The organism is Pseudomonas sp. (assembly GCF_030684895.1).
Classification (GTDB): domain Bacteria; phylum Pseudomonadota; class Gammaproteobacteria; order Pseudomonadales; family Pseudomonadaceae; genus Aquipseudomonas.
This window is the reverse complement of the sequence record NZ_JAUXXP010000025.1, coordinates 1-111142: the sequence shown is the minus strand read 5'-3', so window position 1 is coordinate 111142 and position 111142 is coordinate 1. Positions and strand designations below refer to the sequence as shown.

Genomic DNA, 111142 nt, shown 5'->3' with positions numbered 1-111142 from the left:
TTCTGTGGGATAGAGGATAAATAGCTGCTCAAGTTCCAGACCCTGCACCTGTATGGGGAACAACAGCGGTTCGCCGGCCATGCTCCATTGCCCGGGTGCCAGTTGCAGCTTGCCGCCCATTAGCGCTGCTTCGGCATGCTGCAGCTGCAACACACCCAGGGCGGGTGTTTGCAGCGCGGCGCTGTAGCGGCCTTTAAGTTGTACCGGCCCCACGGGCATGCCGGGGTCGGCCTGCCTCAGGCGCAGTTCGTTTACCTCAAGCTGCAGCTGCTTGGGGTCGATTTGCACCGTCAGGCGGCTGTCCAGCCCCTCCAGCGCAGTGCGGTCATAAATCCCGCCCAGGTCCTTGCCGGTGAGTTCGAGTTTGACCGTGGGCAGCTGTTGATCGCTGGCCAGAGTCAGGCTGGCGTTGGCATTCAGACGACCGTTGTTCAGCTCCAGTAAGGCCGGCCAGGCGCTGAAGCTGCCTTGCAGTGGGTTGCCGCCGCGCAGAAACAGTTCCGCCAGTTGCGCGTGCAGGCTCAGACCCCTGGCGCTGCTGTGTTGCGCCTGCAGCTTGAGTTGCAGCCCGGCATCGTTGCGCAGCGTGCCATCCAAGGTCACCTGCTGCGGGTTGGCATTCACTGGGCCGTGCCAGTACCAGCGCTGGGGTTGTAATTGGCTATGTTGCAGCTGCGCACTGAGGTCGAGCGGGCCTTTTAGCTGCCAGTCTTGCAGCGCGCCTGCCGCCAGTTGTGCCTGCAGTTTTAGCCCGCTGCTGGCCTTGAGTTGCTCTGCATCGAGTTCGCCGCTGCGCAGATGCTCAAGGCTGAGCTGTGAGCCTGTGCCTAGGGTTAGATCCAGCTGCTGTGGGTCCAGATAAGCGTCGAGTTGCAACTGCGCTTGCAGTGCGCCGATTTTCCAGTCGCCCTGCTGAAATGCCGGGATGGATGCGTTAAGGCTGCCGCCCAGCAGTTGCAAGCCCCAGGGCAGGCCATTGGCCAAGATCAGCGTGCCCTTTAACTCGAACGGACTGCGTCCCTTGCCTGTGAGTTGCAGCGTTAGCGGCAGGGCGCGGCCGCGCAACTGTTCGGCGATAGCTGCGGGCATTTCTGTGGTCTGGATATTGAGTTGCAGCGCTTCTGGGTACAGCTCCGCCGGTACGCCACTGATAAGGTCATTGGCAATCTGCTTGAGGCTAAGGTCGGCGCTCAGACTATCTGCCAGCCACTGCCCATCCAACGCCTGGGCGGACAGATCGAAGCTGCCTTGCAGCTCGCCGATAGCGGGAATTGGCCAGGGCTCCGGTAGGTTGGCACTCGCTTGCCACTGGCCGCTGGCCTGCTGCAGTTGCGCCAGGTTAAGTGGGCCAGGCGCAAGCTGCAGTTGCCAGCTCGCCTGTAACTGCGCCGCCGCCGGCGTCTCTGGCAGCGTGCCCGCTCGAGTGGGTAGCCATTGGCTTAGCCAGCTGTGCAGCACCGCGCTTTGCTGCAGATCTCCGGTGAGAGCACCTTGCCAGACTTGTCCAGTGGCGCTCTGTTGCAGACTGCTGCTGAGCTGCAATTGCGGTTGCTGATTGATCGTCAGGCTTAGCTGCAGCGCTGCAGTTGTAGCGTCGCCCTGTAACTGCGCGTGCCAGCGCAGTTGGTCCTGCTGGTGTTGCAGGTTGAGCTGCGCATCAAGCTGCGCGGCTTGTTTAACTAGCAGCAGATCGCCCAGCAGCTGGCAGCGCGTGTCGGCGCAGGGCAGCTCGATCTGTAGCGCATCGACCTGTACGCGTTGCGGCAATAGGCTGATGACGGCGGCGAGTTGCTCAAGCGGCAACGCAAAATCCGAGTTGTCGTCGACTGCTGACGCTGGTTGAGAGGGCAGATTCAGCTGCAGGTTGGTGATCTGTACCTGCTGCCAGAAGGGTAGCGCCAGGCTGAATCCGCTCCAGCGTAATTGCAGCTGATGCAGCTGCACTGCGCCGCTGGGGTGCTGCAGGCTGAGTTGGTCAAGCTGGATGCCTTGGGTGGATAGGCCAAGGCCACGCCATTCAAGGTGTTTGATCTGCTCGCGTTCGAGCAGGCGGCTCAGGCTCAGGTAGCCGTAAGCGCCAAGCAGGACGAGCAGTAAAACCAGGCAACTGATAAGTCGCAGCCAGGTGCGCCGGCTGGGCATAAGCACTGATCCATAGTGAAGGAGTTGCGTGGCAGGACGTTAACCCATGTCTGGCAGGCTGCCAATCACAGCGTATTGTGCTCTGTGTAATTACAGCATTTAGTGTTATTTTTGCTGTAAACACACATTGTGAAAGTAGGAGGCCGTGATGAGCGCATTGATTCGACCGGTTGCCGATGCCGATGCGGTGCTGGCCAAGGCACTGCTCAATACTCGTGAACAACTGGGCCTGACCCAGCAGGAGTTGGCGGACATCGTTGGCGTACATCGCACGGCCATCTCACGCTGGGCTGATGGTGGCTTGCGGGTGCATAGCAAGACCGGCGAACTGGCCCTGTTGCTGATTCGTGTATACCGCTCCTTATTTGCCCTGTTTGGCGGCAATCTGCTGGATATGCAGCATTTTCTGCGCACCGATAACCGCCATCTGGATGCACCGCCCTTATCCCTGATGATGCAAGTTCAGGGACTGGTGCGGGTCGTCGAATACCTCGATGCGATTCGTGGCAAGGGTTAAGTCGTAACCAGTAAGTGCAGCACTCAACAATAATAAAAGTTAAGGACAACGCCACCATGGATATCTGGCAACACTGCCAAGGCCCGCAGCAGATCAAGCCATTGCGTGGGCGCCTGGTGCGTCTGGTCGAGAGCCAGGCCCAGGTCGCCACGCTGCAGCTGGTCGATACCCTTGCCGAGCAGGCGCTGCTTGAGGAGTTGCTGGAGACCAGCAAACCGCCGTTGCCGCAGAGCGCCGAGCCGCTGCATTACCTGCTGAAAACCCCGTTCCGTTATCCGCCGTTGCGCTGGGGCTCGCGCTTTGGCTCGGTGCATGAGCCGAGCCTGTTCTATGGCGCGCTGCGTATCGACACCGCCATGGCCGAGGCGGCGTATTACCGGTTTTTGCTTTGGGATGGCATGAGCATCGCGCCGCCGAGTGGACGCATCCTGTCCGAACACTGCACCTTCGAGGCGCGCTATCAGGTTGAGCGCGGCATTCAGTTGCAGCATCCGCCGTTTGTGGATTTCCAGGCTGAGCTCTGTCACGCCAGCGCTTATCAACCCTGTCAGGCGGTGGGCGCGGCCATGCGTGCGGCAGGGGTTGAGGCATTTGAATACCGTTCGGCGCGCTGCCCGCTCAAGGGCAACAATGTTGCGTTGTTCGTCCCTGGTGCGTTGGCAGAGAAGCGCCCGCGTAACCTGCTGAGTTGGCTGTGCGAAACCACTGACAACTATGTCGCCTTCAAAAATGCTCAGGTGCCGGATACCCCGAGGGTCTTCCGTCTGGATGCGTATCAGGTGGATGGCCGCCTGCCGCGCCCGGCTTAGGGTCTGATGCCGTTTCGTCGCAACCCGCGGGGCCGGGCCTGTTTTAGCGCGATACTGCGTTTCTCGACACTCATTTGGAACAACCAAACTTCGTGTCTCGTGCCTTGCCTCGCGCTAAAACAGGCACCGGCGCGGCCTCGAGCGAAACGGCATCAGACCCTATACAGGGCGGCTTTTTCAGGGCGTTTTGCCCCGAAAAAGGGCAGTGCGACGGCGTGACGCAGCGACTTGTGCACAATTGCGATGCGCCTTGTCAAGCAGGATGCAGTGCTTGACGTAAACCCTTGATTCTTTTTATTGATTTTATAAGTCAATGAAATATATGAATTTTTTACGCTGGTGAAAAAACCACCAGTTTGACCTTGGGCCCCACGCCATAGGCGCTGAGGACGCTTGCTCCCATGTTATCCACTAAGTTATCCACAGCTTCTGTGGATTAACCCGAGCGCTTGCTCTAGACCGCTGGTTAGCCCATTTTTGCAAGGCTTTACCTTGGCGAAAAAAGGAGTAGAGTTGCGCGCCTTCCCGGCTACCGCTGCTTTTTATGCCTCGCGCAATCACTCGACTACCTATCGCTGCAACCTCGGTTCCTCGCCTGCCCACCCGTGTGGCGCTCTGGCTACTGGACAGTCCCCGCCTCGGTCATGCCCCTAGCGTCAAACGTTTTGCTGGTCATCTGCTTAAGCAGCCTGCTTTGCAGGGTGTAGTGCAGGCGCAGAGTCGACTGGGGCAGATGCTTTGTCGTGATTGCGGCAACCCGCGTGATCGGCGCATGGGTTTTGAGCTGCTGCGTCAGGCCGCCCGCGCCGGCGATATGGGCGCTCAGCTTGAACTTGGCCAGCTGTATAGCCAGCGGCGCAACAATGAACCGCAGCAGGCACGGCATTGGCTGGAGCTGGCTGCGGGGCAGGGTTCGGCAGAGGCGCAGCAACTGCTTAAGCAGCTCTGACGGAAAGGGAGCAGGTCCTAGGAGTACTGGTTATACTGCCAGTATTTTTCTGCGGAGCCGCTTATGCCCATCGATCTGTCCACCGCGTTGGCACCTGCGCTGCTCGGTTTTGCCGCCGCGGCACTTCCTCTTCTCTATATGGCCTGGTCGCTGCAACGCCGCCTGGCCAGCCAGCAGCTGCAATTCAGCCTGCTGCAGGAGCGCCTGAGCAACGCGCAGCTGGCTCAGACCGGCCTCGCAGCGCAGCTGGATGACTGCCGCGAGGAAGTCGCCGAGATCAGCGAGATCAAGGCCGATCAACAGGCAGAGTTGGCGGCACTGCGCCGTGAGGCTGACTTGCTGCAACAGGAGCGCCAGATTGCCCGCGAGGCCGCCCAGGCCTGGGCCAACCAGCGCGAACAGCAGGAAGGCGAAATCCGCCGTCTGGACGCTCAGCGCGCGGCCCTTAGCGCCGAACTTAAAGAACAGCAGGACAGCCATCAGCAGCGCTTGAGCGACCTGCAAGGTTCGCGCGATGAACTGCGCGCACAGTTTGCCGAGCTGGCCGGGAAGATCTTCGATGAGCGCGAGCAGCGTTTTGCCGAGACCAGCCAGCAGCAGCTCGGCCAGTTGCTCGACCCGCTCAAGGAGCGCATCCAGTCCTTCGAAAAGCGTGTTGAAGAAAGCTATCAGCAGGAAGCCCGCGAGCGCTTTTCTCTGGGCAAGGAGCTGGAGCGCTTGCAGCAGCTCAACCAGCGCCTGGGCGATGAGGCGACCAACCTGACCCGCGCCCTCAAAGGCCAGAAAACCCAGGGCAATTGGGGTGAGCTGGTGCTGGAGCGGGTGTTGGAGCACGCCGGCCTGGAGAAAGGTCGCGAGTACCAGACCCAGGTCAGCTTGAAGAGCGCCGATGGTGAACGCTTCCAGCCGGATGTGCTGATTCAGCTGCCCGGCGACAAGCAAGTGGTGGTGGACGCCAAGGTTAGCCTCACCGCGTACCAGCAATATATTGCTGCCGAGGACGACGCCAGCCGCCAGCTGTCACTCAAGCAGCATGTGCTGTCGCTGCGCAGCCATTTAAAAGGCTTGTCGCTCAAGGATTACCAGCGCCTGGAGGGCCTGCACAGCCTGGATTTCGTCCTGCTCTTCGTGCCGATTGAGGCGGCTTTTGCAGCGGCATTGCAGGCCGATCCTGGGTTGTTTCAGGAGGCCTTTGATCAACATATCGTGATTGTCAGCCCGACCACGCTGCTGGCCACCTTGCGGGTGATCGACAGCCTGTGGCGGCAGGAGCGACAGAGCCAGAACGCCCGCGAAATTGCCGAGCGCGCCGGCGCGCTGTACGACAAGTTTGTCGCCTTTATTCAGGATCTGGATGAAATGGGCGCGCGCCTGCAGCAACTGGACAAAGCCTACGCCGGGGCACGCAATAAGCTCTGCGAAGGGCGCGGCAATATCATCAGTCGGGTGGAAAACCTCAAACTGCTCGGCGCCCGCGCCAGCAAGAGCCTGCCTGCCGAGCTGCTCGAGCAGGCCGCCGGGGTCATGGTGCTGGATGATGAGGCGGCTGAGTAGGACGTGGATCGCCGTCATACCGTGAGCAATGTGTAGGAGCGGGCCATGCCTGCGAACCTGTACAGACGGGCCATTTCGCGGCCATGGGCCGCTCCTACGGGTTAGGCGCTGACAGCTCCTTTCTCGGCGGCTGCGCGTTGCGCCGCCGGTGAGTTAGCCAGGTACTCCAGTGCCACGCGGATATCGCCTTCGCTGCGCGGGTGATAGCTGGGGTTGAAATAGCGCAATACCGAGCGACCAATACTGCCCATACGCGGCAGCAAGCCACGCTTGCCCAGGTGGTACCACAGACGCAGAAAGCCTGGTCGGTAACGGGTGACCGGGTCCTGGCGCATCATGGTTTTCATCCCGGTGCTGAACAGGAAGACCAGCGCCGGCGTGGCAATCAGCATATACACCCAGCGCATTAGCAGGCTGCCGCCGATATGCACGTGCAGATCGTGGGCCACGCTGCGGTGTTCAACCTCTTCGGCACCGTGCCAGCGCAGCAGGTCGAGCATTACCGGGTCGGCGTGATCCAGGCTGCGGGTGGTGATAATCCAGTCGCCCAGCACGCAGGTGAAGTGCTCCACCGCGGCGATCAGCCCGACCCGCTGACGCAGCCACCAGGGCTGCAGCCAGCGGCTGATGGCGTTATCGCCCAGCGGGTGGTCGCACAGCACACGCTCGAACAGCCAGCGAATCGGTCCAGTGAACGGCGTCGGGTCGATGCCATGGCGCAGCAGGTAGGGCGTCAGCGCGCTGTCGTGGGCGCGTGCGTGATGCGCTTCTTGTTTGACGAAACCTTGCACGTCCTCGCGCAGCTGCGGGTCGGTGACCAGCGGCAGAGCCTTGTTGTAAACCCGGCAGAACCAGAACTCGCCGGCCGGCAGGATCAGGTGCAGGCTGTTGATGATATGCGAGGTTTCCGGCTCGTTCGGTACCCAGTGCAGCGGCGTGTTGGCAAAGTCGAAACGGACTTTGCGTTGCTGCAGGCGGTGCTGTTCGCTCATTTTGATTCTCCTTATCAGACCGCTAGGTTTCGGCGGGTGGCTGCGTTGCTGCCTGCAGCGCTTTGAATATGGGCGGTGAATTTACGCAACCAATTGGCCAGTTGCTGTGGCTCGGCCAGCAGTTGCCAGTGCCCGGCATTGACCTCATGCCGCTGCAGCTTGGGTGCCCAGTGCTGCAGCTGGTCGAACAACTGCGGTCGGACGAAGCGGTCGCGGGTCGGCACGATCAGTTGCACCGGCACCTGGGTATGGCGCAGGCGCGGCGTGAACAGGCTGCGGATAAAGTTGGCGCGGTACAGCTTGACCCCGTGCACACCATCGGAGCGCTGGCTGCTGCTGATCGGCACATTGCGCAGCCCTTCGACATTGCGCAGCAGCTGTGGCCAGGCGCGGTCCAGGCCCAGGCGCCAGGTCAGTTCGGGCAGCAGTGGGGTGTGGAACAGGGCGATATACCAGGAGCTGATCAGTTGCCCGAGTACCTGCAGCAACGCGCGCGGCGTCTTCTGTTTGAGCCTGTCGCGCATCCAGTGGCCGACATGGTCCAGGCAGGGCCCGGAGATGCTGGTGTAGGAGGCCAGCAGTGGTTGAATGCGCGGCTCGGTGACTGCTTCCCAGGCCTGAATTGAACCCCAGTCGTGGGCCACCAGATGCACCGGCTGGTCGGGGCTGAGGGCTTTGATTACTGCTTCCAGATCATTGGCCAGTTTCTCCAGGTGATAGTCCAGGCGCTTGCGTGGAATATCCGAGGCGCCAAAGCCGCGTACGTCGTAGGCAATGATCTGGTAATCGCCGGCCAGCTCGCGCACCAGTGGCAGCCAGACCTCGTGGCTGTCCGGGTAGCCGTGTACCAGCAGCAGGGTTGGGCCGTTCTGCTTGCCCCAGCGATAGGCCGCCAGCTGTACGCCATCGCCCTGAACCCACAGCTGCTCGGCCTGCAGCTCTTTATTTGGCAGCACTGCTGGCGCGTTCATGCGAACACCCGATGCAGGGCGAGCAGCGGCGAGTGGCGCGGGGTGATAAAGGCGAGGTCGATGGGCATGCGGCGTCTCCGGATTGTCATGGCTGACCGTTACATCATTGGATGTCTCGGTCAGTGTTGGACGCTCGGGAGATATCTGCCTAGCCATCTTTTGGACTAACAGCAGGGTCTGTTACGGTGTTACTGAGGAAGCCGGAAGCCTTCTGCAATAGGGCTATGCGCGGATTTTGCGTGGGCAGACGAGCTGCTTGGCAACGCAAATCCAGCCCTTGGTTGGGGGCGCATTACAGGGGCGGCTATGCAAGCAGCAGTAAAACCGCCGCGCCGGCCAGCAGACCGGCGGCCATCACCGGCAGGGTCATCAGCGCCAGTTTGCGTCCGCCGATCAGGGCGATCAGAAAGCCTTTGACCAGGCTGTTGCTTAGCGCTGCGAGGAAAATCCCCTGCACGGCGACCTGGGCATCCAGCTCGCCCTGGGCGCTGCGGGCCAGTGACAGGGTGATCGCATCCACATCGGCCAGCCCCGAGAGCAGTGCCACCAGGTACACACCGACATCGCCGAGCCAGTGCTGCGCGGCTTCAACCAGCAGCAGAATCAACGCCAGCAACGCGGCAAAACGCAGCGCCGGGCCCAGTTCGAAGGGGTTTTTCAGCGGTGGCTCGGCCTGTTCTTCACTTTCCGTACCGGCGCGGCGGAAGTACAGCAGCGCGCCGCTGGCGTACACCAGTGTGGCGATGCCCAGGGGCCAGGCCAGTTGCGGCAGCAGGCTGGCGTTGACCAGGCCGACCTCCAGCAACACCCGTGGAAACATCAGCGCCGAGGTGGCGAGCAGGCCGCAGGCTAGAATCGCCTGCAGGTTACGTCCCGGGGCCAGACGCGCCAGGGTTACGGTCATCGCCGTGGATGACACCATGCCACCCAGTAGCGCGGTGATCAGCAGGCCGTGGCGCATCCCTACCAGGCGAATGGCTACATAGGCGGCAAAGCCGATGCTGGCGATCAGTACCACCATCCACCAGATAGCGTAGGGGTTGAAGGCTTGCCAGGGGCCGTAGCCCTGGTTGGGCAGCGCCGGCAGCAGCACCAGGGAAATAAACAACAGCTTCAGTGTGCCGGACAGTTCCGCCTCGCTAAGCCGTTGCAGGGCGCCGTGCAGGGATTGTTTGAGGCTCAGCAACAATGCCACGGCCACCGCGCCGGCTGCGGCCAGGCCGGCATAGCCGGCCATGGCCATGCTGCCGAGCAGAAAGGTGATCAGCAGCGCCACTTCGCTGGTCAGGCCCAGATCGCCCAGGCGTTGCAGCTCACCAAAGTAGGAGGCCACCACCAGCAGAGCAAAGCCGCTGAAGATCACCGCCCAGGCGACCACGCCGAAGTGCTCGCCCAGCAGCATGGCAAAGGCGCCGAGCAGGCTGCTCAGGGCGAAAGTGCGGATTCCCGCAACCAGCTGGGAGTCCTCGGTATTACGCCCCTGCCAGCCCCGTTCGGCGCCAATCAGCAGGCCGGCGGCCAGGGCGCTGGCGAAATTCAGCAAGGTGTCGAGGGCTTCCGGCATGGGCGCGTCCTGGGTCAAGGGTGCTGGCAGTTTAGCCAGCGAGTGCCTGGCTGTATTGCGGTAGGTCAGTTTGCGCTGTTATCGCTGCGCAAGATTGTTCAAGACGCCGCAGCTGCAATGCGCCAGGCTGTGCAGCAAAGGAGGGCGCATGAGCCGTTTGCAGCAGTTTCTCTATGGAGTTCGCGACAGTATTCCGATGATTGTCGGCATTCTGCCGTTTGGTCTGATCTATGGCGCGTTGGCCAGCCTGGCTGGGCTGAGCCTGGGGCAGGCGGTCGGTATGTCTCTACTGGTGTATGCCGGCTCGGCGCAGTTTATTGCCATCAGCCTGCTGACGCTGGGCAGCGGCGCGGTGGTGATTCTGCTCACCACGCTGGTGGTCAATCTGCGCCATGTGCTCTATAGCGCGGCGCTGCAGCCTTATGTGGGTCGGCTGTCGCAGCGCTGGCGGGTGCCGTTGGCGTTCGGCCTGACCGATGAGACCTTTGCCGTGGTGCAGCGCCGTTATCTCGCCCGTGGCATGACTGAGCACGGCCAGTGGTACCACGCCGGCGTGGCGTTGGCGTTGTACCTGTCCTGGGTGTCGAGCTCGCTGGTTGGTGCGTTGTTTGGTCAGAGTGTGCCGAACCTGGCGGGTTGGGGGCTGGACTTTGCCATGCTGGCGACCTTTATAGGCATCGTGGTGCCGGCACTGCGCAATCAGCCACAGATTGCCGCTGCCCTTGTGGCCGGTGCGGTGGCGCTGCTGTGCCATGCCTGGCCGTACAAACTGGGACTGATGGCCGCTGCGCTCAGCGGTATTGCGCTTGGTGTGTGCCTGGAGCGGCGCAAAACGCCAGCGGTTGTTGGGGAGGGTGCGTGATGGATACCTGGCTGCTGATTCTCGGTATGGCGCTGATCACCTTCGCGATTCGCTACAGCCTGTTTGCCTTTCCCGATCTGCGTTTCCCGCCGCTGGTGCGCCAAGGCCTGCATTACGTGCCGACTGCAGTACTGAGTGCCATCGTGTTCCCAGGCATGCTGATTCCCGATGGTCAGCAGTGGGCGTTCAGCCTGGACAATGGCTACCTGTTGGCCGGGCTGGCGACGATTGCCATCGCCGCGCTGACCCGACATCTGTTGGCCACTATCGGTGGCGGCTTGCTGGTGTTCTTTATAGTGCGTTGGTTGTTGGGTCAGTTGCCCTTGTAAGCAGGGATATTTATCGCCTGCATTTGTAGATAAATGCAGCAAAAGGCATGTTTCGCTGTGGCTTTGTGAGGTGTTCTTGCAGTCAAATGCCTGACAACCCGCTTGGCCACTGCAGACAGGTACACGGACGATGACCGAACACTCTCAATTCGCATTGCTGGGTAAAAAGCGCTTTTTGCCGTTTTTCATCACCCAGCTGTTGGGTGCTTTCAACGACAACATTTTCAAGCAATCACTGATTCTCGCCATTTTGTTCAAGATCAGCTCCGGGGCCGACAAGGCCTTGCTGATCAACCTCTGCGCGCTGCTGTTTATCCTGCCGTTCTTCCTGTTCTCGGCCCTCGGCGGCCAGTTTGGTGAGAAGTTCGCCAAGGACTCGCTGATCCGCAAGATCAAGTTCGCCGAGATCGTGATCATGCTGCTCGGCGCAGCCGGTGTGTTGCTCGGCAACCTGCCAATCATGCTCGCGGTGCTGTTTGCCATGGGCACGCAGTCGGCGCTGTTCGGCCCGGTGAAGTATTCGATTTTGCCGCAGCACCTTGAAGAGCAAGAGCTGGTGGGTGGCAACGCGCTGGTGGAAATGGGCACGTTCCTGGCCATCCTCGCCGGTACGATTGGTGCGGGCATCATCATGGCCAGCAGTGGTTACGCGCACATCGTCGCAGCCTGTGTGGTGCTGGTGGCGGTGTTTGGTTATCTGGCCAGCCGGAGGATTCCCGCCGCATCGGCAGCGATGCCGCAGCTTAAGCTGGATTGGAACATCCTGCGCCAATCCTGGCTGATCATGAAACTCGGCTTGGGTCAGCGCCCAGCCGTGTCGCGCTCGCTGGTAGGCAACTCCTGGTTCTGGTTTCTCGGCGCGGTGTACCTGACGCAGATTCCGGCCTATGCCAAAGAATGGCTATATGGCGATGAAGGTGTGGTGACACTGATCCTCACCGTGTTCTCGGTCGGCATCGCGCTGGGCTCGATGCTCTGCGAGCGCATGAGCGGGCACAAGGTGGAAATCGGCCTGGTGCCATTTGGCTCGATCGGCCTGACCCTGTTCGGCATCCTGCTCTGGTGGTTCTCTGGTGGCTTCCCTGAAGCTGCGGTCGCACACACCTGGCTGGAAGTGCTGAGCTATGGACAGGCCTGGTGGATTCTTGGCTCGATCCTCGGTATCGGTCTGTTCGGTGGTTTTTATATTGTGCCGCTGTATGCGCTGATCCAGTCGCGCACCGTGGAGCATGAGCGGGCGCGGGTGATCGCGGCCAACAACATCCTCAATGCGCTGTTTATGGTGATCTCGGCGATTGTCTCGATCCTCTTTCTCAGCGTCGCCGAGCTGTCGATCCCGCAGCTGTTCCTGACCATTTCGCTGATGAACATCGCGGTCAACAGCTACATCTTCAAGATCGTCCCCGAATTCAGCATGCGTTTTATGATCTGGCTGCTCAGCCACTCGATGTATCGGGTTGAGCATAAGGGGCTGGAAGCAATTCCTGATGAGGGTGCGGCGGTGCTGGTGTGCAACCACGTGTCGTTTGTCGATGCGCTGCTGATCGGTGGCGCGGTACGCCGGCCGGTGCGCTTTGTCATGTACTACAAGATTTACAACCTGCCGGTGCTCAACTTTATCTTCCGCACCGCCGGCACCGTGCCGATTGCTGGGCGTAGCGAAGACCTGCTGATCTACGACGCTGCGTTCAAGAAAATCGCCGAATACCTGCGCAATGGCGAAGTGGTGTGCATTTTCCCGGAAGGCAAGCTGACCACTGATGGCGAGCTGAATGAGTTCAAGAACGGCATTGAGCGCATTGTCGAAGCTAATCCGGTGCCGGTGATTCCCATGGCGCTGCAGGGCTTGTGGGGCAGCTTTTTCAGCCGTGACCCGCACAAGGGTTTGTTCAAACGGCTGTGGTCGCGCATCACTCTGGTGGCCGGTACGCCGGTTGCGCCCGAACTGGTCAAACGCGAGTTGCTGCAGGCCCAGGTGGCTGAGTTACGGGGTGGGCGGCGTTAAACCGCAGAGATGAAAAAGCCCGCAAAATTGACGTAATGCTGTTCACATAAGAAAAATGCCGCTTCTCGTTGCCAGGGAAGCGGCATTTTTTGTGCTACAGAACCGTGGATGGGTGCAGCTTTGCGTCCGGCGTTTCGGGCTGGTCGGGACTCATGTAGGAGCGGGCCGTGCCCGCGAACCGCTATCGCGGGCATGGCCCGCTCTTACGGACACCTACGCTGCTGTTTAGTGGCTGAGTTTTAGCCCGATCAGGCCGCAAACAATCAGCGCCACGCTGGCTATACGCATAAGCGTTACGGCTTCGCCAAACAGCATGATGCCGGCAATCACCGTGCCCACGGCGCCGACACCGGTCCAGATTGCATAGGCGGTGCCCAGGGGCAATTCCTTCATGGCCAGACCCAGCAATGCCAGGCTGACGATGATCGCCGCAACAGTCAGGAGAGTGGGCAGAGGGCGGGTAAAGCCGTCGGTGTATTTCAGGCCAACAGCCCAGCCTACTTCGAACAGGCCGGCCAGCAGCAGAATGAACCAGGACATACAAACCTCCAAAACAAATAGAGGGGCCGTCCCGTGGTGATCACTCGCAGAGTGGTGAGGTCGTCCTCACGCTGTGCAGTATTTTGCACATTGGCAGGGGTAGGGCAAGCCGCAGAGGACCAGTGGTCTGTTTCTCTGGTTCCTCTACGGCTGTGCAGGTGCTTAGATCCCCTGCGGAATCTCTTCACCGCCCAGGGCTTCGAACAGCGCCGGGAGGAAATCCACCAGGGTCAGCATCATCAGGGTGAAGCTGGCATCCTGCTGGCCGAGGTCGTCGTCGCCGCCGTCCTGTTCGGCCTGATCCTGCAGCAGGTCTTCAAAGCGCAGGCGCTTGACCACCAGCTTGTCGTCGAGCACGAAGGACAGCTTGTCCTGCCAGGCCAAGGACAATTGAGTCACCTGCTTGCCTGACGTCATGTGCAGCTGGATCTCGTCGCTGGTCAGGTCCTGGCGCTTGCAGCGCACCACGCCGCCATCTTCATGGGTGTCACGCAGTTCGCATTCATCCAGCACGTGGAAATCTGGCGCGGCTTGCTGAACCTTGACCCAGTCGGTGAGGGTGGCGCTGGGTGCGATCTTCACGGTCAGCGGGCGTACCGGCAGCGAGCCGATGGCTTCACGCAAGGTCGACAGCAGGTCTTCGGCGCGCTTGGCGCTGGCCGAGTCGACCAGAATCAGCCCCTGTTTCGGTGCGATAGCGGCGAAGGTGGCGGATTTGCGGATAAAGGCGCGCGGCAGGAGGGTCTGCACGATGTCGTCCTTGAGCTGATCACGCTCCTTCTTGTAAACCTTGCGCATCTGCTCGGCTTCGATCTCGTCGACCTTGTCCTTCAGTGCATCGCGTACCACGCTACCCGGCAGGATGCGTTCTTCCTTGCGCGCGGCGATCAGCAGGAAATCACCGCTAACGTGCACCAGCGGTGCATCGCCGCCTTTGCCCAAGGGTGCGATAAAGCCGTAGGTGCTGAGTTCCTGGCTGGCGCACGAGCGGGCCGGTTTGGCTGAGAGGGCCGTTTCGAGCGCCTCGGCATCAAACGGGATGTCCTGGGTGAGGCGATAGACCAGCAGGTTACGAAACCACATAAGAGGGTGTATCTCCATTAACAGACCTGCCGGCAGCGGCAGGTATCACAAGTCGTCAGTACCCTATGGCAGGTGCTGTATCAGGTTGGCTGCAGCGCTATGACCGGTTGCACAACCTGTGCGTTGCATTCGGGGCGCATTATTCCCCCGAGTGGTACTTGAGGCCAAGCCTGCGCTAAGCCTTTGCTGCATCAATAAAAAATTTTAAAAACAGTGCTTGCCAAGGTGCGGATCGCTGTCTAGAATGCGCCCCACTTCGAGAGTGAAGGGTGATTAGCTCAGCTGGGAGAGCATCTGCCTTACAAGCAGAGGGTCGGCGGTTCGATCCCGTCATCACCCACCAACTCGCTTTTTGAAGTTACGCGCAGCGGTAGTTCAGTCGGTTAGAATACCGGCCTGTCACGCCGGGGGTCGCGGGTTCGAGTCCCGTCCGCTGCGCCATTTTTTCCTCGCTTCATCCCCTCTGTGACACATCGCAACGCCTCGCAAAATCCTTTCTGAATAATCCGCTAAACATCTGAACTTATACGCATTTTCTGCCTCCTAACACGGTAGCCAGTGATCGCGGCAGCCTGCTAAGCTCGCGCTTTCACCCCATTAGCCCTAGGGCGCACCGGACAAGGAACAAGCATGAAACAGCATCGTTTAGCAGCGGCGGTCGCCCTGGTAGGTTTGGTTCTCGCGGGTTGTGATTCGCAGACCAGCAAAGTGACCCTGGAAACCCCGGCGCAGAAAGCCTCCTACGGCATTGGCCTGAACATGGGCAAAAGCCTGGCTCAGGAAGGCATGGATGACTTGGATTCCAACGCCGTTGCTCAAGGCATCGAAGATGCCATTGGCAAGAAAGAACAGCGCCTGAAAGACGAAGAGCTGATCGAAGCTTTTGCCTTCCTGCAGAAACGTGCCGAAGAGCGCATGGTTACGCTGAACGAAGAGTCGGCCAAAGCTGGCAAGAAGTTCCTCGAAGACAACGCCAAGCGTGATGGTGTGACCACCACGGCTTCCGGCCTGCAGTACGAAGTTGTGAAAAAAGTTGATGGCGCTCAGCCGAAAGCCACCGACGTGGTGACTGTTCATTACGAAGGCAAGCTGACCGATGGCAGCGTGTTTGACAGCTCGGTTGAGCGCGGCAGCCCGATTGACCTGCCGGTTAATGGCGTGATCCCAGGTTGGGTTGAAGGTCTGCAACTGATGCACGTTGGCGAGAAGTACAAACTCTACATCCCAAGCGAGCTGGCGTACGGCGAGCAGAGCCCGACTCCGGCCATTCCAGCCAACTCGGTGCTGGTGTTTGATCTGGAGCTGATTGCGATCAAAGACGCAGCCACTCAAGAGTAATTTCTAGCGTTTCCCGCAACGCCCCGTCTCGACGGGGCGTTGTCGTTTCTGCGGGTCGCAATCTGCACTTTTCGCTTGACTGGAGGGTCTTAAAAGACGTGTGTAGGGTGTGCGGTGTTACGGTTATGCACATTTCCGAGATTGACCGTGACGGGTTAGGGTAACTCTCTTGAAGAAACCCTTTGCCATTTTTAACTTATTGATTTATATGGTTTTTTGCTGTGTGGGCAAAAAATGTCCGATCTGTGGCGAGGCCGCATGGGCTGGGCGTTTGCCAGGGTTATCGAGAAACTGTTCACAAGGTTATCCACAGCTTTAGTGGATAACCTTGGCCAGCCCAGCGGGAGCGCGGGGTTGCCGGGAGAGAGCGATGAAAACACCGAAAAATTTCGCGCGTTACCAGTTTTTGGCCAAGCGTTTCCTCAAGGCCGGACGGTTACCTGCGCTGCTGTTATCGGTCGCTCGAAAGCGTGAAAAACTCGGTAGTGGCTTTACCGAGTTGGCCGACCAGCTGAAACAGCTGCAGGCGCTTTGCCTGGCTTGGTGGCGCGGCGAATATCGGGCAATCGATTCCCGGGCGTTACTGGCGGTGGTGGCGGCCTTGCTGTACTTCGTTACGCCGCTGGATGCCATACCGGACTGGTTGTTTGGTATTGGTCTGGTCGATGACCTGGCTGTGCTGGCCTGGGTGTTACGTACCTGGCAGGAGGAGCTGGCGGCGTTTCAGCAGTGGCGCGCGGCTCAGGCTCCGCAGGTGCTGCGGGTCGTTGAGCGGCTGCCAGAGCTGGATGAGTCGCTGCCGCCGTTGCAGGGTCATGTGGAGTAGCGGGGGGCGGCTCAGGTGCCGTTGAGCATCTGCTCGATCAGACCCTGGTCGCGCAATTGTTGCAGTGTCTGGTCCAGTAATTTCGCGCTGACAGGCAGTTGCGGGCTGTAGGTACAGTGCATGTCGTAGCGTTCAATCACCCAGGGGTTTACCTGCAGCGGTGCATCTGCGCGCTTGGCCAGCTGGAAGTTCAATGAGCGGCGCATATCGATGACCGCGTCCAAACGTTGTTTACGCAGTAGGTTAAGCCCCGCGCTGTGGTCGCGCAGATCCTGGCGGATGATCTGTTGCTTGGCGAAGGCCTGCATCAGTTCGCTTTTGTAGACATAGCCCAGTTGAGTGCCGAGAGTTTTGCCATGGAGTTCGTGCAGGCTGTTGATCGGGGCATGCTGGCGGTGCAGTAGCAGCACGTCCTCTTCGCTGTAGAGCGGGGCGGACCAGTGATAGCGCTCAGGTTTTTCGATCCATTGCGGGTTGCTGTTGCAGATCACATGGATGCGCCCGCGCTGCATAAATTCATCGATGCGCTTGTTCGGCGTTTCGACGAATGCGGCTTTGAAGCCCAGTTGCTGGCTGGCCAGCTGGCCCAGCTTGTAAATGAAACCACCACGCAATTGCTGCTCGTGCACATCGACATAGGGCATACCGTCAGCCGTGGCAAAACCCCAGCGCAACTCATCTGCGCAGGCCAAACCACTGCAGCCAATCAACAGCATTGTTATCAGTGTGCGCAAAACCTGCCCCCAGCTGCCGCTTGATAACCTGAAGGCAGTATAGATCACGCGCTTTATCGTGCCGGGCTGTTAAGATGACCGCCTGTTCTGGAGTTGCTGAGAGTGATGGAAGTGCTCTGCATGGAGATTTACAGATGAATGTGCAAGTGATCGAGCGCGATGGCCAGCCGGAGTATGCGGTGTTGCCCTGGTCGCAGTATCAGGCCTTGCTGCAGGCCGCCGGGCGTGCGCCTGAGGTTGCCGCCGTGGCCATGGCTGTTGATGCCTGCAAGCCTGCTCTGAGCCAGCTGACAGCTTTGCGCGAGGCCAAAGGCATGAGTGCCGAACAACTGGCGCGCAATGTCGGTATCAGCCCGCATTACCTGGGCATGATCGAGAGCGGAGAACGCCAGCCGGACGCCGCCATTCAGCGCGCCCTGGCCTGGCATCTTGGTGTCGATGGGTGGGAGGCGCAGCCTTGAGCGTAAGCATCAGTCGGCAACATTGGCAGGCGTTGCTCGGTGAGCTTGAAGATGCCCAGCGCCAACGTCACCTGCTCACCTATCGTGCGCTGATCGAGCGTCTTGCTCTGCCCAGCCCGGCCATGCAGACCCTGGCCGCCGCGCTGGAGCACCTGGCCGCACTGGATGCGCGTGCCGAGCGTCCGCTGCGCAGTGCGCTGGTTATCAGCCAGGGCGCCAGCCGTTTGCCGCGTACCGGTTTTTTTGAATGCGTTAGCCGTTTGGGCCGCTTTAGCGGTGCGTCCGATGGCATCGCCGCCGCCTCCTGGCATGCCGCCGAAGTGGCCCGCGTGTTCGAGTTCAGCTACCCGGAAGACGCCTGATGTTCGGCGCGCTGCGTGCGCGTATCGGCTACCTGCTGGCGCGTCGTTTGTTCCACTGGGCCTGGCTGGTTAAGCAGCCGCGGGCTTGGCGTTGGCTGGAAGGGCAGTTCGCCCGCATGGCCGCGCTGGGTGATACCCAGGCGCAAAGCTTCTACGGGCATATCCTGCTGTTTCGCGGTCAGGGCCTGGGCGCGCGCAATGAAGGGCGGCGTTTACTCGGTTTGGCAGCCAAGGCCGGCGATGCCAAGGCCGCTTACCAGCTCGGCGTTCTGAGTCTTTCCGGCGATACCCAGCATGCGGCGGATGCGCAGCAGGCCATCGACTGGTGGACGCTGGCCGCACAGGCAGGGCACACAGCTGCTGCCTATCGCCTGGCTGAGTTGTACCGCAGCGGTGCTGCGGGTGTTGCCGCTGATGCGGCGCAGGCCGAGCATTTCTCTGCGCTATCCAATCGCCTGAGTGGCCTCTGATTCAGGCTTTACGATCAGGCCGCCGTATCAGCCTGTGTATCGATGATATGCAGGCTGTAACCCGGCACCGCCTTGGCGTGACGCTTGGCCTCTGAGGCCATCGCCGCCAGCTGGCTGGCATCCAGTTGCGCGCATTGCTCGGGATGTACATGCACCACACCCAGAGACAAGGACAACAGCGCGTACTCCTGGCGTTTGCCGTTGCGGTCATGGGCGACAAAGCAGCCCGCGTGCAGGTCTTCCTCACGGTAGAAACGCCGACACTGGCTCTGGAAGTCTTCAAGCAGGCGATTAAGCCGCGCGCGCCAGTCCTGCGAGCCGAGCACCAGCAGAAAGTCATCGCCGCCAATATGGCCAACAAAATCCCGCGTTGGGTCGACCCGGTCATTCAGGCACTGCGCCAGGCTGAGTAGCACTTCATCGCCTTTGGCGTAGCCGTAGATGTCGTTGAACGGCTTGAAGTTGTCGATATCCACATAGCACACCACCACTTCACGACACTGTTGCAGCAGACGAGTCAGGCACTGCTGGATCGGCACATTGCCTGGTAGCAAGGTCAGCGGATTGGCATAACGGGCCTGCTGGATTTTCAGCTCGGTGATCAGCTTGAGAACATCGATCACCCGGCCGAGCCCGATATAGCCGCCGTCCTCAATGATGATGAAATCTTCTTCGATGCGTTGGCGGGCACGGCTGGTGAGCAGGCGGCTGACTTGTTGCAGCGACTGGCTGCATTCCACCGCCAGGTAGTCATCACTCATCAGGCGGCTGATCGGTTTGCGGGCGAACAACTCGTTGGCGAAGGGTTTGAGCAAGGCTTCGGCCAGTGAATGACGGTGCACGATGCCAACGGGTTGTTGCGCCTGGTTGAGCACCGCCAGCGAGTTCAGGTTGGCCTGGGCGCGGAACATTTCCAGCACTTCGCTGGTTGGAGTGCTCAGGGGTACTGCACGTTGCGGGTTGAGTAGGCCGCGCAGGTCGCTGGCCTCTTCACTGAGCGGGCTGCTGGAGGTGGTGCTGGGCAGCAGGTTGGTGGCATCACGCGGCGGTTGCTCCTGCGGGCGGCAGAGCAAATAGCCCTGGATCAGGTCGACGCCCATTTCGGCGAGAACGGCCAGCTCCTCTGGCAGTTCGATGCCTTCGGCGATTACCTGGGCGCGAGAGGCTTTGGCCATTTTCAGAATCGAGCCGACGAACTCACGCTTGACCGCGTCTTGGTGGATGCCGTCGATAAAGTGGCGATCGATCTTCACGTAATCCGGGCGCAGCTCCGACCACAGACGCAGGCTCGAATAGCCGGCGCCAAGGTCATCCAGGGCGATGGAAAAGCCCATGGCGCGGTAGTGATGCAGCGCGGTGTCGAGCAGAGCGAAGTCGTCGGTGGGCGATTGCTCGGTCAGCTCGATCACCACCTGACTCGGTGGAATGCCCAGGCTTTGCAGCAGCTGCAGGGTGCGTCCCGGTTGATGCTTGGGTTCCATCAGCGAGTCTGGCGAGACGTTGAGGAACAGCTTGCCTTCAAGCTTGAATTGGCTGAAACGCTGGCAGGCATTTTTACGGCAGAGCAGTTCCAGTTCACTCAGACGACCGGCACTGCGGGCGACGGCGAACAGGTTGATCGGCGAGTGCAGGGCGCTGTTGGACGGGCCGCGACTGAGGGCTTCATAACCGAGGATGCGTCGCTCGGAGAGCGAGAAGATGGGTTGAAACAGGCTGTGCAGGTCGCCATTGGCGAGGATGCTGTCCAATGCGCTGAACTGCTCGGTGACGATCATGGCGGCTCTCTGTGCATAAAAAAACGGGGACTGGTATGGCTACCAGTCCCCGTATTTCACGACAGTTTGATGACCCTTTGATGACGCTCGCTGTTTACTGTTTGGCCAGGCGAGTGTTCAAGCCGAGGTAGTCGAGCAGGATGCGCCCGCTTTCGGCGAGGTAGGCATCATCTTCCGGTTTGGTTTTTTCATCTACCGGTAGCGCGTCTTCATCTTCTTCCTTGAGCTTGTTCAGCAGGGTTTCGCCTTTGGCTTTGCGGCGGCTGTTCTCGATAGCCAACTGCTGGCCTTCGATATCCGTCTGCTGGGCGCGGCGTTTGCTTTCATTGAGGCTGACGGTGGTTTCTTCCATCAACTTCTGCGCCAGTTGCAGGCGTTCACGGGCGAAGGTGAAGTCCGGGTTCTGTGCGGTGCGCTGTTCAAAACGGCTCTGCAGTTCGGCGAGGAACGGCTTGATCGGGTCCAGCTCCGGCGTGATGGCGGGTTTGATGCTGTCCCACGGCAGGGCCTCGGGCAGGGCGCTCTCGCCGATTTCCTTGGTGTCCATGATGTCTGGATACTGGATATCGGGAATAACGCCCTGGTGCTGGGTACTCTGCCCGGAGACGCGATAGAACTTGGCCAGGGTCAGCTTCAGCTCACCATGGTTGAGCGGCTGGATGGTCTGCACGGTGCCTTTGCCGAAGGTCTGGCCGCCGAGAATCAGCGCGCGGTGATAGTCCTGCATGGCACCGGCGAAAATCTCCGACGCCGACGCCGACAAGCGATTGACCAGTACGGCCAGCGGGCCTTTGTAGTAGATGCCGGTGTTCTCGTCGGCCAGTACATCAACGCGGCCGTCGCTGTTGCGCACCAGTACGGTGGGGCCTTGGTCGATAAACAGGCCGGTCAGTTCGGTGGCTTCCTGCAGCGAGCCGCCGCCGTTGTTGCGCAGGTCGATCACCACGCCGTCGACTTTTTCCTTCTCCAGCTCGGTGAGCAGGCGTTTGACGTCACGGGTGGTGCTTTTGTAGTTCGGGTCGCCGGCACGGAAGGCTTTGAAATCCAGGTAGAAGGCCGGAATCTCGATGACCCCGAGCTTGTAGTCGCGGTTGTCGTGCTTGAGGTTGAGGATGGACTTCTTTGCGGCCTGTTCTTCCAGCTTGACCGCTTCGCGGGTGATGGCGACCACTTTGCTGGTTTGATCGTTCGGCGCATTGCTTGCAGGAATCACTTCCAAGCGCACAGTGGAACCTTTCGGGCCGCGAATCAGTTTGACCACTTCATCCAGGCGCCAGCCGATCACGTCGACCATTTCTTTGCTGCCCTGGGCCACGCCGATGATCTTATCGGCGGGGGAGATCTGCTTGCTCTTTTCTGCCGGGCCGGCCGGCACCAAGCGCACGACCTTGACGTGTTCGTTATCGCTTTGCAGCACCGCACCAATACCTTCGAGCGACAGGCTCATATTGATGTCGAAGTTTTCTGCATTGTCCGGCGACAGGTAGGTGGTGTGCGGGTCGTAGGACATGGCAAAGGCGTTGATGTAAGCCTGGAACACGTCTTCGCCGCGGGTCTGCTTGAGCCGTGCGAGCTGGTTGTTGTAGCGCTTGGTCAGCAGCTCTTGAATCGCCTTGGGCTCTTTACCGGCGATTTTCAGGCGCAGCACTTCGTCTTTGACGCGCTTGCGCCAGAGGTCGTCGAGTTCGGCGAGATCCTTGACCCAGGGCGCGTTCTCGCGGTCGATCAGCAGGCTTTCATCGCTGTCGAGGTCAATCTTGTCGACGCCTTTTTCCAGCATGTTCAGGGTGAATTGCAGGCGGCTCTGCAAACGCTCCAGGTGGCGCTTGTAGATGGCAAAGCCGGGCTGCAGGTCGCCGTTTTTCAGCAGGTCGTCAAAGCGCGTGCGCCATTGATCGAACTCGGCAATGTCGGAGGCAATAAAATAGCTGCGCGAGGGATCGAGCATCTTCAGGTAGCCCTGATAGATCTTCTCCGAGCGCTCGTCATTCAGCGGTGGTTTGTTGTAGTGATGGCGCTTCAACAATTCCACGACGTTGAGGCTGGCGATGACTTGCTCGCGGTCAGGCTGCAGGTATTCCCAGGAGTCGTCACTGGTGGTTTTCGCCGCGAGCGGCAGGGCGCTCAGGGCAAACGTAAAGGCGAGGGTGACGCTGAGTAGGGATCGCTTCATGCTAATTCGACGTGTGGGCAGTTGATAACGCATATTAGGCCGTCTTTAAGGGCGCCAGGTTCCATCGGCGCAATGCAAAAGCCCGGCGGTCAGCGCCGGGCTCGGTTCAAATGCACTATGGAGGCAGCGTGAAGGCATTGCAAGGCGTGGAAGGCCGTGTGGAATGGGCGCAACACCCAGCGCCGGCCTGTGATGTAGGGGAAATTCGCATCCGTGTAGCGGCCGCCGGGTTGAATCGCGCCGACTTGTTGCAGCGTGCCGGGCTCTATCCGCCGCCGCCAGGCGCCAGCGAGGTGCTTGGGTTGGAATGCGCCGGTATCGTCAGCGAGGTGGGTGCCGGTTGCGACTGGAAAGTAGGCGACAGGGTGTGCGCGCTGTTAAGCGGCGGCGGTATGGCCGAAGAGGTCGTGGTCGATGCGCGGCACGCCTTGCTGGTGCCCGAAGGCATGACGCTGGCCGAAGCGGCGGCGTTGCCCGAGGTGTATGCCACGGCCTGGCTCAATCTATTCCAGCTGGCTGCGTTGAAGCCTGGGCAGAAGGTGTTGCTGCATGCCGGCGCCAGCGGCGTGGGTTCGGCGGCCATTCAATTGTGCAAAGCCTTTGGCAGCCCGTGCTGGGTCAGCGTCGGTTCGCCGGAGCGTTTGGCCTATTGCGAAAGCCTCGGTGCTCAGGGCGGTGTGCTGCGCGGTGAAGAACAGCTGCAGGCGTTGCGCGATTTCGCCCCGTTCGACGTGATTCTCGACCCGGTGGGCGGCAGTTACGCCGCGCTTAACCTGGATCTGCTGGCTGTGGATGGCCGTTGGGTAAACATCGGCTTGCTCGGCGGGCGCAAGGCCGAGCTGGATCTGGCGGTGGTATTGGGCAAGCGCATTGCGCTGATCGGCTCGACCCTGCGCAATCGCGAAGAGCAGTTCAAGGCCGATCTGTTGCGCGATCTGCAACAGTTTGTCTGGCCGCTGTTTGCCGAGGGACGGCTCAAGCCGCAACTTCAGCAGGCTTATGCGCTCAAAGATGCCGAAGCCGCCTTTGCTGCGTTGGCGAGCAATCAGGTCAACGGCAAGTTGGTGCTGGTGATAGACCCGGCATTGGTCTAAGGCCTACGTGCGATTGGCTTACTCAATCGGAATGATGGCAGCAATCAATAAGCTTTTTTTGCATAAGGCGCTAAAATGCGCCCTGTAAATTTCTAACCCTCAAAAGGAACCAGAGATGTCTCTCATCAACACCCAAGTTCAACCGTTCAAGGCTAACGCTTTCCACAACGGCAAGTTCATCGAAGTGACCGAGCAGTCCCTGAAAGGCCAGTGGTCGGTACTGATCTTTATGCCAGCTGCCTTCACCTTCAACTGCCCGACTGAAATCGAAGACGCTGCCAACAACTACGCTGCGTTCCGCGATGCCGGCACCGAAGTTTACATTGTCACCACCGACACCCATTTCTCCCACAAGGTCTGGCACGAAACTTCGCCAGCTGTAGGCAAGGCTCAGTTCCCGCTGGTAGGTGATCCGACCCACGCGCTGACCCGCGCTTTCGGTGTGCACATCGAAGAAGAAGGTCTGGCGCTGCGCGGCACCTTCCTGATCAACCCGGAAGGCGTGATCAAGACCGTTGAAATCCACTCCAACGAAATCGCCCGTGACGTATCGGAAACCCTGCGCAAGCTGAAAGCTGCTCAGTACACCGCTGCTCACCCAGGCGAAGTGTGCCCAGCCAAGTGGAAAGAAGGCGAGAAGACTCTGGCTCCGTCGCTGGACCTGGTTGGCAAGATCTAAAAACGCCCGGGAAACTACTGCGCTCGGCCATGCTGCGTTGAAATCAGGCTCGGACTTGTCATTTACAACTCGTAAACTCCGCGTCCTCGCCTGATTTCGCCTTGCCTGACCTTCGCTCGCAACGTTTCCCAATGCGTTTTCTGCTGATCCCTGCGCTAAGGGCTGTAATCCAGCCTTACTAGTGCCCGATGCCCGGGCGCGATCCGTCCGGGCATTTTATTTGCCTGCCATTCCTTGGCAGCACCCTGTAGGCCGTCGCTACGCGACGTTAAAAATTGTTCCTGACAATTTTTTATTGCCCAGATTTTTTGTCATTGAGGACTATCCGCCATGTTGGACGCTAACCTGCAAACCCAGTTGAAGGCCTACCTGGAAAAGGTCACCCTGCCGTTCGAGATCGTCGCGTCCCTCGATGACAGTGCCAAATCCCAGGAGCTGCTTGAACTGCTGCAAACCATCGTCGGCCTGACCGACAAGATCACCCTGAAGACCGATGGCAGCGATGCCCGTCGTCCGTCGTTCTCGCTTAATCGCCCAGGTGCAAACATCGGCCTGACCTTCGCCGGCATCCCCATGGGCCATGAGTTCACCTCGCTGGTACTGGCGCTGCTGCAGGTGGGCGGTCACCCGTCCAAGCTGGATGCCGAAACCATCGAGCAGATCAAGAGCATTGAAGGCTCGTTCGAGTTCGAGACCTACTACTCGCTGTCCTGCCAGAACTGCCCGGACGTGGTCCAGGCGCTGAACCTGATGGCGGTGCTCAACCCGAATATCCGCAACGTCTCCATCGATGGCGCGCTGTTCCAGGAAGAGGTCGAGCGTCGCCAGGTGATGGCCGTGCCGAGCATCTACCTGAACGGCGAAGTGTTTGCTTCCGGCCGTATGGAAGTGAAGGAAATTCTCGCCAAGATCGACACCGGCGCAGCCAACCGCGACGCCGAGAAGATGAGCGCCAAACAGGCCTTCGACGTGCTGGTGGTGGGCGGTGGTCCAGCCGGCGCTGCGGCGGCCATCTACGCTGCGCGCAAGGGTATTCGTACCGCGATTGCTGCCGAGCGTTTCGGCGGTCAGGTGCTGGATACCATGGCCATCGAGAACTTTATCTCGGTAAAGGAAACCGAAGGGCCGAAGCTGGTACGCGCCCTCGAAGAGCACGTGCGTGAGTACGAAGTCGACATCATGAACCTGCAGCGTGCCGGCGCACTCGTTCCGGCGAGCAGCGCAGGCGGCCTGCATGAGGTGAAGTTTGAGAACGGTTCCAGCCTCAAAGCGAAGACTGTGATCCTCTCCACCGGTGCGCGCTGGCGCGAGATGGGTGTGCCCGGCGAGCAGGAATACAAGGCCAAGGGTGTGTGCTTCTGCCCGCACTGCGACGGTCCGCTGTTCAAGGGCAAGCGTGTTGCGGTGATCGGCGGCGGTAACTCCGGCGTCGAGGCAGCCATCGATTTGGCTGGCCTGGTGGCCCACGTGACCCTGCTGGAGTTCGCCGACACCCTGCGTGCCGACGCCGTGCTGCAGAAGAAGCTCTACAGCCTGCCCAACGTCAGCGTGATCAAGAGCGCGCAAACCACCGAAGTCAAAGGTGACGGTCAGAAGGTCAATGCGCTGGTGTACAAGGACCGCACCAGCGAAGAGCTGCACAGCGTCGAGCTGGAAGGCATCTTCGTGCAGATCGGCCTGTTGCCTAACACCGACTGGCTCAAGGGCAGCGTAGAGCTGTCGCGTTTCGGTGAGATCATCGTCGACGCCAAGGGTGCCACCAATATCCCGGGGGTGTTTGCCGCCGGTGACGTGACCACCGTGCCGTACAAGCAGATTGTGATTGCCGTGGGCGAGGGTGCCAAGGCTTCCCTGAGTGCCTTCGATCATCTGATCCGCAGCTAACAAGCTCGACGCTCTACGTCGCACAAGAGCGGACAACCTTCACCGGTTGTCCGCTTTTTTGTGTTCTGCCATCGGGCCTTTAGCGGTCTTTTTCGGGTGTTTATACGTCCCAGGCGTTTACCGAATAGCCGTCGATAATTTTTATTATGATCGACATATAATATTTATATTATGTGTGTAATGTGATTTGGCGCACTATACCTCCAGACAGCCTAACTACCCCCGCACACCCAGGAGACGCAGCATGAGCACGCATAATGAGAAAGGCACTGCATTGATCACCGGCGCTTCGTCAGGCATTGGCGCTACCTACGCCGAGCGCCTGGCGCAGCGCGGTTACGACTTGCTGCTGGTCGCCCGTGATCTGCCGCGACTGCAGGCGCTAGCTGCGCGTTTGACCGAGCAGTACGGGATAAAAGTCGAAGCGCTGAAGGCCGACCTGACTGACAAGGCTGATCTGCATGCCGTTACTCAGCGCCTGCGCACTGACAAGGCCATCAGCCTGCTGGTCAATAACGCCGGTATGGCCATGAATGGTCAGTTGGCCGAGGCCGATCTCGATACCGTGGATCGGATGATCCTGCTCAACGTGGTTTCGCTGACTCACCTGTCCACCGCCGCCGCTGCCAACTTCACCGCCGCTGGGCGCGGGGCCATTATCAATATTGCCTCGGTGGTGGCCCTGGCTCCGGAAATGTTCAATGCCGTCTACAGCGCAACCAAAGCCTATGTCCTGAGCCTGACCCAGACCCTCAACGGTGAAGTTAAGGCCCAGGGCCTGCAGGTGCAGGCCGTATTGCCCGGCATTACCCGCACCGAGATCTGGGAGCGCAGCGGTATGGACGATTCGGCCCTGCCGGCGAGCATGATCATGGAAGTCGGCGAGATGGTTGATGCGGCGCTGGCCGGTTTCGATCAGGGCGAACTGATCACCATTCCCTCGCTGCCGGACGCCGCTGACTGGCAGGCCTTTACCGATGCCCGCGGCAAGCTGGCGCCGAACCTATCGCACAGCAGTGCGGCGGCTCGTTACAAGTAAATCGCTGGCCGTAACAAGAAAAGCCCTGGCTGGAGACCGTCAGGGCTTTTGCTTTTGTGGCGCTTAATTATTTGCAGTCAGGCGGTTTGCGCTGCGTCGCCGGTGTTCTGTTCGATCAGCAGGCGACGGGTGGTTTTCAGCAAGCGGTCGGACAGTTCCGGGTCGCTGACGCTGCGCGACAGCAGCAGGGCGCCGACCATGGCGCTGAGGATCAGCACGCTCTGCTCATCGGCATGCTCAACGTTAAGGCCGGCTTCGATGGTTTGCAGGCGGTCGCGGATCAGCTCGTCGGTCACCGGGCTGGGTGCGCCGCGCTGGCCCAGCTCGGCGGACATGGTCGGCAGCGGGCAGCCATCGCCCGGATTAGCGCGGTGAGCGGACGAAAGATAGCCGCTGATCAAGCGAGCCAGCGGTTGATCGCTGTTGGCCATCTCGCTGGTGGTGGCTGTCAACGTGTCAGCGCTGTGACGCAGGGCGGTTTCCACCAGCTCATCTTTCGATTTGAAGTGGGCGTAGAAACCGCCATGGGTCAGCCCCAGGGTTTTCATCAGCGGCTGCAGGCCGGTGGCGCCCACGCCGTCGCGGCGGAACAGGCGCGCGGCCTCTTCGATGATGCGCTGATGGGTCTGGGCTTTGTGGTCTTCGGAATAGCGCATGGAGTACCTGGCCGCTGGTTTCAGATGTTGCCTGCCATCTTACTCGCTTCGTCCCGGTGTTTCAGTGCCGGGTGCAGGCGATGTCCCAGGCATGCTGAGAATCAGGCAGGTGGTTGAGCCGACGGCGTACAGACGGTCGTCGACATCGTAAATGCGCCCTTCGGCCAACGCGGTGGTGCGGCCGATATGCACGATGCTGCCTTCGGCGCGGATCGGGCCGACCTTGGTATTGAGGGCGCGGATGTAGCTGATGCGCAGATCGGTGGTGGTGTAACCCTGGCCGCGCTGCAATTGGGTGTGGATGGCGCAGCCCATGCAGGAGTCGAGCAGGGTGGCCGCATAACCGCCGTGCACGCTGCCCAGTGGGTTGTAGTGGCGCGCATCGGGCGTGCCCTGGAAGACGAAGCGCCCGGATGACCACTCCAGCGGGACAAAATCCAGCAGATGGCCGATGGGCGGCGAGGGCAGTTCACCACGGCCAATACCATCAAAGAACTCTTGCGGCAACAGCTCACTTACCTGCGCCAGGCTCATGCTGCCGGGTGCACCGAGGCTGGCGCGCATGGCCTGTTCGGCGGCGAGCCATTCGGCCAGTTTTTCTTCACGTGATGGGATGCTCATGGGACGGGCCTCTGTTTGTGCTGGCTGTAAAATTATAAGCGTAATTTAATTGTTTGTATTATGGTTGAAATATTAAAGTTTGGCGAACCACGCCAGCCCGTGATCACAGGACCCACGCCCATGCCTCGTTATCCCTTGCCGTCGCGCAGCCTGCTGTTGATTCTGGTGGCCCTGACCGCACTTGGAGAGATTTCCACTCAGCTGATCATCCCCAGCCTGGGCGCTATCGAGCTGATCATGACGGCTCGCCCCGGCAGCAGCCTGCTGGCTTTATCGGCTTTCGTCGCCGCCTTTGGTCTGGGCCAGTTGTTGCTCGGCCCGCTGTCGGATCGCATCGGCCGGCGCCCGGTGCTGATCGCCGGATTGCTGGTCTACCTGCTCGCCACCTCGTGGATGTTGTTGGCCAGCAGCATGGGCGAGTTTATTGTCGCCCGGGTGCTGCAGGGGCTTGGTGCCTGCGCTGCATTGGTGCTGGCGCGGGCCATCGTTCGCGATGTGTGGCAAGCGCAGGCGGGGCCGGCATTGGCGCTGACGGTGATCGGCATGCTCTGCGCTATCGTCCTGTCGCCGATGCTGGGCGGCGTGCTGACGCTGTATGGCGGCTGGCGCGCACCGATTGCCCTGGCACTGCTGATCGGCGTTGCCATCGTGGCTGCGGTGTTGGGCTTGTACCGCGAAAGCAATCGGCAACTCGACCCGCAAGCCGGGCAACTGAGCAGCCTGGCCGGTAACTATGCCGATCTGCTGCGCGCCGCCTCGTTCCGCGCGCTGGCCCTGACGTTGGCCTGTACCTATGGCGCAATGTTTGCGGTGATTGCCGGCTCTTCCTCGGTGTATATCGGCCTGCTCGGGCTGAGCCCGGCGCAATACGGCATCACCTTCGCGGCGATTGTTTCGGCGTTGATTGCCGGCGCGTTGTTCACCCAGCGGCGCATTCTGCAGCTGGGCCCGGAGAAAATCGTCAGCATAGGCGCGGCGCTGGTAGCGACCGGCGCGCTGGCCACGTTGGCGATCTATCTGCTGTTTGGTTTGTCGTTGCTCGGCCTGTCGTTGCCCCAGGTGTTGGTCACTCTGGGCGGCGGCATGTTGCTGCCAGCTTCGGTGGCCGGTGCAGTGATCCCCAATGCCCACCGCGCTGGGCTGGCCGCAGGCTTTATGGGTTTTGCGCAAATGGCCGGCGCCACCTGCAGCGGCGTCTTGCTTAGCCTGCTGGCGGATGGCTCGGCGTGGCCTATGGTGTTGCTGAACAGTTTATTCGCCGTCGCGGCGTTCTGCGCCTTTCACCTGCTGCGCTCACGGCCAGCAGCGAACGCGGCGCTGGTTGGCTAAACCCTAGGAGCATTTCCATGAGCAACTATGACGTGCTGATCATCGGTGGCGGCCCCGGCGGCTACAACGCAGCTATCCGTGCCGGGCAACTGGGCTTGAAAGTCGCCTGCATCGAGGGGCGCGAGACTCTGGGCGGCACCTGCCTGAATGTCGGCTGCATGCCGTCGAAGGCGTTGCTGCATGCCTCGGAGTTGTACGAAGCGGCTACCAGCGGCGAGCTGAATAACCTCGGTATCGAGGTCACGCCGACGCTCAATCTGGCGCAGATGATGAAGCAGAAGGATGAGAGCGTAACGGCGCTGACCAAGGGCATTGAGTTTCTGTTTCGCAAGAACAAGGTCGAGTGGATCAAGGGCTGGGGCCGTTTGCATGGGCCGGGCAAGGTCACGGTGACCCTCGCCGATGGCAGTGTGCGCGAGTTGCAGGCCAAGGACATTGTGATCGCCACCGGCTCGGAACCGACGCCGCTGCCGGGGGTGACGATTGATAACCAACGCATTCTCGATTCGACTGGCGCGTTGGCCTTGCCCAAGGTGCCCAAGCACCTGGTGGTGATCGGCGCCGGAGTGATCGGCCTGGAGCTGGGTTCGGTGTGGCGGCGTTTGGGCAGCGAAGTGACGGTGGTGGAGTACCTCGACCGTATTTGCCCCGGCCTTGATGACGAAACCGCGAAAACCCTGCAGCGCACCCTGAGCAAGCAAGGCATGCGTTTCAAACTGGCAACCAAGGTCAGCGCCGCCCAGGCCACGGCCAAAGGCGTGATCCTTGACCTGCAGCCTGCTGCTGGTGGCGCTGTCGAGCAACTACAGGCTGACTATGTGCTGGTCGCCATCGGTCGCCGCCCTTATACCGCCGGCCTGGGGCTGGAAACCGTCGGCCTGGCCACCGACAAGCGCGGCATGTTGGAAAACCAGCAGCACAAAAGCGGTGTGCCTGGCATCTGGACTATCGGCGACGTCACCTCCGGACCGATGCTTGCGCACAAGGCCGAAGATGAAGCCATCGCCTGTATCGAACGGATCGCCGGGCATGCTGCCGAGGTCAATTACGAGGCGATTCCCGGCGTTATCTACACCAAGCCGGAAGTCGCCACCGTGGGCAAGACCGAGGAGCAGTTGAAGGCCGAAGGGCGCGCCTACAAGGTCGGCAAGTTTCCCTTTACCGCCAACAGCCGGGCGAAGATCAATCACGAGGCTGAAGGCTTCGTCAAAGTGCTGGCCGATGAGCGCACCGACCAGATTCTCGGCGTGCATATCATCGGCCCCAGCGCTGGCGAGCTGATCGGCGAATACTGTGTGGCCCTGGAGTTCAGTGCCTCGGCCGAAGATATCGCACTGATTTGCCACCCGCATCCGACCCGCTCGGAAGCTTTACGTCAGGCGGCGATGAGTGTGCATGGCTGGGCCATGCAGGCTTGATAAGCCGTGCTTTAAGGCATGCCCCAATTACCTGTCGCACGCAGTTTTCGTAGGGTGGGTTAGTGACGCAGAGACAAGTTAGCAAGGTCACTGCGGTATTGGTGCGCCACGTAACCCACCAAGCGTTAGTCGGTCTGCCAGCTCTGGTGGGTTACGGCGCAACTGATTGCGCATCATCGGATCGCCTGTGGTCATGCGCCTAACCCACCCTACGGATTACTGCGCCTCCAGGCATCATCTGGTGGGCCCACAGACTTCAACACTTAACTGGTGCATGGCCCTCGATTAAGCCCCAAAGCGCTGGAGTTGCATCTCCTGTAAGCGGCTGAGGGTGCGGCGAAAGGCGAAGCTCAGGTAGCCCTCGGTATAGAGTTCGGCGAGCGGCACCTGGGCTTCGAGGTACAGCGGCACCTTGCGGTCGTAGCACTCATCCACCAGGGCGATAAAGCGTCGCACGCTGTCATCCTTGACCGACAGGGCGGGCAGCTGCCGATCACCGGCCTGCACCCGCTCGACGCCATCCTCGGTGCCGCGGGCGATCTTCGCCGCGCGTTGCGGGCTGCTCAGGTTCGGCACCTCGCTGAGCAGAATGGCCTGGAAGCGGTCGCACAGGGCGATAAAGTCCGGCGCGGCCAGGGGCTGCTCGCACAGATCGGCAAAGCGGCACCAGAGCACGCCGTCGCAGTGGCGCAGGGGTTGCACGCTGCGGTTGCCGAGCGTGAGCGGTTGATCGCTGCTGGGCTTGCCTGCGGCCAATTGGCTAAAGGTCCGGCTGAGCACGCTGGGCAGTCCCGGCGTGGCAACCCAGTAACGGGCATGCGCAGCTCCTGGGTGCAGGCGATGGTCTTGCTCGCCGTTGATGCTCACCACCTGCATATGCCGTTGCAGGGCGGCTACCGCAGGCAGAAAGCGCTCGCGATTAAAACCCTCGGCATACAGCAGTTCTGGCGGCTGGTTGGAGGTGGCTACCAGCACCACACCTTGCTCAAACATCACCTGGAACAGGCGGCCGAGAATGATCGCGTCGCCGATATCGCTGACAAACAGCTCATCGAAGCACAGCACGCGCACCTCGCGGCTCAGCTCTACGGCCAGCGCCTGCAATGGGTCAGGTGTGCCGGTGAGCTGAAACAGGCGCCTATGCACCCAGCGCATAAAGTGGTGGAAGTGCTGGCGCCGCGCCGGGACCTTTAGCCCCTTGTAGAAGCTGTCCATCAGCCAGGTTTTGCCACGGCCAACCGGCCCCCACAGGTAGACCCCATTGATGGGATGCGCGGGGGCGGTCTGATGCAGGGCCTGATGGCAGTCGTGTAACGCCTGGGCAGCCAGCCACTGCGCCGGGTCGGATTTAAATCCGTCGTGGTCGATAGCCTGCTGGTAGGCGGTGAGGGGGGAATGCTTGGGCATGACAACGCGCGCATGACTGGGAGGTGGCGCTTTATAGCCTGTGGTCAGGCTTGCGCGCCACTTCCCGTGGCAATCAGCGCCAGCTGAGGATCGGCCAGCCGGCCTGCTGCGCGTGCGCAAGCAGGGTGGGGTCGGGGTTGACCACATAGGGCTTGTCGACCACCTGCAGCAGCGGCAGGTCGTTGCGTGAGTCGGAGTAGAAGTAGGCGCCGTCGAGGACTTCGCCGTGTTCTTGCAGCCAATCACGCAGGCGCGTGACCTTGCCCTCGCGGTAGGTCATTACGCCCTGGGTACGGCCGCTGTAGTGGCCATGTTGAACTTCCAGGTCGATGGCCAGCACTTCCTCGATCTTCAAGCGCGCAGCAACGGCGCTGACCAGAAAATGCGCCGAGGCGGAAATCACCAAAACCCGGTCACCGGCGGCGCGGTGATTGGCCAGGCAGCGGGTGGCGTCGCTGTAGAAAATCGGCTCGATCACGTCTTCGACAAAGGGCTCGACCACATGGGCGACTTCTTCCGGCGTGCGGCCCACCAGGGGCGACAGGGTAAAGGCCATATAGTCTTCCATGGCCAGGCTGCCGGCGGCGTACTGGCGCATCAGCTCCTGCTCATGGGCGATAAAACTGTCGGCGTCGGCCCAGCCGAGTTTGACCATTTCCTGGGTCCACAGGCTGGCGCAGTCGCCGCCGATCAGGGTTTCGTCCAGATCGAAAATTGCCAGGGCCATCAGGCCACCTCACAGATTGCGTTGTCTTCAATGTTCAGGTTGATACGTTGTCCGCTGGCGTGCAGGTCGGCTGGGGAGCGGTTGAGCACGTCCACCAGCAGTTCGACGCCGCGCGCCTCGACGCGGTAACGGATCACGTTGCCGAGCAGGCGATGGCTGCGGATCTGCCCTTCGATGCTGCCCTGGGCGCCAATCTGGATGGCCTCCGGACGGATCGCCACACGGCTGTTGACCGGGCGCAGCAGCAGGCGACTGGCGGCATCGGCGTCGAGCAGGTTGTAGTTGCCGATAAAGCCGGCGGCAAAGGCATCGGCCGGCGCGGTGTAGAGGGTTTCCGCGTCGCCGCTCTGGACGATCTTGCCGGCGTTCATCAGGAAGATACGGTCGCTCATGACCAGCGCTTCTTCCTGGTCATGGGTGACGAAGATGGTGGTCAGGCCCAGCTCCTGCTGGATGCTGCGGATCTGCTCGCGCAGGTGCTTGCGAATCCGCGCATCCAGCGCCGACAACGGCTCGTCGAGCAACAGCAGGCGCGGGCGGGTGACCAGCGAGCGGGCCAGGGCCACGCGTTGGCACTGGCCGCCGGACAATTGCTGCGGGTAGCGGCCGGCAAAGTCATTCAGCTCGACCAGCTCCAGCACGTCCTTGACCCGCTGTTCGGCTTCGCTGCCTTTGACCTTCTGCATGCGCAGGCCAAAGGCGACGTTCTGTTGCACGGTCATATTGGGGAACAGCGCGTAGCTCTGGAACACCATGCCGATGCCGCGTTTTTGCGGAGCGACGGGTACCAGGTTTTCGCCGTCGAGCAGAATTTGCCCGCCGTTGACCCCGGTTAAGCCGGCGATGCAGCGCAGCAGGGTGGATTTGCCGCAGCCGGACGGGCCGAGCAGGGTGATGAATTCGCCCTTGGCGATCTCGCAGTTGATATCGCTGAAGATCGCGGTCTCGCCGTAGCTTTTGTGCAGGCCTTGAATACTCAGATAACTCATGACTTGTCCTTATTCAGGCGGTTGGCCGCCCAGGTCATCAGCAGCACGAACAGGAAGTAGGAAATCACCAGGGCGCTGGTGAAGTGGCCGCTGTCGTTGCGCATGTTGTAGAGGTACACCTGCAGGGTTTCATAGCGGCTGCCGACCAGCAGGTTGGCGAAGACGAACTCACCGAACAGGAAGCTGAAGGAGAGAAACACCGAGACCATCAGGCCTTTGCGCAGATTAGGCAGCACCACCATAAAGGCCGCGCGCCAGGTGCTGGCACCGAGCAGGTGGGCGGCGTCCATCAGGTCGCGCAGGTTGATCGCCTGCAGGTTGTTACTGATGGCTCGGTACATAAACGGCAGGGCGATGGTGAAGAAGCAGCCAATCAGAATCCACGGCGTACCGAGGATCGGCAGCGGGCCGCCGGCGAACAGCTGCATCAAGCCGACCGAGGACACCACCGGCGGAATGGCGAATGGCAGCAGGATCAGCACGTTCATCACCGCATCGAGTTTGGGGAAGTGATAACTGACCACAAACAGCAGCGGCAGAATCAGCACCAGCGACAGCGCTAGCGCCGCCAGGCAGACCAGCAGTGAGCGGCCGAATGCGGCGAGAAAGCGTGCATCGCTCCACAGCGCCAGGTACCACTTGAAGGTCAGCCCGCTGGGCAGCACGCTGGCCGACCAGCTGGTGGAGAACGAGTAGAGCAGGGTGCCGAGCAGCGGCAGCAGGAGGATCAGCAGCAGGCTGTAGACCACCAACTGGTGGAACAGCGGCGAGCGTTTTTCAGCGTGGGACATGGTAGCTCCGGCGCAGCAGCCATTGGTGAACGATGGTAATCAGGGTCATCAGGCCAACCAGAATCATCGCCAAGGCACTGGCCATATTCGGGTCGAGGAAGATGTCGCCGGAAACCATGGCGGCAATCCGAATCGGCAGGATGTTGAAGTTGCCAGTGGTCAGCGCATACACCGTGGCGTAGGCGCCAAGGGCATTGGCCAGCAGAATCACGAAGGTGCCGAGCAGCGCGGGGGTCAGGACGGGTAAGCCGATATGCCGCCAGAACTGCCAGTTGCTTGCGCCGAGCAATTCGGCCGATTCGCGCCAGTCTTCACGCAGGGCGTCGAAGGCCGGGTAGAGCAGCAGCACACCGAGGGGAATCTGGAAGTAGGTGTAAAGCACGATCAGGCCGGTTTTCGAGTAGAGGTTGAAATCCTCAATGATCCCCGCCTGCTTGAGCAGGATGGTCAGTGCGCCGTTAAAACCCAGCAGGATGATAAAGGCGAAGGCCAGCGGCACCCCGGAGAAGTTGCTGGTCATGTTGGAAAACGCCATGACAAAGTCGCGCAGGCGGCTGTCGACCTGACGCAGCGAGTAGCTACCGAGAATGGCGATGCTGATGCCGATCAGGCTCGACCAGAACGCCACTTCCAGGCTGTGGCGCATGGCCTGACGGTAGAACGGCGAGGAGAAGGCTTGCTGGAAGTTGCCCAGGCCCCAGCCCTCGGCAGTGTGCAGGCTGTTGCTGGCGACCCAGAGCAGCGGGGCGATCTGAAAGGCGATAAAGAACAGGGCAAAGGGCAGCAGGCACAGCAGCGCCAGCCATTTGCCGCGCAGGGCAGGTATCACGATAAAAGCTCCCGGCAGACAGGTTTGTCGTGGGCCACGCCGAGCAGCTCACAGATCGTGCCGCACAACTCCAGCTGTTTCGGCTGGGCGTTGGGGTTGAGGCTGAAGGCGCTGCCAAGTACCAGCAGCGGTACTTCGCGTTCTTCCGGCAGCAGGCCGTTGTGGCTGCGGTCGTTGTTCATGCCGTGGTCGGCGGTCACCAGAATCTGGTAGCCGGCGTCGAGCCAGGGCTGGATATAGTCGGCCAGCAGCACATCGGCCATGCGCGCGCTGTTGCGGTATTGCGCGCTGTCGAGGCCGTGCTTGTGGCCGGCGTCGTCGATATTCATTGGGTGCACCAGTAGCAGGTTGGGCGCATGGCGCAGGCGCAGGCTTTCCGCGTCGGCGAACAGGTGCGAATCCGGGTAATGATCGGCGTAGTAGAAGTGGCCGTACTGAATCGGCAGGTTGGCGTCTGCCGTGTGACGGTCGCGCGTAGCCTGAAATGGCGAGCGGTTATACAGCTCGCTGACCCAGTGATAGGCCGCCGCCGCAGTAATCAGTCCGGCGTCGCGGGCGTAGTGGAACATGCTGCGCTGGGTCGACAGGCGCGCTACATCGTTATTGACGATGCCGCTGTCGATGGGCGCAACACCGGTCAGAATCGCTTCATAGAGCGGGCGTGACAGGGCCGGGAGTTCACAGTCGAGCTTGTACAGCGCGGCGCGTCCAGCCTGGCAGTAAGCCTGCAGATGCCCCAGCGCATGCTGAGCCACCTGATAGCTCAAGCCATCCAGAACCACGAGGATGACGTTGTGCGACATGATTGAAAGCCTTAGCAACCGAATCGGCCCCGGAGTGTATCCGGGGCCAGATTGCATTAGTTCATATTGATGATGACGTGTTCCTGCCACAGACGCGGCAGTGCTTTGGACGTGGCTTCCCAGGCAGCAGCATCCTTGATCGGCTGAACCTTGGCGTATTGCGCCTGCGGCAGCAGCTTGGCTTGTACTTCGGCTGGCAGGGTCAGGTGCTCGGCGCGGATCGGCCGGGCGTTGCCTTTGGCCAGGTTGATCTGGCCGGCGTCGCTCAAAATGTACTCACGCGCCAGTTTGGCCGCGTTGGGGTTTTTCGCCCACTTGTTGATGATGGTGCTGTAGCCGGAAATCACCGAACCATCGGAAGGAATCAGTACTTCAAAGCGCTCGGGGTCAATCTGGTCGCGGTAGGACAGACCGTTGAAGTCCCATACCACGCCGACTTCCACCTCACCTTTTTCCAAGGTCTGGATGGTTGGGTTGGCCAGCGACAGGCGGCCTTGCTTGGCCAGTTCGCCGTAGAAATCCAGCGCCGGCTGCACGTTGCTTTCATTACCACCCATGGCGATGGCGGCAGCCAGTACGCCGTTTACGGCTTGTGCGGCGGTGCTGACATCACCGGCAGAGACTTTGTAGGTGCCAGTTTTCAGGTCAGCCCAGGAGCGCGGGATGTCCTTGACCAGTTGCTTGTTGACGATAAAGGCGATGGAGCCGGTGTAGGCGAGCATCCAGTGGCCGTCGGTGTCTTTGGCCCAGGCTGGAATCTGTTCCCAGGTGCTCGGCTTGTAGGGTTGGGTAACACCCTGCTGCACGGCGATGGGGCCAAAGGCCGCGCCGACGTCGCCGATATCGGCGGTGGCGTTGTCTTTTTCAGCGGCGAACTTGGCGATTTCCTGGGCCGAGCTCATGTCGGTGTCCATATGCTTCAGGCCATACAGCTTGTTCAGGTCAACCCAGGTGTCCTTCCAGTTGGCCCAGCTGTCCGGCATGCCCACACTGTTCACCGCGCCTTCAGCGCGCGCGGCCTTTTCCAGTGCTTGCAAATCCGTTTCAGCAGCCATGGCCGAGGTGGCCAGGGCGATGGCTGAGCCCATCAGTGAAGCCAGCAGCAGTTGTTTCATTGGAAACTCCTTTGCGATTGAAGTGCGTGCAGTGAAAGGTTCTGGTCTAGATCAGCAAGACCCAGGCCAATTTAGGCGTTTTAAATGACAGTTTTATGTATGTTGGTCATTTACCGGCTCAAGCCGGGTTGCACAAACTGGCGCACCACTAGCGTAGACCATGAACAAATTCAGTCATGTATGGCGTGCAGGCCAAGTTTTATCAGCTTTTACTGGCGCTGAAAGAAAGTTGTCATGGCGTGGTCATCAAGACTGCTTAAACTTGAAACATGGTTTTTACCGCTGCACTCACAGGTTGATGCCCCGAAATGGGGCTGGACTAGTCCAATTTTGGAGGTCTTGATGCGCGATGAAGCGCCGCGGGCAGTCACAGCAATATGCCGGGCATTGGAAGAACAGATCGAACATGGCCTGTTGCCGTCGGGAAGTCAGTTGCCGGCCGAGCGCAAGCTCAGCGAGGTATTCGATACCACGCGCATCACCCTGCGCGAGGCGCTGGGCCAGCTTGAGGCTCAGGGGCTGATCTACCGCGAGGAGCGTCGCGGCTGGTTCGTCTCGCCGCCGCGCGTGGCCTACAACCCGTTGGTGCGCAGCCACTTCCATGCGATGGTGGGTGAGCAGGGCCGGGTGCCTGCTACCGAAGTGCTGAGTGCGCGGCTGATTCCGGCCAGCGCCGAGATCTGCCAGCTACTGGCTTTGCCGGCACTCTCCAGCGTCTACCAGATCCGTCGCGCGCGGCGCATCGACGGCCGTCTGGTTTTGTATGTCGAGCACTACCTCAATCCGAATTACTTCGCCGGCATTCTGGATTTCGACCTGACCCGTTCGCTGACCGAACTGTACGCCAGCGAATACGGCATTCATTACGGCCGGGTGCGTTTCGATATGGTGCCCACGGCGTTGCACAGCGAAGCCGCGTCGGCCTTGAAAGTAGCGGTGGGCAGCCCGGCGCTGCGTATTGTGCGGATCAACCGCGACCAGCATGGCCGACTGATTGATTGCGACCTGGAGTTCTGGCGCCACGACGCTCTGCATGTGAGCGTCGAGGTGCCGGAGTGATGGTAACTGCGTAGGGTGGATGGCGCTTTTGCATCCACCATCGCGGCCTGGTGGATGGATAAAGCGCCATCCACCTTACGAGGTCGCGAACTTGTAGATACAGGGCATCATCCCGTAGCCCGGATGTAATCCGGGAGCGGTTTGTACGGCATAGGTTTCCCCGGATTGCATCCCGGCTACGCGTCACGCTGTTGTCGGGTGGACATGCGAAGCGTTGTCCACCGCTGGCGAGCAGATGGCGGCAAGCCTTCGGCATGTCCGCCCTACGGGGCGTCGATCACGGCAGCTCAGCGCTGGCGTAAAACGCCGTCAGCACTTTCACCAGATGCGCCAGGTCATGGCTGCCGGCCAGTTCGCGGATCGAGTGCATGGCGAAGGTCGGCAGGCCGATATCCACGGTGCGCACGCCCAGTTGGCTGGCGGTGATCGGGCCGATGGTCGAGCCGCAACCCATGTCGCTGCGGGTGACGAAGCTCTGCACCGGTACTTCATTTTCCAGGCACAGGTGACGGAAGAACCCGGCGGTTTCGCTGTTGGTGGCGTAGCGCTGGTTGCTGTTGATCTTGATCACCGGGCCGGCGTTGAGCTTGGGGCCATGGTTTTGGTCATGCTTGTCGGCATAGTTGGGGTGCACGCCGTGGGCGTTGTCGGCCGAGACCAGCAGCGAGCGCTGGATGGTACGGACGAACGCATCGCCATCCGGCAGCACGCGGCGCAGAACCTGTTCGAGCATCGGGCCGTCGGCGCCGCAGGCTGAGCAGGAGCCGACTTCCTCGTGGTCGGTGCACACCAGCACACAGCTTTCTTCATCCGGCGCGGCGAGCAGCGCCTGCAGCCCGGCGTAGCAGGACAGCAGGTTGTCCAGTCGCGCGCCGGCGATAAAGTCGCCATTGAGGCCAATTACTGCAGCGCTCTGGGTGTCGTAGAAGCTCAGCTCGTAATCGAGCACCGCATCGGCGCTGAAGTCGTGTTCGCGGGCCAGTTGATCGGTGATCAGCGCACGGAAATCGGCCGGTTCATCGCCGGATAGCTGCGCGAGGATCGGCGGCAGCTCGATCTGCTGGTTGATCGCCCAGCCCTGGTTGGCTTCACGGTTGAGGTGAATGGCCAGGTTGGGAATGATCGCAATCGGCTTCTGGAAGTCGATCAACTGGCTTTCCACCTTACCGTCGCGGCGGTAGGTCACTCGGCCAGCCAGCGACAGGTCGCGGTCGAACCAGGGCGCCAGCAATGCGCCGCCGTACACCTCAACACCGAGCTGGAAAAAGCCCTGTTGCTGCAGCTCCGGTTGCGGTTTGACCCGCAGGCACGGGCTGTCGGTGTGCGCGCCAACCAGACGGATACCGCCTTCCAGCGGCGCGCGCTTACCGAGTTTGAAGGCGATGATCGAGGAGTCGTTGCGCGTGACGTAATAACGGCCACCGGCCTCGGTGTGCCAGCTGGCGCGCTCGTCCAGGTGCTGAAAACCGGCCGCTTCAAGGCGCAGTGCCAGGCTGGCGGTGGCATGAAAAGGGGTTGGCGAGGCCTTGAGGAACTCGATCAGGCCTTGATTCAAATCTTCGCGCATAGGGCACTCCAGACGGCAATCTGGCCGAGTTTAGCGGATTTGCCTAGCGCTTTGGGCTGCCGCGCTCGACAGATCAGCGCGCGATGCTGATCAGGCTCAGCAGATAACCGTCGAACTCGGCGAATTGGCCTTCGAGTTCGCTACCGGCGGGCCAGTCGGCGTGCAGGTCGATCAGCAGGCGCATGCGCACTTTATTGTCGACGTCGACGCTGAGCAGTTCGGCATCCTGAAAGTAGAAGTGCTGCAATACCTGCGGGTAGAGCGCTTTGAACAGGCTTTCCTTGAGTGAGAAGGTCAGGCTGATGCGTTGCGCGCGCTGTTCGGCGGAGAGGTTTTCCAGGCGGAGCAGTTCGGCGGGCGTAAGAATTTCCGCTGCCAGGCGCTCGGCACGGCTGGCCGGAATAAGTTGTTCGATATCCAGGCCCAGGCCGCGCCAGTTTGTGCTGTTGCCCACCACGGCGCCGGCCCAGCCGCTGCCGTGGGTGATTGAGCCGACCACACCTAACGGCCACTGTGGCGCGCGATCTTCACCGCAGGCCGGAACCGTCGCCGCACCGGTCAAACGCAATAAGGCCTCACGCGCACACAGGCGGCCGGCCAGGTATTCGGCTTGGCGTTTGGCCACGCCGCGTACCGGCTCGATGGCGCAGTGGCTGAAGTCCGTTGCATCCAGTAGTTCGGGATCAAAGGTGGTGCTGATCAACTGCACTGACGGCAGCCGGTGCGGCAGTGGCCAGTGGTCATTTAGCGGGCTGCAGCAGGGCGGCAAGTAGGCTGTATTCATCGGCCTATTCTGCCGTGCGGCGCTTTGTACGGCCAGCCGCCGCGCGCGTTTACATTTCTTTGCAAAGCGGCAACAAAGCTAAACGGAGTTGCCGAGGCTTTTTTGCCACACTGCGCTATGCGTTTCTTCGGGGACGCAGGTGAGGTTGTAGCTGGCGCAGGCGTGAGGCTTGTTCCGGCATTTCTCTGAGAATGAGTACGGGAGCCCGTTTGGGCTCCCGTTTTTTTTGCGCTGTGTTTGTCACTGGGCAGGCTTTGTACTGATCGCAGTAAGCACAGCGGCTATGCACGCTGCGCAAAACCGGCATGGCTGGCTGCGTGCTAATCTGCCAGGACGGCCGATTTAGAGCCCTTCTGTGAGCCTGCCGATGCCTGCTGTCGATTCCTCTGTGCACCTGATGCGCGGCACTGCCGCCTACCGGCGCGCGACCCTGGCGCTGTTCTGTGCCGGGTTTGCCACCTTTGCCTTGCTCTATTGTGTGCAGCCGCTGTTGCCGCTGCTGGCCGCGCATTTTTCCGTATCGGCGGCGGGCAGCAGCCTGGCGTTATCGTTGACTACCCTGAGCCTGGCCGTCTGCCTGCTGGTATCCGGTGCGCTGGCTGAGAGCTGGGGGCGCAAGCCGGTGATGGTGGCCGCCCTGGGCCTGGCGTCGCTGTTGGGGATTGCCTGCGCGCTGGTGGATAGCTGGGATCATCTGCTCTGGCTGCGCGCCTTGCTTGGCTTGGCCTTGAGCGGATTGCCGGCGCTGGCCATGGCTTATGTCGGCGAGGAGTTCGACCCCGAGGCGCTGCCGGCGGCGATGGGCCTGTATATCGGCGGCACCGCACTGGGCGGCTTGCTCGGGCGGCTGCTGGCCGGCCTGCTCAGTGATCTCGGCGGCTGGCCACTGGCCTTGGCCGGGATTGCCGGCATGGGCTTGCTGGCGCTGGGGCTGTTTGTCTGGCTGCTGCCGCCATCACGGCATTTCACCGCGCAGTCGCTGTCGCTACGCGGCCTGCTGCGCAACTTTGCCACGCACCTGGGTAACGGCGAGTTGCGCCGGTTGTTCCTGCTGGCATTTCTGTTGATGGGCGGCTTTGTCGCGCTGTTCAACTACGTCGGCTTTCGCCTGGTCGCGGCGCCGTTCAATCTGTCTTCCAGCCTGATCGGCCTGCTGTTTACGGTGTATCTGCTGGGCATCGTCAGCGCCGGTTGGGCGGGGCGGCTTGTGCCACGCCTGGGCGCGCGCCAGGTGATGCAGGGCGGCATTGGCATCATGCTGCTCGGTGTGGCGCTGTGTGCCACGCCCTGGCTGAGCGCAGCGGTAGCGGGCCTGGCCTTGTTCACCCTGGGTTTTTTTGCCGCCCATGCGGTGGCCAGCGGCCAGGTGGGGCAGCGCGCGCATGGCGCCAAGGCGCAGGCTTCGGCGTTGTACCTGTGCGCCTACTACCTGGGCTCCAGCGTGATTGGCTACGCCGCGGGGTATATCTGGGAACACGCCGGCTGGCTGCCGATGCTCGCCGTACTGGCGGCTTTGTTTGTCGCGGCTGGAGTCAGTGCGCGCAAGTTGTAAGAGGGTCGTTCAGCTTTTGTTCAGCAAGGGTTCAGTGGGCGTTCAGCTTGGGGTAGGCAATATGGACCTCGAGTTAAACAACACCGACTAACCACTGAGGACACACCATGAACCGCACTCTTAGCAAACTGGCCCTGGCGACTTCCCTGACCTTCGCTGCGGCTGCGGCCAATGCCGGCGACAACTTTGTTGGCCTGACCTGGGGTCAGACCGATAACAACATTCAAAAGTCCAGCGCGCTCAACAGCAACCTGAACAACCCCAAGCTCGACAAGGTGATCAACGACACTGGCACCTGGGGCGTGCGTGCCGGTCAGGTCAGTGAGACAAACCGTTACTACATGACCTACGAGAATGTCTCGGACACCGATAGCGGCAACAAGCTGCGTCAGCAGAACCTGCTGGGTAGCTACGATGTGTTCCTGCCGATTGGCGACTACAACACCAAGCTGTTCGGCGGTGCTACCGCCGGCCTGGTCAAGCTGGAGCAGGAGAGCAAAGGCTTCAAGCGTGACAGCGATATTGGCTATGCCCTCGGCCTGCAGGCTGGCATTCTGCAAGACATCAACCAGAATGCCTCGATTGAGGCGGGCTATCGCTACCTGCGCACCAATGCCAGCACTGAAATGGCGCCACACGGCGCAGGCAAGGCCGGCTCGCTTGACCTGCACAGCAGCGGCCAGCTTTACCTAGGTGCCAACTACAAGTTCTAAGAACTTGCCTCGGACCTGCTGCGCGTCGGCCAAACTGCGTTGAAAACGGCCTCGGAATGCTCATTTACACCTCGTAAACTGCGCTTCCTCGGCCGTTTTCGCCTTGTTTGGCTCTAGCTCGCGAGATCCGATTCAGGTTCTACGCAGCAGGTAGGCCAAAAGGGCCGGGCACAATGCCCGGCCGCTTTATTGGAGGAATGTGCAGGATGAAACTGTTGGTCGTGGAAGATGAAGCGCTGCTGCGTCACCACCTCTATAGCCGGTTGGGCGAGCAGGGCCATGTGGTCGATGCCGTGGCCAATGCCGAAGAAGCGCTGTACCGCGCTGCCGAATACAACCATGACCTGGCGGTGATCGACCTCGGCCTGCCAGGCATGAGCGGGCTGGACCTGATTCGCCAGTTGCGCAGTCAGGACAAGAGCTTCCCCATTCTGATACTCACCGCCCGTGGCAACTGGCAGGACAAGGTCGAAGGCCTGGCCGCCGGTGCCGACGATTACGTGGTCAAACCCTTTCAATTCGAAGAGCTGGAAGCGCGCCTGAACGCCTTGCTGCGCCGCGCCTCGGGCTTTACCCAGGCGAGTATTGCCGCTGGCCCGCTCGTGCTCGATCTCAATCGTAAACAGGCGCTGCTCGATGGCGAAGCCCTGCAACTGACCGCCTACGAGTACCGCATTCTCGAATACCTGATGCGTCACCAGCAGCAGGTGGTGGCCAAGGAGCGGCTGATCGAGCAGCTCTACCCGGACGACGAAGAGCGCGACCCCAACGTGATCGAGGTGCTGGTCGGCCGGCTGCGCCGCAAGCTTGAAGGCCAGCAGGATTTCAAACCCATCGAAACCGTGCGCGGCCAGGGCTACCTGTTTACCGAGCGCTGCCGATGAGCGATGCCGAGCTGAGCGCACCGGCCGCCCGCCGTCGTGGCGAGTCCCTGCGCCTACGGCTGATGCTCGGCACTGCGGTGCTGGCCGTGCTGTTTATGCTGGCGCTGCTGCCGGCCTTGCGCGGCGCTTTTGTGATTGCCCTGGAGCAATCCATCGAAAAACGCCTGGCTTCGGATGCCACTGCCTTGGTCTCGGCGGCGCGCACCGTAGACGGTCGGCTGACCATGCCTGACAAATTGCCGGATGAAGAATTCGACACGCTGGAAGCCAAGCTGCTGGGCTTTATCTACGACCGCCAGGGCACACTGGTCTGGCAGTCGCGCTCCTCGCTGGATGAAAGCGTCAGCTACCGCCCGCGCTACGACGGCCGTGGCCACGAGTTTGTGCGCATCACCGATGCTCAGGGCCGCGAGTTCTTTGTCTACGACGTGGAAATCGACCTGCTGCGTGGGCAGAGCGCTGCCTTCAGCGTGGTGACCATGCAGCCGGCCAGTGATTACCAGGCCATGTACGACGGCTTTATGGGCCAGCTCTACCTTTGGCTCGGTGGTGCGCTGCTGGTGCTGCTCGGGCTGCTGTGGTTCGGTCTGACCTGGGGCTTTCGCAGCCTGCGCGGGCTTAGCGCCGAGCTGGACCAGGTCGAGGCGGGCACCCGCGCCGGCCTGAGTGAGGAGCACCCGCGCGAGCTGCTGCGCCTGACCGGCTCGCTCAACCGCCTGCTGGAAAGCGAACGCCAGCAGCGCGAGCGCTACCGGCATTCGCTGGATGACCTGGCGCACAGCCTGAAAACCCCCTTGGCCGTGCTGCAAAGCGTGGCGGAAGTGATCGACAAGCAGCCGCAGAACCGCGAACAGTCGCAGGTGCTGCAACAGCAGATCGAGCGCATGAGCCAGCAGATCGGCTACCAGCTGCAGCGCGCCAGCCTGCGCAAAAGCGGGCTGATCCGCCATAGCGCGCGCCTGGCCCCCTTGCTCGACACCCTCTGCGGCGCGCTGGACAAGGTCTACCGCGACAAACAGGTGCAAGTGCTGCGCGACTTTGCCGCTGAACAGCACCTGCCGATGGAACGCGGCGCGCTGCTGGAATTGCTCGGCAACCTGCTGGAAAACGCCTACCGCCTGTGCCTCGGCCAGGTACGCGTGAGCGTGCGTCAACAGGGCGGTGTGCTTGAGCTTTGTGTGGAAGACGACGGCCCTGGCGTGCCGGCCGATCAGCGCGAACGCATCCTGCGCCGTGGCGAGCGGCTGGATGCCCAGCATCCGGGGCAGGGTATTGGTACGGCGGTGGTCAAGGACATCATCGAAAGCTACGGCGGTGAACTGCTGCTGGAGGATTCGGCGTTGGGCGGGGCGAGTTTTCGAGTGCGGCTGAGCGAGTGAGGCAAACCGGGTGTGGATGTTCAGTCCGTAGGGTGGGTTGAGCGCAGCGATACCCATGCCGCCGATGTGGTGAGGGTTATCGCTGCACGACTCGCCCTTCAGCTCGCCAGCACCAGATAAACCACCACCATCAGCACAATCAGGCCCAGCCAAACCAGGGCGTTGGTCCTGCTCAGGCCGACGATACCGGCACCGCGCAAGCGAATCGGCGGGTTTTCTTCGAGGTAGAGGTTCATCTGCTCTTGGGCGGCCTCCGGGCTGATGCCCTGGTTCAAGCTGAGCAAGCGAATGGCCTGGTCGTGATCGCCGCGCTGCATGGCCAGCAGAACGGGCTCGGGTAGTTGGCTCATAAAACATTTCCTCCAGTAGAGATAGTTTTAGAGGGCGGCCATCGGCCTGGGTTCGGTGCTTTTCTGCTAAAGGCATGACGCCAGTCTTGTAGGAGGGGCTTTAGCCGCGAGCTTTGCTGTTTTTTGCTTTGTTCGGGCTTTCGGCGGAAAGGTCATTAGCGTGGTGACTTTGGGTTTTGGTTTCGTCCCTTACGGGCGAGTCCCTTTGATTCGCTTCGCTCACCCCTTCGGGGCCGTGCTAAAGCACGTTCAGCCTTCGGCTGTGGCAATTGCCCCAAAAGGAACCAAAAGGTCTAGCCCCGACATCCGGCCCTTAAACAATATAGGAGGTTTTAGTTAGTTGGCTGCGAAGAGGTTTTCTTGGTTTGTTCTGTTTTATTTTTGCTATGCGCTTATTTTATATCGCTCCAGTGAGACTGAGTTTTCGATATCAGTTTTATATGTGCGGAGAAGATTAAGTATCTCGTCAGCCAAGCCTCTAAAACCCTCTGTATCAATGTCTAGATATTCGCCATGCGCAATATGGTTTCTTCTGTTTAATAGGCTTTCGTCTATTAGGTGATATCTTGATTCGTAAGAGGCTGTGTTGATACCAATTGAGCTGGCTATATTTTCAAATACCTTCGAGCTGAGATTGAACTCAGTCCGGATTGCAGATTCTATTTTTAAGTTTGCCCTTTGGTTTAGCTCGCCTCGCAAAAAATCTAACGTTGATATGGAGACGGCAGAGTTTTTTGAGCTAACTAAGTCGTTAATTTTCTTCTTTACACCGAAAACTATGAAGCATGATTTTAGTTCGTTATATGGCAGCGATTGTCCGTTCACGTATTCGAGATAATAAGTTGATGCTTTTTTAATAAATCCTTCCCAGTGTCCATATAGTAGTGGGATTGCGGCCCTAACAACTGTCTTTTTACTAAGGTTCTCAGATGTTCTTACTGCGATTTTTAGGTTGGCTATTTCTTTTAGTCTCCAAGCAAAGTCCTTGTCCAAAGAATTCTGTAATTGGTCTTTTGTTTTTATTTTGCTCATGGCTTAAAGAACCCTGCAGCCATTGGTAGTAGATTAGTAAGCCGAGTTGTGCCGCGAATTCCTGCGCCAGAATTTTTCTCGAAAACTTCATTTTCCCAAAGTTTTTTGGCTTTAGAAATAACAAAATCTTTTTGTTCTTGTCTTCCTTTTTTATCAATTGCTTTCATGTTTTGGGCAACACCAAATGCAATGGTTTCGTACAAGGACATCAGAAATTTTCCGCTAAAATTAGCTCCGTCCCAGCGCTTAAAAGCTTTGTCTCCAAGCGCATCTTTTAGTAGTCCGAAAGTTTTCTTAAATAGATCCTCTTCTTTATCCCAGTCAATATTTTCGCTTTTGGATATTTCGACTAAAGCTTCGTCAAGATATTCATGAACATCTAATCCCTTTTTGTATGGGTGGTTCTTAAATGCAAAGTATCGCAACACAAGTTCAACTCCAGCTTGTTTTTCAAGAGCGCTACTTGTCTGGTTTGTTGTTTTAATGAAGTCGTCAAATTCAGCTAATTTCTTTAGTCGCTTATGTAGTTCAGGGTTTATCATGACGGCAACGCAATTTCTCACTTCCTGTTCAGATAGACGAGCGCCCCCTGTGTTTAAGCGTTGGAAAAGTTCATATTTTGCATTCTCATCACTTTCCTTTAGCAAGATTTCAACTCGAATTCTCGCGCGCTTAATTTGCATTTGCATGCTTTTATCAATTGCAGAGTCATTGCCACTCCAAACCTGCCAGCGTTTATTAGCAAGGCTTGGCAAGAATTTAGTTCCTTCAAGTGTGCTAGGCTCAACTTTTTCTCCATCTGGACCGCTTAGTGCTCCTGAGAACTCCAAGATCGTTGATAATCTTTGGAGTCCATCAATAAGCTCCCAGCTCCCATCTTTATCTTGGAATACAAAAATTGGAGGGATTGGGATGCTTAATAGTATGGACTCTATAAATCTTGTTTTTCTGGTGATGTCCCATCGAAATAGTCTTTGAAATTCGGGGTTGATTTTTAATTCACCGTCTTTATACAAATTAATTACTTCGCCCAGCGACATGTCATAGCCGTCAGATACAATTTCTTTTCTTGCTTTCTGAATCTCTTTTTCTAAGCTCATAAATTATCCTTGGGATACATATTTCGCTTCAGGCGATTAGAAGTTTGATGGAGGGCGGCTCTATTAAATGGTATGCGAGCCGCTATTGTATGACTTTGACCATAAGCATTCTTATTACAAACGGCAAGCAAGGCTTGCTCTGAGCGCAGCCTCATCCCTCCTGCGCCCGATAAGCCCCCGGCGTTAGCCCCGTCCATTTCTTAAACGCCCGATGAAAGGCCGACGGTTCGGAAAACCCCAGTTGCTCGGCAATATCCTGAATCGCCAGCTCATCACGCCCCAGGTGGTAAATCGCCAAGTCCCGGCGCAGATGGTCCTTCAACTCCTGAAAGCTCGAGCCTTCCTCACGCAAGTGCCGGCGCAGGGTTTGTGGGCTCATATGCAGTTGCTGGGCTACGGCATCCAGGTCCGGCCAGTTGCTGCAGTCGCGGCCGAGTAGGCGGCGGATCTGGCTGATCAGGCTGTCACCGCCATCCGGGCGGGCCAGCAGGTCGGCGGGGGAGTGCTGGAGGAATTGCTTGAGGGTGCGTTCATCCTGCAGCAGCGGCATGGCCAGGTAGCGTGCGTGAAACAGCAGGCTGGTGCGCCCTGCGGTGAAGCGCCGGGTGCAGGGGAATAGCAGTTCGTATTCGCCGGCGTGGGCGGGTTGGCTGTAGGTGAAGGTGGCTTCTTCCAGGCGGATGCGTTGGCCGATCAGCCAGCTGCCGAGGCGATGCCAGATCACCAGCAGGCTTTCCACCAGAAAGTGGTCGGGGTCCCACAGGGTGGAGTCGTCCACGCTGAGGCGTGCCCAGTCGCCTTCGCGCTGGATGCTGATGGCCGGGGCTTCGGGGAACAGGCTGTAGAACAGCGCGCCACGGCCCAGGGCTTTTTCCAGTGAATGGCAGTGAATGATCGCGTAACACATCATGGCGAAGGTGCCGCGTTTGCTGCGCAGGCGGCCGAAACCCAGGTATTCGTCGTCGAGGCTTTCCCATAACAACTGCACTAGGCGGGCGAACTGTTCCGGGGCGACCCGCGCGCGGGGCTCGTCGAGCAGCGCCGGTTGGATGCCCAGTTGGCGCAGCAGCGGCGTGCAGTCGTGGCCCTGGCGTTCGGCGCCGCGCAAGGCTGCGCGGACAAAGTGGCTGGCGATGGTGCGTTCGCGCATGACGGCTCCTTGAAAGTACGCCGATGGTAGGCAGCACACTGCGCCGCCGACAAGCCGGTCGAGCGATTGGGTCAATCCAGGCTGAGCGCATGGGTCATTGAGGCGGCAGGGGCGTGGGGCCTAACCTGCTGCACGACTTCAGCTCAGGGAGCACACCCGCATGCAGCGCCTTATTTTCGACACCGAACACACTATGTTCCGCGACGCTTTTGCCGCCTTTCTGAAAAAGGAAGTGGTGCCACATCAGGATGAATGGGAAGCAGCTGGTGTGGTCAGCCGCGAGGTGTGGAAGAAGGCCGGCGACATGGGCTTTCTCCTGCCCTGGGCGGATGAGGAGTACGGCGGCGCCGGGCTCAAGGACTTCCGTTACGAGCAGATCATGTGTGAGGAGCTGGCGAAGATTAACGAGCCGGGCTTTATGCTGCCGCTGCACTCAGCGCTGTGCGGCCCCTATATCGCCGAGTACGGCAATGCCGAACAGAAGGCGCGCTTTATGCCGGGCATCATCAGCGGCGAGCTGATTCTCGCGGTGGCGATGACCGAACCGAGCGCCGGCTCGGACCTCGCCGGCATGCGCACCAGCGCGGTGGATCAGGGTGATCACTACGTGCTTAACGGCTCCAAGGTGTTTATCTCCAATGGTTTGCTGGCCGATGTGGTGATCGTGGCGGCCAAGACCGATCCAGCCAACAAGCACGCCATGGGCCTGTTTCTGGTTGAGCGCGGCATGCCGGGTTTCGAGCGCGGCAAGAACCTGGAAAAACTCGGCATGAAGAGCCAGGACACCGCCGAGCTGTTCTTCAATAACGTCAAGGTGCCCAAGGCCAACCTGCTGGGCGACGCCAAGGGCGGCTTCTTCTACCTGATGAATATGCTCGCCCAGGAACGCCTGACCAATGCCTGCGGCGCAGTGGCGGCGGCCGAGGCGGCGCTGCAGACCACCATCGATTACGTGAAAGAACGCAAGGCTTTCGACCGGCCGATCTCGCACTTCCAGAACACCCGTTTCAAGCTGGCCGAGATGCGCACGCAGATCGACGTGGCGCAGGTGTTTGTCGACCGCTGCGTAACCGACCACAACGAGAAAAAACTCACCCCGGAAGTGGCCGCCGAGGCCAAGCTGTTCACCACCGAGCTGCTGTGCAAGGTGGTCGATGAGGGTGTGCAACTGCACGGCGGTTGGGGTTATATGTGGGAATACCCAATCTGCAAAATGTACGCGAACGCGCGCATCCAGCGCATCTTCGCCGGCACCTCGGAGATCATGAAAGAGATCATCAGCCGTGGGATGAAGCTTTGAATAACGGGGTTTTACAAAGGCTACGTACCCGTTATGTGTTGAATCGTGCGGGCCTGCCACGATGTCTAGAACGCATTAATTCGTAGGGTGGGTTAGCCGCATGTCAGCACTGCCAAGCATCACGCCACTCGGGCTGCGGCGTAACCCACCATCGGCGCAACGCGTTCTATCGCCTGGTGGGTTACGCGCCGCGCCGCTATCGCATTTGGATTTTCGAACAGCGTTCAGCGTCGCTAACCCACCCTACATAAGCTGCGTACGACATGTAATTGGGACAACGCACAATATTTAGTTTCCCAGGAGTTAATCCGAGCGAGTACCGGATTGTTGTTCAAGCGCTAACGTTCATGTCTGCAAAACAATAAGAACGAGGGATTGCGATGACGGATCAACTGCCCCTGGAGCGCCTGGCGCTCTGGGTTGAGAAACGCCCCGACGCGGTCTGGCTCAGCCAGCCGGTAAACGGCCAGTGGCATGACTTCACCTGGGCGCAGGTGGATGATCAGGCGCGGCGCATGGCCACGGCCTTGCACGCGCTGGGTTGCGTGCCGGGGGATCGGGTGGCGCTGTTGGCGAAGAACTGCGCCGAGTGGATCATCGCCGACCTGGCGATCATGCTCGCCGGGCTGATCAGCGTGCCCCTGTATCCGTTGCAGTCGGCCGAGAGCATCGATTACGTGCTGCGCCATTCGCAGTGCAAGGCGATCTTCCTCGGCAAGCTGGATGAGCCGGCCAAGCTGGCGCCGGGCATCCCCGCTGAAGTCATGCGGGTCGCCATGCCGTACCCGACCATTGAGGCCAGTCACGGCTGGCATGCCTTGCTGGCAGCGCATCAGCCGTTACGCGATGGCCACAGGCAGGCGCCGGATGAGTTGCTGAGCATCCTCTATACCTCCGGCACCACCGGCCAGCCCAAGGGCGTGATGCTCTCGGCCAAGGCCTTTGCCATTGCCGGCGGGCGCTCGGTTAAAGAACTGCAGATTACCGAGCAGGATCAGTACTTCTCCTATCTGCCGCTGTCGCACGCCGCCGAGCGTTTTCTGGTGGAAATGAATGCGCTCTACAGCGGCGGGCGGGTGGCGTTTGTCGAGTCGTTGGAAACCTTTGCCAGCGACCTGCGCCATGTACGACCGACCGTATTCTTCTCCGTGCCACGGCTGTGGACGCGTTTTCAACAGGGCGTGCTGGAGAAACTGCCGCAGCCCAAGCTGGCGCGGTTGCTGGGCATTCCGCTGATCGGCGGCCTGGTCGCGCGCAAGATTCGCAAAGGTTTGGGGCTGGACCGCGCGCGCATTCTGGTCAGCGGCGCGGCGGCGATTCCGCGTGCCTTGCTCGACTGGTATCAGAGCATCGGCATCACCATCTGCGAGGGCTACGGCATGACCGAGCACCTGGCCTATGGCTGTTTCAACCGGCCGGGGCAGGTGCGTTTTGGCACCGTGGGCCGGCCGATGCCGGGTAATGAATTGCGTATTGCCGAGAATGGCGAAATTCTCCTGCGTTGCCCGAGCCTGATGTTGGGCTACTACCAGGACCCGGAGAAAACCGCCGAAACCATCACCGATGGCTGGCTGCACACTGGCGACAAGGGCGAGGTGGATGCGGCCGGTTACCTGAAAATCACCGGGCGGGTGAAGGACATCTTCAAGACCAGCAAGGGCAAGTACATCGCCCCGGCGCCGATTGAAGGCGAGATCGCCAAGAACCTCTGGGTCGAGCAGGTGTGCCTGATGGGCAGTAATCTGGATCAACCATTGGCGTTGATCGAACTGTCGCCAGCGGCCCGTGAGCAGGCCCGCGAGCAGGTGGCGGCTGATCTGGCGCAGACCTTGGCGCAGCTTAATGCCCAACTTGAGGCCCATGAGCGGCTTAGCCACTTTGTGTTGGTGCGCGAGGCCTGGACCGTGGACAACGGCTGCATGACGCCGACCATGAAAATCCGTCGCAACGTACTGGAAGCACGCTTTGCCGACCAGCTCAGCGAGCTGGATGCCAAGCAGCCGCTGCACTGGCAGTGAGCGCTGGGTAGCCCGGATGTAATCCGGGAATCTGTTGATATTCCCCGGATTGCATCCGGGCTACGGGATTGAATTCCCTGAGGAGCTGTTATGCAAGGCCCGCTGTCGTCACTGAAAGTGCTGGATTTCTCCACCCTGTTGCCCGGGCCGTTTGCCTCGCTGCTGCTAGCTGACATGGGCGCTGAAGTGCTGCGGGTCGAGTCGCCTTCGCGCATGGATCTGGTGCGCGTACTGCCGCCGCACGATGGCGGCGTATCGGCCAGCCATGCCTATCTCAATCGCAACAAGCGCTGCATCGCCCTGGACCTGAAACAGGCCGAGGCGGTGGAAATGGTCAAACAGCTGGTGGCCGAGTACGACATTGTGCTGGAGCAGTTCCGCCCTGGGGTGATGGACAAGCTAGGAGTGGGTTATGAAGCGCTGAAGGCGATCAACCCCAGGCTGATCTATGTGTCGATCACCGGCTACGGCCAGAGCGGGCCGTACAAAGACCGCGCCGGCCATGACATCAACTACCTGGCCCTGGCCGGTATCGCCAGTTACACCGGCCGCCGCGAAACCGGGCCGCTGCCGTTGGGCATCCAGGCGGCGGATATCGCCGGCGGCTCGCTGCATGGGGTGATCGGCCTGCTCGCGGCAGTGATCCAGCGTCAGGCCACGGGGCTTGGCCAGCAGGTGGATATCAGCATGACCGACTGCGCCTTCAGCCTGCACGGCATGGCCGGTGCGGGTTATCTGGCGGCTGGCGTGGAGCCGGCGATGGAAAACCAGGCGCTCAACGGCGGCAGCTTCTACGACTACTACCGCACCCGCGACGGTCGCTGGTTCTCGGTCGGCAGCCTGGAGCCGCAATTCATGCAGCAATTCTGCGCCGCCATCGGCCGCCCGGAGCTGGCCGCGCGTGGCCTGTCGCAGAAGCCGGAGGATCAGCAGGCGCTCAAGCGTGAGATCGAAATCGAGTTCGAGAAACGCGATTTCGCTGAATGGAGCCAGGTGTTCGCCGGCCTGGATGCCTGCGTGGAGCCCATGCTTAACCTCAGCGAGGCGGTCGAACACCCGCAGATCAAGGCTCGCGGCCTGGTCACCGAAGTGCCGCGTGCGGGCAGTGGCCCACAGGCGCAGATCGCCTGCCCGATCAAGTTTTCCAGCGCCTTGCCCGCGCCCCGGCATATCGGTGCAACCCTGGGCGCGCACACCAGCGAGGTGCTGATAGAGCTGGGCTACAACGCCGAGCAGATCGCCCAGCTCAAGGCGGCCAAAGTGGTGGCCTGATTCAGGCCGGCAGGCATCGCCAAAGTGCTGGCGTTGCCTCTCAAACTCATGCATTAATCGGCACAAACACGGCTGGTGGCGAGCAACTGTTCTACGCTTCGAGAATCATTCGCTGCTCTGCACGAATGGTTGTCATGGACAGTGCTGCTGCCTGCCGTGTCATCTCCGAATAATGGATGTTGAGGGGAATGCCTGTGTCTACCAGCCACTATCACCTGCAGGCGCTTGCGCTGAGCACATTGCTACTGTTTTCGGGCCTGAGTCTGGCGCTCGACAAGCCCATCGGCCCTGCTGTGCTGAGTATTTCCGGGTTGGTGACACAGCCGAATATGCAGCAGCAAGCCGTGTTCGATATGGCGATGCTGCAAGCTTTACCGCAGCGCAGTTTCACCACGCAAACCCCCTGGTATGCCGAACCGGTGAATTTCACAGGTCCCTTGCTGCGTGATGTGCTGGCTGCCGCCGGGGCCAAAGGCGAGGGCATTACCGCGATTGCCCTGAATGACTACCGCACCGAGATTCCCTTCAGCGACGCGATTAAATACGACCTGATTGTGGCGATTCTGATGAATGGCCAGCCCATGCCCGTGCGCGAAAAGGGCCCGCTGTTTCTGGTTTACCCGTTCGATAGCAAAGCCGAGCTGCAGGCTGCGACTTTTTATAATCGCTCGGCCTGGCAACTGCGCGCCCTGCAGATCAAATAGCCATGCGCAAGTTCCGCCTGTTATGGCTGTTGATCATCAGCCTGGTGCTGCTATACGTGGCAATCGGGGCGATTCTCGCTCACCAGTACCGCAGCCTCAGCGAGGTTATGCGCAGTGGTGACGACAACGCGCTGTGGGCCTTTGCCCAGATGAGCACCGAGTACCAGCGCTTTGATCATGCGCTGCACGCCTACATCCTTGATCCGGTGAGGTCGCGCCGCAATCAGGCGTCTGACCAGCTTGGCAGTATCGGCATCGATGAGCTGCAGCTGCGTTACGACATCTTCGTCAGTCGCGTCAGCACCATCCAGACCGAGTCGGCGCAGCGCCTGATGGGCGATGAGGCGATCTACCAGCAAACCCTGCAAGCCTTGGAAAGCTTTATCCGCACGGCCGATGCGGCACTTGAAGACTTTGTTCGACGTGGCACGCCGCTGAATGCCAGCTTGCTGCGTGAGCAGCTGCAACTGCTCCAGTTCGATATTCAGGATCTCGTCTACACCTCGGCGCAACTGGCGGCGCGTACCGTCGATGGGCGCAACGCCGAGTTGCGTTCCCAGGTTGTGGTCACCACGGCGTTAACCCTGTTTCAAGGCTTTCTCACCCTGATGTTTGGTCTCGCCATGCTGCGCCAGACCCGCCAGCGCGTGCGCGCCCAGCGCGAGCTGCTGGCGGCGCAGGGCAAGTTGGTGGAAGCCCTGCAGGAAAATGAAGAGGTGCTTGAAGGGCGCGTGCAGCAACGCACTCAGGAGCTGGCCGAGGCCAACCAGACGCTGCGTGAACACGAAAAAGAACTGCAGATCGCCCGGACCAAGGCCGAAAGCGCATCGCAGCTGAAGTCGGACTTCCTGGCCAATATGAGCCACGAGATTCGCACGCCGATGAATGCAGTAATCGGCATGAGCCACTTGGTGCTGAGCAGCGACTTGACTGCCAAGCAGCGCGACTATGTGGAGAAGATTCAGCGTTCGGGCCAGCATCTGCTCGGGCTGATCAACGACATCCTCGACCTGAGCAAGATCGAGGCCGGCAAGCTGGATGTCGAGTCGGTGCCGTTCGAGTTGCACACAGTGCTGGAAAACATGGCCAGCCTGATCGGTGAGAAATGCGCTGCTAAGGATCTGGAACTGATCTTCGACATTGACCCGCAACTGCCCGAGAGTTTTATCGGCGACCCGCTGCGCCTGGGCCAGGTGCTGATCAACTACGCCAATAATGCGGTCAAGTTCACCGAACAGGGCGGCGTGGTGATTCGCGCGCGGCTGCTGGCACAGGATGCCAAGGGCGTTCAGGTGCGCTTTGAGGTCGAGGACTCCGGTATCGGCCTCTCGCCTGAACAACAGGCGCGGTTGTTTCAGTCATTCCAGCAGGCCGATAGTTCGACCACGCGCAAGTACGGCGGCACCGGGCTGGGCCTGGCGATTTCGCGCAAGCTGGCCGAGCTGATGCATGGCGAAGTCGGCGTCGACAGCGTGTTGGGGCAGGGCAGCACCTTCTGGTTTACCGCTCATCTGGGCGTGGTTGCTGCGCCAAAACCTGTGCTGTCGCTGCTGCCAACCCCGGATTTGCGCAATCGCCGGGTGCTGGTGGTGGACGATAACCCACAGGCCCTGCATATCCATGCCAGCCTGCTGCGTTCCATGAGTTTTCAGGTGGCGGAAGCTGACTGCGGCGAGCAGGCCCTGGAGCTTGCTGCCAAGGCCTGCGCTGCCGGCACACCCTTTGAGGCAGCCTTTGTTGATTGGAAAATGCCCGGCATCAATGGCCTGGAAACCTGCCGCCAGCTGGCCTTGCTCGATCCTGCGCCGCAGCCGGTGATCGTTACGGCTTATGGTCGCGAAGAAGTCTTCCATGAGGCTGAGCAGGCCGGGATTGCCTTGCTGCTGGTTAAACCGGTGAGCCCGTCGTTGCTGTTCGACGCGGCGATTCGCGCTCTTGGCGGCAGCAGCGCCAGCGAGAGCAGCCTGCGCCCGGCCAGTAACGTCAGCGTGCAGGACCTCAGCGCGCTGCAGGGCGCGCAGGTGCTGCTGGTGGATGATAACGAGCTGAACCAGCAGGTCGGCCGTGACCTGTTGGAGGCTGCCGGGGTCTGCGTTGCCGTGGCCGAAAATGGCCAGGTCGCCCTGGATATGCTGGCCGCGCACGATTACCAGCTGGTGCTGATGGATATGCAGATGCCGGTGATGGATGGCCTGACCGCCACCCAGCAGATCCGCGCTAATCCGCGCTGGGCTGAGCTGCCGGTGTTGGCCATGACTGCCAACGCCATGAGCAGCGACCGCGAGCGGTGCCTGGCCGCCGGCATGAATGCGCACCTGGCCAAACCCATCGACCCGGACGAGCTGTTCGCGATGCTGTTGAAATGGTTGCCGGCTGCGGTCGGAGAGGTCGCAGCGCGGCCTGCGGCACAAGCGCCGGCTCATCTTGAAGCGGGTTTTCCTCCGATTGCCGGCGTCGATGTGCAGGGCGGCTTGCGCCGGGTACTCAACAAGCGCACGGCCTATGAGTCGATGCTGCGCAAATTTGTCCAGGGCCAGGCGGATGCAGCTGAGCAGACGCGACGTCTGCTTGTCGAAGGCCTGCACGAGGATGCCCTGCGTGCCTTGCATACCCTCAAAGGTACTGCCGCGACCATTGGCGCCAATGGCCTGGCCGAACAGGCCGGCGTGCTGGAAGACCGCCTCAGGCTAGGGCCGCCGGATAGCCAGTTCGATGTGCAGCTCAGCGCACTGGGCGAAAGCTGCGCTGAGTTGATCGCGCGTCTGCAGGCGGTGCTGCCCGCGCAAGCCGTAACGGAGGCCGCGGCCGGTGCTATCGACTGGCCGCGTGTACGCCAACTGGTGGCTCACCTGGAGTACTTGCTCGGTGATGACGATGCCGATGCCATCGAGTTGTTCCAGCAGGAGGCGGCCTTGTTCAAGGCGGTGCTGGGCTCGGGGTTTGCGGCGCTGGAGCGGGCCATCAACAGTTATATTCTGGACGACGCCCTGGCGGTTTTACGGGCGGCGATACACAGCAATCCGGCACTGAGTAAGGACGCGACGTAATGGACAGGCTACTGGCCGGCAGAGATAAACCGACGATTCTGGTGGTGGATGACACCCCCGATAACCTTTCGCTGATGAGCGGTTTGTTACGCGAGGACTACAAGGTCAAGCTGGCGCCCAGCGGCGAACGTGCGCTGCAGATTGTCAGTGGCGAGGTCAAACCCGATCTGATTCTGCTCGACATCATGATGCCGGGGCTGGATGGCTACGAGGTGCTGCGTCGCCTGCAGCAGGATGCTGCTACTGCGACGATTCCGGTGATTTTCCTCACCGCCATGACCGCTGCCGAGGATGAGAAAATCGGCCTGGACCTGGGCGCCGTTGATTACATTAGCAAGCCGATCAACCCGGCGATTGTTCTGGCCCGCGTGCACACCCAGCTGCAACTGAAGTTCGCCCGTGATTTGCTGCAGAACCAGAATGTTTTCCTTGAGCACGAGGTGGAAAAGCGCACCCGTGAAGTGATGGCAATTCAGGATGTGACCATTCGGGCGATTACTTCCCTGGCGGAAACCCGCGACAACGAAACCGGCAACCACATTCGCCGCACCCAGTTCTATGTCAAGGCGCTGGCGGAGCATCTGCAGACGCACCCACGGTTTAGCGCTGAACTAACCGCAGACACGATTCAGTCGATATTCAAATCGGCGCCGTTGCATGACATCGGCAAGGTCGGCATTCCCGACAGTATCTTGCTCAAACCGGGCAAACTCGACTTTGACGAGTTTGAAATCATGAAAACTCACACCACCCTGGGCCGCGACGCCATCGTGCATGCCGAGCAGGAGCTGGGCGAGTCCATCGCCTTTTTACGCCACGCCAAGGAAATTGCGCTTAGCCACCAGGAAAAATGGGACGGCAGCGGATACCCACAAGGCTTGGTGGGGGAGGCGATCCCGCTGTCGGCGCGCTTGATGGCCCTGGCCGATGTGTATGACGCGCTGATCTCACGGCGGGTGTACAAGCCGCCCTTTAGCCATGAAAAAGCCCTGGAGATCATCCGCGAGGGGCGCGGCAGTCATTTTGACCCGGATATCGTCGATGGCTTTGAACAGATCAGCGAAGCCTTCGCCCAGATCGCCCGGCAATACAGTGATGAGCCGGCTTCCAACGAGTAAGAGGTGCCCTGCCGCATGTCAAATAACGCCACCACGCTGTTAGTTGTTGATAGCGACCCGGTACTGACCCGCGCCTTGGTCGATGAGTTACAGCGCCATGGCGTGGCCCAGGTGCTGCAGGCCAACGATGTGGCGAGTGCATTGCAGCAACTGCGGCAGAGCCAAGTGTCGCTGGTGCTCAGTGAACAGAACCTGGCCGGTTCAACCGGGCTGGCGCTGTTTGAAGGCATGCGCAGCGATGAAGCGCTGGCGCAGATTCCCTTTGTACTGATGTCCAGCGCCATGCAGCGCCAGGATGTGCAGCGCGCCATTCAACTGGGTATCCGCGATCTGCTGGTCAAACCCTTTACTACCCAGCGCTTGCTGGAGCGCGTGCAGCGCTCCCTGCAGCGCGACGATCTGCTGGTGCAAGCCAGCCTGCCGCAAGGCGAAGAGCGCGCGAGCATTCTGGTGGTCGATGACACGCCGGAGAACCTGCAGTTGCTGGCCGGGCTGTTTCGCGATCAGTTCAAGGTAAAGCTGGCGCACAACGGCGAGAAAGCCATCGCCATCTGCCATTCAGACAACCCGCCGGACCTGATCCTGCTGGATGTGATGATGCCCGACATGGACGGCTTCGAGGTGGCGCGCCGGCTGCGTCAGCACCATGCTTCGGAGCATATCCCGATTATTTTCGTTACCGCCCTGAGTGATGAACGCTCCCGTGAGCAAGGGCTGTCGCTGGGCGCGGTGGACTATGTGTTCAAACCGATTGACCCAACCCTGCTGCGCATTCGCGTGCGCAACCTGATGCGCTATGTCGAGCATCGCCGGCAGTTGCAGACCGACCTGGATCAGTTGCTGGAACTGGCCGCTTTACGTACGGACATGCTGAGTTTGATCAGCCACGACCTACAGCAACCGCTTAACCAATGTGTCGAGGTGTTGCAGAGCCTGACGCAGGATGCCTCGCTCAATGCGGCGCAGAAACAGCAGGTGCAACTGGCCACGCAAAGCAGCCAGCAGATGAAGGAGCTGTTGGAGCTGGCGGGCGAGCAGTTGTCCCTTGAAGCCGGGCAGCGTGAATTGCGCCCTGAAAGCATTCGGCTGAATCCACTACTGCGTGAACTGATCAGCGAGCTGCGCCAGCGTTATGGCGATCGTGGCGTCGATATTCAGCTGGAAACAGCGCTGGGTAGCAGTGCGGCGGTGATGGCCGATCCTGGGCTTTGCCATGCCTTGCTCTACCGCGTGCTCAAGCACGCCCATAGCGCTTGCCCAGTGGGCAGCCAGCTGAGCCTGGTGATGATCGATGAAGATCCGGCGCAAGTGAAATTGTTGCTACCAGTGCGTCCAGCCAGCAACAAACCGCTCGCCGCCGCCCGCGCGTTGGCCCGCGCCCAGGGCGGCGATGTGCAGCAGGAAGATGACGGCGCGGGTTGTCTGATTCGCGTCAGCCTGCCGCGCGCCTGAGTGCATCCTGATAGCGTGATTCGCGCTGTACTTTATGCGGAGCGGCAACGTGGTGCTCGTCAAATAAGTTTTTTTCCGGCATAAGCCTGATGCATTCGCGCCAGTGGGCGGCTTGGGAACGGAAAACATGTATCACGGGGAACGCTTCAACGCCTGGACCCATCTGGTCGGGGCACTTCTGGCTTGCGCAGGGGCGGTGTGGCTCTTGCTGCTGGCGAGCCTGGATGGCGAGCTGCGCAAGATCATCAGCGTGGCGATCTATGGCCTGACCCTGGTGCTGCTCTATAGCATCTCCACCCTTTATCACAGCGTGCAGGGCCGGGCGAAAGTGCTGATGCGCAAGCTCGATCACCTGTCGATCTACCTGCTGATTGCCGGCAGCTATACGCCGTTCTGCCTGATAACGCTTGAAGGTTCCTGGGGCTGGACGCTGTTTGGCATCGTCTGGACGCTGGCTATCATCGGCATGCTGCAGGAGATCAAGCCGCGCTCCGAGGCGCGTGTGCTGTCGATTGTGATCTACGCGGTGATGGGCTGGATTGTGCTGGTCGCGGTCAAACCGCTGATCGCCGCGCTGGGCATGGCCGGGTTTATCTGGCTGGCCGGCGGCGGGGTGCTGTACACCGTGGGCATCATCTTCTTCGCCTATGACAGCCGCTTCCGCCATTGGCACGGCATCTGGCACCTGTTCGCCATGGGCGGCAGCCTGATGCATTTTGTCGCGGTGTTGCGTTACGTCCTGTAATTCCAACTCCGGTTATTCGACGCGCTGTTCGCCGGTATAGCTCAAGGTCACCTTGCAACGCCGGCAGTAGTAGCGCCGGCCTTTGCTGACCAGGGAATGGCGTTGGGCAGAGAAGGGGAATTCGCCCTGTGGGCAGCTGCAGCTGTAGATATAGCGGCTGACCGTGCGCGGCTGCACCGCATAGCTGTGACAACGGTTGGGCGGCAGCTCATACACGCCACGCATGATCAGTTGCCACTCCTCGCCATGGGGCTGAATCCTCAGGCCGAACAATTGATGTGCTATCAGGTGTGCTACTTCGTGGGGCACGGTCTGCCTGAGGAAATCTTCGCGATTTTCCCGGTACAGCTGCGGGTTGAAGCGCAGCTTATTTTCCGTCAGGTGCGCCACGCCAGCCTTTTGTCCACGCAGCTTGAAGCTCACCTCGGCGCGGGCAAAGGGTCGTTTGAAAAAGGCTTCAGCCTGCTGGTAGCAGTGTTCTACGCGGCTCAGAAGGTGTTCGGGCATAAGTGCGGCGTTCAGGACTGGGGTGGCAATTATGCCCAAGGCGGGCAGTGCCCGCAGCCCTGAAACGACGAAACCACCCGCAGGTGGTTTCGTTGTGTGTCATCAGGCATTGCCTTAGCTGGTGTACACCGGGCCAACCCCAAAGCCCCAGAGAATCACCGAGGCGGCGATCATCGCCACCAGTACCACCAGGCCTACCGCTAGCACCGAGCTGGAGAACATAAAGCCTTCATCCTCGGGGATGCCCATAAAGGTCGGTATGCCGACGTAGAGCAGGTACACCGTGTAACAGATGGCCGCCGTGCCCACCACCATGGCCAGCCAGAGATGTGGATAGAGCGCCGCCAGCCCGCCGATAAACAGCGGTGTAGCGGTGTAGGCCGCAAATACCACGCATTGCGTGAGGTTCGGGCTGGCATCGTAGGTGCGCGCCATCCAGTGGATAAACGCGCCCATTACAGCTATCCCGGCAAGCATTGCCAGGTAGGTCATGACGGTCATTTGCAGCGCGCTGGCCTCGGTCAGCATCACCGGCGCTCGATTGCCGATTGCCCAACCGACCTGGGTGGTGCCGATATAGGCCGAGACTGCGGGAATTGCCGCGAGAATCAGTACGTGGGTGAGATACATGTGGCTGATGGTTTCTTCTTCGCCACGGATTTCCTGCCATTCCTGGTCGGGATGGGTGAATAGCCCCCAAACGTGATGGATCATGCCAGACCTCCTATTTTTATAGCGGTCGCCCCCCAGCGCAGCGCCTGATTCGCGTGTGCAGCGGCATCAGGTACAGGGCCGAACCTATGCGACCGTATGTCGCAGTATAGGCAGCCATTAATAAGGACAAAGGCGCGGCGTTAGAGCAAATCGGACTCTCAAGCACGCCCGTAATAGCGTTCGAGGATTTCCATGGCCTTGTTGATCGACTGCAGGCGCGCCGTGTTACCGCCGCGATCAGGGTGATGCAGGCTCACCAGTTGCCGGTAGCGGTGCTTGATAGTGGCGAGATTGAGCGACTGCTCACGGCCTTCGAGTTCAAACAACTCCAGCGCCGCCTGTTTCTCTTCGCTGCCGTGCATGCGCGTCCAGAAGCTCAACAACAGCTTGGCCACATCCTGCTCGTCGGTGTCGTTGAGCTGGCTCAGGTCGAGGTAATAGTCGCGCAGCGGGTCGTGTTGACTTATTTCTGCGCTGCCGGGCTGATAGGGCAATAGTTGGATATTCAATGCGCTGATCTGCAGATAGCCGCTCTGCGCCGCCCACAGTCGTTCACGTAGCCGGTAGAGCGCGTTGAACAGCAGAAAATGCGTGCGAAACAGCGCCAGCTTGTCAGTCAGCGGCAGGTTGGGGATATGCGCACATTGGCGGGCTTTCAGCAGCTGGATCAGCTGGTACTCGCCAAGGCCGGCAGGGGCGGCGCGCAGCAGCTGGTGCAGTTGTTCGGGCAGGTCGAGGCCCGGGTCGAAGTCGTCGTTCATCGGCGCAGCCTAGCATTTCACTTTGATTGGGGTAGGGCGCGTCACGCTTTCTGGGTAAAATGCCGCACTTTCGTAACCCTCCGGATTCCAGCGCACCATGGGCACCCTCTCGGTCAATCAGAACAAACTGCAAAAACGCCTGCGTCGCCAGGCCGGCGAAGCCGTTGCCGACTTCAACATGATCGAGGATGGCGACAAGGTCATGGTCTGCCTGTCCGGCGGCAAGGACAGCTACACCATGCTCGACGTGCTACTGCACCTGCAGAAGGTCGCGCCGATCAAGTTCGAGATTGTTGCGGTGAATATGGATCAGAAGCAGCCCGGCTTCCCTGAGCACGTGCTGCCGGCCTATCTGGAGTCCATTGGTGTGCCGTACCACATCGTCGAGAAGGACACCTACTCGGTGGTCAAAGAGAAGATCCCGGAAGGCAAGACCACCTGCTCGCTGTGTTCACGCCTGCGCCGTGGCACGCTGTACACCTTTGCCGACGAGATCGGTGCGACCAAGATGGCCCTCGGGCATCACCGCGATGACATCCTGGAAACCTTCTTCCTCAATATGTTCTACGGCGGCACCCTCAAAGCCATGCCGCCTAAGTTGCGAGCCGATGACGGCCGCAATGTGGTGATTCGCCCATTGGCATACTGCAACGAGGCGGATATCGAGGCTTACAGCCAGCTCAAGGAATTCCCGATCATTCCGTGCAACCTCTGCGGCTCCCAGGAAAACCTGCAGCGCCAGGTGGTCAAGGAAATGCTGCAGGACTGGGAGCGCAAGTCGCCGGGGCGTACCGAGATCATGTTCCGCGCGCTGCAGAACGTGGTGCCGTCGCAGCTGGCTGACCGCAACCTGTTCGACTTCAAGAGCCTGAAGATCGACGACAGCGCCACGCCGCGTTTTCTCGACGTAATGAACCTCTGATTCAGCGGTTTCCCGGCCCAAGGACTGTCCGATGCGCGATTACAAATGGCTTAACGAGTACTGCCTGAACCGCTTCGGCTCGGCCGCTGCGCTGGAGTCGATCCTGCCGCAGCCGCGCAGCGCCGAGGAGCTGCGCGCGATCAGTGATGATCGCTATCTGTCGGTGCTCAGCCTGCGGGTGTTTCGCGCCGGTTTAAAGCACAGCTTGGTGGACGCCAAGTGGCCGGCCTTCGAGCAGGTGTTCTTCGGTTTTGATCCAGAGAAAGTCGTGCTGATGGGCGCCGAGCGTCTGGAAAACCTGATGCAGGATGCGCGCATCATCCGCCATCTGGGCAAGCTCAAGAGTGTGCCGCGCAACGCCCAGTTCATCCTCGATGTGCAGAAGGACAAGGGCAGCTTCGGCGCGCTGATCGCCGACTGGCCGGTGAGCGATATCGTTGGCCTGTGGAAGTACCTGGCCAAGCACGGTAGCCAGCTCGGCGGGCTGTCTGCGCCGCGTTTTCTGCGCATGGTCGGCAAGGACACCTTTGTGCCCAGCGATGACATGGTCGCGGCACTCAAGGCGCAGAAGATCATCGACAAGGCGCCCACCAGCCTGAAAGAGCTGGCCGCCGTGCAAGCCGCGTTCAACCAATGGCACGAGCAGAGCGGGCGGCCGCTGTGTCAGCTGTCAGTGATGCTGGCACATACGGCTAACCACTGAGGCGGTAGGTGTAGGGTGGATGACGCTTTTCCATCCACCATGGCGCCGTTGCGGTGGACGAAAAGAGCGTCGACCACCCGGCGCATGAGGGATCGAGATGGACAAGGTCATTGCCCGTGTTGCCCAAGCAATCAAACAGGCTGAGCGCATCCTGCTGATCACCGGTGCCGGGCTGTCCGCCGACTCCGGTTTGCCCACCTATCGCGGCCTCGGCGGCCTGTATAACGGCCACACTGCCGAAGGCTTGCCGATTGAGGCGGCGTTGTCCGGCTCGATGCTGCAGCGTGATCCGGCGCTGTGCTGGAAATACCTGGCGGAGCTGGGCAAGGCTTGCCTGGGCGCCCAAGCTAATGCCGGGCACCATGCGATTGCCGAGCTGCAGCGCAGAAAGCCGCAATGCTGGCTGCTGACCCAGAATATCGACGGCTACCACCGCGCTGCTGGCAGTCCGATGGAGCGGGTGATCGAGATTCATGGTGAGCTGGCGCCGCTGTATTGTCAGTCCTGCGGCGCGGTTGACGCCGAGCTGGCAGAACATCTCGAGCGACCGCTGCCACCCAAATGCCGGCAGTGCGCCGGGGTGCTGCGCCCGCCCGTGGTGTTGTTCGAGGAAATGCTCCCCGAGCAGGCCATCAGTACGCTGTATGACGAGGTGCGCAAAGGTTTTGAGGTAGTAATCAGTATTGGTACCAGCGCAAGCTTCCCGTATATCGTCGAACCGCTGCTGCGTACCCGCCAGGCGGGCGGCTTTACCGTGGAGATCAACCCGCAGCGCACCGACTTGAGCGCTCGGGTGGATGTGCATCTGCAAGGGCGGGCGTTAGATGTTTTGCCGGAACTGCTGAGTCACATTTAGAGCCATAGAATTTGCAAATGCATGCCATAGAGGGCATAGTCGCGCTCTTGTGAAATTCACCGACACGGTCGTGCCCATGCTCAAACGCCTCGCACCCCTCGTGCCTATCGCACTCTCCCTGGTTCTGGCCGCCTGTGCCAACCATGCCCCGCAGCCGCAGCTGGCAACCCAGCCTGCAGTGTTCTCCTCGACAGACCTTGCCGAGTTTGACGAACAGGCCAAAGAAGCGGCTCTGGGCGACTTCACTGAAGAAAAATCCTACAAACTGCCGCAACTGGCTGACAGCATTCTGTCTCACGGCCTGTCGCTGGTGGGCACCCGTTACCGTTTTGGCGGCAGCTCGGTGAAGTCAGGCTTCGATTGCAGCGGCTTTATCGGTTATCTGTTCAAGGAAGAGCTGGGTATGCAATTGCCGCGCTCGTCCCGCGACATGATCAATATCGACGCACCGCTGGTTGAACGTGACGAGTTGGAGCCGGGCGATCTGCTGTTCTTCAGCACCAATGGCCGTAATCGCGTGAGCCATGCCGGCATCTATATGGGCGATAACCAGTTTATCCACTCCAGCAGCAGCCGCAGTGGCGGCGTGCGGGTCGATAGTCTGGATGATCGTTACTGGTCGCGTACCTTTATCGAGGCCAAACGTGCCCTGGCGCTGGCTCCAAGCGAGTCGGTTGTGCGTCACCCTTGAGTCTCGTGAGCTGCGACTGAATCTCTTCGGTCGCTGCGATTAATCGATACTCCAGCGCATCTCGATAGTTTTCAATAACCTGCCAACCAAAGCTAAAGCTTGCACTACGATGTGCAAGCCGGCAGAGTAGGGCGCATCTCGGCTCAGGATCGCTCGTCCATGACCGCTATCGCCCGTCTCAGCTTGATTGTGCTTGCCGCGCTGCTCAGTGCCTGCGCCAGCAATGCCCCTGCACCAACCCCAAAACCTGTTGTGCATGCACCTATCGGTAGCTTTAACGGCAATGCTGATGATGTGCTGTTTCGCGCACTTGGCTTGGTCGGCACGCCTTATCGCTACGGCGGCAATACCCCGGATGGCGGCTTTGATTGCAGTGGCCTGATTGGTTATGTCTACCGCGATGCAGCGGGCATCAGCCTGCCGCGCTCGACCCGCGAGCTGATCAGCATGCGCGCCCCGGCTGTTGGCCGCGACCGCCTGCAAAGTGGTGATCTGCTGTTTTTCGCCACCAATGGCGGCAGCCAGGTCAGCCATGCCGGTATCTATGTCGGCGATGGACGTTTTGTTCACGCGCCTTCCAGCGGCGGCACCGTACGCCTGGATAGCCTGAGCAATACCTACTGGCAGCGCACCTACCTGAACGCCAAGCGCGTATTCACCCCGGAACTGGCGCGCAACCCCTGACAGCTGTGATTTGCAGAGGGAGTTGGCATGACCAACCGAACGCTCAATCTCGATTCCGCCCTGTATCAATACCTGCTGAATGTCTCCCTGCGTGAAACATCGCTGCTCAAGCGCCTGCGTGAGGAAACCGCGCAGCTGAGCATGGCGCGTTGGCAGATTGCCCCCGAGCAGGGGCAGTTTATGGCCCTGCTGGTGCAGCTGACTGGCGCACGACGGATTGTTGAGGTCGGCACCTTTACCGGCTATAGCGCCATCTGCATGGCCCAGGCCATGGCCGAGGATGGTCGGCTGATCTGCTGTGATATCCCCGGCGAGTACAACGCCACGGCCGAGCGTTACTGGCGCGAAGCAGGGCTAAGCTCGCGTATCGAACAGCGCCTGGCCCCGGCGTTACAAACCCTTGCTGCACTGGAGGCTGAAGGTTTGGCTGGCAGTATCGACCTGCTGTTTATCGACGCCGACAAAGCCAATTACCCAGCCTATCTGGAACATGCCCTGCGCCTGGTGCGCCAGGGCGGACTGATCCTGTTCGATAACACCCTGTGGAGCGGGCGCGTGCTTGAGGAAAACCCCGAAAGCGTCGACACCCGCGCGATTCAAGCGCTGAATCTGGCACTGCATGATGATCCACGTATCGACCTGTCCCTGCTGCCGTTGGGCGATGGCCTGAGCCTGTGCCGTAAACGCTGAAACCGTATGCCCGAACCTATTCGTCTACCCGAACAACCTGATGCCTGCGAACTCTGCGCCCGTGCTGCCGCTTTGACGCGCCATCACCTGATCCCCAAGGCGCTGCACAACAAGGTCTATGTGCAGAAGCGCTTTGGCAAAAGCGAGCGCATCAGCGCCACGCTCTGGGTCTGCCGCGCCTGCCACAACCAGATCCACCGCCTGTTCAGCGAAAAGGAGCTGGCGCTGACCTACAACAACCGCGACAGCCTGCTCAGTGATGAATGCCTGCGTACCTTTGTTGAGTGGCTGGCCAGCAAGCCCGCAGGCTTTATGCCCAGGCATTGATCTGCCATTGATTCACGGGTGCAAGCGGCGCATTCGTTTGACGCTTAATCGCGAACTCTCTACCCTTCGCGCCTTGTAACAGGTGCCCCCGACGCTGTGCGTGTGCGGGGTGAAACTGGGAAGTCGGTGCGCTGTGTGTTTACGCCAGTCATTCCGACGCTGCCCCCGCAACGGTAAGTGAGTTAAACGCCGCGAGTGCCACTGTGCTGAATGCATGGGAAGGCGTGGCATAGAACCGCAAGGTTCGCTCACAAGCCCGGAGACCGGCCTGTTGCAGTCCACGGCATCGCGGAGGGCGATGGCTGGCGTGTGGTTTGCGCTGTGTGCAGGCCCGCGCTTTCCCTATCTCCGCATGCTTTTTCCAGCCAGATCGCCCTGTGGCGGTGGAGCAGTGCGATGACTGAATCGATTGAGCGTGACGCCCGGCACAAGGCGCGCATGGCCCGCAAGAAAGCCCTGATCGATGAAAAGATTGCCCAGGCCCAGGACGAGTACGGCCTGCTGCTGGTGCACAGCGGCAATGGCAAGGGCAAGAGCAGTAGCGCTTTTGGCATGGTCGCCCGCGCTCTGGGTCACGGCCTCAAGGTCGGCGTGGTGCAATTTATCAAGGGCGCGGCCAGTACCGGCGAAGAAACCTTCTTCCGCCGCTTTCCCGATGAAGTCAGCTACCACGTAATGGGCGAGGGCTTTACCTGGGAAACCCAGGATCGCCAGCGCGATATCGACAAGGCGCGCGAAGCCTGGGCGGTGGCGGCGCAGCTGTTGGACGACCCAGGCATAGGCCTGGTGGTGCTCGACGAACTGAATATCGCGCTGAAATACGGCTACCTGGAACTCGACGCGGTACTCGCCGATATCGAAGCGCGGCCGCTGCTGCAGCATGTGGTGGTAACCGGTCGCGGCGCGTTGCCGGGGATGATCGAGGCGGCGGACACCGTCACCGAGATGAGCCTGATCAAGCATGCGTTCAAGGCCGGGGTTAAGGCGCAGAAAGGGGTGGAGTACTGATGTCTGCACGTCAATGCCCCGCACTGCTGATCGCCGCCCCGGCTTCCGGCCAAGGCAAGACTACTGTTACCGCCGCGCTGGCGCGCTTGCATGCACGCCAGGGCAAGCGCGTGCGGGTGTTCAAGTGCGGCCCGGACTTTCTCGATCCGATGATTCTCGCTCGCGCCAGCGGTGCACCGGTGTATCAGCTCGATTTGTGGATGGTTGGCGAGGCGGAGAGCCGCAAGCTGCTCTGGGAAGCCGCAGGTGAAGCTGATCTGATTCTGATCGAAGGGGTGATGGGCCTGTTCGATGGCACGCCCTCGGCGGCCGACCTGGCGCGGCATTTCGGCGTGCCGGTGCTGGCGGTGATCGACGGTTCGGCCATGGCGCAGACCTTTGGTGCCATGGCCCATGGTCTGGCGACCTTTCAGTCTGATCTGCCGTTCTCCGGGGTGCTCGGCAACCGGGTTGGCAGCACGCGGCACGGCGAGATATTGCGCGACGCGCTACCAGCCTCGATCCGCTGGTACGGTGCTTTGCCGCGCAGCGCCGAAGTCGGCTTGCCGAGCCGCCATCTGGGCCTGGTGCAGGCGGGGGAACTGGCTGATCTGGATGCGCGCCTGGATGCCGCCGCCGATGCCTTGGCCGCCAGTGCCGATACCAGCCTGCCGCCGCCAGTCAGCTTCGCGGCGCCCGAGCAGGCAAGGCCCGCGCAATTGCTTAAGGGCGTGCGGATTGGCGTGGCGCGCGACAGCGCCTTTGCTTTTCTCTACCAGGCCAACCTCGATCTGCTGCGCGAACTGGGCGCCGAATTGACCTTCTTTTCACCGCTCAGCGATCAGCAACTGCCTGATATCGACAGCCTGTATCTGCCCGGCGGCTACCCGGAGCTGCACCTGGCCACGCTTGAAGCCAACCAGCCCATGGCCGAGGCAATCCGCGCTCACCACGAGGCAGGCAAACCGATCCACGCCGAGTGCGGCGGCATGCTCTATCTGCTCGATAAACTGACCGACAAGCAGGGCGCCAGCGGGCAGATGCTTGGCTTGTTAAGCGGCGAGGCCACCTTGCAACCGCGCATGACGGCCATGGCCTTGCAGCAGGCTGAGCTGCCGGAAGGGCTGCTGCGCGGCCACAGTTTCCACTACTCGGCACTCAGCAGCGAACTGCAACCGCTGACCCGTGGCGAGTGCCCGAACTACAAGCGCACCAGTGAAGCGGTCTATCGCCAGGGGCGGATGACGGCCTCCTATATCCACTTCTATCTGCCGTCCGATCCGGCTGCCGCCGCCGCGCTGTTTCTCCCCGGATCGCCGGCATGAGTGAGCAGGCCTTTAGCCCGCTAGAGCGCGCGGCGGTGTATCGCGCCATTGCCGAGCGTCGCGATATGCGTCATTTCAGCGGCGGCGAGGTCGCTCCTGCATTGCTCGCGCGCGTGCTCGAAGCCGCGCATCAGGCCCCAAGTGTCGGGTTGATGCAGCCTTGGCGCTTTATTCGCATCACCCGCCCGGCCTTGCGCGAGGCGATTCACGGTTTGGTGGAGGAGGAGCGCGTGCGCACCGCCGAGGCTCTGGGCGAGCGCAGTGACGAATTTATGCAGCTAAAGGTCGAGGGTATTCGCGACTGTGCCGAACTGTTGGTGGTGGCCCTGATGGAAGGGCGTGAGGCTCATGTGTTTGGTCGGCGCACCTTGCCGGAAATGGACTTGGCGTCGCTGGCCTGCGCGATTCAGAACCTCTGGCTAGCGGCGCGCGCCGAAGGCTTGGGGATGGGCTGGGTGTCACTGTTCGAGCCGCTGGCCTTGGCAAATTTGCTCGCTATGCCGACCGGCAGTAAACCGCTGGCGGTGCTGTGTCTGGGGCCAGTGACGGAGTTCTATGAGGCGCCGATGCTGGTGCAGCAAGGTTGGGCCGAGCCACGGCCGCTTAGCGAGTTGTTGTTCGAGAACAAATGGGGCACGTCATGAGCCTGGTTCTTAGCACCTGCGCCGGGGTCGCTCTGGATGCGATTTTTGGTGAGTCCAAGGGCTGGCATCCGTTAGTGGCCTTTGGTCGTATGGCCGAGCGTATCGAGCAGCGCTTCAATCCGGCGGGCGGCGGTTGGCGCAGCCACGGCGTCAGCGCATGGTGTCTGGCGGTGTTGCCGCTAACGTTGCTGGCTTGGCTGCTGAGCCAGATCAGCGGCTTGGGCTGGGCGGTGGAAATTCTTGCGCTGTACGCCGCTCTTGGCCTGAAAAGCCTGGGCGAGCATGCCATGCCGGTGGCCCAGGCGCTGCGCCTGGGCGATTTGCGTCTGGCGCGTGAGCGGGTCGGTTATATGGTCAGCCGCAATACCGCACAGTTGGATGCCGCTGGCGTGGCCCGCGCTGGCAGCGAGTCGGTGCTGGAAAACGGCAGCGACGCGGTGTTTGCCGCGTTGTTCTGGTTTGTGATTGCCGGTGCACCGGGTGTGGTGTTGTACCGCCTGAGCAATACCCTGGACGCCATGTGGGGTTACCGTAATGAGCGCTATGAACGTTTCGGTTGGGCTGCGGCGAAGATCGACGATGTTCTTAATTACATTCCCGCGCGTTTAGTGGCCCTGACCTATGCAGTGCTCGGCCGAACGCTGTTGGCGCTGCGCTGCTGGCGAAACCAAGCGCCACTGTGGGACAGCCCCAATGCCGGTCCGGTGATGGCCGCAGGCGCTGGGGCGCTGGGCGTTAGCCTGGGCGGCGCGGCGGAATATCACGGTGAGCTGCATATACGACCCGAGCTGGGCGCGGGCCCGCAACCCAAGGCACGCGATATCGAACGGGCACTCAATTTGGTCAACGGTGGCGTGTTGCTGTGGTTGGCGCTGCTGCTGTTGTGGGGGGCTTTTTATGCGTGAACCTTCTTATGCTTGAGCACGGTGGTCGTCTGCGCGCCGCGGCGCTGCGTTATGGCATTGCTTTGGCGGACTGGCTGGACCTGTCCACCGGTATCGCGCCATACGGTTGGCCGCTGCCGGCGATTCCCGCCAGTGCCTGGGCGCGCTTGCCCGAGCAGCAGGACGGCCTGGAAATCGCCGCACGCGATTACTACGGGGTAAGCAATCTGCTGCCGGTGGCCGGTTCCCAGGCGGCGATTCAGGCGCTGCCGCGTTTAGTGCGTAATGCCACTGTCGGTATCGTCTCGCCGGCCTATGCCGAACACGCGGCTGCCTGGCAACGCGAAGGCCACCGGCTGCTGGAACTTAGCGAAGGCGGTATTGAGCGGGCTCTGGAGCGCCTGGATGTGCTGCTGCTGGTCAATCCCAATAATCCAACCGGGCGGCGCATCGAACCCCTGCGTTTGCTGGACTGGCACGCACGTTTGGTTGAGCGCGGCGGCTGGCTAGTGGTGGATGAGGCCTTTATCGATTGCACCCCTGAGTTCAGCTTGGCGGTCTTTAGTGATCGACCTGGGCTGATCGTGCTGCGCTCGTTTGGCAAATTCTTCGGTTTGGCCGGTATTCGTCTGGGCTTTGTGTTGGCCCAGCCGTCTGTGCTGGAACAGCTGGCCGAATTGCTCGGCCCCTGGACTGTCAGCGGGCCGAGCCGGGTGGTGGCCACGGCGTTATTGCAGGATATGGCCGGCCAGCAGGTGCAGCGTGAGCGGTTGCTGGCCGATGGCGAGCGTCTGGCGGCGCTGCTGACTGCGCATGGGCTCAGCCCAACAGGCGGTTGCGCCTTATTCCAGTTCTGCTGCACACCACAGGCCGCCTTACTGCATGAATTTCTCGCTCTGCAGGGCATTCTCACTCGGTTGATTGACGCACCGCTGAGCCTGCGTTTTGGTCTGCCTCCCGATGAAGCCGGCTGGCAGCGTTTGCAGCAGGCGCTGGCGGTCTTCGCTGGAGAGTTGCCATGAGCACAGTGATGGTGCAGGGCACCACCTCGGATGCCGGCAAAAGCACCCTGGTAACTGCGCTATGCCGCTGGCTTAAGCGTCAAGGCGTCAGCGTGGTGCCGTTTAAACCGCAGAATATGGCGCTTAACAGTGCAGTTACCTCCGATGGCGGCGAAATCGGTCGCGCTCAAGCGGTACAGGCCCAAGCCGCCGGCTTGGCGCCGCACACCGATATGAATCCGGTATTGCTCAAGCCCAATAGCGACACTGGCGCCCAGGTGATCATCCACGGCCGTGCGCTTAGCAGCATGGATGCCGTGGCCTACCACGATTACAAAAAGGTGGCGATGCAGGCGGTGTTGCAATCGCACCAGCGCTTGAGCGCGGCCTATCCGGTGGTGATGGTGGAGGGTGCCGGTTCGCCAGCGGAGATCAACCTGCGCGCCGGCGATATCGCCAATATGGGCTTTGCCGAAGCGGTGGATTGCCCGGTGATTCTGATTGCCGATATCGACAAGGGCGGGGTGTTTGCCCATCTGGTCGGCACCCTGGCGCTGCTTTCCGCAAGCGAGCAGGCGCGGGTGCAGGGCTTTGTGATCAACCGTTTTCGCGGCGATATCGCCCTGTTGCAGCCTGGGCTGGATTGGCTGGAGCAGCGCACCGGCAAGCCGGTGCTGGGCGTATTGCCCTACCTGATGGATTTCCATCTGGAGGCCGAGGACGCCATTGATATTCGCCAGAGCGCCAAGACGGCCGAGCGGATCAAGGTGGTGGTGCCGGTATTGCCACGCATCAGCAACCACACCGATTTTGATCCGCTGCGCCTACATCCCCAGGTTGAATTGATCTTTGTCGGCCCTGGCCAGGCGATTCCTGCTGCTGACCTGATTATCCTGCCCGGCTCGAAAAGCGTGCGCAGCGATCTGGCGTTTCTGCGTCAGCAGGGCTGGCCGGCGGCCATTGCTAAGCACCTGCGTTACGGCGGCAAGCTACTCGGGATTTGCGGTGGTTTGCAGATGCTTGGCACGCAGATCGACGACCCCCATGGCCTGGAAGGCGCAGCGGGCTCAAGCCCAGGGCTGGAGCTGCTGGAGTTCAGCACCGTGCTGGAGCCGGAGAAGCAGCTGCGCAATGTGCGTGGCCAGCTGTGCCTGGAAAATGCCCCGGTTAGCGGTTACGAGATTCACGCCGGGGTCAGCTCTGGTCCAGGTTTGAACGCGGCCGTGCGGTTGGATGATGGTCGCGCCGATGGTGGCCTGAGCGCCGATGGCCAGGTACTCGGCACTTACCTGCATGGCCTGTTTGAAAGCAGCGAAGCCTGTAGCGCCTTGCTGCGCTGGGCCGGGCTGCGCGAGGTGCAGACAGTGGATTACCACGCCTTGCGTGAACGTGATATCGAGCGCCTGGCCGATCTGGTCGAAGCGCATCTGGATACGGCAAAACTGCGAACGTTATGTGGCCTGTAGGGTGGATCACGCTTTATCGATCCACCATGTGCGGCGGGATGGTGGATGTAAAAAGCGACATCCACCCTACAGCCTGTAGCCCGGATGCAATCCGGGAGCGGCTTGCGCGGCGCTGCGATTCCCCGGATTACAGCCGGGCTACGGATTGCGGGCGGTCAATTGAGCGAAGGTGAACCATGCATGAACTGATTCTCGGCGGTGCCCGTTCCGGCAAAAGCCGTCTGGCCGAGCGACTGGCGGCCGAGTACGGCCTGGCGGTCACCTATATCGCCACCAGCCAGCCGCTGGATGGCGAGATGAATACGCGCATTCAACATCATCGCGAGCGGCGCCCGGCGGCTTGGGGGCTGGTGGAAGAGCCGCTGGCCCTGGCTAAGGTACTGCGCGAGCAGGCGGGCGCGGATAAGTGCCTGCTGGTCGATTGCCTGACCCTGTGGCTGACCAATCTGTTAATGCTGGATGATCCGGCGCGCCTAAGCGCCGAGCGCGAGGCGTTGCTGGATTGCCTGGGCGACCTGCCGGGGCGGATTATGTTGGTCAGCAATGAAACCGGCCTGGGCGTGGTGCCGCTGGGTGAGCTGACCCGCCGTTATGTCGACGAGGCGGGCTGGCTGCATCAGGCCCTGGCTGAGCATTGTGAGCGTGTGGTGTTTACCGTGGCGGGTTTGCCGATGGTTCTCAAGGGGAATGCGCTATGAGTGAGCAATGGTGGCAACAGGGCTGTCAGGCGCTGGATATACCCGCACGCAGCAAGGCCCTGGCGCGCCAGCAGCAGCTGACCAAGCCGGCCGGCTCCCTCGGCCAGCTGGAGCAGTTGGCCATCGACCTGGCGGCCATGCAGGGTAGCCAGCGGCCCCAGGTCGAGCAGCTGTGGATCAGTATTTTTGCCGGCGATCATGGTGTGGTCGCCGAAGGTGTATCGGCGTTCCCTCAGGCGGTGACCGGGCAGATGCTGCGCAACTTCGTTAATGGCGGCGCGGCGATCAGCGTTTTGGCCAAACAGCTGGGCGCAACCCTTGAGGTGATCGACCTGGGCACCGCGCTGCCGTTGGAACCGCTGCGCGGCGTGCGTCATCTGCATATCGGTGCGGGCACGGCGAACTTCGCCCAGGGCCCGGCGATGACGGCCGCGCAGTTGCTGCTGGCCCTGGATGCCGGCCAGGCCAGCGTGCAGCTCGCCAGTGAAGCCGGCAGCCAGCTGTTTATCGGTGGCGAGATGGGCATCGGCAATACCACCGCCGCCACGGCCATGGCCTGCCTGCTGCTGGAGTGTGCGGCGCAGGAATTGGTCGGCCCCGGCACCGGCCTGAACAGCGCGGGCGTGGCGCATAAAGCCAAAGTGATCGAGATCGCGCTGGAGCTGCATCGCCCGGCGATCAGCGAACCCATCGATATCTTGCAACGCCTCGGTGGTTTCGAGATTGCCGCGCTGAGCGGTGCCTATCTGGCCTGCGCCCAGCAGGGTATTACCGCACTGGTGGATGGTTATATCTGCAGCGTTGCCGCCTTGCTGGCGGTACAGCTGAATCCGGCTTGCCGTGAATGGCTGCTGTTTGCCCACACGGGCGCCGAGCCCGGCCATCAGCGGGTGCTCAAGGCGCTGCAGGCCGAGCCACTGCTCGATCTGGGCCTGCGCCTGGGTGAGGGCAGTGGGGCCGCCCTGGCCGTGCCGCTGCTGCAACTGGCCTGCAGCCTGCACAACGAGATGGCCACCTTTGCCGAGGCGGCGGTGGCCGAGCGCCCTGCATGACGGTCTATCTGGAACTGCTGCGCCATGGTGAAACCGAGCTGGGCGGCGGCCTGCGCGGCAGCCTCGACGATGCCCTGACCGAAACCGGCTGGGCGCAGCTGCGCGCGGCGGTGGCTGACGGTAGTCGCTGGGATCGTTTGATCAGCTCGCCCTTGCAGCGCTGCGCGCGTTTTGCCGAAGAGCTGGCGACGCAGCACGGCGTGCCGCTCAGTCTGGAGCCTGATCTGCAGGAACTGCATTTCGGCGCGTGGGAAGGGCGCAGCACGGCCGAGCTGATGCAGACCAGCGCAGAAGAGTTGGGCCGTTTCTGGAGTGACCCCTATGGCTTTACCCCGCCCGAAGGCGAGCCGTTGCTGGCCTTCGAGGCGCGAATATTGAGTGCCTTGCAACGCTTGCAGGCACGCCATGCTGGCGAGCGCTTGCTGTTGGTGACCCATGGCGGAGTGATCCGTCTGCTGCTGGCGCGTGCCCGTGGCTTGCCGCGCAATGATCTGCTGCAGGTGCCGGTCGGCTATGCCGAGCGCTATCAGCTGTGCCTGGATGAACAGGGACAGTTGTGGGAGCGCGCATGACGCCGTGGTGGATTGCCCTGCAATTTCTTACCCGTTTGCCGGTGACCCTGGCAGGCATGCCGACGCCTGAACAGGTCGGTCGCTCACTGTTGTTCTACCCGCTGGTGGGGCTGTTGATCGGCCTGTTGCTGCTTGCGGCGCATCACCTGCTGGGCGATAGCGCGGTGCTGTTGCAGGCGGCGCTGCTGCTGACGCTGTGGGTGGGTATCAGCGGCGGTCTGCATCTGGATGGCCTGGCCGACAGCGCCGATGCCTGGGTGGGCGGCTTTGGCGATAAGCAGCGCACCCTGGCCATTATGAAAGACCCGCGCAGCGGGCCGATTGCGGTGGTGGTGCTGGTACTGCTGTTATTGCTCAAGTTTGCTGCGCTGGTGGCCTTGCTGGAGAGCGGCTCAGGGTTGCTGGTGGTGCTGGTGCCCTGGCTGGCGCGCTGTCTGCTGCCGCTGCTGTTTCTGACCACCGCCTATGTGCGCGCTGGCGGCCTCGGTCAGGCGTTGGCCGAGCATCTGCCGCGCCGGCAACTGCCTTGGGTGCTGGGCACCAATGCGCTGGCCATGTTGCTGTTCGGCTGGCCGGCGCTGCTGGCCTTACTGGTGGCCGGTGGCGTGTTTATCTGGCTGCGCAGCTTGATGCTCAAACGCCTGGATGGCACCACCGGTGATACCGCCGGGGCACTGCTGGAAATAGCCGAGTGCGCGGTGCTGGTGGCGTTGGCCTGCTAGCGTGTAGGGACAGCAAGACGTAGAGGATGTATAGGGTGCACAGGCCGTTTTACTCGACGCTGTTGGCGGCATTGTTTGGGTGTGCAGGCGTATTGCAGGCCGAGGAGCTAGTGTGGGCCGTTGTGCCGATTCCGGGTGCCTTCAATGTGCGTGATGGTCAGGTGGTTGATGGCGTTCTGTTCGAGGCCATGCAACTGTTGGCTACACGCCTGCCGGAGCTGCAGATGCGCTACGAAGTGTTGCCCATGGCTCGCGTCGAACAGCGCATGGGCGAGCAGGGCGAAATGTGCAGCAGCGGCCAGCTGCAGAGTCCCGAGCGCGATCAGCAGGGTTACTTCGTACCCTATGTGGCGACTACGCCGATTCATGTGCTGGTACGCAGGCAGACCCTGGATCAACTGCTGATCGAAGACGGTCAGGTCAGCCTCGACTGGCTGTTCGGCAATCCCTATCTGCGCGGCGCTCTGGCCAAGAGTCGGGTCTATCCCGCGCCGATTCGTCAGCGCTTGCTTCAGGCGCGCGCCGAAGGGCACCTCCCCGAGCTGGGTGGCAGCCAGGGTGGGGAAAACCTGCTGCTGATGGTCAGCCATCACCGTCTGGATTATGTCTTCGATTACCCGGTGATCTACACCGAGGTGATGCGCCATTTCAGCCTCAGTGATGCGCTGGTCAGTGTGCCGCTGCGGGAGAATGCTGAGCTGGTGACCGTGGGCATCTATTGCTCACGCACGCCATGGGGCGCGCGCATGGCCGGGCGTCTCGATCAGGCCATTCGTGAGCTTTCGGCCGCGCCCGCCAGCACCCTGGCGATCTACCAACGCTGGCTGCCTCCCGAGGTGTACAGCCATTACCACGATGCGTTGCTGCAGTTTTTTGCTCAGCGCGCCAGCGCCGCACCGTTGCTGTTCGATTAGTCGGCCGTTTTCAACGCAGGCTTGCCCGCGCCGGTAGTTTTATCAGCGGCCTGTTAGTCGATGGTCGGCTTGCCGGCACGCTCAATTCGGGGTGCAATCTGTAGCACTGGATTGCCGAACAGCTGTAGCTGTTACCTTGCCGGGTAGGGGTATATACCTGCGCCATATTGCCGATTTCTCGATAAGCGGGTCGCTACCCGTAAAGGACAACCTATGACTTCGTTGTGGCGCAGCAGTGGCTGGTTAATGCTGGGCGCATCGCTGGTCCTGGCGCTGTCGCTGGGTATTCGCCATGGCTTTGGCTTGTTCCTGCCGCCGATGAGCGCCGAGTTCGGCTGGGGGCGTGAGGTGTTCGCCTTCGCCATCGCCTTGCAAAACCTGATCTGGGGGCTGACTCAGCCGTTTACCGGTGCTCTGGCTGACCGTTTTGGCGCCAAACGTACGGTGATTGTCGGCGGCATTCTGTATGCCATTGGTCTCGGTTGCATGGGCCTGGCCGATTCGCCAATGAGCCTGTCGCTGAGCGCCGGGTTGCTGATCGGCATCGGTTTGTCCGGCACCTCGTTCTCGGTGATTCTCGGTGCAGTGGGCCGCGCCGTGCCGATGGAAAAACGCAGCATGGCTATGGGCATCGCTGCGGCGGCCGGCTCCTTTGGCCAGTTCGCCATGCTCCCCGGCACCCTGGGCCTGCTTAGTTGGCTCGGCTGGTCGGTGGCGTTGATGGCGCTGGGCCTGCTGGTGGCGCTGATCATACCGCTGGCGGCAATGCTCAAGGACACGCCATTACCGCTTACCGGCCAGGAACAGACATTGGGCGAGGCCTTACGCGAGGCCTGCAGTCATTCCGGCTTCTGGCTGTTGGCGCTGGGCTTTTTCGTCTGTGGCTTTCAGGTGGTGTTTATCGGTGTGCATCTGCCGGCCTATCTGGTTGATCAGCATTTGCCAGCCTTGGTCGGCACCACGGTGCTGGCGCTGGTCGGTTTGTTCAATATCTTCGGTACCTATATCGCCGGCTGGCTGGGCGGGCGGATGTCTAAACCGCGTCTGCTCAGCGCTTTGTATCTGGCGCGTGCGGTGGTGATTGTGGCGTTTCTTATGACGCCGCTGACGGTGTGGAGCGCCTATGCCTTTGGTGTGGCCATGGGCCTGTTGTGGCTGTCCACGGTGCCACTGACCAACGGCACGGTGGCGACCCTGTTCGGCGTGCGCAACCTGTCGATGCTTGGCGGCATCGTTTTTTTGTTCCACCAGCTGGGGGCGTTTCTCGGCGGCTGGATGGGCGGCTATCTGTATGACCATACTGGCAGTTATGATCTGGTCTGGCAGCTTGCTGTGCTGCTCAGCCTGCTGGCCGCCGCACTGAACTGGCCAGTACGCGAGCTACCCGTGGCGCGCTTGCAACAACAGGAGGCGAATGCATGAATACCGACTATGGCTGGAACACCGCGCTGGTGATGGCCGGCATGTTGGCTTTGGGCCTGGCCTGGTGGGGCTGGCTGCAAAGTGGTTTGGCCTTTCTGCAGCTGGGTTTGGGCGTATGTTAAGGCTGTTAGTCTGTCTTTCCAGTTACTCAAGGTGATGCGTATGTGGCGTTATTCCCAGCTGGTTGTCGTTCTGCTCAGTGCTTGGATTGGCCATGCGCAGGCTGCCGAATGCCCGGCGTTACTGCAGGGTGAGGTGCAGAAGCTGCGCAGCGCAGAGCGTATCGACCTGTGTGCACAGTTTGCCGGCAAGCCGCTGGTGGTGGTCAATACTGCCAGCTTCTGCGGCTTTACCCCTCAGTTTAAAGGCCTTGAAGCGCTCTACCAGCGCTACAGGGAGCAGGGCCTGCAAATCCTCGGTGTGCCTTCCGATGACTTCCGCCAGGAGGCCGACAGCAGCGAAGAAACCGCCAAGGTCTGCTACGTCAACTACGGTGTGACCTTCCCCATGAGCGAGACCCAGCGGGTTACCGGTAGCGATGCGCTGCCGCTGTTCAAGGAACTCGCTGCGCAAAGCCAGGCGCCGCGCTGGAATTTCTCCAAGTATGTGATCGACGCCCAGGGCAAGGTGATCGCCAGCTTCCCCAGTAGCACCACCCCGGATGATCTGGCATTCCTGGCCGCCGTCGAGCAGGCGATTGCTTCGCAGCGTTGAAACCAGGGTGGGTTAGCGCCTCACCCATCTGGGCGATAGCCCATACCGCAGCACCTCCTTAGAGTTGTGAGTACGCCGGACGCAGTTTCCCGGCGTGCCAACAAGAAAAATAAGGAGGCACCCATGCGTCGCGTTATTACTTCTGCTCTAGCTGTATGCGCCCTGGTCGGAGCGGTTGAGGCCCAGGCCAATTACACCAAGACCAAATACCCGATCGTGCTGGTGCACGGGGTGACCGGCTTCGACACCATCGGCGGCCTGATCAACTATTTCCACACCATCCCCTGGAACCTCGAGCGCGATGGCGCCAAGGTCTATGTGGCCAGTGTGTCGGCACTCAATGACAGCGAACAGCGCGGCGCAGCACTGGCCCAGCAGATTGTGCCGTGGGCCAGTGCCAATGGCGGCAAGGTCAACCTGATCGGTCACAGCCAGGGTTCGCCAACCTCGCGTGTTGCCGCCTCGTTGCGTCCCGATCTGGTGGCCTCGGTAACCTCGGTCAATGGGGTGAATAAAGGCTCGAAAGTTGCCGATGTGCTGCGCGGTGTGATCCCGCCGAACAGCGCCATCGAAGGCGGGGCCAATGGCCTGGCCAACGCCATTGGCGCGGTGATCAACCTACTGTCTGGCAGCAGCAACCCGCAAAACGGCCTGGCCGCGCTGAAAACCCTGACTACTGCCGGCACCACTGCATTGAATGGTCGCCACCCCTGGGGCGTGAACAGCAGCAGCTACTGCGCCAAGTCCACTGAAGTGCACAACGTGCGCGGGTACAACATCCGTTACTACTCCTGGACCGGCAACACCTCCTACACCAACGTCTTTGATGCGGTCGATCCGTTCCTCGCCATCACCGGACTGGCCTTTGGTAGCGAAAAGAACGACGGCCTGGTCGGCGTCTGCTCCACCTACCTGGGGCAGGTGATCGGTGATGACTACAACATGAACCACGTGGATGCGATCAATCACCTCTTTGGTGTGCGTGGCTGGACCGAGCCGGTTTCGCTGTATCGCCAACATGCCAACCGCCTGAAAAGCAAAGGCGTCTGACCGTCACCCCGGCGGGCTGCGCCATGCAGCCCGCATTCTGGAGGTCATATGGCCCTGTCGTTGCGCTCAACTGTTCCCCTCTTGGTACTGGCCGGCAGCGTTGCCGGCCTTACGCTTTACTGGCAGTGGCCAGCCGCTGAGTTACCCGTCGCGCCTGGCGCTTCTGCTGCCGCTACGGCGCCTCTCTCTGTCGTGCCCAGCCCTCTGTTGCAAGCCGCCAAACCAGACGCCTCAACTGTTAGAGCGCCGGCAAGCCTGCCGGGTTTGCAGGGCACTGAAGTGGATGGCGAGTTGAAAGCGGACAGTGCCGGCAATCTGCAGCTGAACCTGGCACTGCGCGATTATCTGGATTACTTCCTCAGTGCTGCCGATCAGGCCGGGCTGGAAACCGTGGTCGAGGTGATGCTGGCCGACGCGCGCGGACGTTTACCGGAACCCGCCCTGGGCCAGTTTATTGGCTTGCTGGGCGACTATATGGATTACAAGCGCGCCAGCCTGGCGCTGCTGCAGCAACCCTTGAGCACAGCCCAGCAAAGCACCCCGGATGGCCAACTGGTTGCCTTGCAGCGAGCCTTCGAGCAGCTTGCAGAGTTGCGCCGTGCGCATTTTTCCAGCGCCGCAGCAGAAGCCCTGTTCGGCGCCGAGGAAGCCTACGGACGTTACACCTTGGACAATCTGGCGCTGATGGCCCGTGATGATCTCAGTGAGCACGGCAAGGCCCTGGCGCAAGAGCGTTTGCGTGCTCAGCTCCCCGAAGCCATGCGCGCCAGTGAAGAGCGTCAGGCCCAGGCGCAGGCGTTGCAGATTCAGACAGACAAACTCTGGCAGGAGGGGGCCAGCGAAGAACAAGTGCGCCAGCTGCTTGCCTTGACCTATGATCCGCCTACGGTCGAGCGTCTGCTCAGTGAGCAGCGTAACGAGCGCGCCTGGCAACAACGCTACGCCACTTACCAACAGGAACTTGCCACGTTGCAGGGCAATGGCCTCAGTGCTGCGGATCAGCAGCAGGAGCAGCAGCGTTTACGCCAGCGTCTATTCAGCGCCGAAGATCAGCACCGGGTGGAAACCTATGACGCCATTGCCGCTAAGCAGCAGGACAGCCAGTCCCCCGAGTTGTAAGCCGTGAGCCTGGAACGTCAGGAAGCGCTGCTACTGGCCCAGCAGCGCCGCGGCTACCGCCGGTTGCGGTTTACCGGCGTGCTGGAAGATGAGTTTGTCGAACACCGGGTGCAGCGTATCCGTCGCCGCTTGCTGCTGATCATCAGCACTGCGGTGATCTTCCAGCTGGTCTACACCGCCCTCGATCTGTTACTGCTGCCCCTCAATGCCAGCCTGGCGACTCTGCCAATACGTCTGCTGGGGATATTTGGCGCGTTGTTGTCCTTCTTCTACTGTCGCCGCACACACAGCCCACCGCGCCGCGCGTTACTGGTCTATGTGGCCGCTTATGCCCTCAACGGTATTTGCGTCGCGGTGATCATTCATCTGTGTTGGAGCCTGGGCGTGGCCATGCCCTATGACGGGCTGTTTCTGGTGCTGCTGTTTGGTTACGTGCTGCTGGGTGTGTCGTTTCGCGCTGTCAGCCTGGCATCCTGGGGCGTGTGCGGGTTGTTTCTGTGGCTGGGAGTGATCGCCACGGGTGGCAGCGTGGCGCTGGGTTATCAGGGGCTGTTTTTGTTCTGCGCCAATCTGATTGGCAGTGTTGGCGCCTACCTGCAGGAGCACGGCCAACGCGGCGCTTGGCTCAACCTGCGCTTACTCGATCTGGCGCGGCAGCGTGCCGAAGCCGACGATGCGCGCAAGCTGCGTCTGCTGGCCGCCGCCAGTCATGATCTGCGCCAACCGCTGAACGCCATGGGCCTGTATGCCCAGCACTTGCTGGAACAGAACCAGGACCCCGGCGTGCACCGTATCAGCAGCCGCCTGGCGATTGCCGTGGAGCAGCTCAGCCGGCTGTTGCAGTCACTGTTCGATTACACCCGTTTGACCCTGCCTGGCGGGGTGCAGGCCAAGCCGGAGGTGTTTGCCTTGCGCCCCTTGCTGGCGCGCCTAAGTGGTGAAAGCCGCGCCGAGGCCGACGCCCAGGGTGTCGAACTGCAGCTGCAATGTGCAGAACTCTGGGTGCGCAGTGATCCGCTGCTGCTGGAGCGCGTGCTGCGCAACCTGCTCAGCAACGCCTTGCGCCACGCCCAGGCGCGGCATGTCTGGCTGCACGCCCGTATGGAGCAGGGCGTGGTGCAGCTGGAGGTCGGTGACGACGGCCAGGGCCTGAGTGAGGAGGAACAGAGTCAGGTCTTCGAAGAGTTCCGTCAGCTGGATAACCCTGGGCGCAATGCCGAGCGCGGTCTGGGCTTGGGCTTGGCCATCGTCCAGCAACTGGCGCAGTTGCTGGGGCATCCGCTGCAACTGGAGTCGAGCCCAGGCGCGGGCGCGCGCTTTATCCTGCAACTACCGCAGGCTGAAGCCGGCGAGTGGCAAGCACCCGCGGCGGTTGCTGCGGCATTGAGCGGGCGAGTGTTATTGCTGGAAGACGACGCCGCAGGGCGTGAGGCGTTGTCCGGTTTATTGCAGCGCTGGGGCTGCGAGGTCTGGGCCTGTGCCGATCCAGCCGAGGCCTTGCAGTGTTTGCCCGAGGCGCAGCCGCAGGTGCTGATCAGCGACTATCGACTGGCCGCCACCGAAGACGGCTTGCGTGTAATTGAGCGCTTACGTGAAGAGACCGGGCGCATGCTGCCAGCCTTGCTGATTACCGCCGACGTCAGCGCCGACCTGCAAGAACGCTGCACCCGCGCCCATGTCACCTTGCTCGGCAAGCCGCTGTTGCCGGCTCGTTTGCGTCAGGCCTTGGCGGTGCTGTTACCGGCAGAGCTCAGAGCCAGCCCCGTTGCCGCGCCGCACTGACGCAGGCCGTACGGGTATGTACGGAAAATTCCTGAAACAGTGATTTCAGGTGGGTTTTCACCGTGTCTTCGGAGACGCCGAGCTGGCGGCTGATGGACTTGTTCGGCAAGCCTTCGGCCAGCAGCTGGAGGATTTCCATCTGTCGGGGGGTGAGCTGTGGTTTATCGCCATGCGCCGGTGCAGGCAGGGTTTCTCCCAGCAGCACGCGGGTTACTGCCTGGCGCAGTTCATCGCTATTGGCACTTTTCGGGATAAAGCCCAGCGCGCCGGCGGCCAGTGCAGCCTGGGCGTCCAGGTTGGAGTCGCTGGCGCTAAGAATCGCCACTGGGGTCATGTGCCCCTGTTGTTGCCAGCGCTGCAGCAACTCCAGGCCCGGCATGTCGGGCAGGCGCAGGTCGAGCAGAATCAGGTCGAAGCTGGCGTGTTGCAGGCAGGCTTCGGCCGCAGCAGCGGATTCGGCGGTGTGAATCTGCAGGTCGGCGCAGAGCGGGGCGAGGGCCAGGCTGAGGCCATCGAGAAAGATCCGGTGGTCATCCACCAGTAACAGGCTGAGCTGTTCGGGCAGGGCAGTGCAGAGTGCAGTCATAAGGGCTGTCTCAGGCGGCTTTATGGCCTGCCATCCTTGGCGGCCACCCGCAGGCGGTCGCTATGCGACGTTTAGAACTGTTCCAGCCAGTTCTTTTTTATTGTTGTGTACGCCGCGCGAGTGTAACCCAAACCGCTGGTTGATTTAGAAGCGGTATGTCACTTGTGCGCCCAGGCCGTGAGCCGTGTTTTTGTAGGTGGCGCGGTAGTCGTCCCGCTCGATGTGGGCGTCGTCTTCCATCAGGTAGGAGTAGGCCAGATCGATGGTCACGTCATCATTCGGGCTCCAGGCTGTGCCCAGGCTGAGGATGGTACGGTCGCCGGTAGGGATGCGTGGCGAGCGGTCGGTATTGTTGGTCGGCGACTGGTCGACGGCCAGGCCGGCGCGCAAGGTCCACTGTGGGTTCAGTTTGTAGGCGGCACCCACGGCGTGAGCCCAGGTGTCGTGCCAGTTTTGCGGCTCGCTGATGCTGGTCAGGGCACCTCCCAGCAAGCCACCAACCCCCTTGTTGTCGGCGCGGATTTCTTCCAGACGGCTCCAGCGCGTCCAGGTGCTGCCGGCGTAGAGGGTCCAGTCGGCATTCAGCTCGTGGGTCACCGAGAAATCCACCGATTCAGGAGTGGTCAGCTCCAGCGAGGCGTCGTAGGTGCCGGCGGAGGAACCGATGACGAAGCCAGGCCCGGATACTGTGGTGTCGCCCTTCAGGCGGTAATCCACCTTGGAGTGATAGGTCAGGCCGAAGCGGGTCTGCGGGGTGATTTCAAACAACAAACCGAGGTTGTAGCCCAGCGCTGTGTCATCGCCCTTGATTTCGACCTTGCCGTCACCTGCACCGGGAATTGGGTTGTTGATGGCCGAGGTCAGTTCGCCGTCGATGCGGTTGATGGTCGGGCCGAAGCCGATCGACAGTTGCTCGTTGAAGCGGTAGCTCAGGGTCGGTTGCAGGGTGATCACCCGCACTTCGCTGCGGTCGCCATGGTAGCGGCCCTGGAAGTTGCGCTCGTAATCAGTCACCAGGCCAAATGGCACATACAGGCCCAGGCCGAAGCTCCAGTTGTCGTCCAGCGGTTTGACGTAATAGCCCATGGGCGCGCCGATAAACGGCACCATATCGCCATCATTGCTGCCGCTGGCAGAGCCGCTGGCGTTGTCGATTTCGGTTTTTGCGTGGATCAGGGCAATGCCGCCGCTGACTTGTTCGCGCTTGATACGCGCCATACCGGCCGGGTTGCCGAATACGGTGCTGGCGTCGTCGGCAGAGGAGGAGCGGCCGGCGAAGGCGGTGCCCATGCTGCTGACGCTTTGTTCGTTGATGGCAAAACCACTGGCAAAGCCATGGCTGGCGGCAGAAACAAGGGCAAGGGACAGGCAGGTCTTGACGACTCTTTTGGTCACGGAGGACTCCTAGGTTTTAGCGGGGGGCGGAAACTAGCAACTTTTCCTGACCCTTGCCAAGCCTTTGAAGTTCCCGAGATAGAGCGGTTTTATGCCTTTAACAATGCGCTATTTTCTGCTAGCTGCACCGATATTGTCAGGCAAAGCCTGCCGCTTGCGTGAGCCTCAGGCCACCTGGCTAAGGCTGCCGATGCAGCGTTGCCAGGCGGCGATAAAGTCTTTGGTACGGCCGTGCGGTTTGAATACTCGGCGCCAGACCTGCGCCATGCCGAGCAGGTCGTCGGCAGCTGGCAGCTCGCGGTGCTCGGCTTCGATCAGCATCCAGGCAATCGCTGTGGCGTAGCGCAGGTTGACGGTTAGTTCCAGGTGCGGTGCGGCAAGGAAGGCATGCTGGCTGGCGAGGCCGCGCACCTGGCTGGCGAGATCCGGGTCCAGCGCCAAGTGCTGATCCCAGAGCTGCTGGTGGCGTAGGGCGGCGATGCGGTAGAGGCCGTGGCCATGTTTGTCATCGAGAGCTGAGCCGAGCCCGGATTGGCTGGCGGCGGCTCCGAGCAACAAGGCTTCGGCGGCGGTGGAGTGGCGGCCCAGGTAGAGCAGGGTAGGGCGGATGACGTACTGGCTTAACTCGCAGGCGGCAATTCCCATATAGCCCTCGGCGAAAGGTGACCGATGGGGCCGGGGCGCTGGCAGCTTCGACTTATTTTGATAAAGGCCCCACCGGGAGCGGGGTTAGCCGCTCATGTTGAAGTGTAGTGCGACCTTTCTACTGTAAAGGGCTGTTTTTAAATTGTTTTCGGCTTTCGGTTATTGCCTATATTCCAGTTGGGACTTAACCACGGCTGGCGGGCAATATCCGCATGGCCAGCCTGCATAAGCTGAAATCAGTCGCCAGTGGCCACCGGCCGGGTGGGGTCAGTGATCCATTCGCTCCAGGAGCCGGCATACAACGGCGCCAGTGGATAGCCGGCCAGGCACAGGGCGAACAGGTTATGGCAGGCGGTTACGCCCGAGCCGCAGTAAGCCACCAGCTCGCTGGCCGGGCGCTCACCCAGTTGCGCGGCAAAGCGCTGGCGCAGCTGCTCAGGGCTGAGAAAGTGGCCGTCGCTGTCGAGGTTGTCAGTGAACGCTGCGCACTGCGCTCCGGGGATATGCCCAGCCACTGGGTCGATTGGCTCCACCTCGCCTCTGAATCGCGGTAGGCCACGGGCATCCAGCAGGGTCAGTTGACTATTACCCAGGCGCTGTTGCAGCTGCGCGGCGTCGACCAGCAGGTTGGCGTCGGCGCTGCCGCTGAACGTGCCGGGAGCAGGCGTGGGCCGATCCTGGGTAAGGGCACCACTGGCTTCGCGCCAGGCCTTGAGGCCGCCATCGAGCAGGTACACGCCCTCACGTTTTCCCAGCCAGGCCAGTAGCCACCAGGCGCGAGCAGCAAAGGCGCCCGGGCCGTCGTCGTACAGCACCACTTCACTGTGATTGTTCAGCCCCCATTCGCGCAGGCGCTGCAGCAGTTGCGCAAGCTCCGGCAGGGGATGACGGCCGGTGATGCCTTTATGGATCGGCCCGGAGAGGTCGTGCTCCAGATCGGCAAACTGCGCGCCGGGGATATGCCCGTCGGCGTAGCTGCGCTGGCCGTAGGCGAGATCATCCAGGGCAAAGCGGCAATCGAGAATCAGCAGGTCGGGCTCATCAAGGCGGCGCTGCAGCTGGGCGGCGCTGATCAGTTGGGCGAGGGGCATACAGTCATCCTGTGGGTAATAAGAACCTGCTCACGATCTGCTGCGCGTCGGCCCTGCTGCGTTAAAAACAGGCTCGGAAGCCGCTTGCGGCTAACGCGCTTCAGCGCGACCCCAAAGGGGCGAGTGAAACGAGTAATGCTCATGTACAAAAGTACACTCCGCTTCCTCGCCTGCTTTGACCAGCCGGAGGCTGTTACTAACGTAGCGCCTTGCATGACTCTAGCTCGCGAGATCCTGAACAGATTCTAGGGCAGCCGGCATCATAAACCCTGCTATTGAGCTGTCGCAGCCTAGTTCTGCAAGATTTCTGCCCGCTGGGCGCTGCATCTTTGCCGGTTTATGGGCATGCTGCATCCCCGTTTTAGCTGACCCAGGTTGCCGCACGCCATGAAGCGTTTTGTATTGCTCGATACCGCCCCGATTCCCGATGGTTCGGGTGCCCTGTGCCTGTTCGAGTACGGCGAGGATTTTGTCATCAAGATTGCCGGCGGCGATGGCGGTCAGCTGATGAACACGCGCATGCATGGCTCTGAAGATGCGCTGGCGGCGATTCCCTGCAAGAAGGTCGCTGGACGGCCGGATTCGCGGGTGCTGATCGGCGGCCTGGGCATGGGCTTTACCCTGGCCGCAGCCTTGCAGAACCTGGGCAAGACCGCCGAAGTCGAAGTGGCCGAGCTGGTGCCTGGGGTGGTGGAATGGAACCGCGGTCCGCTGGGGGCCAAGGCCGGTTATCCAATCCTTGATCCGCGTACCCGGGTGATTCAGGACGATGTCGCCAATTGCTTGAAGAGCGCCGATCAGCGTTATGACGCGATCATGCTGGATGTCGACAACGGCCCCGAAGGCCTGACCCAGAAGCGCAATAGCTGGCTGTATTCCGCCCAGGGTCTGCAGCGCTGCTACCAGGCATTACGCAACAAGGGCGTGCTGGCGGTGTGGTCAGCCAGCGCCGACCGGGTATTCAGCGACAAGGTGCGCAAGGCCGGCTTCAAGGTCGAAGAAGTGCAGGTCTACGCCCATGGCAACAAGGGCACCCGGCACACCATCTGGATCGCGGAAAAGATCAAATAGGTAAATCCCGAACATTAAAAAAGCCCGCGCAACTAAACAGTTGCGCGGGCTTTTTTGTGCTGATGGCTTAGCGGATTTTCAGCTTGCCAATCCGATCATTATCCAGGCTGCCGAAGTACAGGTAGTCGCCCACCGGCTTGACCGAGGTGATCATGCGCAGGTGGGTGCCGCTGGTGTCGTGCAGGCTCTGGGTGATTTCGCCTTGTTCATTGAGGGCGATGGCAAAGCCGTAAGGCACGGCCTTGGGCCAGAAGGCGCGCGGCAGTTTAGCCAGCTGCGATTTTGCCCAGGGCGAGCGGTGCAGCATGTCGGCATCGGCTTTGCGCGGGGTCGGCAGGGCCACCCAGAAGGTGCCGTTGCGGTCGCCCTGCAGGTTGTCCGGCAGGCCCGGCAGGTTGTCGATAAAGATGTCGTGGGTGCCGGCCTTCTCGCCGCTCAGCCAGTAACGGGTGATGCGGTAGCGGTAGGTTTCGTTAACCAGCACGAAGTCTTCAGCTGCCGACAGCGCCACGCCGTTGGCGAAGTACAGGTCCTTGAGCAGCACCTTGGTTTCACCGCTGGCCGGGTTGTAGCTGAGCAGGCGGCCGTGTGGACGGGCTTCGAGCAGGTCGAGCAGATAGTCCGGTTGCTCAAAACGCTGGCTGGCATCACTGAAGTAGATGGTGCCGTCGCGGGCAATGTCGAGATCGTCGGTGAATTTGAAGGGTACGCCTTCGGCTTCGGTGGTCAGTACCTTGATCTGGCCTTGGGCGTCGATGCTCAGCAAGCCCTTGTAGGCGTCGGCGACGATCAGGTTGCCGGTGGCGTCAAAGTCCATGCCCAGTGGGCGGCCTTGGGTGTCGACAAAGGTTTCCACGCTGCCATCGGCCTTGATGCGCACGATCTTGCCGTCGTGCAGGCCGGCGTACACCTGGCCCTGGGCATCTACGGCGGTGTCTTCGGGGCCATGCACCTGGCCGCGGCCGAGCAGTTCGGCCTTCATCAGCGTGTCGTTGGGTTCCAGTACGCCGGTCATCGGCGGGATGGCCGGGGCTTCCCAGGCCAGTGGATCAATCGGGCTGGGTGTGACAGCGAGGTAGATCGCCGCCGCAGCAATCAAGGCCACAAGCAGGCCAAGCAGTTTCTTCATTTTTTTATTCCCTGTGATGAAGGTAAGCAGATGCAAGCGCCGGCCAGATTACAGGGTTCATTCGTATCTGTGATGCCCAAGGCAGCAAATGCCCGGCACAGTGCCTGGGCATATATACTGCGCGGCATTCTTGATGGGAGAGCTGTGTGGCGATTGATATTCAGTGGATTGGTGATGACGCCAGCCTGGCGCAGCATTGTGCAACCTGGCGCACGCTGGCGTTTGTGGCGGTCGATACCGAATTTATGCGGGTCGACACCTTTTACCCGATTGCCGGCCTGCTGCAGGTCAGCGAGGGCGAGCGGGCGTACCTGATTGATCCGCTGCTGATCAGCGACTGGGCGCCCTTTGCCGAGCTGCTGCAGGACCCTGCCGTCGTCAAGGTGCTACATGCCTGCAGCGAGGACTTGGAAGTCTTTCTGCGCCTGACCGGCAGCCTGCCTACGCCGCTCTTCGACACCCAACTGGCGGCCGGCTACCTCAACCTGGGTTTCTCCATGGGCTATTCGCGCCTGGTGCAGGCGGTGCTGAATATTGAACTGCCCAAGGGCGAGACCCGCTCCGACTGGCTGCAGCGGCCGTTGTCGGCCACTCAGGTCAGTTATGCGGCCGAAGACGTGCTGCACCTTGCCGAGGTGTATGCGCAGCTCAAGGCGCAGCTGTCTGCCGAGAAATACGCCTGGGTGCTGGAAGACGGCGCCGAGCTGGTCAGTAACCTCTGCCGCGAAGTCGACCCGGAGCTGGCCTACCGCGAAGCCAAGCTGGCCTGGAAACTCAACCGGCAGCAGTTGGCGGTGCTAAAAGCGCTGTGCACCTGGCGTGAAGGTCAGGCGCGCAAACGCAACCAGCCGCGTAACCGGATTATTCGTGAGCACTCGTTGTGGCCACTGGCGCGTACCCAGCCCGATAACCTGGTGGCGCTGGCGCGGATCGAGGACATGCACCCGAAAACCGTGCGCCAGGACGGCGAGTTTCTGTTGCAACTGATCAAGCAAGCGGCAGCCACCCCGGCTGAGAATTGGCCCGAGGCCTTGCCCGAGCCGTTGCCGCTTGACGCTGCGGCGCTGCTGAAAAAGCTGCGCGCCATTGGCCAGCGTGAAGGTGAGCGCCTGAACATTGCCCCTGAGCTGATGCTGCGCAAGAAAACCCTCGAAGCCCTGCTGAAAACCGGTTACCCGAATGGGCCCTACCAGTTGCCGGAGTCGCTGCGCGGCTGGCGGCGTGAATTGATGGGCCAGGCGTTGCTTGATTGCCTGGCTGCAACCGGAGAGTCCGCGTGAAACGTATCTGCTCAATCTACAAAAGCCCGCGCAAGAGCGAGATGTACCTCTATGTGCTGCGCAGCGATGGCCTCAAGCGCGTGCCGGAAAACCTGCTGCTGGCCTTCGGCCCGCCGGCCCTGGCCTTCGAGATGGTGCTGACGCCCGAGCGCGTGCTGGCCCGCGAAGACATCCACAAGGTGCTGGCCAACCTCGACGAGCAGGGCTACCACCTACAGATGCCGCCGCCGGAAGATGAATACATCGAGCATCTGCCCGATGAGTTGCTGCGCCGTAACGACCCGATGTAATCGCCATGCCCGCCACTGCGAGTGCCCCACTGCGTGTATTGATTGCCGAAGCCGAACACGCGCTGTATGCCGAGTTATTGCGCGAGCAGGCGCCTGAGCTCGAGCTGTGCGGCAGCGATCAGCCGGCCGAGTTGGCCGAATACGCCGCGAGCTGCCCGCTCTGGCTGGGCCAGCCGGATCTGCTCGCACCGCTGCTGCGTCAAGGCAGCCGGCCGCAGTGGCTGCAATCGACCTGGGCGGGCATCACGCCGCTGCTGGCGGGTGACTTGCCGACTAACTACGCGCTAACCCGTGCAGTCGGCATTTTCGGTCAGGTGATGGCCGAGTATGTGCTGTGCCATCTGCTGACCCACGAGCGCCAATTACTGGCGCGCCTGGCCGCGCAGGTCGAGCAGCGCTGGGACAATCGTCTGCCGCGCAGCCTGGCCGGGCGCAAGGTGCTGATCGTCGGTGCGGGTGATATCGGCCTGAGCGTGGCGCAGTTTCTGGCGCCGTTCGGCATCGAGCTACTGGGTATCGCCAGCAGTCCGCGCAATTTGCCGCCGTTCCGTCAGGTGGCGGGGCTCGATGAGCTGCCAAGCCTGGTAGGCGAGGCCGATTACCTGATCAACCTGCTGCCGGATACGCCAGCCACCCGTGATATTTACGACGCAGCGCTGTTCGCCGCCTGCAAGCCCAGTGCGCTGTTTATCAATGCCGGGCGCGGTGTGGCGGTGGTCGACCAGGCGCTGGTCAGCGCCTTGCAGCAGGGGCAACTGGCGGGCGCGGTGATTGATGTCTGCCGTGAGGAGCCGCTGCCTGCCGGCCATCCCTTCTGGGATGCGCCGCGTCTGCTGCTCACCGGCCACAGCTCCGCGCCGACTGATCCGCGCCTACTGGTGCAGCTGTTTGTCGATAACCTGGCGCGCTGGCGTATCGGTGAGGAACTGCGCGGGTGTGTGGACTTTCTCCGTGGTTATTAATTAACCATTCGGCTCGCCGCCCTTGGCCGCTGTTGCCCCAGCCGCTAGACTGCCGGCCTTTTCACCCCTCACCGTACCCTCGCCATGGCCGCCAAAGTCGAACCCTTCTGGAAACGCAAAACCCTCGAACAGCTGGATCAGGACGAGTGGGAATCGCTGTGCGATGGCTGCGGTCTGTGTTGCCTGCAAAAGCTTGAGGATGAAGACGATGGCAGCGTGTATTACACGCGCATCGCCTGCAAACTGCTGGATCTGCAGACCTGTCGTTGCACCGACTACAGCAACCGACGCAAATTCGTTGCTGACTGCATTCAGCTCACCCCGGCCCAGGCCGACCAGTTCCAGTGGCTGCCGCCGACCTGCGCCTATCGCCTGGTCAGTGAGGGAAAAGATCTGCTGCTCTGGCATCACCTGGTCTGCGGCGACCCTGAGCAGGTGCACAAGCAGCGCATTTCCCAGGCTGGGCGCATGCTCAGTGAAAACAGCGTGGCTGAGGATGAGTGGGAAGATCATATGATCTTCCGCGCCGGCTGAATCACGTCGATTGAGCCACGTCGATTGAACCGTGCCCGCCAATGACAGCCTAAACTCGCCTGAGTCACCGATTTGCACTGTGGAGCTTTGCCATGTTGATGCGCCGTTTGCTGCTGTCTGTTGTTCTGCTGAGCCTGAGCACGCCGCTGTGGGCGAAGAAGATCGATCTGGATTACCAGGTGCGCTTCCTACCGGATACCGAACAGGCCGAGGTCAGCCTGACCCTGGAAGACGGTGCGCCGGTGACCAGTCTGGCCTTCAATCTGGGCAAGGAGGGCGTTTACAGCGACTTTAAAGCTGACGGCCAGTGGACGCAGAACAGCGCCGAGCTGGGCACCTGGCAGCCAGGCAAAGGCAAGTCGACCCTCCGCTACCGCGTGCGAATCAACAACGAGCGCAGCGCCGGACGCTTCGATGCGCGGATTACCAAGGACTGGGCGCTGCTGCGCGGCGATGACCTGGTGCCGGCGGTCAAGCTGCGCCAGCAGGATAAAACCGAGCTGGTCTCACGCCTGCAGTTCGAGCTGCCCAAAGGCTGGCAGAGCGTCGAGACCGGCTGGCCGCGTATCGGCAAGAACAAGTTCCGCATCGACAACCCGCAGCGTAAGTTCGACCGCCCGACCGGCTGGATAGTGGCCGGCAAGATCGGCACGCGCCGTGCCAAGTTGGGTGAAACTGAGGTGACCATTTCGGCCCCGGTTGGCGAGGGCATGCGCCGTATGGACGTAATGACCCTGCTGACCTTTATCTGGCCGCATGCCCAGGAAGTGTTTCCGCGCGATCCCGCCAAGCTGCTGATCGTCGGCGCTGGTGATCCGATGTGGCGCGGCGGTCTGTCGGCGGCCAACTCCTACTACATGCACACGGACCGCCCGTTGGTCAGTGAGAACGGCACCAGTTCCCTGGTGCACGAACTGGTGCATGTGTTCAGCCGAATCCGCGCCCGTGATCGCAGCGACTGGATTACCGAAGGCCTGGCCGAGTACTACGCCATCGAGCTGATGCGCCGCGCTGGCGGGCTCAGCGAGGAGCGCTATCAGAAGATCCGCGAGCAGCTGATCCGCTGGAGTAAGCCGGTGAACAGCCTGCGCACCGATAACTCCAGTGGCCCGGTCACCGCCCGCGCGGTGTTGCTGCTGCAGGAACTGGATCGGGAAATCCGCCAGGCGACCAAGGGCAGCACCCAGCCGCGCTCGCTGGATGACGTGACCCGCGGCCTGATGCGCCTGGAGAAGGCCAGCACCAAAGACTTTATCGAGATCAGCGAAAACGTTATGGGCCGCGCCTCGAAGACCCTGGACAACAAGCTGTTGCGCTAGCCCACGCCCTGAGTAAGCATGCGGCGCAGTTGCCGATCTGGAGCCCCGCATGCGCCGCCTACCGTCCCTCACCGCCTTGCGCACCTTCGAGTGCGCCGCCCGCCACGCCCACTTTGGCCGGGCGGCGGCCGAGCTGTGCGTCACCGACAGCGCAGTCAGCCATCAGATTCGCCAGCTAGAAGAACAACTTGGCACGCCGCTGTTTGCCCGCGAAGGGCGTCAAGTCGTACCGACGCCTGCCGCGCGGCGTCTGTTGCAGCGTTTGCAGCAGGCGTTTGAGCTGATTGGCGAGGCCTGCGACGAGCTGCGTGACCCCGGCTCGCAGGTGGTGCTGCGTATCGCGCTAACCCCCGAACTGGCGCAGAAGTGGCTGGTCAGCCGCCTGGCCGACTTCAGCGACCGCTATCCGCAGATCACCCTGCATCTGCATGAACAACCGCTGGAAGCCTGCCTGCCGAGCCCGGATATCGACCTGGCGATCACCTACGGCACCGGGCCTGAGGATGCCAGCGCGTACTTTGTGCGTCCGTTGCCGACCCTGCAGTTCTTTCCGGTGTGCAGCCCCAGCCTGTTCAACCAGGGCGGGCTCAAGCACCCGCGTGACCTGGCTCGGCATGGCCTGCTGCACGATGATCAGGACGGCAAGACCTGGACCGCCTGGCTGACCACCCATGCCGGCGACATTCAACCGGCGCGTCATCTTTATCTCGGCCATGCTGGCCTAGCGCTGGAAGCCGCGGCGCAAGGGCAGGGCGTGGCCATGGGCGATAACCTCACTGCCGCCGAGGACCTGGCCAGCGGCCGCCTGGTGCGCCCGTTCAATGCCAGCGTGGCGGCGCTCGGGCAATATGCGCTGGTCTGCGAACGCATCCGCCTGGAGAAGCCGGCGGTGGCAGACTTCTTAGATTGGCTGAGTGATCACCTGGCTGAATGATGAATTGAATTCAGCTATTCCGTAATTATCGTCGTTGGAACCTTGGCCGGAGCGCCGCGTACTGTGTGGCCATCTTCCCCACAGGCATAAGGTGCATCCGATGGCGCGTTCCCTGACTTCTCTCCCTAAAGCCGATGGATTCCGTCTGCCCGGCGAATTTGAACCCAAGGCCGGTTGCTGGCTCGGCTGGCCGGAGCGCACCGACGTGTGGCGCAACGGTGCCAAGCCGGCGCAGAAGGTTTGGGTGGACATCGTCACGGCGATTGCCAGCAGTGAGCCGGTCACCGTCTGTGCCTCGGCCAGTCAATACGCCACCGCCCGCCGTCAGCTGCCAGCCCATGTGCGCGTGGTGGAAATGACCTGCAACGACACCTGGTTCCGCGACAGCGGCCCGGCCTTTCTGGTCAATGACGAGAGCGGTGAAGTGCGCGGCGTGGATTTTGAGTTCAACGCCTATGGCGGCCTCGACGGCGGCTTGTACTACCCCTGGGACAAGGACGATCAGATCGCGCAGAAGATTCTTGAAATCGAAGGTTATGATCGCTACCGCGCGCCCTTTATTGCCGAGATGGGCGGTATCCAGACTGATGGTCAGCGCACCCTGCTGACCACCGAGCAGTGCCTGCTTAACCGCAACCGTAACGCCCATCTGGGCAAAGAGGAGATGACCCGCCGACTCAGCGATTACCTTGGCGCCGAGCAGGTGATCTGGCTGCCACGCGGCTGCAAGTTTGATGAAACCGACGGCCATATCGACGACCTGGCCTGCTTTGTCCGCCCGGGCGTGGTGGTGCAGCAGTGGACCGATGATCGCTCTGATCCGCAGTGGGAAATCTACCAGGAGGCCTACGATATCCTGCGCAGTACCCGCGACGCCTGCGGCCGCGCGCTGGAAGTACACAAGCTGCCGCAGCCGCGCGTGCTGGAGTGGACGGCCGAAGAAGCCGAAGGCCTGGATCAGGATGAATCCACCCACACCCGTCAGGCTGGTACGCAGATCTGCGCCTCCTATATCAACTATTACGCCGGCAACTCGGCCATCGTCGTGCCGCTGTTTAACGACCCCTGCGACCGTGTGGCTCAGGCGACCCTGGCCGAGCTGTTCCCCACGCACCGCATCCTCGGCATCGACAATTCGCGGGAAATTCTCCTCGGTGGCGGCAACGTCGCCTGCATCACCATGCCGCAATACGCTGCGCCCAAGCGCGCCTAGGAGGCTTTGATGAAACTGCATACCAGTCTGTTGGGCATTGGTATGGGCCTGGCTGCGAGCGCGCAAGTGCTGGCGGCCGAGGCGCCGAAGCAGGTCAATCTGTTTATCTGGGGGGAATACCTGGCGCCGGATACCCTCAGCAGCTTCGAGCAAACGACCGGGATCAAGGTGGTGGTCGATCATTTCGACTCGCTGGAAACCGTGGAAACCAAGCTGCTTACCGGGCGTAGCGGTTATGACCTGGTGCTCACCGCCGGTCAGCATCTGCAGCGAGCGATCCAGAGTGGCGCCCTGCAGCCGCTAAACAAGGCCGCATTGCCACATTTCAGCGGGCTGGATAGCGAGTTCACCGGGCATATGGCCGCGTTCGATCCGGGCAACCGTTACGCCGGGCTGTATGTTTGGGGCACTACGGGTTTTGGTTATCAGCAGCAGGCCATCGGCAAGCGTATGGCCGATGCACCGACCGACAGCTGGGCGATGCTGCTCGACCCTGCGGTGGTGGCGCAGTTCGCCGACTGCGGAGTGAGCTTTCTCAATGATCCCAATGAGGTGTTCGCTGCGACCTTTCGTTACCTGGGCCTGGATATCAACAAACAGAGCCTGGACGACCTGAAGCTGGCCGAAGCGCACCTGGCCAAAGTGCGGCCGTCGATTCGCTACTTTGACAACGACCGCAATATCACCGACCTGGCCAACGGCGATACCTGCCTGGCGATGTCGTGGAATGGCAACGTGTCGATTGCCGCCGGCCAGGCTGAGCAGGCGGGCAAGCCCTATAGCCTGCACTACAGCATCCCGCGCGAAGGCACGCTGATCTGGTTTGACGCGATGGTGATCCCCAAGGACGCGCCACACCCCGAGGCAGGCCTGGCGCTGATGGACCATTTGATGACACCAGCAGTGATCGGCGCGATCACTAACACCATCTACTACGCCAACACTGTGCCGGCGGCTAATGCCACGGTCGATCCAGCCATTCTTGCCGACCCTGGCACCTACCCACCAGCTGCCGTGCGCGCGCAGCTGTATACCAAGAATGACAACACCAAGGCCTTCAACCGCGCACTGACTCGCGCCTTTAGCCGGCTCAAATCGGGGTTGTAATGGCTGGGCAGCGGCTTACTTGAGCCCAGGCCCGGACTTGGTGTTGATACCTTTGGCCATGCGGTCGTAGAGCACCACATTGACGGTGGCGGCGAGGTTCATGCAGCCCTGGGTGGGGATGTAGATTACGTCCTCACACCAGTCGAGGACTTCCTTGCTCAGCGAGCCGTCTTCAGGGCCGAAGATATAGATGGCGCGGTCGGGGTGGGTGTATTGCGGCAGTGGCCGTGCGCCTTCAACCAGCTCCACGGCGACCGGTGTGCAGCCGATGGGGATGATCTGCTGCAGGTCTTCCACACCGATCAGCGGAATATCCATATAAATGCGCTGGGTGTCGGTAATAAAGTCGCGGGCGCGGGCATAGCGTTTGCCGCTGTAGAACACCGAGGCGGCGCTATAGCAGCCGGCGGCACGCATCACTGAACCGACGTTTTCCGGGGATTTTGGGTTGAACAGGCCGATGCAGGCGTATCTCTTGTTGGCCACGGTGGCACTCGCACAGAATTTTCGGGGGGATTTTGAGGCCGCGCCAAGGGCGGCGGGCGCCAAAAAAGACGCGAGTATACCTGTATGGCCGCGACCTGAATTTTTGTAGGCGCCAGCTTGCTGGCGATTTAAGGCTCAACAGCATCGCCAACGCGTAGGTTGGCTAGGACAACGCACTGCCGAGGCCAGGCCGGATAGTGCCGTTGGGCAATGCCGTAGCCCGGATGCAATCCGGGGCATCGGTGATGCTCAGAAAACCGTTCCCGGATTTCATCCGGGCTACAGAGTCAGCTTTTTTTCAGCCTTGCAGCCAGGTCGGCGAAGGGGTTGTGGGTCGCCTGGGCGGTCTTCGGTGTGCTTAGCGAGCCTTCACTGAAATATTGCTGGTCGGTGTAGCGCGAGTGTTCGTTGTCATGGCAGTACAGGCACAGCAACTCCCAGTTGGAGCCGTCCTGCGGATTGTTGTCGTGATTGTGGTCGCGGTGGTGCACGGTCAGCTCGCTCAGGCGCTTGCCGGAAAACTCGCGGGCGCAGCGGCCGCAGACATGCGGGTACATCTTCAGCGCCTTGTCGCGGTAGCCTTCTTCACGCGAGCGCTGGGCCTCGGCGAGGATGCGGTCAAGCTTGCCGGTGGCGGAGGGGGATTTATCGCTGCTCATCTGGAATCTCGTACGGTGGTCATGCCACCAGTCTAGCCTTGCCGGTGGTCAGTGAGAACCGCCCGTGCGGCACTTAACGCCGTGGTTGAGGCCCAAGTGAGTAACTGTATGGGAGATACCCGCATGCGCCTGACTACTCTGTTGTTTGTTTTGACCGCGCTTGCCAGCACTTCGCTGCTGGCTCAGCAACCGCCCAAAATGCCCGCCACGGCGCCTGCAGCGGGTGCCCCAGGTACTGCAACGCCGCAACCCTACGCACCGGCTGCGCCGCAGCATCTGCCTGCGCCAACCCGCAATAATCCGCCGTTGCTCAAGCAGGCACCGCTGCCGGAATCCAGCCAACCGCGTCGCGACCAGGAGCTGCCGTTGCTGAAAGAACAGCGCGAACGCAATACCCAGCCGCTGCCAAAATCCGACGAGTGAATTGCTAGCAGCTAGAGCTGTTGCTCGACCAACTGCCCATCGGCCATGCGCAAGCGCCGGGACATGGCGATGGCAATGGCGCGGATGACTTTGGCGGCGGTCTTGGGCGCTTCGCTCAGCATCTTGTCCAGGGAATCCCTGGCCAGCATCAGCAGGCTGCAGTCGCTCACGGCAATGCAGCTAGCCGAGCGGCGTTCGCCGTCGAGTACCGCCATCTCACCAAAGGCGCGGCCCTTGCGCAGTTTGGCCAGTTCGATGGTTTCACCGCTGGAGTTGATCTTGCGCACCGATACCGCACCCGCGTGGATGATGCACATAAAGGTGCCGGGGTCGCCTTCGCGGCAGATGCTCGCCTCCGGAGCGCATTTGCTGATGTTGAAGTAGCCAGCGGCGCTGAGCAGCTCATTGGGCGTGAGGCTGTCGAACAGGCCGCAATCAAGCAGCATGTCGCGTATTTCATCAATCAGTTGGGAGTGGGCGGGCATGGACGGCAGCCTGGATAGACGTAACGCGAGGTCAGTCGCATAGATTGACCTTAGCCGCCCGCCACTGGGCTTGCCAGCGCCACTCGCTGCCTGCCGCCGAGTGGCCCGCTGCGATTTGCAGTTTAGAAACTGAAGCGCCGCATCACGCCTTGCAAGCGCCCGGACATGGCTTGCAGAGACTGGATGGCCTGCACGATACCGCCTTGCGCAGCGGAGTTTTCTTCGACGATCTGCGCCACGCGCTCCACGCTCATGGCCACCTGTTCGCTGGCGGCGCGTTGCTCCTGCAGCGACAGCGAGATCACGCTGACGGCCTGCAGTGATTCATTCAGCGCCAGGCGAATCCCCGTCATCGAGCTGCCCGCCTGATCGACCAGTTGGGTGCCAATGCTGACCCGCTCACAGCCGGCGGCCATGCTGTTTTTTGCTTTGTGCATACCGCTGTGAATGGCATCGACCAGGGCGATGATTTCCGTTGTCGAGTGGGCCGTGCGCCCGGCCAGGCTGCGCACTTCATCGGCGACTACGGCAAAGCCGCGACCTTGTTCGCCGGCCCGTGCAGCCTCAATGGCGGCGTTGAGGGCCAGCAGGTTGGTTTGTTCGGCAATGCCGCGAATCACGTCGACAATCGCACTGATATTGCGTGATTGCGCGGCCAGGGTTTCGACATCCTGCGAGCTCTCGGCCACCAGCTCGGCGATCTTGTGCATTTCTGTGGTGGCGCGGGCCATGACCTGAATGCCTGCATCGGTCATGTCGCCGGCTTTTTTTGCCATGTCGTAGGTTTGCTGGGCGTTTTCGGCAATGTGGTTGATGCTTACCGCCAGTTGCTCGACGGTGGCGGCCATGGCCGAGGCGGTGTCGCTCTGCACATTGGCGCTGGTCAGTACCTGCTCGGAGGAGGCGGCCAGCTGCAGGGTGGCGCATTCGATCTGTTCAGAGGCTTCGCCGATATTGCCGATCATGTCCTGTAGGCCACGGCGCATGCTCTGCACGGATTTCATCACGCCGGTCATCACCTGGTTGCCCAAGGTTTTGCCGCCCAGGCGGCCTTCGGCGATATGCGCGCTGATTTCTTCCAGCTCGCCAGGCTCGGCGCCCAGCTGCCGGCTCATCAGGCGAATAAAATAGAACACCTGTGCCAGACCAATCAGCAGGGCAATCAGCAACACGCTGATGCTCAGGTTGAGGTTGCTGGCATAGGCGGCTTCGCCCAGCTGGTATTGGCGCTTGGCTTCGAGCAGTTGCACGTCGATCAGTTCGGCAAACTTCTCCGAGAGTGGGTCGATCAACGGGTAAAGCCGCTGGCTGGCAAAGGCGTCGATGCCGGCTTTATCGCCACGATTGAGCAGGCTTTGCAGTTCATTCAGTGGTTGCCGGGCCTGTTGCATAAGCGGGTTGATCTGCTCGATCAGCTGGCTTTCTTCGCGGATCAGTTCGGTGGCCAGATAGGCCTGCCAGGTTTCCTCGATCCGCACCTGGGCTTGTTCGATCAGCTGTTGCGCGGTTTTCTCATCCAGCTCGCCGCTGCGCGCTTTGTGCGTCGCATCGACGATATTGACGGCGTACAAGTCGGCAATCAGCTTGAGGTCGCGCAGCGGCACCACGCGGTCCAGGTACACCGTTTGCAATCCCTTGACCGTGGCCTGCAGCCCATACAAACCAAGACCGCCGACACACAGCAGACCAAACAGCAGGCAGCCGGAGAGAAGGAATAGGTGGGTTCTGATCTTCCAGTTTTTCATCACAGACCGTCCATGGTGAGCAGGCAGTTGAATGGGCGAGATGGCAGTGCGCCAGCGTGCCATTCAGCCTAGCCGAACTTGCACGTCAGACAGGTTAAATCTGCATGAACGGTCAAGTAATTTTTCGCCCTAAACGTCCGCTGTTTAGCGCGAATTACTCTGAGCCCGCGCCGCTCTGCCAAGCCATATGGCCACGGCTGGCAGAGCGGCAAGTTGGACTCAAACCAGGCTCAGCACCTTGAGGATAAAGGCGTATTCCAGAGCGGCATCCTTGAGCGCCTGATAGCGGCCGCTCATGCCGCCGTGGCCGGCGTCCAGTTCGGTTTTCAGCAGCAACAGGTTGTTGTCGGTTTTTTGCGCGCGCAGCTTGGCCACCCATTTGGCGGCTTCCCAGTACTGCACCCGACTGTCGTTGTAACCGGCCACCGCGAGAATCGCCGGGTAGGCCTGGGCCTGCACGTTCTCGTACGGCGCGTAGCCTTTTATCCGCTCGAATACCTCGGGCTGGTTTGGGTCGCCCCATTCGTCGTACTCGGTAACGGTCAGTGGCAGGTCGGGGTTCTGCATGGTGTTGAGCACATCGACAAACGGCACCTCGGCGATGGCGGCGGCGAACAGCTCGGGCCGCTGATTGAGCACCGCGCCCATCAGCAAACCGCCTGCGCTGCCGCCGCTGATGGCCAGCTGTGCCGGGCTGGTGTAGCCCTGTGCGATCAGGTGTTCGGCGCAGGCGATAAAGTCGCTGAACGAGTTCTGCTTGTGTTCCAGCTTGCCGGCGCGGTACCAGGCTTCGCCCAGTTCACCGCCACCGCGTACATGGGCGATGGCAAATACGAAACCGCGCTCAAGCAAGGACAGGCGCGCATGGGAGAACCAGGGGTCGAGGCTTTCGCCATAAGCGCCGTAGCCGTACAGATAGAGCGGGGCAGAGGTGCCGAGCACTTCGCGTTTGGCCACCAGGCTGATCGGCACCTGACTGCCGTCGGCGGCAGTGGCCCACAGGCGCTGGCTGACATAGTCGTCGGCATCGAACGGTCCAAGTACCGGGGTTTGCTTGAGTACCACTTGCGCGACCGTGGCCAGCGTCAGCTGACGCACCTGCGCCGGGCGATTGAGCGCTTCGTAGCGCAGGCGAATGGCGGGGCTGTCGAATTCCAGGCTGTCTTGCACATACAGGCTGTAGGCGGCGTCCGGTAGCTGTACGCGGTAGGCCGCTTGTCCCTGCGGCTGCACTTCGATAATCGGTAGGCCGCCTTCGCGCAGACTAAGCACCAGCGCTTGCTGATTAAGGCTAAAGCCTTCCAGCATCACTTGCGGGTCATGCTCGCGCAGCAGTTGCCAAGCGCTGCGGCTCGGCGCTGATTCGCTGGTCGCGAACAGGGCGAAGTTGATGCCGTGCTGGTTGCTGCGGATAAACCAGCTCCACTGGTCGTTCAGCGTGCCGTGGTCCACGTCATATTCGTGGCCTTCCTCGCGTGGCGCCACGCAGCTGAAGTGGCCCTGTGGCGTTGCGGCATCCAGCACCCAGGCTTCGCTGGTGGTCTTGCTGCCCAGTTGCAGGATCAGCTGGCGCTCGGAGCTGCTGCGGTAGCAGCTGAGGAAGAAGCGCCCGTCCGGCTCGTGGAATACCAGTTCGGCCGCGTCAGTGCCGAGGCGGTGGCGATACAGCTTGTGCGGGCGGTGAGTGTCGTCCAACTCGCCGAAGAACAGGGTCTGGCTGTCATTGGCCCAGGTCATGCTGCCATCGCATTCCTCGAACGGCAGCTCGATCAGGCTGTCGTCGGCCAGCTCTTTGACAAACAGCTGGTAGGTTTCCTCGCCGCTGGTGTCCAGGCTATAGGCCAGGCGTTGATGGTCGGGGCTGATGCTAAAAGCGCCGAGCGAGATAAAACCACCATCGGCCAGGGCATTAGGGTCGAGCAGCAGCTGTTCGCTGCTCTCATCGACCGTCAGCGAGCCATCGACGGGTTTGCGGCAGCGGTAATGCCGCGGGTATTCATCGCCCGCCGTGGTGCGCTGGTAATACAGATAAGGGCCCCAGGGTGACGGCAGGCTGAGGTCGGTTTCGCGGATGCGCCCCTTGATCTCCTGAAACAGGCTTTCGCGCAGCTCCAGTTGCTCGCTGAGCTGCTGTTCCAGGTAGGCATTTTCCGCCTTGAGGTGGTCAAGCACCTCAGCGCTGTCGCGGTTTTCCAGCCAGCGGTACGGGTCGGCAGCGTTGTCGACGCGGGCGATGGGGGCGTGTTGCATGGGGTAACTCCGTTGGGTTAGCGGCCGACAGCAGGGGCGCCTAAGCAGGCAAAAGCCGTTATCATAAGCGCCACTTCGCCCGTCGGCTGCTGAAATCTGCGCGCTTATGCGCGTGCGCCGCCTGGTCTTCAATGCCAGAGAATTTGCGTTTTATGACTGAAAACGACTACCTGCTTGCCTGGGGCGCCTATCTGCTGGCGGCTCTTGGTTGCCTGTTGGTGTGGTTTCGCCTGACCAGCTGGATGTGGCGATACCTGCGTGAGCCGTTGCGTGTGCTGGTGCTGGTGCTGTTGTTCAGCCCGACCATTGTCGACCCCGGCAAAGAGCAGTTCGCCCCTGCGGTGGCGATTACCGCCATGGACATGCTGCTTGGCGTGGGCAACAACGCCTGGCGCGCGGTGGCCGACCTGAGCATGTATGCGCTAATCGTCTTTACTCTGTATCTGCTGTTTGTCGCGGTGCGCTGGCCTGTGGAACGGTGGTGGCAGGCGCGCAAGGGGCCTGCACCAATTGCCGAGAATGAGCCGACCTTGCGCGAGATGATGGCGCGCGATGAGCAGGATTTCGGCGACACCCGTTACGATTCCCGTGGTGATCGCAGGCTACGGGTCGAGCCACGTCTGTAACTCAACTTGCGCCACAGCACACAGCCGTTCAGCATGGCCTGTCATTTATAAGGAGGGGCTATGGAGTGTGTGTTCTGTGCAATTGCCGCTGAGCAATTGCCTGCCGAGCGTATTTATGAGGACGAGCACTTTATCGTCCTGCTGGATATCTTCCCCCTGCGCCCGGCCCATGTGCTGATTGTCAGCCGTGAACACGCGCCGTTTCTCAAGGATCTTTCCGCTGCGGCGGCGGATGCGCTGCTGCCATTGGCACAGCGGATTGCCGCCGCCTTGCGCGCGGCCGGGTATGGCGTGCAGGGCATCAATTTTCTGATCAACGACGGGCCGACCTCCAACCAGCATGTGCCGCACCTGCACCTGCACCTGATTCCACGGCGCTGTGGCGATGTCACGCAGCTGCTCTGGCGCGCCCTGACGCGTTTTCTGCCCTTGGCGCGCAAGCGTATTGAAGCGCGTCTGGCCATTGAGGCGCAGCAGCTGCGCGAGGCGTTACGCAATGTGTGAATTGCTGGGCATGAGTGCCAATGTCCCGACTGATATCGTCTTCAGCTTTACCGGCCTGATGCAGCGCGGCGGGCGGACCGGCCCGCACCGCGATGGCTGGGGTATCGGTTTTTATGAAGGACGCGGCCTGCGCCTGTTTCAGGACCCGCGCGCCAGCAGCGAATCAGAGGTGGCGCAACTGGTGCAGCGCTACCCGATCAAGAGCGAAGTGGTGATCGGTCATATCCGCCAGGCCAATGTCGGCCGCGTCTGCCTGGCCAATACCCATCCCTTCGTGCGCGAGATGTGGGGGCGTAACTGGTGCTTTGCGCACAACGGCCAATTGGCCGATTTTTCCCCGCAGCAGGACAACTACCGACCTGTTGGTGACACCGACAGCGAAGCGGCCTTCTGTGACCTGCTCAATCGTCTGCGGCTGGCCTTCCCCGAGCCGGTGGCGGTGGACGTGCTGTTGCCAACCCTGATCAGCGCCTGTGTCGGTTATCGCCAGCACGGCGTGTTTAATTGCCTGCTTAGCGATGGCGACTGGCTGTTCAGTTTCTGCAGCAGCAAGCTGGCGCATATCACTAGGCGCGCACCGTTTGGCCCGGCGCATCTGAAAGATGCCGATATGCAAGTGGATTTCCAGGCGGAAACTACGCCCAATGACGTGGTCAGCGTTTTGGCGACCGAGCCGTTGACCGATAACGAGAGCTGGACGCTTTACCAGCCGGGCGAGTGGCGGTTGTGGCGCGGCGGTGAATGTGTTGCACAAGGCCTAACGGACTGAATTGGGGGGGAGGGGACATGTTTAGAAGCTATCTGCGGTTGGCCTTGTTTGCCCTGGGCTTATTGGTTGGGGTGCAGGTACCAGGGTTTATCGACGACTACAGCAAACGCGTCGAAGCCCATCGCATTGAATCGGAGCAGGGTCTCAAGGGCTTCCGGGAAACTGCAAAGCGTTTCTTCAAAGGCGATCTGGTCGCCTTGGTCGGCCATTATCAGGCCAGCGCCGATCCGGTGATGCGCAGCGATGCTCAGAGCCTGGGCACGCTGGTTGAGCGCTCGGCCTTTCTTGAGCGCGAATCCAAAGCCATGCAAGGGCCCTGGTATGGCCAAGTCTGGCATCTGGCTACCGCAGCCGACCATGAGCTGATGGAAGAAACCCTCACCGCCTACCGCTACCAGGTGCTGCTGGCACCTGAAGCCATCGCCTGGGGCATTGCCTGCGCCATGCTGCTGGCCTGGCTGCTGGAAAGCCTGGCGCTGCTGGTCGGCATGCTGTTTGGTGCGGGTCGCAGCCAGAAGGTGCAGCAGCGGCACTGGCGCTGATACTCTGTGATGTGTTTCAAATAATTTCAGAGAGAGGCCGGTTTTATTGGTTTGGCATGCTAGCTTAGCCGGCCAATCAACTAGTGCTTTATGGAGTTTTCATGTCGATCAAGGAACTGATCCTGGCCGTCTTATTGGCGGCTACCCTGCCTGCACAAGCCGCCCCAGTTGTTGATGAATTGGATGTCACTGCAGAGACGACTGACTCCGTGCTCGCAGACGAAGCAGGGCAAACAGCCGAAGAACTTATCGCCAGCCTAAATTACCAAACCGGTAAAGTTGTGCTCGGCGACCAGTTGGCCACGCTCGATCTGCCCCCTTCGCTGGTCTTTTTGAGTGGTGAGGATGCCGAACGGGTGCTGGTCGATATCTGGGGTAATCCGCCGGATAACCAACCACCTCTAGGCATGATTTTGCCAGTGGCTGTCTCGCCTCTGGCCAGCGAATCCTGGGCGGTTACCGTTGAGTACGAAGCCAATGGCTATGTGTCTGATAAAGACGCGGCCGATATCGATTACAAGGAAATGCTGCAAGACCTGCAAAAAGAAACCCAGGAGAACAACGCCTGGCGTGCAGAGAACGGCTATGAGCCGGTGCTGTTGGTCGGTTGGGCTGCGACGCCGCGTTATGACGCGCAAGGCAAAAAACTCCATTGGGCCAAGGAGCTTAAATTCGGCGATTCCGATGAGGTGCTCAACTACAACATTCGCGTGCTGGGACGCAAAGGCGTGTTAGTGCTTAATTTTGTCGCCGGGATGGATCAGCTGGCGGAAATCGAGCAACAGGTGCCGGTGGTATTGGCCATGACCGAGTTCAATCAAGGCCATCGCTATGCAGAGTTCGACCCGGATATCGATGATGTCGCGGCCTATGGCATCGGTGCGCTGATTGCGGGCAAGCTAGCCGCTAAAACGGGGCTATTGGCAGCCGCACTGTTACTGCTGAAGAAATTCTGGATTATCCCTGTGCTGGCGTTTGGCTGGATTTACCGCCGTATCACTGGCGTTCGCAAGGTTAAAACTCAGGCGCTACCTGCGGCAGCGCCGGATGAGCCAGTAGCAGTAGCGCCGGTATCTAGCGTGCTGGATATGAACAAGCCAGGCGCCGATAGCGAAAAGCCCTGAGCGTTTCTGCTCTAAACAACAAAGGCCCATACGGGCCTTTGTTGTTTTGCTGATGCGCTATTTCGACAGAAACTTCATCCCGTCTTCCAAACCCTGCAAGGTCAGCGGGTACATCTGATCTTCCAACAGCTCGCGCATGATGTTGGTCGAAGCGGTGTAGCCCCAGGTGTCCTTGGGGTAGGGGTTGATCCAGATAAGCTTCTTGTACTTCTCCATAAAGCGCTTGATCCAGACGTAGCCTGGTTCCTCGTTCCAATGCTCGACGCTGCCGCCGGCCTGGGTGATCTCGTAGGGCGCCATGGCCGCGTCACCGACGAACACCACCTTGTAGTCGGCGCCGTACTTGTGCAGCAGATCCTGGGTGGAGAAGCGTTCGGAGGTGCGACGCAGGTTGTTCTTCCACACCGACTCGTACACGCAGTTATGGAAGTAGAAGTACTCCATATGCTTGAACTCGGTCTTGCAGGCGGAAAACAGCTCTTCGCAGACCTTGACGTGGGCGTCCATCGAGCCGCCGATGTCGAACAGGATCAGCAATTTCACCGCGTTGCGCCGTTCCGGACGCATCTGGATATTCAGCAGGCCGCCATCTTTGGCGGTATGGTCGATGGTGCCGTCCAGATCCAGCTCGTCCTGCGCACCCTGGCGAGCGAACTTGCGCAGGCGACGCAGGGCCACCTTGATATTGCGCGTGCCCAGCTCGACCTGATCATCGAGGTTCTTGTACTCGCGCTGGTCCCAGACCTTGACCGCCTTGCCCTGGCGCTTGCCCGCATCACCGACGCGGATACCTTCCGGGTTAAAACCGCCAGAACCGAATGGGCTGGTGCCGCCAGTGCCGATCCACTTATTGCCGCCTTCGTGGCGTTCTTTCTGCTCTTCGAGGCGTTTCTTGAACTCCTCGATCAGCTTGTCCAGGCCGCCGAGGGATTCGATCTTGGCGCGTTCCTCATCGGTCAGCGAGCGCTCGAACTCCTTGCGCAGCCACTCATCGGGGATCAACGCCTCGATATGCTGGTTGAGGTTTTCCAGGCCCTTGAAGTAGGCGCCGAACGCGCGGTCGAACTTGTCGAAGTGCCGCTCGTCCTTGACCAGTATGGTGCGCGAGAGGAAGTAGAACTCGTCCATATCGGCGAACACCACGTTGTGTTTCAACGCGTTGATCAGGTCGAGTAGCTCACGCACCGACACCGGCACCTTGGCGGCACGCATTTCGTTAAACAGGTTGAGCAGCATAGCTGCGCCCTCATATATTGATTCTGGCCGGGCTGCTGCGCGTCGGCCATGCGGCGTTGAAACCTCGCTTCACATGCTCACGTACTGGAGTACGCTGCGCTGTTCAGCTCGGTTTCGCCTTGCCTGGCTCTAGCTCGCGAGCCCTATACCGAGTGGGTAGCGCGTCTGACAACGCGCTGCAGCCCAATTCTTAGCGCGAAGCGCGGCGGCTCATAAAGGCCAGACGCTCAAGCAGCTGCACATCCTGCTCGTTCTTCACCAGGGCGCCGGCCAGGGGCGGGATGGCCTTGGTTGGGTCGCGTTCGCGCAGTACGGCTTCGCCGATATTGTCGGCCATCAGCAGCTTGAGCCAGTCGACCAGTTCGCTGGTGGAGGGCTTCTTCTTCAGGCCCGGCACCTTGCGCACATCGAAGAACACATCCAGTGCTTCGGCGACCAGGTCCTTCTTGATGTTCGGGTAGTGCACATCGACGATCTTCTGCAGGGTCGCGCGATCCGGGAAGGCGATGTAGTGGAAGAAGCAGCGGCGCAGGAAGGCGTCTGGCAGTTCTTTTTCGTTGTTCGAGGTGATGATGATGATCGGGCGTTTTTTCGCTTTGATCGTCTCGTCAGTCTCGTAAACGTAGAACTCCATCTTGTCGAGTTCTTGCAGCAGGTCGTTGGGGAACTCGATATCGGCTTTGTCGATTTCATCGATCAGCAGAATCACCCGATCCTCCGACTCGAAGGCCTCCCACAGCTTGCCTTTCTTGATGTAGTTGCGCACGTCGTGGACTTTGTCGCTGTCCAGTTGCGAGTCGCGCAGACGGCTGACCGCGTCGTACTCGTACAAACCCTGGTGGGCCTTGGTGGTGGATTTGATGTGCCAGGTGATCAAGCGCGCGCCAAAGGATTCGGCCAGTTGTTCGGCCAGCATGGTTTTACCGGTGCCCGGCTCACCCTTGACCAGCAGCGGGCGCTCCAGGGTGATGGCGGCATTGACCGCGAGCTTGAGGTCGTCGGTGGCGACGTAGGACTGGGTGCCTTCGAACTTCATCGGTAAATCCTCGAACGGTAACGCGCAGGGCCATACCCGCGGGTTCAGTATTTGAAAAACAGACTATAACGCGCGGCCCCGGTGACTGTGAACGTAGACGGGCCATTCAGTCACTGGTCGACCGGTACACTTTGAAACTGCCGAGTCGTCGCCAAGCTAGTTAGAATAAGGCTTGCAGCGGTTCGGTCGTGTGACACATGGCTGAGTATTCAGCGCCCGTATGTGCCGCGCGACACCACCACACGACCGTACCACGTGCCCCGGAGAATCCAGAATGTCTTACTTGTCACGCCGTGAAGGGCGCTATCACTATCGGCGGCGCTATCCACAGGCTGTTGCCGATCTGCTGGGCAAGTCAGAGTTCCGCAAAGCGTTGGGCACTGCTGACCGCGTCGACGCTTTGAAGCTTGCACGGCAGGTGTCAGTGGAGTTTGACCGCATCTGCGATGAGGCGTTGTCTCCGGCTGCTACAGCTACGAACGGCACTCTAGGGGTGGATGCACCAAGGGTTGACCCTAGCGCTGTTCTGCGTGGCTTACAGTCCGTTGTAGAGCGCGTCACTCTGCGAGCTGTGGAGGATATGCACCCGGCTACCAAGCGCGTTACAAAGGATTGGCAAACTGAATTGGACTGGCAGCAGCGCGCCTACACCCTGGCCGCTCAAGGAATGCCGCCGCCAGGAATGGAAGCTATGCATCCACTTGAGGCAATGGCCGCTGTGCGGGCTATCGAGGCCGTACAGAGTGGTGCGCCCCTAGCTGTGCTACATGGACCGGAGCCAGTACCAGAGGCGCACACCGAGCAGCCCAGGACGTTGCAGGCGGATACTAGATCAGCGGCGCAGTTCAATGCCGCGCTGGATGACTACTGTGACCGCGTAAGCACTGGCCGGGCGGGGATAATGCGCAAGCTCTGCGACCGCGTTCTAAGGTGGCCAAGCACTCCAGCACAGCAGGTACAGCGCATCATGGCCTATGCCGAGGGCAAGCTAGCCGCTGGCGGTGCGGCATCGTCTGCCCATACCCAAGCGGCAGGAATGATTACGGTCCTGCGGGAGGTGCCAGGATGGGAAGGAATCAGTCTGCCTAAAACAGGTGCCACTGCCCGCGCTATTCGTGCTGGTGGTGCGCTCCAGAAGAACGCCAGGGACCCCATGCCCTTGGATGTGGTGAAGGTTGTACAGGCCAGCTTAGAGGCCCGTGGGGATGCCGTAGACGCGGCGGCGGCTCAGCTCTTGGTTCGGTACGGCTTGCGCCCTATTGAGCTGCTGCAAGAAGGTCCAGACGCCCTGTGAATCGCCCCTAGTTTCGTAGACACCTCCATGCCTCATAATACGGCCCATTAGGAGGTGCCATGAGCAACCCGCGTTATCCCGAAGAATTCAAAATTGAAGCTGTCAAACAGGTGACCGAACGCGGTCTTCCTATAGCT

General features: G+C 60.9%; 110 protein-coding genes, 2 tRNA genes, 1 pseudogene and 1 riboswitch (1 of these 114 cut by a window edge). Of the genes and pseudogenes, 73 read left to right on the top strand and 40 right to left on the bottom strand.

Annotation, left to right across the window (positions count from 1 at the left end; translation table 11 throughout):
- Window positions 1-2142, bottom strand: partial view of a YdbH domain-containing protein gene (locus Q8M42_RS05540; protein ID WP_304865292.1) — the 5' portion only. It extends 444 nt beyond the left edge of the window; only the first 2142 of its 2586 coding nucleotides appear in the window; it begins with the start codon at window positions 2140-2142; the stop codon falls past the left edge of the window.
- Between the two features lie 148 nt (window positions 2143-2290).
- On the opposite strand from Q8M42_RS05540, the gene Q8M42_RS05535 reads away from it, so the two are divergent.
- The 4 genes from Q8M42_RS05535 (at window position 2291) to rmuC (ending at window position 5971) form a co-directional block, all read left to right on the top strand.
- The gene (locus Q8M42_RS05535) at window positions 2291-2659 is read left to right on the top strand and encodes an antitoxin Xre/MbcA/ParS toxin-binding domain-containing protein (protein WP_304865290.1); all 369 of its coding nucleotides are present in this window, start codon (window positions 2291-2293) and stop codon (window positions 2657-2659) included.
- A 56-nt stretch (window positions 2660-2715) separates the two neighbouring features.
- Complete coding sequence (locus Q8M42_RS05530; protein WP_304865288.1) at window positions 2716-3468, top strand: RES family NAD+ phosphorylase; 753 nt, start codon at window positions 2716-2718, stop codon at window positions 3466-3468.
- Window positions 3469-4012: 544 nt separating this feature from the next.
- Window positions 4013-4417 carry a tetratricopeptide repeat protein gene (locus tag Q8M42_RS05525; RefSeq protein WP_304865287.1) on the top strand — a complete coding sequence of 135 codons (405 nt, stop codon included), beginning with the start codon at window positions 4013-4015 and terminating at the stop codon, window positions 4415-4417.
- Between the two features lie 189 nt (window positions 4418-4606).
- The gene (gene rmuC, locus Q8M42_RS05520) at window positions 4607-5971 is read left to right on the top strand and encodes a DNA recombination protein RmuC (RefSeq protein WP_304865336.1); all 1365 of its coding nucleotides are present in this window, start codon (window positions 4607-4609) and stop codon (window positions 5969-5971) included.
- A 101-nt stretch (window positions 5972-6072) separates the two neighbouring features.
- Here rmuC and Q8M42_RS05515 read toward each other — a convergent pair whose 3' ends face one another.
- From Q8M42_RS05515 to Q8M42_RS05505, 3 genes are all read right to left on the bottom strand, one after another.
- Entirely contained in the window at window positions 6073-6963 is an 891-nt protein-coding gene (locus Q8M42_RS05515; protein WP_304865285.1) for a metal-dependent hydrolase, read from the bottom strand.
- A gap of 14 nt (window positions 6964-6977) precedes the next feature.
- Window positions 6978-7934, bottom strand: a complete 957-nt coding sequence (locus Q8M42_RS05510) for an alpha/beta fold hydrolase (protein ID WP_304865283.1) — start codon at window positions 7932-7934, stop codon at window positions 6978-6980.
- 304 nt (window positions 7935-8238) lie between these two features.
- The gene (locus Q8M42_RS05505; protein ID WP_304865281.1) at window positions 8239-9498 is read right to left on the bottom strand and encodes an MgtC/SapB family protein; all 1260 of its coding nucleotides are present in this window, start codon (window positions 9496-9498) and stop codon (window positions 8239-8241) included.
- Window positions 9499-9646: 148 nt separating this feature from the next.
- Between Q8M42_RS05505 and Q8M42_RS05500 the strand changes: the two genes are divergently transcribed.
- The 3 genes from Q8M42_RS05500 (at window position 9647) to Q8M42_RS05490 (ending at window position 12694) form a co-directional block, all read left to right on the top strand.
- The gene (locus Q8M42_RS05500; protein WP_304865279.1) at window positions 9647-10360 is read left to right on the top strand and encodes an AzlC family ABC transporter permease; all 714 of its coding nucleotides are present in this window, start codon (window positions 9647-9649) and stop codon (window positions 10358-10360) included.
- Window positions 10360-10689: an AzlD domain-containing protein gene (locus Q8M42_RS05495; protein WP_304865277.1), complete on the top strand. Its 330-nt coding sequence runs from the start codon at window positions 10360-10362 to the stop codon at window positions 10687-10689. Before Q8M42_RS05500 ends, Q8M42_RS05495 begins: the two co-directional genes overlap by 1 nt.
- Window positions 10690-10819: 130 nt before the next feature.
- Window positions 10820-12694 carry an MFS transporter gene (locus Q8M42_RS05490; RefSeq protein ID WP_304865275.1) on the top strand — a complete coding sequence of 625 codons (1875 nt, stop codon included), beginning with the start codon at window positions 10820-10822 and terminating at the stop codon, window positions 12692-12694.
- 225 nt (window positions 12695-12919) lie between these two features.
- Here the strand turns inward: Q8M42_RS05490 and sugE are convergent, their stop codons facing one another.
- Window positions 12920-13234, bottom strand: a complete 315-nt coding sequence (gene sugE / locus Q8M42_RS05485) for a quaternary ammonium compound efflux SMR transporter SugE (protein ID WP_304865273.1) — start codon at window positions 13232-13234, stop codon at window positions 12920-12922.
- A gap of 162 nt (window positions 13235-13396) precedes the next feature.
- Window positions 13397-14317 (bottom strand): recombination-associated protein RdgC, encoded by a 921-nt coding sequence (gene rdgC / locus Q8M42_RS05480; RefSeq protein WP_304865271.1) that lies wholly within the window; start codon window positions 14315-14317, stop codon window positions 13397-13399.
- Between the two features lie 267 nt (window positions 14318-14584).
- On the opposite strand from rdgC, the gene Q8M42_RS05475 reads away from it, so the two are divergent.
- From Q8M42_RS05475 to Q8M42_RS05460, 4 genes are all read left to right on the top strand, one after another.
- Window positions 14585-14660: transfer RNA gene (locus Q8M42_RS05475), tRNA-Val, on the top strand.
- 21 nt (window positions 14661-14681) lie between these two features.
- A tRNA-Asp gene (locus Q8M42_RS05470) sits at window positions 14682-14758 on the top strand.
- Window positions 14759-14947: 189 nt separating this feature from the next.
- Window positions 14948-15655, top strand: a complete 708-nt coding sequence (locus Q8M42_RS05465) for an FKBP-type peptidyl-prolyl cis-trans isomerase (protein WP_304865269.1) — start codon at window positions 14948-14950, stop codon at window positions 15653-15655.
- 370 nt (window positions 15656-16025) lie between these two features.
- Window positions 16026-16481, top strand: coding sequence for a YkvA family protein (locus Q8M42_RS05460; protein WP_304865267.1), 456 nt, complete (start codon window positions 16026-16028; stop codon window positions 16479-16481).
- A gap of 11 nt (window positions 16482-16492) precedes the next feature.
- On the opposite strand, the gene Q8M42_RS05455 is transcribed toward Q8M42_RS05460, so the two are convergent.
- The gene (locus tag Q8M42_RS05455; protein WP_304865334.1) at window positions 16493-17197 is read right to left on the bottom strand and encodes an ABC transporter substrate-binding protein; all 705 of its coding nucleotides are present in this window, start codon (window positions 17195-17197) and stop codon (window positions 16493-16495) included.
- 152 nt (window positions 17198-17349) lie between these two features.
- Between Q8M42_RS05455 and Q8M42_RS05450 the strand changes: the two genes are divergently transcribed.
- From Q8M42_RS05450 to Q8M42_RS05440, 3 genes are read left to right on the top strand one after another with little or no spacing between them, the layout of a single operon-like run.
- Complete coding sequence (locus tag Q8M42_RS05450) at window positions 17350-17676, top strand: helix-turn-helix transcriptional regulator (RefSeq protein ID WP_304865265.1); 327 nt, start codon at window positions 17350-17352, stop codon at window positions 17674-17676.
- Window positions 17673-18038, top strand: a complete 366-nt coding sequence (locus Q8M42_RS05445) for a hypothetical protein (protein ID WP_160015055.1) — start codon at window positions 17673-17675, stop codon at window positions 18036-18038. Before Q8M42_RS05450 ends, Q8M42_RS05445 begins: the two co-directional genes overlap by 4 nt.
- Entirely contained in the window at window positions 18038-18508 is a 471-nt protein-coding gene (locus Q8M42_RS05440; RefSeq protein WP_304865262.1) for a sel1 repeat family protein, read from the top strand. The genes Q8M42_RS05445 and Q8M42_RS05440 overlap by 1 nt, the downstream gene beginning before the upstream one ends.
- Before the next feature lie 14 nt (window positions 18509-18522).
- Here the strand turns inward: Q8M42_RS05440 and Q8M42_RS05435 are convergent, their stop codons facing one another.
- Both Q8M42_RS05435 and Q8M42_RS05430 read right to left on the bottom strand, forming a co-directional pair.
- Complete coding sequence (locus tag Q8M42_RS05435; RefSeq protein ID WP_304865260.1) at window positions 18523-20283, bottom strand: bifunctional diguanylate cyclase/phosphodiesterase; 1761 nt, start codon at window positions 20281-20283, stop codon at window positions 18523-18525.
- A gap of 94 nt (window positions 20284-20377) precedes the next feature.
- Window positions 20378-22456 carry a carboxy terminal-processing peptidase gene (locus Q8M42_RS05430; protein WP_304865258.1) on the bottom strand — a complete coding sequence of 693 codons (2079 nt, stop codon included), beginning with the start codon at window positions 22454-22456 and terminating at the stop codon, window positions 20378-20380.
- Between the two features lie 128 nt (window positions 22457-22584).
- Here Q8M42_RS05430 and Q8M42_RS05425 point away from each other — a divergent pair, with 128 nt between their 5' ends.
- The 4 genes from Q8M42_RS05425 to Q8M42_RS05410 all read left to right on the top strand — a co-directional run bounded on the left by Q8M42_RS05425 (window position 22585) and on the right by Q8M42_RS05410 (window position 27152).
- Window positions 22585-23550 carry an NAD(P)H-quinone oxidoreductase gene (locus Q8M42_RS05425; protein ID WP_304865256.1) on the top strand — a complete coding sequence of 322 codons (966 nt, stop codon included), beginning with the start codon at window positions 22585-22587 and terminating at the stop codon, window positions 23548-23550.
- Window positions 23551-23665: 115 nt separating this feature from the next.
- Complete coding sequence (gene ahpC, locus Q8M42_RS05420; RefSeq protein WP_304865254.1) at window positions 23666-24229, top strand: alkyl hydroperoxide reductase subunit C; 564 nt, start codon at window positions 23666-23668, stop codon at window positions 24227-24229.
- A gap of 330 nt (window positions 24230-24559) precedes the next feature.
- Window positions 24560-26113 (top strand): alkyl hydroperoxide reductase subunit F, encoded by a 1554-nt coding sequence (ahpF, locus tag Q8M42_RS05415; protein WP_304865252.1) that lies wholly within the window; start codon window positions 24560-24562, stop codon window positions 26111-26113.
- A gap of 244 nt (window positions 26114-26357) precedes the next feature.
- Window positions 26358-27152, top strand: a complete 795-nt coding sequence (locus Q8M42_RS05410; protein WP_304865251.1) for an SDR family oxidoreductase — start codon at window positions 26358-26360, stop codon at window positions 27150-27152.
- A 77-nt stretch (window positions 27153-27229) separates the two neighbouring features.
- Here Q8M42_RS05410 and Q8M42_RS05405 read toward each other — a convergent pair whose 3' ends face one another.
- On the bottom strand, window positions 27230-27808 hold the full coding sequence (locus Q8M42_RS05405; protein ID WP_304865249.1) for a TetR/AcrR family transcriptional regulator: 579 nt from the start codon (window positions 27806-27808) through the stop codon (window positions 27230-27232).
- A gap of 39 nt (window positions 27809-27847) precedes the next feature.
- Window positions 27848-28429, bottom strand: coding sequence for a PaaI family thioesterase (locus tag Q8M42_RS05400; RefSeq protein WP_304865247.1), 582 nt, complete (start codon window positions 28427-28429; stop codon window positions 27848-27850).
- 120 nt (window positions 28430-28549) lie between these two features.
- Between Q8M42_RS05400 and Q8M42_RS05395 the strand changes: the two genes are divergently transcribed.
- Window positions 28550-29758, top strand: coding sequence for an MFS transporter (locus tag Q8M42_RS05395; protein ID WP_304865245.1), 1209 nt, complete (start codon window positions 28550-28552; stop codon window positions 29756-29758).
- Between the two features lie 17 nt (window positions 29759-29775).
- Window positions 29776-31176 (top strand): dihydrolipoyl dehydrogenase, encoded by a 1401-nt coding sequence (gene lpdA / locus Q8M42_RS05390; protein ID WP_304865243.1) that lies wholly within the window; start codon window positions 29776-29778, stop codon window positions 31174-31176.
- A gap of 285 nt (window positions 31177-31461) precedes the next feature.
- On the opposite strand, the gene zapE is transcribed toward lpdA, so the two are convergent.
- The 7 genes from zapE to Q8M42_RS05355 form a co-directional block, all read right to left on the bottom strand.
- Window positions 31462-32583 (bottom strand): cell division protein ZapE, encoded by a 1122-nt coding sequence (gene zapE / locus Q8M42_RS05385; protein WP_304865241.1) that lies wholly within the window; start codon window positions 32581-32583, stop codon window positions 31462-31464.
- Between the two features lie 73 nt (window positions 32584-32656).
- Window positions 32657-33310, bottom strand: coding sequence for an HAD family phosphatase (locus Q8M42_RS05380; protein WP_304865239.1), 654 nt, complete (start codon window positions 33308-33310; stop codon window positions 32657-32659).
- Complete coding sequence (locus tag Q8M42_RS05375; protein WP_304865237.1) at window positions 33310-34299, bottom strand: ABC transporter ATP-binding protein; 990 nt, start codon at window positions 34297-34299, stop codon at window positions 33310-33312. The genes Q8M42_RS05380 and Q8M42_RS05375 overlap by 1 nt, the downstream gene beginning before the upstream one ends.
- Entirely contained in the window at window positions 34296-35090 is a 795-nt protein-coding gene (locus Q8M42_RS05370) for an ABC transporter permease (RefSeq protein ID WP_304865235.1), read from the bottom strand. The genes Q8M42_RS05375 and Q8M42_RS05370 overlap by 4 nt, the downstream gene beginning before the upstream one ends.
- Window positions 35077-35916 (bottom strand): ABC transporter permease subunit, encoded by an 840-nt coding sequence (locus Q8M42_RS05365; protein ID WP_304865333.1) that lies wholly within the window; start codon window positions 35914-35916, stop codon window positions 35077-35079. The genes Q8M42_RS05370 and Q8M42_RS05365 overlap by 14 nt, the downstream gene beginning before the upstream one ends.
- Window positions 35916-36722, bottom strand: a complete 807-nt coding sequence (locus Q8M42_RS05360) for an alkaline phosphatase family protein (protein ID WP_304865233.1) — start codon at window positions 36720-36722, stop codon at window positions 35916-35918. Before Q8M42_RS05360 ends, Q8M42_RS05365 begins: the two co-directional genes overlap by 1 nt.
- A 56-nt stretch (window positions 36723-36778) precedes the next feature.
- Window positions 36779-37837, bottom strand: a complete 1059-nt coding sequence (locus Q8M42_RS05355; RefSeq protein ID WP_304865231.1) for an ABC transporter substrate-binding protein — start codon at window positions 37835-37837, stop codon at window positions 36779-36781.
- A 342-nt stretch (window positions 37838-38179) separates the two neighbouring features.
- On the opposite strand from Q8M42_RS05355, the gene Q8M42_RS05350 reads away from it, so the two are divergent.
- The gene (locus Q8M42_RS05350) at window positions 38180-38896 is read left to right on the top strand and encodes a UTRA domain-containing protein (RefSeq protein ID WP_304865229.1); all 717 of its coding nucleotides are present in this window, start codon (window positions 38180-38182) and stop codon (window positions 38894-38896) included.
- Window positions 38897-39173: 277 nt separating this feature from the next.
- Here Q8M42_RS05350 and Q8M42_RS05345 read toward each other — a convergent pair whose 3' ends face one another.
- Entirely contained in the window at window positions 39174-40463 is a 1290-nt protein-coding gene (locus Q8M42_RS05345) for a M18 family aminopeptidase (protein ID WP_304865228.1), read from the bottom strand.
- A 73-nt stretch (window positions 40464-40536) separates the two neighbouring features.
- The gene (locus tag Q8M42_RS05340; RefSeq protein WP_304865226.1) at window positions 40537-41247 is read right to left on the bottom strand and encodes a 4'-phosphopantetheinyl transferase; all 711 of its coding nucleotides are present in this window, start codon (window positions 41245-41247) and stop codon (window positions 40537-40539) included.
- A 367-nt stretch (window positions 41248-41614) separates the two neighbouring features.
- On the opposite strand from Q8M42_RS05340, the gene Q8M42_RS05335 reads away from it, so the two are divergent.
- From Q8M42_RS05335 to Q8M42_RS05320, 4 genes are all read left to right on the top strand, one after another.
- Window positions 41615-42799 (top strand): MFS transporter, encoded by a 1185-nt coding sequence (locus tag Q8M42_RS05335; RefSeq protein ID WP_304865224.1) that lies wholly within the window; start codon window positions 41615-41617, stop codon window positions 42797-42799.
- A gap of 107 nt (window positions 42800-42906) precedes the next feature.
- On the top strand, window positions 42907-43512 hold the full coding sequence (locus Q8M42_RS05330; protein WP_304865222.1) for a hypothetical protein: 606 nt from the start codon (window positions 42907-42909) through the stop codon (window positions 43510-43512).
- Window positions 43513-43718: 206 nt separating this feature from the next.
- Complete coding sequence (locus Q8M42_RS05325; RefSeq protein WP_257779154.1) at window positions 43719-44396, top strand: response regulator; 678 nt, start codon at window positions 43719-43721, stop codon at window positions 44394-44396.
- Window positions 44393-45775: an ATP-binding protein gene (locus Q8M42_RS05320; RefSeq protein WP_304865219.1), complete on the top strand. Its 1383-nt coding sequence runs from the start codon at window positions 44393-44395 to the stop codon at window positions 45773-45775. The genes Q8M42_RS05325 and Q8M42_RS05320 overlap by 4 nt, the downstream gene beginning before the upstream one ends.
- A gap of 98 nt (window positions 45776-45873) precedes the next feature.
- Here Q8M42_RS05320 and Q8M42_RS05315 read toward each other — a convergent pair whose 3' ends face one another.
- The 4 genes from Q8M42_RS05315 to Q8M42_RS05300 all read right to left on the bottom strand — a co-directional run bounded on the left by Q8M42_RS05315 (window position 45874) and on the right by Q8M42_RS05300 (window position 49407).
- The gene (locus tag Q8M42_RS05315) at window positions 45874-46125 is read right to left on the bottom strand and encodes a hypothetical protein (protein WP_304865217.1); all 252 of its coding nucleotides are present in this window, start codon (window positions 46123-46125) and stop codon (window positions 45874-45876) included.
- A gap of 384 nt (window positions 46126-46509) precedes the next feature.
- A complete protein-coding gene (locus Q8M42_RS05310) occupies window positions 46510-47157 on the bottom strand; it encodes an MAE_28990/MAE_18760 family HEPN-like nuclease (protein ID WP_304865215.1) in 648 nt (215 codons plus the stop codon).
- Window positions 47154-48257, bottom strand: a complete 1104-nt coding sequence (locus tag Q8M42_RS05305; protein ID WP_304865213.1) for a DUF262 domain-containing protein — start codon at window positions 48255-48257, stop codon at window positions 47154-47156. Before Q8M42_RS05305 ends, Q8M42_RS05310 begins: the two co-directional genes overlap by 4 nt.
- 151 nt (window positions 48258-48408) lie before the next feature.
- Window positions 48409-49407, bottom strand: coding sequence for an AraC family transcriptional regulator (locus Q8M42_RS05300; RefSeq protein WP_304865211.1), 999 nt, complete (start codon window positions 49405-49407; stop codon window positions 48409-48411).
- A gap of 160 nt (window positions 49408-49567) precedes the next feature.
- Here Q8M42_RS05300 and Q8M42_RS05295 point away from each other — a divergent pair, with 160 nt between their 5' ends.
- The 8 genes from Q8M42_RS05295 (at window position 49568) to Q8M42_RS05260 (ending at window position 61063) form a co-directional block, all read left to right on the top strand.
- A complete protein-coding gene (locus Q8M42_RS05295) occupies window positions 49568-50707 on the top strand; it encodes an acyl-CoA dehydrogenase family protein (protein WP_304865210.1) in 1140 nt (379 codons plus the stop codon).
- A 380-nt stretch (window positions 50708-51087) separates the two neighbouring features.
- The gene (locus Q8M42_RS05290; protein WP_304865208.1) at window positions 51088-52725 is read left to right on the top strand and encodes an AMP-binding protein; all 1638 of its coding nucleotides are present in this window, start codon (window positions 51088-51090) and stop codon (window positions 52723-52725) included.
- Between the two features lie 90 nt (window positions 52726-52815).
- Window positions 52816-53997 carry a CaiB/BaiF CoA-transferase family protein gene (locus Q8M42_RS05285; RefSeq protein ID WP_304865206.1) on the top strand — a complete coding sequence of 394 codons (1182 nt, stop codon included), beginning with the start codon at window positions 52816-52818 and terminating at the stop codon, window positions 53995-53997.
- Window positions 53998-54185: 188 nt separating this feature from the next.
- Window positions 54186-54701 carry a molybdopterin-dependent oxidoreductase gene (locus Q8M42_RS05280; RefSeq protein ID WP_304865204.1) on the top strand — a complete coding sequence of 172 codons (516 nt, stop codon included), beginning with the start codon at window positions 54186-54188 and terminating at the stop codon, window positions 54699-54701.
- Window positions 54702-54703: 2 nt separating this feature from the next.
- A complete protein-coding gene (locus Q8M42_RS05275; RefSeq protein WP_304865202.1) occupies window positions 54704-57748 on the top strand; it encodes a response regulator in 3045 nt (1014 codons plus the stop codon).
- Window positions 57748-58866 carry a two-component system response regulator gene (locus Q8M42_RS05270; RefSeq protein ID WP_304865200.1) on the top strand — a complete coding sequence of 373 codons (1119 nt, stop codon included), beginning with the start codon at window positions 57748-57750 and terminating at the stop codon, window positions 58864-58866. Before Q8M42_RS05275 ends, Q8M42_RS05270 begins: the two co-directional genes overlap by 1 nt.
- Window positions 58867-58881: 15 nt before the next feature.
- Entirely contained in the window at window positions 58882-60318 is a 1437-nt protein-coding gene (locus Q8M42_RS05265) for a response regulator (protein ID WP_304865198.1), read from the top strand.
- Window positions 60319-60445: 127 nt separating this feature from the next.
- The gene (locus Q8M42_RS05260; RefSeq protein ID WP_304865196.1) at window positions 60446-61063 is read left to right on the top strand and encodes a hemolysin III family protein; all 618 of its coding nucleotides are present in this window, start codon (window positions 60446-60448) and stop codon (window positions 61061-61063) included.
- Between the two features lie 12 nt (window positions 61064-61075).
- Here the strand turns inward: Q8M42_RS05260 and Q8M42_RS05255 are convergent, their stop codons facing one another.
- From Q8M42_RS05255 to Q8M42_RS05245, 3 genes are all read right to left on the bottom strand, one after another.
- Window positions 61076-61570 (bottom strand): SprT family zinc-dependent metalloprotease, encoded by a 495-nt coding sequence (locus Q8M42_RS05255; RefSeq protein WP_304865194.1) that lies wholly within the window; start codon window positions 61568-61570, stop codon window positions 61076-61078.
- A gap of 114 nt (window positions 61571-61684) precedes the next feature.
- Window positions 61685-62284 (bottom strand): Yip1 family protein, encoded by a 600-nt coding sequence (locus Q8M42_RS05250; RefSeq protein WP_304865192.1) that lies wholly within the window; start codon window positions 62282-62284, stop codon window positions 61685-61687.
- A gap of 158 nt (window positions 62285-62442) precedes the next feature.
- On the bottom strand, window positions 62443-63045 hold the full coding sequence (locus Q8M42_RS05245; protein WP_304865190.1) for a DNA-J related domain-containing protein: 603 nt from the start codon (window positions 63043-63045) through the stop codon (window positions 62443-62445).
- A gap of 97 nt (window positions 63046-63142) precedes the next feature.
- Here Q8M42_RS05245 and ttcA point away from each other — a divergent pair, with 97 nt between their 5' ends.
- The 24 genes from ttcA to Q8M42_RS05125 all read left to right on the top strand — a co-directional run bounded on the left by ttcA (window position 63143) and on the right by Q8M42_RS05125 (window position 84270).
- A complete protein-coding gene (gene ttcA, locus Q8M42_RS05240; RefSeq protein ID WP_090253070.1) occupies window positions 63143-63967 on the top strand; it encodes a tRNA 2-thiocytidine(32) synthetase TtcA in 825 nt (274 codons plus the stop codon).
- A 31-nt stretch (window positions 63968-63998) separates the two neighbouring features.
- Window positions 63999-64670 (top strand): DNA-3-methyladenine glycosylase I, encoded by a 672-nt coding sequence (locus Q8M42_RS05235; protein ID WP_304865186.1) that lies wholly within the window; start codon window positions 63999-64001, stop codon window positions 64668-64670.
- Between the two features lie 91 nt (window positions 64671-64761).
- Window positions 64762-65526, top strand: a complete 765-nt coding sequence (locus Q8M42_RS05230; protein ID WP_370692700.1) for an NAD-dependent deacylase — start codon at window positions 64762-64764, stop codon at window positions 65524-65526.
- A gap of 76 nt (window positions 65527-65602) precedes the next feature.
- On the top strand, window positions 65603-66217 hold the full coding sequence (locus Q8M42_RS05225; RefSeq protein WP_304865181.1) for a C40 family peptidase: 615 nt from the start codon (window positions 65603-65605) through the stop codon (window positions 66215-66217).
- A 159-nt stretch (window positions 66218-66376) separates the two neighbouring features.
- Window positions 66377-66901 (top strand): C40 family peptidase, encoded by a 525-nt coding sequence (locus Q8M42_RS05220; protein ID WP_304865179.1) that lies wholly within the window; start codon window positions 66377-66379, stop codon window positions 66899-66901.
- 27 nt (window positions 66902-66928) lie between these two features.
- Window positions 66929-67591: an O-methyltransferase gene (locus Q8M42_RS05215; protein ID WP_304865177.1), complete on the top strand. Its 663-nt coding sequence runs from the start codon at window positions 66929-66931 to the stop codon at window positions 67589-67591.
- 6 nt (window positions 67592-67597) lie between these two features.
- Entirely contained in the window at window positions 67598-67918 is a 321-nt protein-coding gene (locus Q8M42_RS05210) for a hypothetical protein (protein WP_304865176.1), read from the top strand.
- Between the two features lie 63 nt (window positions 67919-67981).
- A riboswitch (cobalamin riboswitch) is annotated at window positions 67982-68205 on the top strand.
- A 109-nt stretch (window positions 68206-68314) separates the two neighbouring features.
- The gene (cobO, locus tag Q8M42_RS05205; protein ID WP_304865174.1) at window positions 68315-68926 is read left to right on the top strand and encodes a cob(I)yrinic acid a,c-diamide adenosyltransferase; all 612 of its coding nucleotides are present in this window, start codon (window positions 68315-68317) and stop codon (window positions 68924-68926) included.
- Window positions 68926-70230, top strand: a complete 1305-nt coding sequence (locus tag Q8M42_RS05200; RefSeq protein WP_304865172.1) for a cobyrinate a,c-diamide synthase — start codon at window positions 68926-68928, stop codon at window positions 70228-70230. The genes cobO and Q8M42_RS05200 overlap by 1 nt, the downstream gene beginning before the upstream one ends.
- Window positions 70227-70874 (top strand): 5,6-dimethylbenzimidazole synthase, encoded by a 648-nt coding sequence (bluB, locus tag Q8M42_RS05195; RefSeq protein WP_304865170.1) that lies wholly within the window; start codon window positions 70227-70229, stop codon window positions 70872-70874. Before Q8M42_RS05200 ends, bluB begins: the two co-directional genes overlap by 4 nt.
- A complete protein-coding gene (gene cbiB, locus Q8M42_RS05190) occupies window positions 70871-71779 on the top strand; it encodes an adenosylcobinamide-phosphate synthase CbiB (RefSeq protein WP_304865168.1) in 909 nt (302 codons plus the stop codon). The genes bluB and cbiB overlap by 4 nt, the downstream gene beginning before the upstream one ends.
- A gap of 8 nt (window positions 71780-71787) precedes the next feature.
- Window positions 71788-72780: a threonine-phosphate decarboxylase CobD gene (cobD, locus tag Q8M42_RS05185; RefSeq protein ID WP_304865331.1), complete on the top strand. Its 993-nt coding sequence runs from the start codon at window positions 71788-71790 to the stop codon at window positions 72778-72780.
- Window positions 72777-74225, top strand: a complete 1449-nt coding sequence (locus tag Q8M42_RS05180; RefSeq protein ID WP_304865166.1) for a cobyric acid synthase — start codon at window positions 72777-72779, stop codon at window positions 74223-74225. Before cobD ends, Q8M42_RS05180 begins: the two co-directional genes overlap by 4 nt.
- A 176-nt stretch (window positions 74226-74401) precedes the next feature.
- On the top strand, window positions 74402-74923 hold the full coding sequence (cobU, locus tag Q8M42_RS05175; protein WP_304865164.1) for a bifunctional adenosylcobinamide kinase/adenosylcobinamide-phosphate guanylyltransferase: 522 nt from the start codon (window positions 74402-74404) through the stop codon (window positions 74921-74923).
- Complete coding sequence (cobT, locus tag Q8M42_RS05170) at window positions 74920-75975, top strand: nicotinate-nucleotide--dimethylbenzimidazole phosphoribosyltransferase (protein ID WP_304865162.1); 1056 nt, start codon at window positions 74920-74922, stop codon at window positions 75973-75975. Before cobU ends, cobT begins: the two co-directional genes overlap by 4 nt.
- Window positions 75972-76547 carry an alpha-ribazole phosphatase family protein gene (gene cobC / locus Q8M42_RS05165; protein ID WP_304865160.1) on the top strand — a complete coding sequence of 192 codons (576 nt, stop codon included), beginning with the start codon at window positions 75972-75974 and terminating at the stop codon, window positions 76545-76547. Before cobT ends, cobC begins: the two co-directional genes overlap by 4 nt.
- Window positions 76544-77269, top strand: a complete 726-nt coding sequence (locus Q8M42_RS05160; RefSeq protein WP_304865158.1) for an adenosylcobinamide-GDP ribazoletransferase — start codon at window positions 76544-76546, stop codon at window positions 77267-77269. Before cobC ends, Q8M42_RS05160 begins: the two co-directional genes overlap by 4 nt.
- 35 nt (window positions 77270-77304) lie before the next feature.
- Window positions 77305-78183 carry a hypothetical protein gene (locus Q8M42_RS05155; protein WP_304865157.1) on the top strand — a complete coding sequence of 293 codons (879 nt, stop codon included), beginning with the start codon at window positions 77305-77307 and terminating at the stop codon, window positions 78181-78183.
- 213 nt (window positions 78184-78396) lie between these two features.
- Window positions 78397-79605, top strand: a complete 1209-nt coding sequence (locus Q8M42_RS05150; protein ID WP_370692698.1) for an MFS transporter — start codon at window positions 78397-78399, stop codon at window positions 79603-79605.
- On the top strand, window positions 79602-79727 hold the full coding sequence (locus Q8M42_RS05145; protein WP_304865155.1) for a hypothetical protein: 126 nt from the start codon (window positions 79602-79604) through the stop codon (window positions 79725-79727). The genes Q8M42_RS05150 and Q8M42_RS05145 overlap by 4 nt, the downstream gene beginning before the upstream one ends.
- A gap of 40 nt (window positions 79728-79767) precedes the next feature.
- Window positions 79768-80319, top strand: coding sequence for a glutathione peroxidase (locus tag Q8M42_RS05140; RefSeq protein ID WP_370692697.1), 552 nt, complete (start codon window positions 79768-79770; stop codon window positions 80317-80319).
- A gap of 123 nt (window positions 80320-80442) precedes the next feature.
- Entirely contained in the window at window positions 80443-81369 is a 927-nt protein-coding gene (locus tag Q8M42_RS05135; RefSeq protein ID WP_304865151.1) for a triacylglycerol lipase, read from the top strand.
- 192 nt (window positions 81370-81561) lie between these two features.
- Window positions 81562-82488 (top strand): lipase secretion chaperone, encoded by a 927-nt coding sequence (locus tag Q8M42_RS05130; protein ID WP_304865149.1) that lies wholly within the window; start codon window positions 81562-81564, stop codon window positions 82486-82488.
- 3 nt (window positions 82489-82491) lie between these two features.
- Window positions 82492-84270, top strand: a complete 1779-nt coding sequence (locus tag Q8M42_RS05125) for a hybrid sensor histidine kinase/response regulator (protein ID WP_304865147.1) — start codon at window positions 82492-82494, stop codon at window positions 84268-84270.
- Here Q8M42_RS05125 and Q8M42_RS05120 read toward each other — a convergent pair.
- The 4 genes from Q8M42_RS05120 to Q8M42_RS05105 form a co-directional block, all read right to left on the bottom strand.
- The gene (locus Q8M42_RS05120) at window positions 84239-84856 is read right to left on the bottom strand and encodes a response regulator transcription factor (RefSeq protein WP_304865145.1); all 618 of its coding nucleotides are present in this window, start codon (window positions 84854-84856) and stop codon (window positions 84239-84241) included. The genes Q8M42_RS05125 and Q8M42_RS05120 overlap by 32 nt on opposite strands.
- 144 nt (window positions 84857-85000) lie before the next feature.
- Window positions 85001-86251, bottom strand: coding sequence for an OmpP1/FadL family transporter (locus Q8M42_RS05115; protein WP_304865143.1), 1251 nt, complete (start codon window positions 86249-86251; stop codon window positions 85001-85003).
- A gap of 165 nt (window positions 86252-86416) precedes the next feature.
- Window positions 86417-86896, bottom strand: a complete 480-nt coding sequence (locus Q8M42_RS05110; RefSeq protein ID WP_275962516.1) for a hypothetical protein — start codon at window positions 86894-86896, stop codon at window positions 86417-86419.
- A gap of 236 nt (window positions 86897-87132) precedes the next feature.
- On the bottom strand, window positions 87133-87987 hold the full coding sequence (locus Q8M42_RS05105; protein WP_304865141.1) for a sulfurtransferase: 855 nt from the start codon (window positions 87985-87987) through the stop codon (window positions 87133-87135).
- Between the two features lie 387 nt (window positions 87988-88374).
- Between Q8M42_RS05105 and Q8M42_RS05100 the strand changes: the two genes are divergently transcribed.
- Complete coding sequence (locus tag Q8M42_RS05100) at window positions 88375-89058, top strand: spermidine synthase (protein WP_304865139.1); 684 nt, start codon at window positions 88375-88377, stop codon at window positions 89056-89058.
- 67 nt (window positions 89059-89125) lie between these two features.
- On the opposite strand, the gene Q8M42_RS05095 is transcribed toward Q8M42_RS05100, so the two are convergent.
- A complete protein-coding gene (locus Q8M42_RS05095) occupies window positions 89126-90187 on the bottom strand; it encodes an SMP-30/gluconolactonase/LRE family protein (protein ID WP_304865137.1) in 1062 nt (353 codons plus the stop codon).
- 146 nt (window positions 90188-90333) lie between these two features.
- Between Q8M42_RS05095 and rnd the strand changes: the two genes are divergently transcribed.
- From rnd to Q8M42_RS05055, 8 genes are all read left to right on the top strand, one after another.
- Window positions 90334-91467, top strand: a complete 1134-nt coding sequence (gene rnd, locus Q8M42_RS05090) for a ribonuclease D (RefSeq protein WP_304865135.1) — start codon at window positions 90334-90336, stop codon at window positions 91465-91467.
- Window positions 91464-91757 carry a YcgL domain-containing protein gene (locus Q8M42_RS05085; protein ID WP_170048768.1) on the top strand — a complete coding sequence of 98 codons (294 nt, stop codon included), beginning with the start codon at window positions 91464-91466 and terminating at the stop codon, window positions 91755-91757. The genes rnd and Q8M42_RS05085 overlap by 4 nt, the downstream gene beginning before the upstream one ends.
- A 29-nt stretch (window positions 91758-91786) precedes the next feature.
- A complete protein-coding gene (locus Q8M42_RS05080; protein ID WP_304865327.1) occupies window positions 91787-92719 on the top strand; it encodes a D-2-hydroxyacid dehydrogenase in 933 nt (310 codons plus the stop codon).
- A gap of 84 nt (window positions 92720-92803) precedes the next feature.
- Window positions 92804-93253, top strand: a complete 450-nt coding sequence (locus tag Q8M42_RS05075; protein WP_160087331.1) for a YcgN family cysteine cluster protein — start codon at window positions 92804-92806, stop codon at window positions 93251-93253.
- Between the two features lie 92 nt (window positions 93254-93345).
- A complete protein-coding gene (locus tag Q8M42_RS05070; RefSeq protein WP_304865130.1) occupies window positions 93346-94572 on the top strand; it encodes a hypothetical protein in 1227 nt (408 codons plus the stop codon).
- Window positions 94573-94621: 49 nt separating this feature from the next.
- Window positions 94622-95506 (top strand): LysR substrate-binding domain-containing protein, encoded by an 885-nt coding sequence (locus tag Q8M42_RS05065; protein WP_304865128.1) that lies wholly within the window; start codon window positions 94622-94624, stop codon window positions 95504-95506.
- A gap of 100 nt (window positions 95507-95606) precedes the next feature.
- Window positions 95607-96719 (top strand): agmatine deiminase, encoded by a 1113-nt coding sequence (aguA, locus tag Q8M42_RS05060; protein WP_304865126.1) that lies wholly within the window; start codon window positions 95607-95609, stop codon window positions 96717-96719.
- Window positions 96720-96728: 9 nt separating this feature from the next.
- Window positions 96729-97826: an extracellular solute-binding protein gene (locus Q8M42_RS05055; protein ID WP_370692696.1), complete on the top strand. Its 1098-nt coding sequence runs from the start codon at window positions 96729-96731 to the stop codon at window positions 97824-97826.
- Window positions 97827-97841: 15 nt separating this feature from the next.
- Here the strand turns inward: Q8M42_RS05055 and Q8M42_RS05050 are convergent, their stop codons facing one another.
- Both Q8M42_RS05050 and Q8M42_RS05045 read right to left on the bottom strand, forming a co-directional pair.
- The gene (locus Q8M42_RS05050; protein WP_090253162.1) at window positions 97842-98312 is read right to left on the bottom strand and encodes an RNA methyltransferase; all 471 of its coding nucleotides are present in this window, start codon (window positions 98310-98312) and stop codon (window positions 97842-97844) included.
- 287 nt (window positions 98313-98599) lie between these two features.
- Window positions 98600-98971: a YajD family HNH nuclease gene (locus tag Q8M42_RS05045; RefSeq protein WP_304865122.1), complete on the bottom strand. Its 372-nt coding sequence runs from the start codon at window positions 98969-98971 to the stop codon at window positions 98600-98602.
- A 123-nt stretch (window positions 98972-99094) separates the two neighbouring features.
- On the opposite strand from Q8M42_RS05045, the gene Q8M42_RS05040 reads away from it, so the two are divergent.
- On the top strand, window positions 99095-99394 hold the full coding sequence (locus Q8M42_RS05040) for a hypothetical protein (RefSeq protein ID WP_275962526.1): 300 nt from the start codon (window positions 99095-99097) through the stop codon (window positions 99392-99394).
- 11 nt (window positions 99395-99405) lie between these two features.
- Here Q8M42_RS05040 and Q8M42_RS05035 read toward each other — a convergent pair whose 3' ends face one another.
- From Q8M42_RS05035 to Q8M42_RS05025, 4 genes and pseudogenes are all read right to left on the bottom strand, one after another.
- Window positions 99406-99879, bottom strand: coding sequence for a Crp/Fnr family transcriptional regulator (locus Q8M42_RS05035; protein WP_304865119.1), 474 nt, complete (start codon window positions 99877-99879; stop codon window positions 99406-99408).
- Window positions 99880-100001: 122 nt separating this feature from the next.
- A complete protein-coding gene (locus tag Q8M42_RS20910) occupies window positions 100002-100589 on the bottom strand; it encodes a methyl-accepting chemotaxis protein (protein ID WP_370692699.1) in 588 nt (195 codons plus the stop codon).
- A gap of 507 nt (window positions 100590-101096) precedes the next feature.
- Window positions 101097-101624: pseudogene (locus tag Q8M42_RS20905) on the bottom strand (Tar ligand binding domain-containing protein); the annotation flags it as partial.
- 219 nt (window positions 101625-101843) lie between these two features.
- A complete protein-coding gene (locus Q8M42_RS05025; protein ID WP_304865115.1) occupies window positions 101844-103874 on the bottom strand; it encodes a S9 family peptidase in 2031 nt (676 codons plus the stop codon).
- A gap of 152 nt (window positions 103875-104026) precedes the next feature.
- Between Q8M42_RS05025 and Q8M42_RS05020 the strand changes: the two genes are divergently transcribed.
- From Q8M42_RS05020 to Q8M42_RS05000, 5 genes are all read left to right on the top strand, one after another.
- Window positions 104027-104500 carry an MFS transporter gene (locus Q8M42_RS05020; RefSeq protein WP_304865113.1) on the top strand — a complete coding sequence of 158 codons (474 nt, stop codon included), beginning with the start codon at window positions 104027-104029 and terminating at the stop codon, window positions 104498-104500.
- A 60-nt stretch (window positions 104501-104560) separates the two neighbouring features.
- Window positions 104561-105004, top strand: a complete 444-nt coding sequence (locus Q8M42_RS05015) for an HIT family protein (RefSeq protein ID WP_304865111.1) — start codon at window positions 104561-104563, stop codon at window positions 105002-105004.
- Window positions 104997-105773 carry a class II glutamine amidotransferase gene (locus tag Q8M42_RS05010; RefSeq protein ID WP_304865109.1) on the top strand — a complete coding sequence of 259 codons (777 nt, stop codon included), beginning with the start codon at window positions 104997-104999 and terminating at the stop codon, window positions 105771-105773. Before Q8M42_RS05015 ends, Q8M42_RS05010 begins: the two co-directional genes overlap by 8 nt.
- Window positions 105774-105790: 17 nt before the next feature.
- Complete coding sequence (locus Q8M42_RS05005) at window positions 105791-106315, top strand: DUF2937 family protein (RefSeq protein WP_304865107.1); 525 nt, start codon at window positions 105791-105793, stop codon at window positions 106313-106315.
- A 101-nt stretch (window positions 106316-106416) separates the two neighbouring features.
- Entirely contained in the window at window positions 106417-107439 is a 1023-nt protein-coding gene (locus tag Q8M42_RS05000) for a DUF2167 domain-containing protein (protein WP_304865105.1), read from the top strand.
- Between the two features lie 57 nt (window positions 107440-107496).
- Here Q8M42_RS05000 and Q8M42_RS04995 read toward each other — a convergent pair whose 3' ends face one another.
- A complete protein-coding gene (locus Q8M42_RS04995) occupies window positions 107497-108675 on the bottom strand; it encodes a VWA domain-containing protein (RefSeq protein ID WP_304865103.1) in 1179 nt (392 codons plus the stop codon).
- A 190-nt stretch (window positions 108676-108865) separates the two neighbouring features.
- Entirely contained in the window at window positions 108866-109711 is an 846-nt protein-coding gene (locus Q8M42_RS04990) for a MoxR family ATPase (RefSeq protein WP_274086556.1), read from the bottom strand.
- A 274-nt stretch (window positions 109712-109985) separates the two neighbouring features.
- Between Q8M42_RS04990 and Q8M42_RS04985 the strand changes: the two genes are divergently transcribed.
- On the top strand, window positions 109986-111005 hold the full coding sequence (locus tag Q8M42_RS04985) for a DUF6538 domain-containing protein (RefSeq protein ID WP_304865099.1): 1020 nt from the start codon (window positions 109986-109988) through the stop codon (window positions 111003-111005).
- Window positions 111006-111142 lie beyond the last annotated feature (137 nt).

Coding starts and splice junctions, on each gene's coding strand:
- Q8M42_RS05535 (WP_304865290.1), top strand. CDS start 2,291: ATGAGCGCATTGATTCGACCGGTTGCCGATGCCGATGCGGTGCTGGCC.
- Q8M42_RS05530 (WP_304865288.1), top strand. CDS start 2,716: ATGGATATCTGGCAACACTGCCAAGGCCCGCAGCAGATCAAGCCATTG.
- Q8M42_RS05525 (WP_304865287.1), top strand. CDS start 4,013: ATGCCTCGCGCAATCACTCGACTACCTATCGCTGCAACCTCGGTTCCT.
- Q8M42_RS05515 (WP_304865285.1), bottom strand. CDS start 6,963: ATGAGCGAACAGCACCGCCTGCAGCAACGCAAAGTCCGTTTCGACTTT.
- Q8M42_RS05510 (WP_304865283.1), bottom strand. CDS start 7,934: ATGAACGCGCCAGCAGTGCTGCCAAATAAAGAGCTGCAGGCCGAGCAG.
- Q8M42_RS05505 (WP_304865281.1), bottom strand. CDS start 9,498: ATGCCGGAAGCCCTCGACACCTTGCTGAATTTCGCCAGCGCCCTGGCC.
- Q8M42_RS05500 (WP_304865279.1), top strand. CDS start 9,647: ATGAGCCGTTTGCAGCAGTTTCTCTATGGAGTTCGCGACAGTATTCCG.
- Q8M42_RS05495 (WP_304865277.1), top strand. CDS start 10,360: ATGGATACCTGGCTGCTGATTCTCGGTATGGCGCTGATCACCTTCGCG.
- Q8M42_RS05490 (WP_304865275.1), top strand. CDS start 10,820: ATGACCGAACACTCTCAATTCGCATTGCTGGGTAAAAAGCGCTTTTTG.
- sugE (WP_304865273.1), bottom strand. CDS start 13,234: ATGTCCTGGTTCATTCTGCTGCTGGCCGGCCTGTTCGAAGTAGGCTGG.
- rdgC (WP_304865271.1), bottom strand. CDS start 14,317: ATGTGGTTTCGTAACCTGCTGGTCTATCGCCTCACCCAGGACATCCCG.
- Q8M42_RS05465 (WP_304865269.1), top strand. CDS start 14,948: ATGAAACAGCATCGTTTAGCAGCGGCGGTCGCCCTGGTAGGTTTGGTT.
- Q8M42_RS05460 (WP_304865267.1), top strand. CDS start 16,026: ATGAAAACACCGAAAAATTTCGCGCGTTACCAGTTTTTGGCCAAGCGT.
- Q8M42_RS05455 (WP_304865334.1), bottom strand. CDS start 17,197: ATGCTGTTGATTGGCTGCAGTGGTTTGGCCTGCGCAGATGAGTTGCGC.
- Q8M42_RS05450 (WP_304865265.1), top strand. CDS start 17,350: ATGAATGTGCAAGTGATCGAGCGCGATGGCCAGCCGGAGTATGCGGTG.
- Q8M42_RS05440 (WP_304865262.1), top strand. CDS start 18,038: ATGTTCGGCGCGCTGCGTGCGCGTATCGGCTACCTGCTGGCGCGTCGT.
- Q8M42_RS05435 (WP_304865260.1), bottom strand. CDS start 20,283: ATGATCGTCACCGAGCAGTTCAGCGCATTGGACAGCATCCTCGCCAAT.
- Q8M42_RS05430 (WP_304865258.1), bottom strand. CDS start 22,456: ATGAAGCGATCCCTACTCAGCGTCACCCTCGCCTTTACGTTTGCCCTG.
- ahpC (WP_304865254.1), top strand. CDS start 23,666: ATGTCTCTCATCAACACCCAAGTTCAACCGTTCAAGGCTAACGCTTTC.
- ahpF (WP_304865252.1), top strand. CDS start 24,560: ATGTTGGACGCTAACCTGCAAACCCAGTTGAAGGCCTACCTGGAAAAG.
- Q8M42_RS05410 (WP_304865251.1), top strand. CDS start 26,358: ATGAGCACGCATAATGAGAAAGGCACTGCATTGATCACCGGCGCTTCG.
- Q8M42_RS05405 (WP_304865249.1), bottom strand. CDS start 27,808: ATGCGCTATTCCGAAGACCACAAAGCCCAGACCCATCAGCGCATCATC.
- Q8M42_RS05400 (WP_304865247.1), bottom strand. CDS start 28,429: ATGAGCATCCCATCACGTGAAGAAAAACTGGCCGAATGGCTCGCCGCC.
- Q8M42_RS05395 (WP_304865245.1), top strand. CDS start 28,550: ATGCCTCGTTATCCCTTGCCGTCGCGCAGCCTGCTGTTGATTCTGGTG.
- lpdA (WP_304865243.1), top strand. CDS start 29,776: ATGAGCAACTATGACGTGCTGATCATCGGTGGCGGCCCCGGCGGCTAC.
- zapE (WP_304865241.1), bottom strand. CDS start 32,583: ATGCCCAAGCATTCCCCCCTCACCGCCTACCAGCAGGCTATCGACCAC.
- Q8M42_RS05380 (WP_304865239.1), bottom strand. CDS start 33,310: ATGGCCCTGGCAATTTTCGATCTGGACGAAACCCTGATCGGCGGCGAC.
- Q8M42_RS05375 (WP_304865237.1), bottom strand. CDS start 34,299: ATGAGTTATCTGAGTATTCAAGGCCTGCACAAAAGCTACGGCGAGACC.
- Q8M42_RS05370 (WP_304865235.1), bottom strand. CDS start 35,090: ATGTCCCACGCTGAAAAACGCTCGCCGCTGTTCCACCAGTTGGTGGTC.
- Q8M42_RS05360 (WP_304865233.1), bottom strand. CDS start 36,722: ATGTCGCACAACGTCATCCTCGTGGTTCTGGATGGCTTGAGCTATCAG.
- Q8M42_RS05355 (WP_304865231.1), bottom strand. CDS start 37,837: ATGAAACAACTGCTGCTGGCTTCACTGATGGGCTCAGCCATCGCCCTG.
- Q8M42_RS05350 (WP_304865229.1), top strand. CDS start 38,180: ATGCGCGATGAAGCGCCGCGGGCAGTCACAGCAATATGCCGGGCATTG.
- Q8M42_RS05345 (WP_304865228.1), bottom strand. CDS start 40,463: ATGCGCGAAGATTTGAATCAAGGCCTGATCGAGTTCCTCAAGGCCTCG.
- Q8M42_RS05340 (WP_304865226.1), bottom strand. CDS start 41,247: ATGAATACAGCCTACTTGCCGCCCTGCTGCAGCCCGCTAAATGACCAC.
- Q8M42_RS05335 (WP_304865224.1), top strand. CDS start 41,615: ATGCCTGCTGTCGATTCCTCTGTGCACCTGATGCGCGGCACTGCCGCC.
- Q8M42_RS05330 (WP_304865222.1), top strand. CDS start 42,907: ATGAACCGCACTCTTAGCAAACTGGCCCTGGCGACTTCCCTGACCTTC.
- Q8M42_RS05325 (WP_257779154.1), top strand. CDS start 43,719: ATGAAACTGTTGGTCGTGGAAGATGAAGCGCTGCTGCGTCACCACCTC.
- Q8M42_RS05320 (WP_304865219.1), top strand. CDS start 44,393: ATGAGCGATGCCGAGCTGAGCGCACCGGCCGCCCGCCGTCGTGGCGAG.
- Q8M42_RS05315 (WP_304865217.1), bottom strand. CDS start 46,125: ATGAGCCAACTACCCGAGCCCGTTCTGCTGGCCATGCAGCGCGGCGAT.
- Q8M42_RS05310 (WP_304865215.1), bottom strand. CDS start 47,157: ATGAGCAAAATAAAAACAAAAGACCAATTACAGAATTCTTTGGACAAG.
- Q8M42_RS05305 (WP_304865213.1), bottom strand. CDS start 48,257: ATGAGCTTAGAAAAAGAGATTCAGAAAGCAAGAAAAGAAATTGTATCT.
- Q8M42_RS05300 (WP_304865211.1), bottom strand. CDS start 49,407: ATGCGCGAACGCACCATCGCCAGCCACTTTGTCCGCGCAGCCTTGCGC.
- Q8M42_RS05295 (WP_304865210.1), top strand. CDS start 49,568: ATGCAGCGCCTTATTTTCGACACCGAACACACTATGTTCCGCGACGCT.
- Q8M42_RS05290 (WP_304865208.1), top strand. CDS start 51,088: ATGACGGATCAACTGCCCCTGGAGCGCCTGGCGCTCTGGGTTGAGAAA.
- Q8M42_RS05285 (WP_304865206.1), top strand. CDS start 52,816: ATGCAAGGCCCGCTGTCGTCACTGAAAGTGCTGGATTTCTCCACCCTG.
- Q8M42_RS05280 (WP_304865204.1), top strand. CDS start 54,186: ATGCCTGTGTCTACCAGCCACTATCACCTGCAGGCGCTTGCGCTGAGC.
- Q8M42_RS05275 (WP_304865202.1), top strand. CDS start 54,704: ATGCGCAAGTTCCGCCTGTTATGGCTGTTGATCATCAGCCTGGTGCTG.
- Q8M42_RS05270 (WP_304865200.1), top strand. CDS start 57,748: ATGGACAGGCTACTGGCCGGCAGAGATAAACCGACGATTCTGGTGGTG.
- Q8M42_RS05265 (WP_304865198.1), top strand. CDS start 58,882: ATGTCAAATAACGCCACCACGCTGTTAGTTGTTGATAGCGACCCGGTA.
- Q8M42_RS05260 (WP_304865196.1), top strand. CDS start 60,446: ATGTATCACGGGGAACGCTTCAACGCCTGGACCCATCTGGTCGGGGCA.
- Q8M42_RS05255 (WP_304865194.1), bottom strand. CDS start 61,570: ATGCCCGAACACCTTCTGAGCCGCGTAGAACACTGCTACCAGCAGGCT.
- Q8M42_RS05250 (WP_304865192.1), bottom strand. CDS start 62,284: ATGATCCATCACGTTTGGGGGCTATTCACCCATCCCGACCAGGAATGG.
- Q8M42_RS05245 (WP_304865190.1), bottom strand. CDS start 63,045: ATGAACGACGACTTCGACCCGGGCCTCGACCTGCCCGAACAACTGCAC.
- ttcA (WP_090253070.1), top strand. CDS start 63,143: ATGGGCACCCTCTCGGTCAATCAGAACAAACTGCAAAAACGCCTGCGT.
- Q8M42_RS05235 (WP_304865186.1), top strand. CDS start 63,999: ATGCGCGATTACAAATGGCTTAACGAGTACTGCCTGAACCGCTTCGGC.
- Q8M42_RS05225 (WP_304865181.1), top strand. CDS start 65,603: ATGCTCAAACGCCTCGCACCCCTCGTGCCTATCGCACTCTCCCTGGTT.
- Q8M42_RS05220 (WP_304865179.1), top strand. CDS start 66,377: ATGACCGCTATCGCCCGTCTCAGCTTGATTGTGCTTGCCGCGCTGCTC.
- Q8M42_RS05215 (WP_304865177.1), top strand. CDS start 66,929: ATGACCAACCGAACGCTCAATCTCGATTCCGCCCTGTATCAATACCTG.
- Q8M42_RS05210 (WP_304865176.1), top strand. CDS start 67,598: ATGCCCGAACCTATTCGTCTACCCGAACAACCTGATGCCTGCGAACTC.
- cobO (WP_304865174.1), top strand. CDS start 68,315: ATGACTGAATCGATTGAGCGTGACGCCCGGCACAAGGCGCGCATGGCC.
- Q8M42_RS05200 (WP_304865172.1), top strand. CDS start 68,926: ATGTCTGCACGTCAATGCCCCGCACTGCTGATCGCCGCCCCGGCTTCC.
- bluB (WP_304865170.1), top strand. CDS start 70,227: ATGAGTGAGCAGGCCTTTAGCCCGCTAGAGCGCGCGGCGGTGTATCGC.
- cbiB (WP_304865168.1), top strand. CDS start 70,871: ATGAGCCTGGTTCTTAGCACCTGCGCCGGGGTCGCTCTGGATGCGATT.
- cobD (WP_304865331.1), top strand. CDS start 71,788: ATGCTTGAGCACGGTGGTCGTCTGCGCGCCGCGGCGCTGCGTTATGGC.
- Q8M42_RS05180 (WP_304865166.1), top strand. CDS start 72,777: ATGAGCACAGTGATGGTGCAGGGCACCACCTCGGATGCCGGCAAAAGC.
- cobU (WP_304865164.1), top strand. CDS start 74,402: ATGCATGAACTGATTCTCGGCGGTGCCCGTTCCGGCAAAAGCCGTCTG.
- cobT (WP_304865162.1), top strand. CDS start 74,920: ATGAGTGAGCAATGGTGGCAACAGGGCTGTCAGGCGCTGGATATACCC.
- cobC (WP_304865160.1), top strand. CDS start 75,972: ATGACGGTCTATCTGGAACTGCTGCGCCATGGTGAAACCGAGCTGGGC.
- Q8M42_RS05160 (WP_304865158.1), top strand. CDS start 76,544: ATGACGCCGTGGTGGATTGCCCTGCAATTTCTTACCCGTTTGCCGGTG.
- Q8M42_RS05150 (WP_370692698.1), top strand. CDS start 78,397: ATGACTTCGTTGTGGCGCAGCAGTGGCTGGTTAATGCTGGGCGCATCG.
- Q8M42_RS05145 (WP_304865155.1), top strand. CDS start 79,602: ATGAATACCGACTATGGCTGGAACACCGCGCTGGTGATGGCCGGCATG.
- Q8M42_RS05140 (WP_370692697.1), top strand. CDS start 79,768: ATGTGGCGTTATTCCCAGCTGGTTGTCGTTCTGCTCAGTGCTTGGATT.
- Q8M42_RS05135 (WP_304865151.1), top strand. CDS start 80,443: ATGCGTCGCGTTATTACTTCTGCTCTAGCTGTATGCGCCCTGGTCGGA.
- Q8M42_RS05120 (WP_304865145.1), bottom strand. CDS start 84,856: ATGACTGCACTCTGCACTGCCCTGCCCGAACAGCTCAGCCTGTTACTG.
- Q8M42_RS05110 (WP_275962516.1), bottom strand. CDS start 86,896: ATGGGAATTGCCGCCTGCGAGTTAAGCCAGTACGTCATCCGCCCTACC.
- Q8M42_RS05105 (WP_304865141.1), bottom strand. CDS start 87,987: ATGCCCCTCGCCCAACTGATCAGCGCCGCCCAGCTGCAGCGCCGCCTT.
- Q8M42_RS05100 (WP_304865139.1), top strand. CDS start 88,375: ATGAAGCGTTTTGTATTGCTCGATACCGCCCCGATTCCCGATGGTTCG.
- Q8M42_RS05095 (WP_304865137.1), bottom strand. CDS start 90,187: ATGAAGAAACTGCTTGGCCTGCTTGTGGCCTTGATTGCTGCGGCGGCG.
- Q8M42_RS05075 (WP_160087331.1), top strand. CDS start 92,804: ATGGCCGCCAAAGTCGAACCCTTCTGGAAACGCAAAACCCTCGAACAG.
- Q8M42_RS05070 (WP_304865130.1), top strand. CDS start 93,346: ATGTTGATGCGCCGTTTGCTGCTGTCTGTTGTTCTGCTGAGCCTGAGC.
- Q8M42_RS05065 (WP_304865128.1), top strand. CDS start 94,622: ATGCGCCGCCTACCGTCCCTCACCGCCTTGCGCACCTTCGAGTGCGCC.
- aguA (WP_304865126.1), top strand. CDS start 95,607: ATGGCGCGTTCCCTGACTTCTCTCCCTAAAGCCGATGGATTCCGTCTG.
- Q8M42_RS05055 (WP_370692696.1), top strand. CDS start 96,729: ATGAAACTGCATACCAGTCTGTTGGGCATTGGTATGGGCCTGGCTGCG.
- Q8M42_RS05045 (WP_304865122.1), bottom strand. CDS start 98,971: ATGAGCAGCGATAAATCCCCCTCCGCCACCGGCAAGCTTGACCGCATC.
- Q8M42_RS05040 (WP_275962526.1), top strand. CDS start 99,095: ATGCGCCTGACTACTCTGTTGTTTGTTTTGACCGCGCTTGCCAGCACT.
- Q8M42_RS05035 (WP_304865119.1), bottom strand. CDS start 99,879: ATGCCCGCCCACTCCCAACTGATTGATGAAATACGCGACATGCTGCTT.
- Q8M42_RS20910 (WP_370692699.1), bottom strand. CDS start 100,589: ATGCACAAGATCGCCGAGCTGGTGGCCGAGAGCTCGCAGGATGTCGAA.
- Q8M42_RS05025 (WP_304865115.1), bottom strand. CDS start 103,874: ATGCAACACGCCCCCATCGCCCGCGTCGACAACGCTGCCGACCCGTAC.
- Q8M42_RS05020 (WP_304865113.1), top strand. CDS start 104,027: ATGACTGAAAACGACTACCTGCTTGCCTGGGGCGCCTATCTGCTGGCG.
- Q8M42_RS05015 (WP_304865111.1), top strand. CDS start 104,561: ATGGAGTGTGTGTTCTGTGCAATTGCCGCTGAGCAATTGCCTGCCGAG.
- Q8M42_RS05010 (WP_304865109.1), top strand. CDS start 104,997: ATGTGTGAATTGCTGGGCATGAGTGCCAATGTCCCGACTGATATCGTC.
- Q8M42_RS05005 (WP_304865107.1), top strand. CDS start 105,791: ATGTTTAGAAGCTATCTGCGGTTGGCCTTGTTTGCCCTGGGCTTATTG.
- Q8M42_RS05000 (WP_304865105.1), top strand. CDS start 106,417: ATGTCGATCAAGGAACTGATCCTGGCCGTCTTATTGGCGGCTACCCTG.
- Q8M42_RS04995 (WP_304865103.1), bottom strand. CDS start 108,675: ATGCTGCTCAACCTGTTTAACGAAATGCGTGCCGCCAAGGTGCCGGTG.
- Q8M42_RS04990 (WP_274086556.1), bottom strand. CDS start 109,711: ATGAAGTTCGAAGGCACCCAGTCCTACGTCGCCACCGACGACCTCAAG.
- Q8M42_RS04985 (WP_304865099.1), top strand. CDS start 109,986: ATGTCTTACTTGTCACGCCGTGAAGGGCGCTATCACTATCGGCGGCGC.